This window comes from Geothrix paludis, from assembly GCF_022808815.1.
GTDB classification, from domain to species: Bacteria; Acidobacteriota; Holophagae; order Holophagales; family Holophagaceae; genus Geothrix; species Geothrix paludis.
Genome location: NZ_JAKZLC010000001.1, coordinates 1,071,478 through 1,152,238, shown reverse-complemented (window position 1 = coordinate 1,152,238; position 80,761 = coordinate 1,071,478). Strand labels below are relative to the sequence as shown.

At 67.0% G+C, this 80,761-nt stretch carries 72 protein-coding genes and 5 tRNA genes (1 of these 77 cut by a window edge); 50 read left to right on the top strand and 27 right to left on the bottom strand.

The annotated features are described in order from the left end of the window. Positions 1 to 116: 116 nt before the first annotated feature. Complete coding sequence (locus tag MLE64_RS05225) at positions 117 to 989, bottom strand: cyclic di-GMP-binding domain-containing protein, MshE-related (protein ID WP_243316723.1); 873 nt, start codon at positions 987 to 989, stop codon at positions 117 to 119. Positions 990 to 1,081: 92 nt separating this feature from the next. Between MLE64_RS05225 and MLE64_RS05220 the strand changes: the two genes are divergently transcribed. The 3 genes from MLE64_RS05220 to miaB all read left to right on the top strand — a co-directional run bounded on the left by MLE64_RS05220 (position 1,082) and on the right by miaB (position 5,221). Next, positions 1,082 to 1,708: a hypothetical protein gene (locus tag MLE64_RS05220; protein WP_243316722.1), complete on the top strand. Its 627-nt coding sequence runs from the start codon at positions 1,082 to 1,084 to the stop codon at positions 1,706 to 1,708. Further along, a complete protein-coding gene (locus MLE64_RS05215) occupies positions 1,708 to 3,759 on the top strand; it encodes a TonB-dependent receptor (RefSeq protein WP_243316721.1) in 2,052 nt (683 codons plus the stop codon). Before MLE64_RS05220 ends, MLE64_RS05215 begins: the two co-directional genes overlap by 1 nt. Positions 3,760 to 3,916: 157 nt before the next feature. After that, positions 3,917 to 5,221 carry a tRNA (N6-isopentenyl adenosine(37)-C2)-methylthiotransferase MiaB gene (gene miaB, locus MLE64_RS05210; RefSeq protein ID WP_243316720.1) on the top strand — a complete coding sequence of 435 codons (1,305 nt, stop codon included), beginning with the start codon at positions 3,917 to 3,919 and terminating at the stop codon, positions 5,219 to 5,221. A 10-nt stretch (positions 5,222 to 5,231) separates the two neighbouring features. Here miaB and MLE64_RS05205 read toward each other — a convergent pair whose 3' ends face one another. After that, positions 5,232 to 6,113 carry an aldose 1-epimerase family protein gene (locus tag MLE64_RS05205; RefSeq protein WP_243316719.1) on the bottom strand — a complete coding sequence of 294 codons (882 nt, stop codon included), beginning with the start codon at positions 6,111 to 6,113 and terminating at the stop codon, positions 5,232 to 5,234. A gap of 68 nt (positions 6,114 to 6,181) precedes the next feature. On the opposite strand from MLE64_RS05205, the gene MLE64_RS05200 reads away from it, so the two are divergent. Both MLE64_RS05200 and MLE64_RS05195 read left to right on the top strand, forming a co-directional pair. Next, positions 6,182 to 6,724, top strand: coding sequence for a hypothetical protein (locus tag MLE64_RS05200; RefSeq protein ID WP_243316718.1), 543 nt, complete (start codon positions 6,182 to 6,184; stop codon positions 6,722 to 6,724). A 288-nt stretch (positions 6,725 to 7,012) separates the two neighbouring features. After that, on the top strand, positions 7,013 to 8,401 hold the full coding sequence (locus MLE64_RS05195; RefSeq protein WP_243316717.1) for a tyrosine-type recombinase/integrase: 1,389 nt from the start codon (positions 7,013 to 7,015) through the stop codon (positions 8,399 to 8,401). 142 nt (positions 8,402 to 8,543) lie between these two features. On the opposite strand, the gene MLE64_RS05190 is transcribed toward MLE64_RS05195, so the two are convergent. From MLE64_RS05190 to MLE64_RS05175, 4 genes are all read right to left on the bottom strand, one after another. Then, entirely contained in the window at positions 8,544 to 9,314 is a 771-nt protein-coding gene (locus MLE64_RS05190) for a hypothetical protein (RefSeq protein ID WP_243294135.1), read from the bottom strand. Then, positions 9,311 to 10,138 carry a Panacea domain-containing protein gene (locus MLE64_RS05185; protein ID WP_243294134.1) on the bottom strand — a complete coding sequence of 276 codons (828 nt, stop codon included), beginning with the start codon at positions 10,136 to 10,138 and terminating at the stop codon, positions 9,311 to 9,313. Before MLE64_RS05185 ends, MLE64_RS05190 begins: the two co-directional genes overlap by 4 nt. A 160-nt stretch (positions 10,139 to 10,298) precedes the next feature. Further along, complete coding sequence (locus MLE64_RS05180; RefSeq protein ID WP_243316716.1) at positions 10,299 to 13,193, bottom strand: helix-hairpin-helix domain-containing protein; 2,895 nt, start codon at positions 13,191 to 13,193, stop codon at positions 10,299 to 10,301. A 3-nt stretch (positions 13,194 to 13,196) separates the two neighbouring features. Further along, on the bottom strand, positions 13,197 to 14,318 hold the full coding sequence (locus tag MLE64_RS05175; RefSeq protein ID WP_243294132.1) for a Y-family DNA polymerase: 1,122 nt from the start codon (positions 14,316 to 14,318) through the stop codon (positions 13,197 to 13,199). Positions 14,319 to 14,501: 183 nt separating this feature from the next. On the opposite strand from MLE64_RS05175, the gene MLE64_RS05170 reads away from it, so the two are divergent. Next, complete coding sequence (locus MLE64_RS05170) at positions 14,502 to 15,158, top strand: SOS response-associated peptidase (protein WP_243294131.1); 657 nt, start codon at positions 14,502 to 14,504, stop codon at positions 15,156 to 15,158. Between the two features lie 97 nt (positions 15,159 to 15,255). Here the strand turns inward: MLE64_RS05170 and MLE64_RS05165 are convergent, their stop codons facing one another. Next, on the bottom strand, positions 15,256 to 15,756 hold the full coding sequence (locus MLE64_RS05165) for a hypothetical protein (protein WP_243294130.1): 501 nt from the start codon (positions 15,754 to 15,756) through the stop codon (positions 15,256 to 15,258). A 323-nt stretch (positions 15,757 to 16,079) separates the two neighbouring features. Here MLE64_RS05165 and MLE64_RS05160 point away from each other — a divergent pair, with 323 nt between their 5' ends. From MLE64_RS05160 to MLE64_RS05140, 5 genes are all read left to right on the top strand, one after another. Then, positions 16,080 to 16,904 (top strand): recombinase family protein, encoded by an 825-nt coding sequence (locus tag MLE64_RS05160; protein WP_341482258.1) that lies wholly within the window; start codon positions 16,080 to 16,082, stop codon positions 16,902 to 16,904. Positions 16,905 to 17,622: 718 nt separating this feature from the next. Then, positions 17,623 to 18,150: a hypothetical protein gene (locus tag MLE64_RS05155; RefSeq protein WP_243316714.1), complete on the top strand. Its 528-nt coding sequence runs from the start codon at positions 17,623 to 17,625 to the stop codon at positions 18,148 to 18,150. Beyond that, complete coding sequence (locus tag MLE64_RS05150; protein ID WP_243316713.1) at positions 18,143 to 19,525, top strand: virulence-associated E family protein; 1,383 nt, start codon at positions 18,143 to 18,145, stop codon at positions 19,523 to 19,525. Before MLE64_RS05155 ends, MLE64_RS05150 begins: the two co-directional genes overlap by 8 nt. A 790-nt stretch (positions 19,526 to 20,315) precedes the next feature. Beyond that, a complete protein-coding gene (locus tag MLE64_RS05145; RefSeq protein WP_243316712.1) occupies positions 20,316 to 21,347 on the top strand; it encodes a hypothetical protein in 1,032 nt (343 codons plus the stop codon). Positions 21,348 to 21,405: 58 nt separating this feature from the next. Continuing rightward, positions 21,406 to 21,855 carry a hypothetical protein gene (locus MLE64_RS05140; protein ID WP_243316711.1) on the top strand — a complete coding sequence of 150 codons (450 nt, stop codon included), beginning with the start codon at positions 21,406 to 21,408 and terminating at the stop codon, positions 21,853 to 21,855. A 33-nt stretch (positions 21,856 to 21,888) separates the two neighbouring features. Here the strand turns inward: MLE64_RS05140 and MLE64_RS05135 are convergent, their stop codons facing one another. Beyond that, complete coding sequence (locus tag MLE64_RS05135) at positions 21,889 to 25,263, bottom strand: class I SAM-dependent DNA methyltransferase (RefSeq protein WP_243316710.1); 3,375 nt, start codon at positions 25,261 to 25,263, stop codon at positions 21,889 to 21,891. Positions 25,264 to 25,376: 113 nt separating this feature from the next. On the opposite strand from MLE64_RS05135, the gene MLE64_RS05130 reads away from it, so the two are divergent. Next, positions 25,377 to 25,829, top strand: a complete 453-nt coding sequence (locus tag MLE64_RS05130) for a hypothetical protein (protein WP_243316709.1) — start codon at positions 25,377 to 25,379, stop codon at positions 25,827 to 25,829. A 236-nt stretch (positions 25,830 to 26,065) separates the two neighbouring features. After that, positions 26,066 to 27,001: a hypothetical protein gene (locus MLE64_RS05125; RefSeq protein ID WP_243316708.1), complete on the top strand. Its 936-nt coding sequence runs from the start codon at positions 26,066 to 26,068 to the stop codon at positions 26,999 to 27,001. Positions 27,002 to 27,102: 101 nt separating this feature from the next. Here MLE64_RS05125 and MLE64_RS05120 read toward each other — a convergent pair whose 3' ends face one another. Next, entirely contained in the window at positions 27,103 to 27,639 is a 537-nt protein-coding gene (locus MLE64_RS05120; protein ID WP_341482257.1) for a helix-turn-helix domain-containing protein, read from the bottom strand. Between the two features lie 169 nt (positions 27,640 to 27,808). On the opposite strand from MLE64_RS05120, the gene MLE64_RS05115 reads away from it, so the two are divergent. The 7 genes from MLE64_RS05115 (at position 27,809) to MLE64_RS05085 (ending at position 31,623) form a co-directional block, all read left to right on the top strand. Beyond that, positions 27,809 to 28,441, top strand: coding sequence for a hypothetical protein (locus MLE64_RS05115; protein WP_243316706.1), 633 nt, complete (start codon positions 27,809 to 27,811; stop codon positions 28,439 to 28,441). A 54-nt stretch (positions 28,442 to 28,495) separates the two neighbouring features. Next, positions 28,496 to 29,335, top strand: a complete 840-nt coding sequence (locus tag MLE64_RS05110; RefSeq protein ID WP_243316705.1) for a hypothetical protein — start codon at positions 28,496 to 28,498, stop codon at positions 29,333 to 29,335. A 79-nt stretch (positions 29,336 to 29,414) separates the two neighbouring features. After that, positions 29,415 to 30,326, top strand: a complete 912-nt coding sequence (locus tag MLE64_RS05105) for a hypothetical protein (RefSeq protein ID WP_243316704.1) — start codon at positions 29,415 to 29,417, stop codon at positions 30,324 to 30,326. Beyond that, entirely contained in the window at positions 30,323 to 30,742 is a 420-nt protein-coding gene (locus tag MLE64_RS05100) for a hypothetical protein (protein WP_243316703.1), read from the top strand. The genes MLE64_RS05105 and MLE64_RS05100 overlap by 4 nt, the downstream gene beginning before the upstream one ends. Before the next feature lies 1 nt (position 30,743). Then, a complete protein-coding gene (locus MLE64_RS05095; RefSeq protein WP_243316702.1) occupies positions 30,744 to 31,181 on the top strand; it encodes a hypothetical protein in 438 nt (145 codons plus the stop codon). Positions 31,182 to 31,199: 18 nt separating this feature from the next. Then, complete coding sequence (locus MLE64_RS05090) at positions 31,200 to 31,439, top strand: hypothetical protein (RefSeq protein ID WP_243316701.1); 240 nt, start codon at positions 31,200 to 31,202, stop codon at positions 31,437 to 31,439. A gap of 98 nt (positions 31,440 to 31,537) precedes the next feature. After that, positions 31,538 to 31,623: transfer RNA gene (locus MLE64_RS05085), tRNA-Leu, on the top strand. 24 nt (positions 31,624 to 31,647) lie between these two features. Here the strand turns inward: MLE64_RS05085 and MLE64_RS05080 are convergent. Beyond that, a tRNA-Leu gene (locus tag MLE64_RS05080) sits at positions 31,648 to 31,771 on the bottom strand. A gap of 47 nt (positions 31,772 to 31,818) precedes the next feature. On the opposite strand from MLE64_RS05080, the gene MLE64_RS05075 reads away from it, so the two are divergent. From MLE64_RS05075 to MLE64_RS05065, 3 genes are all read left to right on the top strand, one after another. After that, on the top strand, positions 31,819 to 32,151 hold the full coding sequence (locus MLE64_RS05075) for a c-type cytochrome (RefSeq protein WP_243316700.1): 333 nt from the start codon (positions 31,819 to 31,821) through the stop codon (positions 32,149 to 32,151). 67 nt (positions 32,152 to 32,218) lie between these two features. Beyond that, the gene (locus MLE64_RS05070) at positions 32,219 to 32,593 is read left to right on the top strand and encodes a c-type cytochrome (RefSeq protein ID WP_243316699.1); all 375 of its coding nucleotides are present in this window, start codon (positions 32,219 to 32,221) and stop codon (positions 32,591 to 32,593) included. A gap of 9 nt (positions 32,594 to 32,602) precedes the next feature. Continuing rightward, a complete protein-coding gene (locus MLE64_RS05065; protein ID WP_243316698.1) occupies positions 32,603 to 34,894 on the top strand; it encodes an ATP-dependent helicase in 2,292 nt (763 codons plus the stop codon). A 6-nt stretch (positions 34,895 to 34,900) separates the two neighbouring features. Here MLE64_RS05065 and MLE64_RS05060 read toward each other — a convergent pair whose 3' ends face one another. After that, a complete protein-coding gene (locus MLE64_RS05060) occupies positions 34,901 to 35,818 on the bottom strand; it encodes a TIGR01777 family oxidoreductase (protein ID WP_243316697.1) in 918 nt (305 codons plus the stop codon). A gap of 127 nt (positions 35,819 to 35,945) precedes the next feature. After that, on the bottom strand, positions 35,946 to 36,176 hold the full coding sequence (locus tag MLE64_RS05055; RefSeq protein ID WP_243288011.1) for a cytochrome c3 family protein: 231 nt from the start codon (positions 36,174 to 36,176) through the stop codon (positions 35,946 to 35,948). A gap of 165 nt (positions 36,177 to 36,341) precedes the next feature. On the opposite strand from MLE64_RS05055, the gene MLE64_RS05050 reads away from it, so the two are divergent. Further along, positions 36,342 to 37,985, top strand: a complete 1,644-nt coding sequence (locus MLE64_RS05050; RefSeq protein ID WP_243316696.1) for an NAD(P)/FAD-dependent oxidoreductase — start codon at positions 36,342 to 36,344, stop codon at positions 37,983 to 37,985. On the opposite strand, the gene MLE64_RS05045 is transcribed toward MLE64_RS05050, so the two are convergent. After that, positions 37,982 to 38,809: an energy transducer TonB gene (locus tag MLE64_RS05045; RefSeq protein ID WP_243316695.1), complete on the bottom strand. Its 828-nt coding sequence runs from the start codon at positions 38,807 to 38,809 to the stop codon at positions 37,982 to 37,984. The two genes, MLE64_RS05050 and MLE64_RS05045, sit on opposite strands and share 4 nt — an antisense overlap. A 93-nt stretch (positions 38,810 to 38,902) precedes the next feature. Here MLE64_RS05045 and pap point away from each other — a divergent pair, with 93 nt between their 5' ends. Continuing rightward, a complete protein-coding gene (gene pap / locus MLE64_RS05040; RefSeq protein ID WP_243316694.1) occupies positions 38,903 to 40,378 on the top strand; it encodes a polyphosphate:AMP phosphotransferase in 1,476 nt (491 codons plus the stop codon). Here the strand turns inward: pap and MLE64_RS05035 are convergent. Continuing rightward, positions 40,375 to 41,202 (bottom strand): pyruvate, water dikinase regulatory protein, encoded by an 828-nt coding sequence (locus MLE64_RS05035; RefSeq protein ID WP_243316693.1) that lies wholly within the window; start codon positions 41,200 to 41,202, stop codon positions 40,375 to 40,377. The two genes, pap and MLE64_RS05035, sit on opposite strands and share 4 nt — an antisense overlap. A gap of 23 nt (positions 41,203 to 41,225) precedes the next feature. Here MLE64_RS05035 and MLE64_RS05030 point away from each other — a divergent pair, with 23 nt between their 5' ends. The 5 genes from MLE64_RS05030 to MLE64_RS05010 all read left to right on the top strand — a co-directional run bounded on the left by MLE64_RS05030 (position 41,226) and on the right by MLE64_RS05010 (position 48,338). Continuing rightward, positions 41,226 to 42,368 (top strand): sensor histidine kinase, encoded by a 1,143-nt coding sequence (locus MLE64_RS05030; RefSeq protein ID WP_243316692.1) that lies wholly within the window; start codon positions 41,226 to 41,228, stop codon positions 42,366 to 42,368. Between the two features lie 10 nt (positions 42,369 to 42,378). After that, positions 42,379 to 44,088, top strand: coding sequence for an NAD(+) synthase (nadE, locus tag MLE64_RS05025; RefSeq protein ID WP_243316691.1), 1,710 nt, complete (start codon positions 42,379 to 42,381; stop codon positions 44,086 to 44,088). A 34-nt stretch (positions 44,089 to 44,122) separates the two neighbouring features. Continuing rightward, positions 44,123 to 44,209 (top strand) — tRNA-Leu (locus tag MLE64_RS05020). 303 nt (positions 44,210 to 44,512) lie between these two features. Continuing rightward, positions 44,513 to 44,917: a bacteriohemerythrin gene (locus MLE64_RS05015; RefSeq protein WP_243294110.1), complete on the top strand. Its 405-nt coding sequence runs from the start codon at positions 44,513 to 44,515 to the stop codon at positions 44,915 to 44,917. A gap of 265 nt (positions 44,918 to 45,182) precedes the next feature. Next, complete coding sequence (locus tag MLE64_RS05010) at positions 45,183 to 48,338, top strand: TonB-dependent receptor (RefSeq protein ID WP_243316690.1); 3,156 nt, start codon at positions 45,183 to 45,185, stop codon at positions 48,336 to 48,338. A 68-nt stretch (positions 48,339 to 48,406) separates the two neighbouring features. Here the strand turns inward: MLE64_RS05010 and MLE64_RS05005 are convergent, their stop codons facing one another. Together MLE64_RS05005 and rpsU are read right to left on the bottom strand one after the other, a co-directional pair. After that, on the bottom strand, positions 48,407 to 50,827 hold the full coding sequence (locus tag MLE64_RS05005) for an endonuclease MutS2 (protein ID WP_243316689.1): 2,421 nt from the start codon (positions 50,825 to 50,827) through the stop codon (positions 48,407 to 48,409). A gap of 92 nt (positions 50,828 to 50,919) precedes the next feature. Beyond that, positions 50,920 to 51,126: a 30S ribosomal protein S21 gene (gene rpsU / locus MLE64_RS05000; protein WP_026852993.1), complete on the bottom strand. Its 207-nt coding sequence runs from the start codon at positions 51,124 to 51,126 to the stop codon at positions 50,920 to 50,922. Between the two features lie 145 nt (positions 51,127 to 51,271). On the opposite strand from rpsU, the gene MLE64_RS04995 reads away from it, so the two are divergent. Then, positions 51,272 to 53,218 (top strand): protein kinase domain-containing protein, encoded by a 1,947-nt coding sequence (locus MLE64_RS04995; RefSeq protein WP_243316688.1) that lies wholly within the window; start codon positions 51,272 to 51,274, stop codon positions 53,216 to 53,218. 72 nt (positions 53,219 to 53,290) lie between these two features. Then, the gene (locus MLE64_RS04990; protein ID WP_243288001.1) at positions 53,291 to 53,521 is read left to right on the top strand and encodes a hypothetical protein; all 231 of its coding nucleotides are present in this window, start codon (positions 53,291 to 53,293) and stop codon (positions 53,519 to 53,521) included. A gap of 59 nt (positions 53,522 to 53,580) precedes the next feature. Here the strand turns inward: MLE64_RS04990 and MLE64_RS04985 are convergent, their stop codons facing one another. From MLE64_RS04985 to asd, 3 genes are read right to left on the bottom strand one after another with little or no spacing between them, the layout of a single operon-like run. Continuing rightward, positions 53,581 to 53,832, bottom strand: a complete 252-nt coding sequence (locus MLE64_RS04985) for a hypothetical protein (protein ID WP_243288000.1) — start codon at positions 53,830 to 53,832, stop codon at positions 53,581 to 53,583. Beyond that, on the bottom strand, positions 53,829 to 54,503 hold the full coding sequence (gene scpB, locus MLE64_RS04980; RefSeq protein ID WP_243294106.1) for an SMC-Scp complex subunit ScpB: 675 nt from the start codon (positions 54,501 to 54,503) through the stop codon (positions 53,829 to 53,831). The genes MLE64_RS04985 and scpB overlap by 4 nt, the downstream gene beginning before the upstream one ends. After that, positions 54,500 to 55,432, bottom strand: coding sequence for an archaetidylserine decarboxylase (gene asd / locus MLE64_RS04975; protein WP_243316687.1), 933 nt, complete (start codon positions 55,430 to 55,432; stop codon positions 54,500 to 54,502). The genes scpB and asd overlap by 4 nt, the downstream gene beginning before the upstream one ends. 69 nt (positions 55,433 to 55,501) lie before the next feature. Between asd and MLE64_RS04970 the strand changes: the two genes are divergently transcribed. Both MLE64_RS04970 and MLE64_RS04965 read left to right on the top strand, forming a co-directional pair. After that, positions 55,502 to 56,149, top strand: coding sequence for a methyltransferase family protein (locus tag MLE64_RS04970; RefSeq protein WP_243316686.1), 648 nt, complete (start codon positions 55,502 to 55,504; stop codon positions 56,147 to 56,149). Beyond that, a complete protein-coding gene (locus tag MLE64_RS04965; protein WP_243316685.1) occupies positions 56,146 to 56,733 on the top strand; it encodes a HutD/Ves family protein in 588 nt (195 codons plus the stop codon). Before MLE64_RS04970 ends, MLE64_RS04965 begins: the two co-directional genes overlap by 4 nt. On the opposite strand, the gene MLE64_RS04960 is transcribed toward MLE64_RS04965, so the two are convergent. Continuing rightward, the gene (locus tag MLE64_RS04960; RefSeq protein WP_243316684.1) at positions 56,730 to 57,785 is read right to left on the bottom strand and encodes a YncE family protein; all 1,056 of its coding nucleotides are present in this window, start codon (positions 57,783 to 57,785) and stop codon (positions 56,730 to 56,732) included. The two genes, MLE64_RS04965 and MLE64_RS04960, sit on opposite strands and share 4 nt — an antisense overlap. A gap of 52 nt (positions 57,786 to 57,837) precedes the next feature. On the opposite strand from MLE64_RS04960, the gene MLE64_RS04955 reads away from it, so the two are divergent. Further along, positions 57,838 to 58,986: an ABC transporter substrate-binding protein gene (locus tag MLE64_RS04955; protein ID WP_243316683.1), complete on the top strand. Its 1,149-nt coding sequence runs from the start codon at positions 57,838 to 57,840 to the stop codon at positions 58,984 to 58,986. A 98-nt stretch (positions 58,987 to 59,084) separates the two neighbouring features. Further along, the gene (locus MLE64_RS04950) at positions 59,085 to 59,873 is read left to right on the top strand and encodes a sulfite exporter TauE/SafE family protein (RefSeq protein WP_243316682.1); all 789 of its coding nucleotides are present in this window, start codon (positions 59,085 to 59,087) and stop codon (positions 59,871 to 59,873) included. On the opposite strand, the gene mobB is transcribed toward MLE64_RS04950, so the two are convergent. The 3 genes from mobB to MLE64_RS04935 form a co-directional block, all read right to left on the bottom strand. Further along, positions 59,861 to 60,376, bottom strand: coding sequence for a molybdopterin-guanine dinucleotide biosynthesis protein B (mobB, locus tag MLE64_RS04945; RefSeq protein ID WP_243316681.1), 516 nt, complete (start codon positions 60,374 to 60,376; stop codon positions 59,861 to 59,863). The genes MLE64_RS04950 and mobB overlap by 13 nt on opposite strands. A gap of 304 nt (positions 60,377 to 60,680) precedes the next feature. Further along, a tRNA-Ser gene (locus tag MLE64_RS04940) sits at positions 60,681 to 60,771 on the bottom strand. A gap of 76 nt (positions 60,772 to 60,847) precedes the next feature. Then, positions 60,848 to 62,296 (bottom strand): aminoacyl-histidine dipeptidase, encoded by a 1,449-nt coding sequence (locus MLE64_RS04935; RefSeq protein ID WP_243316680.1) that lies wholly within the window; start codon positions 62,294 to 62,296, stop codon positions 60,848 to 60,850. Between the two features lie 198 nt (positions 62,297 to 62,494). Here MLE64_RS04935 and MLE64_RS04930 point away from each other — a divergent pair, with 198 nt between their 5' ends. The 7 genes from MLE64_RS04930 to MLE64_RS04900 are packed head-to-tail and all read left to right on the top strand — an operon-like array spanning position 62,495 to position 69,741. After that, positions 62,495 to 63,025, top strand: a complete 531-nt coding sequence (locus MLE64_RS04930; RefSeq protein WP_243316679.1) for an RDD family protein — start codon at positions 62,495 to 62,497, stop codon at positions 63,023 to 63,025. A gap of 2 nt (positions 63,026 to 63,027) precedes the next feature. Continuing rightward, positions 63,028 to 63,714 (top strand): RDD family protein, encoded by a 687-nt coding sequence (locus MLE64_RS04925; RefSeq protein WP_243316678.1) that lies wholly within the window; start codon positions 63,028 to 63,030, stop codon positions 63,712 to 63,714. Beyond that, positions 63,711 to 64,658 carry a stage II sporulation protein M gene (locus tag MLE64_RS04920; RefSeq protein ID WP_243316677.1) on the top strand — a complete coding sequence of 316 codons (948 nt, stop codon included), beginning with the start codon at positions 63,711 to 63,713 and terminating at the stop codon, positions 64,656 to 64,658. Before MLE64_RS04925 ends, MLE64_RS04920 begins: the two co-directional genes overlap by 4 nt. Next, on the top strand, positions 64,655 to 66,247 hold the full coding sequence (locus MLE64_RS04915) for a DUF4129 domain-containing protein (protein WP_243316676.1): 1,593 nt from the start codon (positions 64,655 to 64,657) through the stop codon (positions 66,245 to 66,247). The genes MLE64_RS04920 and MLE64_RS04915 overlap by 4 nt, the downstream gene beginning before the upstream one ends. Then, complete coding sequence (locus MLE64_RS04910) at positions 66,244 to 67,404, top strand: DUF4350 domain-containing protein (protein ID WP_243316675.1); 1,161 nt, start codon at positions 66,244 to 66,246, stop codon at positions 67,402 to 67,404. Before MLE64_RS04915 ends, MLE64_RS04910 begins: the two co-directional genes overlap by 4 nt. Positions 67,405 to 67,435: 31 nt before the next feature. Further along, positions 67,436 to 68,425: an AAA family ATPase gene (locus MLE64_RS04905; RefSeq protein ID WP_243294093.1), complete on the top strand. Its 990-nt coding sequence runs from the start codon at positions 67,436 to 67,438 to the stop codon at positions 68,423 to 68,425. Next, complete coding sequence (locus MLE64_RS04900) at positions 68,422 to 69,741, top strand: DUF58 domain-containing protein (protein ID WP_243316674.1); 1,320 nt, start codon at positions 68,422 to 68,424, stop codon at positions 69,739 to 69,741. Before MLE64_RS04905 ends, MLE64_RS04900 begins: the two co-directional genes overlap by 4 nt. Positions 69,742 to 69,825: 84 nt before the next feature. Here MLE64_RS04900 and MLE64_RS04895 read toward each other — a convergent pair. From MLE64_RS04895 to MLE64_RS04885, 3 genes are all read right to left on the bottom strand, one after another. Next, positions 69,826 to 69,915: transfer RNA gene (locus MLE64_RS04895), tRNA-Ser, on the bottom strand. 103 nt (positions 69,916 to 70,018) lie between these two features. Further along, on the bottom strand, positions 70,019 to 70,435 hold the full coding sequence (locus tag MLE64_RS04890) for a DoxX family membrane protein (RefSeq protein WP_243316673.1): 417 nt from the start codon (positions 70,433 to 70,435) through the stop codon (positions 70,019 to 70,021). 30 nt (positions 70,436 to 70,465) lie between these two features. Next, positions 70,466 to 71,692: a c-type cytochrome gene (locus tag MLE64_RS04885; protein WP_243316672.1), complete on the bottom strand. Its 1,227-nt coding sequence runs from the start codon at positions 71,690 to 71,692 to the stop codon at positions 70,466 to 70,468. Positions 71,693 to 71,817: 125 nt separating this feature from the next. Between MLE64_RS04885 and MLE64_RS04880 the strand changes: the two genes are divergently transcribed. From MLE64_RS04880 to MLE64_RS04860, 5 genes are all read left to right on the top strand, one after another. Further along, positions 71,818 to 72,459 (top strand): helix-turn-helix transcriptional regulator, encoded by a 642-nt coding sequence (locus MLE64_RS04880; protein ID WP_243316671.1) that lies wholly within the window; start codon positions 71,818 to 71,820, stop codon positions 72,457 to 72,459. A 60-nt stretch (positions 72,460 to 72,519) separates the two neighbouring features. Continuing rightward, positions 72,520 to 73,602, top strand: a complete 1,083-nt coding sequence (locus MLE64_RS04875; protein WP_243316670.1) for a DUF2891 domain-containing protein — start codon at positions 72,520 to 72,522, stop codon at positions 73,600 to 73,602. A 211-nt stretch (positions 73,603 to 73,813) separates the two neighbouring features. After that, entirely contained in the window at positions 73,814 to 75,286 is a 1,473-nt protein-coding gene (locus MLE64_RS04870) for a hypothetical protein (RefSeq protein ID WP_243316669.1), read from the top strand. Between the two features lie 30 nt (positions 75,287 to 75,316). Then, the gene (locus tag MLE64_RS04865; RefSeq protein WP_243316668.1) at positions 75,317 to 77,371 is read left to right on the top strand and encodes a hypothetical protein; all 2,055 of its coding nucleotides are present in this window, start codon (positions 75,317 to 75,319) and stop codon (positions 77,369 to 77,371) included. 11 nt (positions 77,372 to 77,382) lie between these two features. Continuing rightward, positions 77,383 to 78,504 (top strand): PKD domain-containing protein, encoded by a 1,122-nt coding sequence (locus tag MLE64_RS04860; protein ID WP_243316667.1) that lies wholly within the window; start codon positions 77,383 to 77,385, stop codon positions 78,502 to 78,504. Here the strand turns inward: MLE64_RS04860 and tadA are convergent. Continuing rightward, positions 78,501 to 78,956, bottom strand: a complete 456-nt coding sequence (gene tadA / locus MLE64_RS04855) for a tRNA adenosine(34) deaminase TadA (protein ID WP_243316666.1) — start codon at positions 78,954 to 78,956, stop codon at positions 78,501 to 78,503. The two genes, MLE64_RS04860 and tadA, sit on opposite strands and share 4 nt — an antisense overlap. A 203-nt stretch (positions 78,957 to 79,159) precedes the next feature. Here tadA and carA point away from each other — a divergent pair, with 203 nt between their 5' ends. Beyond that, on the top strand, positions 79,160 to 80,242 hold the full coding sequence (carA, locus tag MLE64_RS04850) for a glutamine-hydrolyzing carbamoyl-phosphate synthase small subunit (protein ID WP_243316665.1): 1,083 nt from the start codon (positions 79,160 to 79,162) through the stop codon (positions 80,240 to 80,242). After that, a protein-coding gene (gene carB, locus MLE64_RS04845; RefSeq protein WP_243316664.1) for a carbamoyl-phosphate synthase large subunit crosses the window boundary here: on the top strand, positions 80,235 to 80,761 show its 5' end (the start). The gene runs 2,683 nt beyond the window's last position; the window shows 527 of its 3,210 coding nt (coding positions 1-527); its start codon is at positions 80,235 to 80,237; the stop codon falls past the right edge of the window. Before carA ends, carB begins: the two co-directional genes overlap by 8 nt.

The following is an 80,761-nucleotide window of genomic DNA, read 5'->3' as shown; positions in this document are numbered from 1 at the left end:
GGCGGCCGCCCCCCCGCCCGGCCGCGCGGGGGGGGGCGCCGCCCCTGGCTCCCCCCCCCCCCCCCCCCCCGGCACCCGGCGAGGCGAGGTTTCCTGGCAATCCTGAAGGTCGAAAGCTAATCAGCTTTGCTGTTCTTGATCTCGCCGGATTCCACGAGGTTGGCGAGCAGGCGCTGGAGCTCGTCCTCGCCCAGGATGCCGCGCCGCTGGAAGAGACGGACCATGCCCAGGACGATGGCGCGGGTCCCGTAGGATTCCAGGGTGGGCACCGACTCGCGGAGGGTGCGGCCGGGGATGAGGTCGGGGGGAGCCGGAGGCGGAGGATCCGCCTTCTCGAAGAACCGGAAGGGATCGAGATCCGTGGTGTCGTAGGACGGAGCGCCGGTGGCGTCGAAGAAGGGATCCCGCGGGAAGGCGTGTTCCGCCGCGGGGCCGGGCGCGGGTGCGGGCACGGGCAGTGGGCTGAGGCTGAAGGTGACCGGGAGGGCCTCGTCCTCGTCGTGGGAGGCGCCCACGTCCACCGTGACCGGAGCCCCGGGAGACGGCGCCTCGAGGTTCCGGTAGAGCTCCCCGATGGCCTTGCGCAGCGCGCTGTGCGAAGCCACCACGGGCTGGATGTGCAGCCCTGACGCGAACCGGGCGCTGTCCATGGCGTTCAGGTCCGACGGATCGGACATGGCCAGCACCAGCGATTTCGGCTCCCGGGTGGCCACGGGAAGCACGGTGAACTGGTCCGCCAGCCGGTGGGGAACCAGCTTCAGCACCTCGGGCGGCACCGCGAGATTCCGCACGTCCATCTGGGGCACGCCGGCCTGCTGGCTGAGGAAGTCCATGAGGACCTCCTCGCTGATGTAGCCGAGGGCCACGAGGTTGCTGCCCAGGCGCCCCCGGGCGATCTTCTGGTGGGTGATGGCGCTCTGAAGCTGGGCCGGGGTGATGAGCCCGGATTCCACGAGCAGTTCGCCAAGCCGCTTGATCGGTTGCTGCATGAGGGAGTCCTGGGGACGTCGGTCTTCCGATGATGCACAGAGGGTGGCCCCCAAGGTAACGTCATTCAAGGCTTTTGTGGCCGGGAGGGTGCATGGATCCTGAAGAACTCTGGCGGGCGACCCTGCATGATTTCAACAATCTGCTGACGGGGCTCCAGAGTGTGGCGGATCTGGGCGATCCGGCCCTCCCCTTCGACCCCCAGAACCACGAGCGGCTGGAGACGCTTCTGGAGGATGGGAAGGTCCTCATCTCCATGGCCCGGACCGTGGCCCTGGGGCGGCTCCCCTACACTGAGCCCATCCCCTGGAAGGATTGGGAGGCGGGGCTGGGGAAGCGGCTTGAAGCCGCAGGCACACTTTTTCACTGTCCGATCGATTTCGTGGATGCGGGCGCTGGGCAGGCATCCTGGCCGGCCCCCCTGCTCCAGGATTGGGTCGTGGCGTTCACGAGGCAGATCCTCCCCTGGGCCGCGCCCGGGCCCTTGCGCCTGGAGGCGGAAGCCGTGCCTGGGGCCTGGATCCTGCGGTGGTTCACGGACTCCCCGCTCCCGCCATCCCTGGAGGCGGAGTGGCCCCCGGAGGCGCCACGCAGCCTGGCCGGACTCTGGCTGCGCGGCATGGCTGATCACATGAACCTGACGGTTGAGGCTACGGACGGAATCCTTCGGGTCCGCGTGCCGCAGTCCGATCCTTCGACTCCTGCACACAAGGAATCCTGATGTTGCAAGCCCTTCCTCCCGTTCCACCCGCGGCCGTGGTGGAGGTCACCGCCACACGCTTTCCAGAGGATCCGGCCAAGGTGCCGGCTTCCATCACCGTGCTCACCGCCCGGGAGCTTGCCGACTGCGGCGCCACGGATCTGCGCGGGGCCCTGGCGCTGCTGGCCGGGGTGTTCATCGCCCCCGGCGGCGACGCCGGCCCGGCCGGGAGCGTGCCCGAGTTCTGGGGCCTGAAGGAGTTCGACGCCTTCCTCCTCGTGGTGGACGGCGTGCCCTGGGGCGGCGCCTTCAATCCGGCCCTCGCCACCCTGAGCCTCGAGGGCGTCGAGCGCATCGAGGTCCAACGGGGGGCCGCTCCGGTGATGTACGGCGCCACCTCCTTCGTGGGCGTCATCCACGTCATCCGCGGCCTGCCGCTGGACACGAAGGGATCCGCCCGGCTGTCCGCGGGAAACCATGGCTCTTTCGGGGGAGCCGTCAATCTGCGCCTCCCCGTCGGCCCTGCGGTGGACAGCACCCTCACGGTGGACCACGACACGCAGGGCTTCGAAGATCCGCGCACCAGCTTCAAGCGCAACCACCTTCTGTGGCGGAACCGCGTGCAGGCCCTGGATGGCGTGGTCCGGTTCGACCTGGAGGGCACGGCCGTGGACCAGCAGCCCGCGAGCCCCTTCCCCCGCGTGGGCCGGGCGCTGACGGATCAAGTGCCGCTGGACGCCAACCACAACCCCGGCGGGGCCTTCCTGAACGACCGGCGCGTCACCCTCACCTTGGGCTACGATCGGGCCCTGGATGCCTCCGTGCTCTGGTCCACCACGCTGTCGGCCTCCCGGGCGCGCCAGGATGCCTTCCGGGGCTTCCTCACGGACGTGAGCACCACCGCCCCCAACGCGCATGGCTTCCGCGAGCGCATCGACCTCACGGACCTCTATCTCGACACTCACCTCACGTGGGCGGCCGGAGCCGGCCTCAAGGTGGTGGCGGGCGTGGACCATCTGCATGGGCAGGGCCGCGGCCGGGGCGGGGACTTCGACTACTTTGTGAACCTCGACGGATCCGGCGCGCCGGACGCCTCCGCCACGCCCAGCCAGGCGGACATCCGCATCGACGATCAGCGAGATTTCACGGGCCTCTACGCCTTCGCCCAGTGGCAGGCCACGCCACGCCTGACGCTGGAGGCGGGCCTGCGCCTCACTCGGGCTGAGGAGACGCGCCGGGCCGCCACGCTGGACTTCGCCAGCGGAGCCCTCGACACCGGCGTGGACGCCCGCACCACCACCCGCCTGGGTGGCAGCGCGGGGGCCACCTGGACCGCCTGGCAGGCCGGCGAGGATCGCGTGAACCTGTTCGCGGGCCTGCGCAGCACCTTCAAGCCCGCGGCCATCGACTTCGGCCTGGACAGCGCCGCGCAGATCCTCAGACCCGAGACCGCCACCAGCTACGACCTGGGCGCCAAGGCCGACCTCCTGGGACGCCGCCTGGCCCTGGAAGTCAGCTTCTTCCTCATGGACTTCGAGAACCTGGTGGTGTCCCAGAGCGTGATCGATCCGGCCACCGGGACGGCGTCGCCGGTGCTCGCCAACGCCGGGACCGAGCGCTTCCAGGGCGTGGAGGCGTCGGCCTCCTGGCGCCTCACCAGCGACCTGGCGGCCCGCCTGGCCTACAGCTACCACGACGCCCGGTTCCGGGACTACGCCAAGGATTTCGGCGACGGCACTCTCACCCAGCTGGCGGGGAAGCGGCTGGAGATGTCCCCCTACCACCTCGGCGGCCTGGGCATCTCCTACGCTCCGGCCCGCGGTTTCACTGCCTCTGCGGAGATGGCCTACACCGGCGCCGCCTTCCTCAACCAGCGCAACACCGCGCCCACCGGCGGCTACGCCACCTACGGCGCCAGCCTCGGCTGGCGGGAGAAAGCCTGGGAGCTCCGCCTGGACGGCCGCAACCTCACGGACCGTCGCAAGCCCGTCGCCGAGAGCGAGCTGGGCGATAGCCAGTACTACCTGCTCCCCGGCCGTCAGCTCGCCCTGAGCGCCCGGTACCGGTTCTGAGGGCGCGGAGGCTCGAAAATCGGAGACAGGATTTACAGGATTAATAAGGATTAGCAGGATTCAAGCACCAAGGCTTTAATCCTGTTAATCCCGCCTTTCATCCTGTTAATCCTGTCCAAGCATTTTTCTCAGTACACTCGAAGGTTTGGGTGCAGAGATGAAGTTCCACATCGAGACCTGGGGCTGCCAGATGAACGACCACGACGGCGAGAAGTTGTCGGGGCTGCTGTCGGCGGAGGGCTTCGAGGCGGTGGACGCGGCGGAGGACGCGGAGCTGGTGCTGCTCAACACCTGCTCCATCCGCGAGAAGGCCGTGCACAAGGTCTACTCGGAGCTGGGCCGCCTGCGGGAGGAGAAGCAGCGGCGCCCGCTGCTGGTGGGCGTCACCGGCTGCCTGGCCCAGCAGGAGCAGGCGGCCCTGTTCAAGCGCGCCCCCCACATCGACTTCGTGCTGGGCACCATGGCGCTGAAGCAATTGCCGCGCCTGGTGGCCGAGGCCCGGGCCGGCAAGGCCCGCGTCATGGACACGGGCGAGTACCCGGACAACCACCTCTTCCCGCCTTCCGTGGCCCGGCGCCGCGACACGGCCAAGGCCCTGGTGACCATCACCGAGGGCTGCAACCACGCCTGCACCTATTGCATCGTGCCCACCACGCGCGGCGCCGAGCGCCATCGCCCCTTCGGGGATGTGGTGGCCGAGGTCCGGGGTCTGGTCGAGCGCGGCTACCGCGAGGTGGAACTGCTGGGCCAGAACGTGAACAGCTACGCTGGCGGCTGCACCTTCGCCGAGCTGCTGGAGCGCGTCTCCGAGGTCGAGGGCCTGGAGTGGATCCGCTTCACCACCAGCCATCCCATGAACTTCACGAAAGAGCTGGCGCGGGTGCTCGCCACCAACCCGAAGGTCGCCCCCTTCCTCCACCTGCCTCTGCAGAGCGGCAGCGACCGCGTGCTGCGCCGCATGCTGCGCGAGTACACCGTGGCCGAGTACCTGGAGCGCCTGGGCTACCTGGGCGAGGCCCGGTCGCGGATCTGCCTCAGCACGGACTTCATCGTGGGCTTCCCCGGCGAGACGGACGAGGACTTCGAGGACACCATGCGGGTGCTGAACCAGGTGGCCTTCGATGCCTCCTTCAGCTTCATCTACTCGCCCCGGCCCGGCACACCATCGCTGCGCCTCAAGGACGACCTGCCCATGGCCGTGAAGTCCGAGCGCCTGGCCCGCCTCCAGAAGCGCCAGACTGAGCTGACTCGGGCCAGCAACCAGCGCTTCGTGGGGCGCGAGATCCCTGTGCGCGTCGAGACCCACGGCCCCACCGAGCAGGGCTGGTGGCTGGCCCGCAGCGGCGAGTGGAAGACCGTGCACCTGGCCGTCGGCCCCGGCCGGGAGCTGCCCTTCGGTGAGCTGGTGCAGGCGAGGGTTACTTTGGCCAGCCCGCACTTCCTGGGGGCGGAGCTGGTGTAGAAGCTCTCAGCTATCGGCTGTCGGCTATCAGCGTGATGGTGAAGTTCCAGCGGCGGGTGGCGCCGGGCGCGAGAAGGAAGCTGCCGGGCTTGGCGGTGATGTCGCCGTCCCAGTCCGCGGGATCCGCGTGACCCTCCCAGGGCTCGAGGCAGAGAAAGGTTGGGCCAGGCTCCGGCTTGGCCCAGATCCCGAGGTGGGGGAAGCCCTCCCAGCGCAGATCCAGGCCGGGGCCGCCCTCCGCCTCGAAGCGGAGCCTGCGGCTTCGGGGCTCGAGGAAGACCAGGGCATCCTCCCGGAAGAGGCCCTCGTTCAGAGGCAGCACCCGATCCTGGATCGGCGAGGGGCGCGGCGCAGGATCCAGCAGGCCGTCGGCGTCCAGGCGGCGCAGGGCGCCGGGCTCGTCGGCCTCGAAGACCAGTCGGTGCGCCGCCTTCGGAAGGCCCGGCGCCAGCGGCCAGCGGAAGGCCGGGTGCAGGCCCAGGCTGGCGGGCAGGGGCGCGTCGCCCGGATTGCGGAGGGCCAGGTCCATGCGCAGCGAGGTGGCGGTCAGCGTGTAGGCCACCCGCAGGAGGAAGGGGAACGGATAGGCGGCGCAGGTGGCCTCGTCGTCCCGCAACTCGGCCGTGCAGGTGGTGGCGGTGCCTTCGATGAGGGCGAAGTCCCGGTCCCGGGCGAAGCCGTGGCGGGGGATGGGGAACATCTTCCCCACGTGCCGCAGGGTGTCGCCTTTGACCCGTCCCACGATGGGGAAGAGCAGGGGGGCATGGCGGGGCCAGGGGGGGCCAGCTTCCCAGAGGAGGTCGTGTCCGCCCAGGCGCAGGGACTGGAGCTCGGCGCCCGTCGCGGCGATGAGGGCCTCGGCTTCGCCGGTGTGCAATCGATGGATGTCCATGCACGAGATTATCCTTGCCATGGTAGATTTTCCCCGCCAAGCCTGCCGCTTTCCTCCGGGAGCCCACCATGCCTTTCACGGCGGACGTCATCGCGACGACCCTCCACGCGCCTCTGGCCAACGTGGAGAAGAACTGGCCCCTGGTGGTGGAGGCCCTGGCCGCCCTCAAGATCCAGGATTCCGCCACGGAGGTGGCCGCCATCGCCACCATCGGGGCGGAAAGCTACCTGTTCGCCCCGGAGCGGGAACAGGGCAGCGAGGCCTATTTCCGCCGCATGTACGAGTTCAAGCGCGCCCTGGGCAACACGGAGCCCGGCGATGGCGCCAGGTTCTGCGGCCGGGGCTTCATCCCCGTGCTGGGCCGGGCCGAATACGCCAGGTTTGGGAAGCTGGTGGGCGTCGACCTGGTGGAGGACCCGGAACAGGCGCTGGATCCGGCCCTGGCCGCCCGGATCCTGGCGTACGACTTCATGCTCAAGGAAGTGCCCAAGGCCGCCGCCGAGGGCGACTGGGTGAAGGTCCACCGGCTGGTCCGCGGCGACCTCTCCGGCTGGAAGCGGTTCAACGGGATCCTCATCCCCCTGCTGAAGCTGATGTCCGAGCAGGGGTGAACATCCAGCCGGGAATGAATATCCAGCCAGGAATGAATATCCAGCTTTGGTGCGCCCGACCAGACTCGAACTGGTACTCCGTTGCCGGAAGCGGATTTTAAGTCCGCGGCGTCTGCCATTCCGCGACCTCGATCATCACCACTACCTAGTGCCACTTCTCCAGTAATTTCGGGCCTTCACTGATGAGATACTAAACGGGAACTCGACGATCCCCAGTAGCTAGAGCGGAATGAAATGTAGCTGGAAATGTAGCTGAAAAGCTCGTTAGGGTAGGGCGTGGAGGCCCAGTTGGCCAAGTCCTACTCCCAGCTCGAAAAGCTCAAAACCCCTGAACAGCCGGAGGCCCACGCCCTGGTGGGCCGTCTGGGGATCTACCTTCGGCTTTACCCATCTGGTGACCACCAGTGGTATTGGCGAGGCACCCTCGATCGCCCCATCTGGGTCCATCTTGGGCCTAAGCTATCGGCCGGATGGACTCTCAAGGCCCTCCAGGACGAGGCCATCCGTCTTCGCCAGCTCGTGGACCAGGGGATCGACCCAAACGCCCCGCTGGCGGAGGTGAAGCCCAAGGACACCACTCCGACGCTCGACGAGGCGTGGGAGATGTTCAAAGCCCAGTATCTTGTGCCTCTTCGCTCCACAGCCTACTTGGACGGCATGGAGAAGTTGTGGTGCCTTCACATCCGTCCCCGGTTTGGGTCAATGCCGATCGACACCGTAACGACCGCAACTGCATTGGAGGTCGTCCGACCCCTCCTCCAGGACAAGAAGTTCACGACTGCCAATCACCTCCGGTCCCTACTCTCGAAGCTCTACAACTGGTCTGTGGGACGGTGGCCAAACGTGGTCCAAGCGGTGAACTGGACGAAGGCTGTAACTAAGGCTGAAGTTCACCCCGACGAGCGGGTCCTCACCAAGAGGGAACTGGTTGCCCTCGGGAAGGGGTTCCTAAATAGCCGGGCCAAGCACAAGCTCGCCGCCCTCTGGCTCCTCCTCACTGGGTCGAGGTCTGGGGTTCTCAAGGTGTGGGATCCGACCTGGATCGAGGGTCAGATCGTAGTCATCCCGAAGGGGGTTCAAGGTGTGAAGAAGGCCAGGGCCATCGTGATGCCGAAGTCGGCGGCGTCCCTGGTGCGGAAAATGACTCTGCCTCTGACCACTTCCGGTCTCCGCCATGCCTTGGACGACGTTGTCTCACATGCGGGGATCACCGGGGGAAGCATCTCGCCCCACACCCTGCGGAAGACGTGGTCTTCCATAGGTGCGGACCTAGGTGAACCTGAGCCGGTGATCGACGCCCTCCAGAACCACAAGGGATCCGCCATCAAGCAGGCTTACATCCGACGATCCTGTGAGGCCATGCTCCCGACGGCTGAGAAGATTGCCGCCCACCTACTTCAGGTAATGGGGATCGATGTTCGGGAGGTGGGGTATGACCCCTCGGAAGACCTTCTGGTGAACCACAAAAAGGAGGGGGCAACTAAATCTCGATCCCGGGCAACCGTCGCAAGGCAGGCGAGAAGGAGTGGTCCGGCCAAAGCCCCCACTTTGTCCAAGTCCGCTTCTTCCGAACCGCCGGTTGGCGTCAAGGCGGCCCGGATGCCCAGGAAGGACGCTTTGACCGACAAACCGAAGACAAAGGCCAAGGCCAAGTTATTTCGACGACGTTCCAAATAGTGTCTTGGCCTCAGGGACCTGTAGAGCGGAGCGACGTGACGGGTCGCCGTTCTTGCTTCTCGTCCTGGGAAGGACCGCGCCGTTGGCCTCTCGCGTGACGGTCCCGAAGATTTGCCCGCACAGATTCCCGTGATGACACTACCTAGGCAGGTTGTTCGCCTTCTACTTCCCGGAGGATTGTCCGGAAAGTGTCAATCGCTCCCCCCGCCTTGACCCCACCTTGGAATCCCCATCGGATCCACTCCTCAAGCACCTTCCGAGCCTTCGGGGCCATGGTCCAGCCGGTGGTGGCCCAGGCCGCGACATCATCCTCGCGCTTCCTGTAGATTGGGAACACTTGATCAAGTCTGAGGATGCTTGAGCAGTCAGTGCGCTTCATGTGTGGAAGCCCTGTCGGTAGGTGGTCCCAAAAGAACTGAGAGTATTGAGCCTGCCTAATCCTGGCCACAAACTCATGCGGGAAACCTGCCCTGGTGCCGTCTGGCTCAGCTCCGTAATAGGGAGCGACAAGGAAGGAGGGCTTGGTAACCGTCCTTGCGCTACCCCGGATCGCTCTGCTTGGACTTGGGTGGACGTGACTGACTACCAGAACAGGCCGAACCTTCCCACCGTAGATGAAGGCACCATCTGGGAAGGCCGCAGCTGGAAGGTCCGTCTCCGGGGCGGGCTTGTGTCGGTCTATGTGGAACGCCGTAACCTCAGCATGGAGGTCCACGTGGTTCTCCGGCTCAATCCTCGTCAGATGGGCTCGATGGGGCACATCGCCCAGATGTGGGACTAGGGACACCAGCAGATCCCACCGCTCAGGCGTCGCAACTGCACTAGCAGGCTTCTTCACCCACCATTGTTCCGTCTCGTTCGTGAAGTAGGCCTGGATGGCATCGAGTGGGTATTCGTGGGAGGCGGGGATCATGAGATGGACCTCCGGGTCCTTGAGTGCCAGACACTCGGGTGGATCTGGAGGTGCGCGGTGAACGGTTGTAGAGCTTCCTGCTGAGGTTCTAACCAGGAGACTCCTTGCTCGAACACTTCATCTTCAAGGGGTTCTATGTAGAGGAGATCCCCCGAATCATCAGCACGGGACAATGCTTCGCTCATCCGCTGTTGAAGCAGCGCAAATTCCCTTGCCCGCTTTTTGCGTTGGGTCGTGCTGGCGTCTGGGTCTATTGGACTGAGAACGACTGGGCGTGTATCGGGGCTCTCCTCTTCCGGACCGCTGGGCTCCGGTGTGGCGAGTAGTTCCGCAATGGCGGCATCGAAGTTGATGAGTTCTCCAGGGGCCGTGCATCGCATCGGAAGGCTGCTATAGACCTCATGGAGGATTGGGTATGTGGCACTGCCTTGGGTTCGAATTGTTTGCAGTATTGCCCTCGAAACAACCAAAGGAAGCCTTCGGTCCAGGTCGTAGTAAAGCTCGTCCGTTGAAGCGGTTCTCTCGAAGCTCCAACGCTTAACCTCCCTACCAGATTTGGACCCAAGGAATGACCGGTCTTCTACGCCGGATGCATGAACCGTATCTTCCACCTCCGCCACGGCTTCATAACAATAGGGACCGAAGTTGTGAAACCTCCAGGGAATACCCGTGTAGGTCTTCCCGCTGTTCCCTTGAGCAAAGGCCCAGTCCGCCAAGAAGAGCAGCTTCAGAAGGTGGATTGGACCGAGGTCAACCCGATGATCCTGTCGTGCGGCTGCCGCAAGGGCAAAGCGCACAAGGTCTCGTATCACCTGTTGGTTCACGTCCTACTACTCCTCGCCAAGCTCACCGACACGGATCAGTGATCCTAACAATTTCAATGCCAAGGGGGACTGGAATCCCTCCCGTGGGGATTATTCATATACGGGATCACAATCACCCTAGTCGTCACGACACTCCGATAAGAAAGCGGAACGGTCTCATCTACAGCCACTTAAGGATCACTACTCCATCCTGAAGATCCGCCACGCCCCGGGCTGGGACCACCTCGCCGACGGTGAACCCCTGGCCCCGGCGGCGAAAGGCATCGGGGAAAACCACGGCCTCCACAAGGCCGCTCTCGTCCTCCAGGGTCACGAACTGCATCGGGAGGTCGTCCTTGGTGAGCACGAGCTTCTCCGCCACCACCAGGGCCCAGAACCGGCTCTCGTGCCCGACACGGTGGGCCACCTGCCCGGCACGGTGGGGGTAGTCCTCCCCGGGACGGAGTCCCCGGGTGAGCGCCGCCGGGTGTAGCTCCAGGGTGATCCCCAGCAGTTCCATCTCCTGGTTGGCCCTCTGCACGAGACCGGTGGGCCTCGGGGCCACGCCCTTGGGGAGGCCACCCACGCTGTCCCAGAGAAGCCGGGTCCGATCTCCGTCAGGCGCCCAGCGGTCGAAAGCACCCGCTCTGGCCAACAGCTCCATGGCCTTCGCGGAGGTCTTCGCCCGGACCTGGAGGTCCTGGGGGTCCTGGTAGGCACCGCCCTCCCCCCGAGCGGCCAGCAGCCTCTCCAGGTCCGCCTTGGGCAGAGCTTTGATGAAGCTGAGCCCGACGCGGAGGACGTGGTCACCATCCGGGGCATACCCAGCATCGCTCTCGTTCACGTCCGGGCCCAGGACCTTCACGCCGTGGCGCCGGGCGTCTCCCAGGTAGGCAATGGCCGGGTAGAACCCGCCCTGGTTGTTGATGACGGCGGCGTAGAACGGCGCGGGGTGATGAGCTTTGATCCAGCCGCTCTCGTAGCTCACCCGGGCGTAGCTGGCGGAGTGGGGCTTGCAGAACGAGTAGCCCGTGAAGGTCTCAATCATCGACCAGACCTCCTCGGCCCCCTTCTCGGGGATCCCGTTGGCCCGGCAGCCGTCCATGAACGCGGCCTTGTAGTCGGGGACCCGGGCGGCGTGGTCCTTCTTCCCCAGGGCCTTCCGCAGCTTGTCGGCCTGCTTGTAGGTGAAGCCCGCCATCCCCTGGGCCACCCGCATCACGTCCTCCTGATAGACGAGGACGCCGTAGCTCTCGCTCAGGAGGTCGTCCAGGGATGCGTGGATGGGTTCGTATGGCTCGCCCTTGGTGCGGGAGACGTAGGCGTCCACCCAGCGGTTCGCGGCGGGCCTAATAAGGGAGCTGTGGATGGTCAGGTGCTCGTAGTCGCCTCTTCCTACTCGCTGTTGAAGGATGCGACTGGCCGGGCTCTCCACGTAGAAGACGCCGATGGTGTCCCCCCGGGCCATGAGGTCCTGGGTGACCTCGTCCTGTTCGGGGAACCACGTGCGGCGTTCTGGGGCCTCTCCTCGTGCCTCCAGGACGGCCAGGCCGTCACGGACGACCGCGAGGGACCGGTTGCCGAGCAGGTCGAGCTTCACGAGCCCGTAGGACTCCACACCGTCCTTCTCCCACTGGAGGATGGACACGCCATCCTTCGCCGGGGCGGGCTGGCTGGGGGCGTGCTCCCACAGGGGGCCGGGTGTGATGACCGTGCCGCCGGGGTGGACGGACAAGAGGTGAGGCTGGCCGACGAGCCGGGTGGCCATCTGGATGATGTCCGGCCAGGGCTCGGGCATCGGGGCGTCGGTGCGGGTCGTCCTCCCGAGCTTCACAGACAACCCGGCTTCGTCCTCCCAGCCCCACGTCCGCAGACGCTTCGACATCCTGGCGATCTCGCTCTCGGGTCGGCAGTGGAGCTTGGCGACCTCGCGGATGGCGGCCCGGGGCTGGAACATGTTGTGGTTCGCGACCATGGCCACGTGCTCGCGCCCGAACGTCTCGAACACCCACTTGAGCACGTCGTCTCGCTCGTCCCATGCAAAATCCACGTCGAGGTCGGGCGGGTCCTCCCTGTCCTCGTTCAAGAACCGCTCGAACATCAGGTTGGCGCCCACGGGATCGACGTTCGTGATCCCCAGCAGGTAGCTGAGGAGAGACGCCGCGCCGCTCCCCCGCCCGCACGTCCGAGAGGCGTTCCGCGTGATGGCCTGCATGACCAGGAAGTAGCCCCCGTAGCCCTTCTGAAGGATCAGGTCCATCTCCTTCTCCAGGCGGCGATGGACCTTCGGGTCGGATACGGCGCCGTAGCGACGACGAATCCCTTCCCGTGCCTCGACCCATAGCCGCTCTGCGAGGTCCTCCCCGGGGCGGAGGTGCGGCGGGTTCGGCAGCACCCACGTCCCCCACGGCAACGTCCACCCCCCGAGCTGAGCTTCGAGGCGCCGCGTGCCTTCGTTCACCTCCTCCGACAACCCCTGCTCCCACGCGGAGCAGGTCTTGGCGCCCAGGCGCGGTTCCCAGTAGTCCTTCGGCTTCAAGTCCTGGAGCATCGCGTTCATCGCGATCGCCCGCTTCACCTTGTGGATAGCCAACCCCTCCGACTTCAGGAACCGCAGCACCTGGGGGCCCGCCACGGCGATGCCCTCGGCGCGGGCCCGCTGGGCGACCTGCCAGCCACCGGCCCCGATGAGGATGGCGACCAGTCCGGTGTCCGGGGCTTCATCCCGGAGCTGCAACGCGACGCCCCACCTGTCAGCCAGGAGCACGCAGCTCCCAGGCCACACCCAGGACCGCCCGTGGGCCTTGTCCGTCAGGGCCTTGTTCATCCCGGTGTAGCCCTCGGCGTCCAGTGGGAGAACGTAGACCTCACCATCGCCCAGCGGCAGGCGGCAGCCGACGTGGAGCCGGAGGCCGAGCTTGTCGGCGGCCTCGCGCATCCGGGGAAGGCCGTGAAGCCCCCGGTCCACCAGGACGAGGTCGGTGTAGCCGAGGCGGAGCGCCAGCTTTCCCAAGTCCTCGGGCAGGTAGACCCCCTCCATGAGGCTGTAGGCGGAGATACCGAGGGCCAGGGCCATGGTCTACGCCCCCTGCCGGAGGGCCTGCTGGCCGAAGCGACGATGGAGTCGAAGGGCAGTAGCTTCTAGCGCCAGCCTCTTCTGGACGTGCTCTTCGGCGAGGAGGAGGGGGGCGCCGGGTGTGGGCCCCAACCACGCCTCCAGCTCCAGGCGCTGGATGAGCACCCGCCGGGTCGCCTCGGCCATGAACTGGAGTTCGAGGTCTCGGCAGCACGCCCAGAGGTCCTCGCCGTTGAGGCTGAAGGGCAGCACGTGGTGGAGATCATCGACATCCCACCAGGACAGGCGGAGGCGGTGGATGAAGCGGCCATCCAAGCGCCACGCCCACGCCGCCTCCCACACCCACGAGGCGAGCCCGAGGTCGTGCTTGTGCGCGGGGGGCATGATGATCTTCCGCAGGGACTCGGACGCCTGGAGGACCTCCAACGGCGGGAGCCGGTCTTGGTCCTCCCCACGTGCCTGACGAAGCACCTGGAACGCCTCGGGCACCGGGATGATCCGCCCGAGGGCGTGGACCTCCATGGGTTGGACCTGCGCGACGCGGTGCAGGCCAAAGTGCTGGAGTCGATCTCGCGACCGTGCCTCCAGGGCCGACAGCGCCCCGAGCGGAAAGGGGGCGAGGAACGGGGCCTCTTGGCCCGCCTCGATCATCCGCACCCGGTCCTCCGCCTTTGCCGCTAACCGGGAAGCAGAGAAGCTCTGACTTAGGCCGCCGTGGGCACTCCAGCCCACTGCCGTAAGGAGATCCGTGCGGAGCCGTTCTGCCGCGTCGAGCACGGGACCGTGCAGGCGTTCGGTCCCACGAAGATCCACGAAGCCCTCACCGAAGCGTCCCAGACGGCCCAGGGGGCTGTAGGCCAGGAGGTGACGACCCAGGCAGGCGCGGGCATCCATCCAGGTTGAGGGCATGGGGTCGAGCACGACGAGCCCGGGGTCCTGGTGGAGGGCGATGTCCACGGGGATGCCCGGCTCCAGCCCGGCCTTCCTGGCAATACGGTCCACCATCCACAGCCTCGGAGTTCGGCCCTGCTCCGGGTTCCGGAACCCCAAGGGACGCCCGATCAGCTCTGCCTCGCGCTGCCGCGCAAGCTGGAAAGGCAACTCCGGAACCCACACAGCCAGCATCGAACCAACCCCACCCACCCCATCGGCGGGGTCCCAATATAGCGAAATAAAAACGAATGTGCCAGACTCGGTTCTTGATCGAGAACCGGCGTTGAGGCGGTGGGAGTTGGTGTGTCCAAGGCAGTTTTGCCCGGGCGTCCCCACCCTGGCGCATCATGGTCGGCAGCTTTAGGTGGAGGACATGTGTGCGGTCGCGTGGGGGTGAAGAAGGGCATCGAGGGCTTGGTGCTGGAGCGCCTCGGCGCCGCCGGGACCACCAAGGACTGGGCTGTGCCGAACCCGAACCTCTCCCCGACCGATGCCATCCCCGGCGTCCGCCTTGTGGACGGCGTCCGCGTGGCGGCGAGTTACCTCTGGGGCTTCCTCCCCCCGAACGCTCCCAGCCGGGCCTTCATCTCCGAATACTTCACCTTCAATGCTCGCGCTGACAAGATCGCGACCGGCAGGCTCTACTCGAAGCCGTTCAAGGGCCAGCGATGCCTGATCGCCGTCAACGCCTGGTTCGAGTGGCCGAAGGTCGGCGGCGCCAAGAAGGGCACGCCGTGCACGATCCTCCCGGCCACGGGGGACTTGTTCGTCTTCGCTGGTCTCTGGGGGCCATGGACAGACCCGGAGACGGGGATCGGCTACGACACTGCGACCGTGATCACCACGGAGCCAAACGAGCTGATCGCCGAGTTGCCCCACCACCGGATGCCCGCGCTGTTGGCCCCGACGGAGTGGGCCACGTGGCTGGACACGGGAACCCCAATGGCGGACCTCCAAGCTCTGCTGAAGCCTTGCCCATCAGGTTGGCTTGAAGTGATGGGCGGAGGTCCCAAGGATTTCCTCGGGAGCTGATCCTTAAATCACGAATGAAGCCCAAGCGGACCCGCACAACAAGGTAGTGACCCCATGGCATAGAGTCACTACCAAGCTGAGCCTTCAGGGTTCGTGATTAGGCGAAGTCGATCTCGCAGTCGAGAACGATCCTCGTGCCAATCTCTGCCGGTTTGGCAAAGATGGCCTGAAGATGGTAGAGGGCGAAGGTGGCCATACCCGCACTCAGGGGGGTCTCGTCGTTGATCTGGCAGTAGAACTGCCCACAGGGTCCGGAGTGATCAGCGAACTCCAGAGAGAGGAACGTGTCCGGCATGTTCAGGGAGAGCCTGAACCACTTGCGGTCATGAACCATCTCCAGGAACACTCCATCCTGGATCGCCATCTCCGGGCAGAGGAGGATGTCTTTGGCCATGGAGAGGACCTCGTTCTCGAGGAGTAGGTGCTGGGCGACTTCCAGACCGGCCCAGTCGAGGAGCAGGCCGATGGCGAGGTAGAACTTCTCCCGCACACAGGAGTCGCTCGGTGGGTCGTGGGGCTGATCTGAGCCGAGACAGGCAGTAGGTTGTTGGGTCGGATCCGCTGAGATGGTGGTCAGCGACTCGTTATGAACGTTCATCGGGAGGTCTCCGAAATGAGGGGGTAGACGATGACTGATCGAGCTGTGCTCGATGGTCAGATTCTTGGAGCGTAGGGCCCCTCCGCACGGCCTGCGGTGCCGTGAGGAGGGTGGTATCGAAGGCCGCAGGACACCGCGATATCGGGAGATGGGGTGAAGTTCAGCCGCCGATTTTGGTCGAATAAGCCGTCTTCAGCAGGATGATACCCAGCAGTTGAAAAACTAAATTTGGGGCCCAGGCCGATCCCTTGATCAAGGGTGCTTCCCTCGCCCTACTCGCCGCCAACTGCTCAAAATCCTTGGAGTAGAAGTAGAAGGGGGGAGTGCATCCGCTCATCCCATCCCCCTACTCAGGGGGAACCCGCGTATTGGCACCGAACGGTTCCAGAACACCCCACCTCCCGGAGGCCCACCTGCCGCACCCAAGGCGCCCAAAGCTGAACCCGTCCGTCGCGGTGGCCTACTTGAGGGTGAGCACTGACGAACAGGCCCTGGGCATGGACGCCCAACACGCCGCCATCACCACCTGGGCCGATCGCCAAGGGATTTCTGTGGTGGCCTGGCATGAGGACCTGGGTGTCAGCGGCGGTGCCGATCTTGAAGACCGCCCGGGGCTGCTTGCCGCCCTGGGGGCGATCAAACACCTTCGGGCTGGCGTCCTCGTCGCACACAAGGCGGACCGGGTCGCACGTGATGTCTACGTCTCAGAGTTGGTCAAGCGCGAGCTTCGAGGAGGGGGTGCCACCCTCGCCCTCGTAGAGGGGATCTCCGGCGATGATCCGTTTTCCGAAATGGCGGCGACTGTCATGGACGCAGCGGCGCGGCTTGAACGCCGCATGATCCAGGCAAGGACCAAGGCCGCTCTGGCCGTAAAAAAAGCCCGGAACGAGCGCGTGGGCTCTATCCCCTTCGGATTTCAGCTCATGGCAGACGGGGTCCACCTTGAGCCCCATCCAGGTGAGCACCCGACACTTCTCAGGATCCTTGAGCTTCGACGACAGGGGTTGGGTGGGCGCCGCATCGCTGCGATCCTCACCGCCGAAGGTCACCGGTCTAGGGGCTCGGCTTGGAACCCTGGCAACATCCAGGTTCTGGCAGATCGTCTTGTCGCGGAGGCGGCCCGGCATGACTTGTCGGGCGGGGAGTGAGGAGAAGCGAAACGGCCCGGGAACTCACCTCTTCGTTCTGCCCATCTGCATCTGGGGGCACACCGGCGTCTCGCCGTGCCTCTCTAGCAGGTCAGTCCCTTGTTCAGGATGTGGTTCCACCGGATAGGAAAGGGGCTGGATTAGACGGGGTGTCCAGGTGTCTACGATTGAGGTGCCATTTGGCGAAACCTGTCCAGGATGCAGATACTCTCTCCCTTCCATATTTCAACTTTTCATAAAGGGAACCAGAGTCTGGACATCTGGACAGAGCGAGGATTGATGGGCCTCTCCCGGTCCTGGACTCCTGTCCAAGAACCCGGACCCTGAACAAGTTGAGGTTCTCCCGATCGCTTCCCGTTTGGTCATCCCTACGAGGGCCCCGACGCCGAAGTGTCGGTGAAAATATGTCCGGCAGCTATCCAACCCATCTCTTGGAAGAGCTGCTTGAGGGTGGCCTCCCCCCCGGTGGCACGGGGGCGCAGTTCCCTTGAAGTGAAGGATGGGAGCTGACGGAAAGCTCTTTGGGGAAGGAAGCCATCTGCTGGGTAAGCCGCGAACTTCGGCCCCCAGCAGGTGGTGGGCCTTCCAAGAGCTCGTCACCGGGCACCGCCAGGGGACTACCGGCGGAGCCCTCCACCTCATTTCGAACCGGCGCCATCGAGGCACGGTCCGACCGCCGTATGTCCCGACACGGACCCGGCACACATAGGAGGCGCCGATGCGCACCCCTCAACCCTCTCCTCCACCGGCTGAATACAGCCAGCTGACACTCCAGAACTATCTGATCGGGACCCCCGCGATGACCGCGATCTTCGTCCGGTCGCTGGCCCTTCGCCTAGAGGAGTTCATCCCGCACTACCACCAGAACGATGCCAGGATGGTCCCAGGCATTTCCGCCGCTGTCGCCACCCTGCGGAACCAGCGGCCCCTGGGGCTGACCTGGGCCCTTCTCAAGGGGAACGACAAGCGGGTGGGCCGGTTCTCCCTCGGATTGGGATGCCCGGTCGGGTTTCCCTTCCACCTCTACGTCGATCCCTATCCCGACGACCTGTCGTTCCCCCCCACGAACAAAGATGGTCGAGTGATCTTCGGCCTGAGGCGCGGCCGGTTGAACGCCATCCCCGCTGACTTCGACATCGCCATGGAAGTCATCACCGGCGTCCTCTCCAACGGCGGACTCTACGGTGCGTCCCACCGGGAGGCACCCTGCATCTTCTCCCACCGTGACGAGGTCGATCATGGCTAGGAAGCTGCCCCCGCAAGACGCCTACTTCTCCGACCTCAAGACGGAACTCCGCCCCCTCCGCAAGCCCAAGGGCGGGGTGTTCATCCCTCCCCCAACCCCGGACTTCTGGCCCGAGGAGCCGGGGCCTGACCTCGACCCAGAAGACAACACCTGGATGGGTGACCTGCGATGGAACGGCAACAGCGTCCGTCCATTCCAGAGTAACGCGGAGATCGTGCTGGAAACGTCCTGCACCTACGCGGGCTCCCTGGCCTTCGACACGTTCGAGGGCAGGGTCAAGCTGCTCCGGGCCATTCCAGGAGGGGGGCAGGCAGGTTCGGTGTTCGGCGAGGAGCATCTCCTCGCCCTACGAGTCTGGTGTGAGACCCACCTGGATGTCGGCTTCCCTCTCCCCCTGCTGAGCAATGCAGTCAAGGCCGTCGCGATGCGGAACCGTCGACACGTCATCCAACGCTTCCTCGATCGCCTGGAGTGGGACGGGCAGGACCGCATCAGTCACCTTCACGACCACTACTTCGGCGCCGAAGACACCGACTACAACCGGGCCATCACCAAGCGGTTCCTGATCTCCGCCGTGGCCCGGGCCTACCGCCCAGGCGCGAAGGCTGATGCCTGCCTGGTCATGGAGGGTGGACAAGGGACCTACAAGTCCACCAGCCTCCGCGTTCTGTTCATGAACGACCAGTGGGTGAACGACACCCCTCTCGATCTCCGGTCTAAGGACGGCCATATCGGCCTCCAGGGTCGATGGGTGGTCGAGTTCGCCGAGCTGGACGCTCTGAGCAAGGCTGACACGGCGAGGGTGAAAGCCTTTCTCAGCCTCGATCGTGACCGGATCAGGATGCCCTACGAGGTGAATGTCCGGGAGTTTCCCCGGACATGTATCTTCGTCGGAACCGTCAACGAGAGCGCCTACCTGCGGGACACAACCGGTGGAAGGCGCTTCTGGCCACTGGTGATCGGAGACATCGACCTCAACGCCCTTGCCCGGGACAGGGAGCAACTCTGGGCTGAAGCCGTCCACCTCTACAAGCAGGGGGAGGTCTGGCATCTAACCTACGAGGAGGAGCTGTTGGCACGCGAAGAGCAGGACATCCGACGCATTGAGAGCCCCATGGAGGCTCCAATGCGGTCCTACTTGGCCCGCCGCAAGGACACCACCATCGACGAGATCCTCAAGGACGCCCTGGATCTGAAGCTCTACCGGGCCAACGGAAGGGAAGGCCGTCAGGTCGCCCAGATCCTCACCGGTGTGTTCGGCTGGCGCCGCACCAAGGTCAAACGGGACGGCATCCGAGTGAGTGGCTTCGTGGCGCCGGTGGTGCAGGCCGAGGCCCCCACCATCGACGAAGATGACGATGCCGAAATGGACTGAGTGGGTGTCGATGCCCAACGACCTGTGGGCGTAGGGTGCTGAGACCATGTCGGCGGCGGGCATGCCTATGGGCGTGCCCGCCGCTTGTTTCCTCTGGCTGGAACTTTGTCGCCGTCCTCCTCGGCTACGCTGTTAGCCACCGAGGCGTTGTCGACCTTCGCCAGGGGAGGGTGATGGCCAGAGTCTGCCCCCACAACAATACGTCCGCCGAGGACGGCCATCCGTCCCCTCGTCTCGTCTGTGACGACTGCGGTGCCCCGGTGATCGAGCCTTTAAATTGGTGGCCCTCCGAGCCGCCGAGGGCAAAATGGGTGCGCCGGACGATCCCCAGTTCACGCGTTTTAAATCCCGGCGAGGATCAACTCCCCTGAACCCTGCCAACACCCATAGGGTAGAGGCGATGTTGGCTGTCGGGGTATTCGCCCGAGGGTCAGGACCTATCAGCGAAGGCCCCTGGGAGCCTCTTTACGGCGTAGAGACGATTCGGGGCGGCCATCGACTGGCCCAGGTCCTTTCGTGGCCTTTAGGGTCATCCCTGGGGAGGTCGAATTTCGGTCCTGGGGGGCACGTCCCAGCAACTCCTCGAACGAGTCGGCGCCATGCTCACAGGGATAGCCCAGTTGATGGTTGGGTTCAGGTTCGCGACTGAACACGGCGCCGTTTGGGCACTAGTCCGTCGGAATCACCTTTGAGGGCTGAACCAGCAGGAACTTACGCTAGGCTCTAGGATGAGGCTCTTAGCTAGTTCCTTTCTGTCCCATTCTTCGGTCTACGGCCATTTGGGGGGGTCATGCAGATTACATTCACTGCGTATGACGTATTGGAATGCGGCTATTTCCCAAGGGGAAGGAAGGAAGGGAAAACACTGCCCGGCCCTTTTTATTCCCTCACCAATTTGACAGGTGACCTTGCTGGTTGGCTAAGCGGTAAACCATTGGTTGAGACTAAATTAAAATATCGGGAGCTAGAAAAGGATATATATTGCTGTGAAATTATTCAATCTCATGGAAATGTTTTTGTATCACTCTGGGTAGGTGCAGATTTAGTCCATGGTAATAAATTATTATCAATTGACCCACAATCGGTTGTAAATTCACCCGACATATCCTCCAAGGATGTGGACGGGAAAATACCTGGGTTCCCGAGCTTTTTTATGATTCCACCGAGTGGTAAAACAATAATTTCACTTCGTCCGGAAGGGTATCCTTCATCGGCCTCAGCAATTGATATTTATTTTAGAAATTACTTAAGATATAAATCACCCAGGGTTGTAATTGGTGATGGTGAAGATGATGACGATGAGCACATCAGAATCGAAGGTTATCAAAACGACAAGGGTGAAACCGTAAAATGGATACCAAGATTTAAAAAGGACCATTCAAAGAAGAAGGCTTATATTGACTCCTTGCGAAGTCGCCGTGCATCAATATCAAAAGTCCTTTACAAAGCTGAAATTCCAGCCTCACCTTCAAAGAAATCAACATTCCGCAAGATGGCAGTCGGACTTCTTGCCGGGCTAGGGCTGGATTATGGATCTAATATGGTGTCAAACGAAATTCCAGTGCACTATGAAATTGGATTCACTCCCTCAGTTACAGAATTTTCGCAAATTATTGAAGCATATAATTCCTTAACGTCTGATACGGACGACATCGGATTTAAATTTTCATCCGACTCTGATAGTTATTGGTTAAGTAAGGCAAATGTAAAAGAAGAATATACAATTAATGTTCAATTTGACGCTAATGGGAATATTCTTCTTCTTTCGTTGATCAACGAGGTCTCAAGAATTGCTCCTACTTTCATGCAGGTAATAAAATAATATTATGAGAATCTTCTACGTCTTATTAATAGTCCTCATTGGTATTGGACTTGGATACATGGCCCCTTCTGTGCCTATAAGCAACCAATTGCCGCTGTATGATTACCTGAAAAACCTATCTTCGATTGCCTTTGCAATTCTTGGTGCTTGGATTGCCTTGTTGATCCCATCAACCGTCGAGAAGGTTGAAAAACGAGAAAGAACTGTAGAGACGATATCCACTGTCATTTCTGATTTACGCCCCCTCACTATTCCAATGAACGCATCACTATTAGTGCTAGTTCTTGGTTTAATTGCCGTATTCTGCTCTACGGTTCTGAGCAAACAGGAGAACCTTTACCGGTATGCAAATATCGGAAGAATCATTTCACTCGAAGTGCTGTTTTTATTGTCAATTGTGCAAATATGGGCAATTGCTTATGCGGTATTCCCGGTGAATAAATTCATGGATTTTGCAAGACAAATTAAAGCCAGAAGAGAGCGAATAAAGTTAGAAAAGAAGCGGTGATGTAAATAAGTCACCAAATAATTGCCTCTCAATTTACGCCCCCATTGCCTGGGGCCGATGCCAGCGGGGGCCCTCGGGGGTGTCTACTCGGCTGAGCATCCCGAGGTCGGTGAGAAGGTCCAGGTGGGCGGCGATGCTCTCGCGGTAGCGGCCTCGGCTTCTGAACGCCTGGGCGACAGACTCCATGGTCCACAGACGGGCGGAGGACGTGAGGACGGCGCGGAGGGCGCCGAGCTGGTCTTTGAGATCCCTGGGCCAGGGCTGGGGTTCGATGTGGGTGAGGGCCACGGCGGTCTCGACCTCCGTCTCCTCGGGGATCAGCGCCGTGGCCGTCGCCGCGACGGTCTCCGGGGCCTGATATTCGGGACGGAGCCACCGGACGACCCCACGGGCCTCCTCGGCAGCGCGTTCCTTGTTCAGGGCCACAAGGTTCACGAGGATGTCCGCGTCGGGGAGATCCACGGGCCACCCATAGGCGTCGGCCACGGCGGCGTCCAGCTCGTCGTGGAGCTGGCGAAGGATCTCGGTCTGGGAGATCTCGTGCTGCTCACGCTCCCGGTCGCTGAAGGGTTCCCCGGACCGCAGCTTCACCAGTAGGTTATACATGCCGGTGATGGTCGCCCCCCGGTCCTGGGCGGCCTTGCGGTGGGAGTCCAGGCACTCGGCGAGGCCCCGGATCAAGGCCTTCTGGGGCTCGGTGGCCTCGGGGAAGGGGAAGGGATCGAAGCAGCGTGTCTTGGAGTATCGCGGAGTGTTGCCCACCCCCATCAGGGCCCCGGCAGCCAGAGCCCAAAGAACATGAAAACGGCTTCCGAGGACACCAAGATGGAAGGCATCGTCGCTGGCGATGACAATGAGCATGTTGTCGGGGATGGTGGCGCCGTCTACGAACATGAAGACCCGATGTTTTGCAGTCTCCACCGTGGCGATGTAGCGGGGGAGGGAAGCCAGCGCAGGCCGGATGTCCTCTCTATTTCGCCCAAATATCCACCAGTTCCGCTTGGTCACTTGGTCGTTGTTCTGCTCACGCTCTGGCCTCACGTGCTCCCGGACGTGCTGGTAGATGGCTGGGTGCCGTTCCCGCACCTGAGCTTCCGTCATGCCGTAGAGGTCGATGACCATTACCCCCCGTGGTGTATCCGTTAGATCACGACCGTTCCGGTAGGGATGCACCACGGCGGGGCGCCCCCAATCGTTCCATTGGTCCGGGGTCACGATGAACCCAGCCCCGTGGAGTTTCATCCCCGGGGAGGAGAGGAGGTCGTTCGCCTTTAAGGCCCGGGCGTCCGAGACATCGGCCCCGGCGCTCAGGTCATCGTTGATCAAATCGACGGCCTGGCCCTCTACCTTCACCGCCTGTGCTTCAATCTCGGGATTGGCACCGCTGCCCTCTTCCACCACGCGACCCAGCCACGGCTGGCCCTTCAGGCCGCCCACGGTCATGGCGATGCGGACGGCGGCGCCGTCGTCGGTCCAGGGGTGATCAGCGATGGCCCACAGCAGCTTCAGGGGGGTCTTCCCACTCGTGTGGTGGGTGATGACCCCGCGCTGGCGCACCTGCCGTAGGCTGTTGGTCGTGATCAGGCCAAAGCGTTGGGTGCGACCTGACCGCACGGCCTCTGCCGCCTTGTGCCACCAATAGAGAACGAAGTCCACGGTGTCGGGCACGTCGGGGTAGGCCGCCCTCAGGGCTTCGGCGTAGCCGTCACCCAGGGCGTCGCGCATCCGGGCGTTGCCCAGGAAGGGGGGGTTCCCCACGATGAAGTCGGCCTCGGGCCATGCCGCCGGGCGCGGGTTCACCAGTTCGGTGACTGGCACCTGTGCAGTCTCGTCGGGCACCTCATTGCCGGTGACGGGGTGAACCCTGAACGTCCGGCCATCCCAGCGGCTGCGGTCCGTGGCCTTCGTGCCCGACCACGTGAGCACGGCATCGCGGCACTGGATGTTCCCGTATGCCTGAAGCACCGGCTCGGGCGGGGACATGTCGGGGTGCTGGCGGTGGAACCACTGGAGGTGACTGATCCAGAGCACCAAATCGGTGATGGCGGCAGCCCAGGGTTTCACCTCCAGGCCCACGAACTGCCCCGGTGTCACCAGAACGCCCTCCAGGGCCAGGGACCTCCCGGTCTCCCCCAGGTCCTCCAAACGGCGCTGGATCTCACCCTCCAGTCGCTTCAGCACGTCGTAGGCCGTGGCCAGGAAGTTGCCGCTGCCACAGGCGGGGTCGAGCACTTTGACGTGGGCAAGGTGGCGCTGGAAGTCGTGGAGCACCTCTCGGGCTTTGGCCTTGTCGGCGTCGTTGGGCTCGTTTCCGAGCAACGCCATGGCCTCGGCCTGGGCCAAATCCCAGTCGGCGCGGAGGGGTTCTTCGAGGGCTGGGCGAAGCAGTCGCTCGACGTAGGCTCGGGGGGTGTAGTGGGCACCGAGGCGGTGTCGCTCACGGGCGTCTAGGGCGCTCTCCAGCAGGGTGCCGAAGATGGAGGGGTCCACCTCCGACCAGTCGAACCTCGCTGCCTCGGCCAGCCGGGCGATCTCGTCCGCGTTGAGGTCCAGGGCAAGGCTCTCGGAGAAGAGACCGCCGTTGAACCGGAGCACCTTCAAGGGGCCCCAGAAGCCGCCGGTGTTCATGGCGTCCCACAGGGACTCCAGGCCCTTGGGGAACGCCTCCGGGTGTTCCTTCCAGGCGCCCTCCAAGGCGTTCTGGAAGAGTTTTTCTGGCAGGAGGCCCACGTCCTCGGCGAAGAAGGTGAAGACCGTCCGCATAAGGAAGCGGGCCACGGCCTCGGCGGGGAACCGGGTCTCCAGGCTGCGGGCCAGTCCGCCCAGCGCGGCGGCCACGTCCCGGGTGACGACCGTGCGGATCTTGGCGGGGTCGAGGCTCTGGGGGTCGAGCCAGAGGGCCCTGAACCGCTCCTGGACCTTGGGATCCCGAAGATCCTCCATGGTGTAGCTGCGACGGGCGCCGTAGCCGCCGTAGGCGCCCGAGAAGCCATCCCAGACGTGGAAGGCGTGGCCGATATCGCAGGTGAGGACGAAGGGCGGGCGCTGGGGCAGGTTCCGGGCGTAATTCACGGCCTGCCCGAAGGCGGCCTCCATGTAGCGGTCGTAGGCCCGGGTGCCTCGCCGGGGGGCTGAGCCCGTGGCCTCGGCGGTGCTGCCTTGCTTGGCCTCGAGGACGAAGCAGCCCTCGCGGTAACAGTCGATGCTGCCCGTGGTTGTTGTCCCGTCCAGGTGGGTGAGCTTCAGATCCTTCTCGAAGCAGTATGTCGAGGTCGGGTTCTTCGGCTCGGGGACCGGCAGGTCCAGCACGGCGCAGAAGTCCCGGAGGAAGGACTGAAAGTTGGCCCGCTCGTTCCCGGCGGAGGAGCGCCAAGTCGCGAGAAAAGCATCTAGGGCCAGGGGGGACATAGGGATACCTTACCGTCAGGTCGGGGACCACGGCCATCTGGAGTAGGCCAGGAGGTCCAACCACTCACCCTCGACCATAACCTTTCGTAATCGTCCTAACCGGAGATGTCCCCATGAACGACCCCGTGGTTCAGGCCGCCCAGGAAGCGTTCAAGCTCCGGCTACGCGACAACAACGACGTGTCGGCGAACACCAAGAACGCCCAGGCCATCGCCAAGACATGGAGGTCCCTGGTCCACGACCTGGATCCCGATCGGTATCAGATTGAAGCCATGGTGTCGCCGGATCTGGACCAGAAGATCGACGTGGTGGACCCAGAGACCAGCACAGCCTACGAGTTCAAGGTCTCTGGCAAGAACGCCACGGCGGAGTTCTACAAGGATGTGGTGAAGGTCATCGTGTGGAACCAAAAGCGGAAGCGGCTGCTATCCCGGCTCGTTTTCATCACAGACGAGCACCACGGACGGCCCTTCATTGACGCTCCCATGCCTAAGGCCTACATCGAGTATCTCAAGGGCCATGCCCTGGATGTGGTCGTCACCTACGTCACTCGACAAAAGGGCTGACGGGCACCATGTCAGGACGGAGGTTATAGGCGCTCGGGCGTGTGGACGTGGCGTTCCTTTCCTTATCGGCCTTCTTCGCAGGCCCTACCAGGTCGATCCCTTGCCCTAGGACTCGATGACCGACCTAATCATCTGGTCTTGAACTTCCTCCCCCCAGGTGGGTCCATACTGATTATAGGGGACTTGCCACGTTACGGGGTGTCGGGTGGAGACTAGTTAGAAGGAGGTAGCGGGCAATGTCTGGTGTTCCAAATATCCAAGAGATTCAACGACTCATCGAGCGATTTGAGTCACTTAAGAAATCTCATGAAGGGGGCGAAGTCTGGAGCGGACGGGACCTCCAAGGCCTCTTCGAGATCGCGTCCTGGAAGACCTTCAAGAATGCAGTCATCCGCGCCCAAGACCACCTAGAGGGCAGCGAGGCCGACCCAGCCGCCCACTTCATCCAGGAGATAGACGCAATTCCTGGCAGTAGACGAGAGCAGGAAAACTTCTACATGACTCGAACGGGCGCCTACATGCTCATGCAGGAGCTTCAGGTCAAGGACACGGGGCTGGCAGCATTCGCGAAAACCTACTTCGCAGGTCAAACCCAGGCCGCTGAGATCATCCAGAAGGGGATGGCCGAACTTAACGACAGACTGAAGTCCCGGGAAGAACTGCGAAAGGCCGAGAGGGACTTGAGTGCAACACTATGGAGTCGCGGGGTAACCGCGAAGGGCGGGATCGGGATCATCCGGAGCGAAGGGGATAAGGCCTTGTTCGGCCAACCCACCCGCATCGTGAAGAAGAATGTCGGTGGAAATTCCAAGAAGCCCCTGGCTGACAATCTCCACACCATCAACATCAAGGCTAAGGAACTCACAGCAGCGATGACCGTCCACAACGCGGAAGAAAAGGACCTCCAGGGGCACTTCCAGTTGGAGAACGAACACGTCGAGAACAACCTGACTATCCGGGATGCCCTGGGCCGTCGAGGTATCAAGCCCGAAGACCTCCCTGCTGGAGAGAACACCGAAAGGCTGGCCAGGCAGTTGGCGTCCAAGAGGCCTCGGGGTAAGCAGGCCGAGGGGCTACAAGCCCGGACACCCCGACCTACCCTCCCAGGTCCTCCGGCCGAGCCACCCGGACCCGAAGCACTGGGACAGACTCCACTTCCATTCGACGAATAGACCCTCCGCGCGTTCGGAGGGGGCATCTGCCCCCAACGTGATCATCAAGTGGGTTCGGCCTGGGGCCCGGGTCTACGGACCCCAGTTGAACTGACCCTAGTTCACGCCTTCTTACGCGTCCGGGTGGTGACCTTGATCCTCTTAGCCTTCTTGTCTGGCTTGGACACGATCCAGACTGGGGCTTGGTTGTCGATCGCTTCAGCCAGCCATGCAAGGGCCTGATCTCGGGATAACCGAACCCTCTCGCCGGTGAGGGCGTCCACACCCCAGACCTCCCCCGGCGATGCCGCCGGAAGCGCGATGGGCTTCCCGGTCCCGCCCTCAACGGCCATGAGGAGACTTCGCCGTTCGATGATCCGATTGGTGGGCATCAGCTCCTCGGGGATCTCGAACATCTCCCCGGTCCGTAAGGCTTCCTCGGTGGTCTTGAAGGTGGCGGTCAGCAGGGCCATCGCTGGTCCGGACGGCTCGGTGATACCCCGTTCCCAGGCCGAGATGCTCTGCTGGGGGACGCCCAACACCTCGGCCAACCCCGCCTGATTCATGCGCAGAGCCTGCCGAAGGACGACGATGCGTTCGCCTAACGTCTTGGGCTTCTTGACCGCACGCCGGGGCTTGTAAGGTCCCCTGCCGGTCACAACTTCCTCGACCGCGAATTACAACCCTGGTGTAATCCATGTTGACCATTCTGCCACCCCTTTTCTCCAAGGGGGCCAGCTAGGTAGCAGGGCATGTCCTGGATTCTACCCAAGCAACCGCGAAGCGGGCCCCCTCCTTCATCCCACAACCCATTTTGGAGGAACGATCATGGCCCCCCTCGCCGGCGCCAAGACCTGCGTCTTGACGGCAGTTTTTTTCTTCGGGTTTGCCCATGCCCAGGGAACCAAAGTCGCAGAAGGTAAGGTGACATCACCTGATCTAGTGTCGGCGGCTTCGTTGACAGACAAGGACTTTTGTCCCTTGGTCCGTGGTGCCCGATATGAATACAAGGGCATCATGGGACTGGTCACTGTAGAAATTGTGGAGGCTGTAACTGGAGAGGCTACCTATCGGCAAACGATCCAGAACGCCATCCCCGGTGGCCCCTCAGTGATCAAAAGCAGCGGTGTGTTCCGTGTAAACGATACTGGCCTGACCGAGATCCAGCAGGCAGGCCCTAGGCCAGGAAGCCAAAACGTTCGCCTTCGATTCCCTCTGAAGGTTGGGACGAAGTGGTTGGAGCCCAATCCGAACTTGCCCGGACAGATGTTCCTGAACAAGGTCGCAGCGGTTGGAGTAACGGTTAAGGTTCCTGCCGGAGTGTTCAAGAACTGTGTGCGGATTGACCACTTCGGGTCAGATGGAAGAAAAAATTACAGTAGTTGGTATGCGCCAGGGGTGGGCCTTGTGAAGGATGGGGTGTTTGGTGACCTCCTCCGCCTCAGCGGGGTCGGTCAGTAACGGAGAAGAGAACATCACTTTCTCTACTCTTCTTCACCTTCGCAAGGGAATCACATGTCCTACTTCTCACGAGCTGTCCTTCTGGCACTGGTGCTTTCTGTCCCTGTGGCCCAGGCCCAAGATCCCCTGATCGACAAATTGAAGAACGCTACCTATCGGTGTGGGAAGCAGGCCATCAAGTTGAAGAATGGGTATCGGGAGCACTCCGTTTCCGGCGGGTTCACCCAATTGGACGAATCGAAAATTGCTCTGGGAGCCCCTGGGGCAAGCTCCGGTTTGGCCGCCGTTGTCGTCCTCGGACACAACGGCGGCGGTAACGCCATGGTGAACGAGCTTCATGCCGTTCGTCTGGTCAAAGGGGTTCCTCAAGATGTCGCCGCTATGTCTCTCGGCGGAGGTGGGGTCAAATCCATTGGCCTCCAAGATGGAGAGGTCCGAGTGACCACTCTTACTTTTGGTCCCGATGATCCGCATTGCTGTCCTTCGGTCACGAAGACCCAGGTATTGAGGGTCAGCGGGTCCCGATTCGTCCCCGTGTTGTCGAATGAGGAAGTTACGGACCTCCTCCAGAACTATGAGTCTGCATCGTCGAGTCTCGCGGCAGTGGAAATCACCATGAGCACTGACCCGCAGGCGGTTTACGCCTTCTCCCAGTTAAGTGAACAGGCCAAACGCTTTAAGGTTGCCCAGAAAGAAGCCCTGAAGCTGATCACGAAGGCCGACCTCCTTTCCGACCCGAGGTTCAAAGCCGCAGTTCGGGATCGCATCTCCGAGCAGCAACGGGTATACGAAGGCGCCTCTATCGGCTTCGGTCAGGCCCCTCCCGGCCAGCAGAGGGCCATTTTGGTGGTCGGTCAGGTGGTGGAGAGCCTGAAGCGACTGCTTCGGAAATGACGTAGAGAAGGTTTACCTTTTTCGGAACCACCGACAGGCCCTACTACAAGATGGGGGTAAGTTTGGTCGGTGGAGGCCGATGAGGGAGGGCTACTGGATCGTCGCCGCGACTGGCGATTTCCATCTCGTGGACGACCACGCCATGTGGATTCAGCGGCCCGAGAACTCTCAGGCGCTCGGGCTCCCAGCAGAGGTCGTCGAGGACATCCAGGCCGTGCGCTGGGACTTCAACGGGCCCGGACGGCGCCAAATCCTCATGCTTGCCATGGACAACGGCCTGATTCGCTCGCGGGGGCATGGCCCCGCTGAAGTGACCTTCGAGTTCACCCTGGACACCGAAGCGGCGATCCGGGCCGTCATCCCTTTCATGCAGGCGACCCTCGGCTTCGCGTCGGTGGCGAAGTTCAACAACCTTCGGACGGGCGAGAGCCTCGCGTTCAACTACGGCAGTGCGAAGAAGGTCATCGAGGCCGGGGACCTCACCTTCCTCTGGCCGGTCTGGCGGCGGCCATTCCAGGCCCTGCCGGTGCGACGCCCCTACGTCCTCCTGGACGGCTTCGACCATATACCGGGGTGGACATGCTGGGAACTGCCCGAAGACCTCGACCCGAAAGAGGCGATCGCCGTGCTTCGCCGCCACGCTCCCCACGGGTGTGGATGGCTGGCCTTGGCCGACGGGAGGTCCTGGAAGCTGAAGCCGAACGCGCCGCCGCTGACACCCCTGTTGGAACTGAACCCTGAGCTGGCGGATTTGGCCTGTCCCGGCTGTGGCTGGCCCTCCCGTAGGAGGGGCGGTTGTCAGTGCGGAAACCTGACGACGTGCCGGGTCTGTTCGTTGCCGATCTTCTGGCCCATCCCTGGCCGGGACCACTTGGACCTCCACGGCGCTTCCCTCTACGTCCCGACCTTCGCGGGCTACGCCCACAAGTGCATCCACTGGCCCTCGGTCACGGTGCTTCCCTTCGACGACCTGACGCGGCGGGGGCGGTGAGGCCCATCTGGTTCGGGTTCGTCGCCCTCTGGGGCCTCGCCTGCCTCGGCATCAGGGTTCGGCTCCATGGCCGTCTGCTGGTCGCCGCGACCCCGTTGAGAACCTCGGACTGGGTGTGGCGGGCCATAGGGGCCTGCTGGTTGCCTCGGCTCGCCCTGGGCCTGCTGATCATCCAGGAAGTTCGGGAGCCCGGCGTCGTGGTCCACGTGCTCCGGGGCCTCGGTGGGCGCGATGTCCTGGCCCTTGTGGTAGCTGGGGCGTTCCGCTTGTTCGCGACGGCCACGCTGTGGGCGGAGTTCCGGGCCGTGGAGGAACACCGGCTCCACCGTCTTGATCTTCGAGCCTCTCTGGTGTGGGAGGCGGCCTTCTGGGCCCACGCCGGGCTGCCCTTCCTTCCGACCGTGCTTTGGAGCTGACATGGGTATCAACCTGATCCGTAACGACGAGCAGAACTCCGAGGAGAACCCCCCGACTCCGACCACGCGGATCCAGGGGGCCGTTCTGCTCGATGAGTGTGTCCAGGCGCTCCAGGGGCCGCTGGTCGAAGCGGGCTTCGAGGTCACGCTCATCCCCGTGTCCCAGCGGGGCACGATCCCTCTTCGACGCCCGGGGATGGTTCCTCATCCGCCGGTCCTGATCACAGGGAAGGTCCGCGACTGGCTGGACCGGAACCCAGACCCTATGTCCCTCGGGGTCTCCCTGATCAATGTGGCCGCGATCCTGGGCCACCCAGAAGGGTGTGCCACCGTGCTGCTCCGGGCTCTTGCCGACCCCAACATCCCGGCCTTTGAAATCGCTTGGATGGACTTCTCGCCAGATGGGCGCCGCTACCTGATCCTCTTCGTGCGGGAGTAGACCCTGACTCGCATCACAGTGGACTACGGCTACGACCTGCACACCATCAGCATCACCGATGCGATCTTCGCCAAGATCCAGGCGGGTCAGCCCGTGGTCGTCGAGGGGCAGGGCTTCCCAGTCGAGGGTGCCTGGGAACGCGACCAGTGGGCCTTCAACCAGGGTGCCTTGGGCGCCGTCCACGTGATGACCGACACGGGCCGTGAGGTGTTCGAGGGGAGTCTCGGGGGCGCCGAAGTCGATGTGGAGTATGACTAGGAGAATGGCTGGTGCTCACGGGTTCAACTCGCGTTGGTAATCCGCACCATGAACTCCATCCACCAGGTGATCCAGGGGACGAAGTAAACTGAGCCGATGCGGGTGTGCTGGAACGGTATACAGAGCAGACTTAAAATCTGCCGGGAGTAATCCCTTGTGGGTTCGAGTCCCACCACCCGCACCACAAGACCTGGGCGATCGATCTCGATGCCCCGTGAATAGATTTGTAGCTTAAATGTAGCTTCAATCGAATTTGTGATTTTAAGTTCAATGAAATCAAGTCAAAGCAACGGATTTTAAGTCCGCGGCGTCTGCCATTCCGCCACGGGCGCGTGGTTCCAGCCTAACGGGGCCCCGCGGCCCATGGTAGCGTCGAGCCATGGGGATCCGTTCCGCCGCGCTGCCGCTCCTGGTGGCCATGTCTGCCTCCTCGGCCGCCCAGGCGAGGGATCTCCGGGAGTTCTACCGGGAGCGGTGCCTGGTCTGCCACGGGGCGGATGGCACGGGACGCGGGCCCAACGGGGTCCGGCTGGGAGGCCGGAACCTCGCGGACGGCCGCTGGTTCGCCCGCCAGGAGGACGCCGCGCTGGCGACCTCCATTCTCAAGGGTCGGGGAGCGATGCCGGGATTCGGCCGCCAGCTCTCGGAGGGGGAGGCCAGGCGCCTGGTGGCCGAGGTGCTGCGTCCCATGGTCGCGCACAAAAAACCCTGAGGGACCCTTGCGGAGGCCCGCTTCCGGCCCATGTTGGGCACGTGTTTCAACATTCATCGAGGTGGCCATGCGAGCCGGTGTGATGGTCCTCGCCCTTCTGATCCCGATCGGCCTCGGGGCCCAGGCGCCCATGAAATCCGTGGACGAGCTGCGGGCCTTCTTCGCCGAGAACTGCGTCAAGTGCCACGGACCCGACGGATCCGCCCACAGCGCCGAGGGGAAGAAGCTGGGCGGTTTTGATTTCACGGATGCGAAGAAGGCCGCGAAGGAGACCGACGCGGACATGATCAAGACCATCCGCAAAGGCATCTTCTTCGGCCTTGTCATGCCTTCCTTCAAAGCCAAGTTGACGGAAGACGACGCGGCCCTCCTGGTGAAGGATGTCCTCAGGAAGGCGGAGAAGGGCAAAGCCATCACGCCGAAGGCGGGGACGGGCCGATAGGATGAAGGGATGCCCGATGCGTCCCGCCATCCATCCGACCACCCCCTGCTCCGCAACCTGAACGCGCCCCAGCGGGAGGCGGTCTGCCATGCCCACGGTCCCCTGCTTCTCCTGGCGGGGGCGGGGTCGGGCAAGACCACGGTGATCACGCGCCGCATCGCCTGGCTCATCGAGGAGGAGGGCGTCCACCCGGGCTCCATCCTGGCCATGACCTTCACCAACAAGGCGGCCGAGGAGATGCAGGAGCGCGTGCAGCGCCTCGTCTCCGTGCCCGCGGCGCAGATGTGGGTGAGCACCTTCCACAGCTTCTGCACCCGCATTCTCCGCCGCGAGGGCGAGCGCACGCCCGTGGGCCGCGACTTCGTCATCTTCGACCCGGCGGACCAGAAGAGCCTCATGAAGCAGGTGCTGGCGGAGCTCAAGCTGCCCGAGAAGCAGTACCACCCCAAGCGCGTGCTGGAGCTGATCTCCGACTTCAAGAACCGCTGCCTGCTGCCCGAGGAGGCCCGGGAGGAGGCCCTGGACCCCTGGACCCGCCGGGTGCTAGACGCCTATGACCTCTACCAGAAGGGCCTCCGGAACCACCGGGCCTGCGACTTCGACGACCTGCTGCTCTACACCGAACGGCTCTTCCGCGACCCCGTCATGCAGGCGGCCTACGGCGAGCGGTTCAAGTTCATCCTCGTGGACGAGTACCAGGACACCAACCGCGCCCAGTACCTGCTGGTGCAGCACCTGGCCAAGCGGCACCACAACCTGTGCGTGGTGGGCGATGAAGACCAGTCGATCTATGGGTGGAGAGGCGCCGACATCCGCAACATCCTCGACTTCCAGCAGGACTTCCCCGAGGCCGTGCGCATCGAGCTGCTGCAGAACTACCGCTCGACGAAGAAGATCCTCGACGCGGCCTCGGAGGTGATCTCCAACAACTCCCAGCGCGTGGAGGGCAAGGGCGCCCTGAAGACTGATCTGGGAGAGGGCGAGACCATCACCTTCAAGCTGGCGGACGAAGGACGGCAGGAAGCGGAGTGGGTGGTGCAGCGCATCCAGGAGCTGCGCTACCGCGATCCCGAAGCCAAGGTGGCCGTGCTCTACCGGGCCAACTGGCAGTCGCGGCAAATGGAAGAGGCTCTGCGCGCCCAGAACCTGGCCTACCGGCTGGTGGGCGGCGTGAAGTTCTACGAGCGCCAGGAGGTGAAGGATCTGATCTCGTACCTGCGCCTCGTCTCGAACCCCTTCGACCTGGTGAGCTTCCGCCGCTGCGTGAACGCGCCGACGCGTGGCGTGGGACCCACCACGCTGGGGAAGATCGAGGGCGCCATCCCCGAGGGCGGCACGCCCCTGGAGGGACTGGCCGTACTGCTGCGGTCGGGCGAGCTGAAGGGCCGCGCCCAGCGGGAGATGGGCAAGTTCCTGGAGCTGTTCCATCGGGCCGGCGCCGAGCGGGAGGCCCAGGGCCTCTCGGGCCTGGTGAAGTGGGTGCTCCAGGAGAGCGGCTACCTCCAGAGCCTGGAGGACGAGGCCACCCTGGAGGCCGAGGGCCGCATCCGCAACCTGGAGGAGTTCCTCAGCGCCGCGGCCGAATCCGAATCCCTGGGCCTGCGCCTGTCGGAGTTCCTGGACCGCATCACCCTCGCGGCGGACGCGGACCAGGTGGAGGAATCCGCCCAGCTGAGTCTCATGACCATCCACTGCGCCAAGGGCCTGGAGTTCCCCTATGTCTTCGTCATCGGCATGGAGGAGGACGTCTTCCCTAACCGCAACGCCCGGGAGACGCCGGAAGGGCTCGAGGAGGAGCGCCGCCTCTTCTACGTGGCCATCACCCGAGCCCAGCGGCGCTTGACGCTGAGCGCCGCACGGCGACGGCGCGTCATGGGCACCGAGATGCTCTCCATGCCCAGCCGCTTCCTGCGCGAGATCCCCGCAGAGACGCTGGCGGCGCCCATCCGCTGGGGGACCGAGCTCTACCAGTCCGGCGAGGGCGTGCGGCCCGGCAGCTCCTTCACCCGGGGCGCCGGCGGGTCCTCCGTGGCCACGGAGCTCCAACGCATCCGCAGCTTCTTCGACCGCGTCAAGGAGGTTCCGCCAGCGGAGCCGGATGGCGGCAGCTTCCCCGAACCTGCCGAAGCAAAAGACCCGACGGCGTTCGAGGCGGGCACCCGGGTGAGGAGTCCGCGCTTCGGCGAGGGCACCGTGCTGACGGCCACTGGCCGCGGCGAAGGACTCACCTACACCGTGAGGTTCGACCAGGGCGGGGACAAGCGCATCATGGCCCGCTTTGGGGGTTTAGTAAGGGCCTGAGCAGGATCACAGCAAATCCGCCAGCGCCGCGGCCGCCTCGGTGAACAGGAACTCGAAGCCCAGGGCCCTGGCCCGGGCCGGAGCCACGAAGGCGCCCTGGAGCAGCAGGGCGTCGGCCATGTCGCCAAGCACCACCTTCATGGCCGCCGCGGTGAGGCGCCCGGGGACCGGCAGGAGGGGGCGGTGCAGCTGGCGCGCCAGGAGATCCGTGAAGGCCTCGTTGTCCAGGAATCCCGGCGCCGTGCCGTTGAAGGGGCCTTCCCAGGCGTCGTTCCGCGCCGCCTCGAGGAACATGGCCACGAGGTCATCCCGGTGGATCCAGCTGAGGCCCTGCTTTCCCGACCCGAGCATGCAGCCCAGGTAGTAGCGCACCGGCAGCGCCATCTTCGGCAGGGCGCCGCCCTCCCGGGCGAGCACGACCCCGGTGCGGATGCGGACCACGCGCACCCCGATCGCCGAGGCGGCCATGGCCTCCGCCTCCCAATCCCGGCAGGTCTCGGCGAGGAACCCGATCCCCGGCGCGGCGCCTTCGTCCACAGGGGTCCTGTCGCGGGCCCCGTAGTAGCCGATGGCCGAGGCATTCACCAGGGCCCTGGGGGGCTTCTGGCAGTCCCGCATGGCCTCCACGAGCCGGCGGGTCGCCTGGGTCCGGCTCTCCCGGATGGCGGCCTTGCGGGCCACCGTCCAGCGCTGGTCGGCGATGCCTTCGCCCGCCAGGTTGATCACCGCGTCCGCGCCGTCCAGCAGGGCCGGGAGGTCCTCCCATGCGTGGGCATGAGCGCCCGTGGGCAGATCCGCGGCCGCCGCGCGACGGGTCAGCACATGCACCTGGGCCCCCAGGTCCAGAAGGTCGCGGACGAGCGGCCGGCCCACCAACCCTGTCCCACCGGCGACCACCACCCGATTCAGGACCTTCGGTTCCACAGCGCCTCCCGGGGAAACACCGACTCGATTGTCCATGGAAAGGCCATCGGATGAGCGGTACACCCCAGTCGATCCATAAAAAAGCGGCGCGGAAGGTTTCCGCGCCGCTTTCAGAGATCGGGGAAGACTACTTCTTCTTGGTGGTGAACTTGCCGTCCGCCCAGCCGTGGCAATCCTTGCACTGGGCTTCCTTGTACTTCGCGACCATCTTGGCGGCGGCGGCATTGAACTTCTTGTCCTTGGGGGCACCCTCGTGGCAGGTGGTGCACTTGGCGCCCTTCACGGTGGTGGGCTTGGCCATGGCGGGCACGGTGCACAGGAAGGCGGCAGCGGCGAGGAGGAGGATGGAACGGCGCATGGAATCTCCTGGGGGGTGGGCCGCAGTGCGCGGCGGAAAGGGGATGTCCCCATTCTGCATCGAGTGTCACGGGTTTGTATCCAAGAGATTCTGTCTCGATTCGCGGGGCTTACCGCTACGCTGGTACCTGGCTTTGGGCCCCCTCGGCCCCCCTGCCGAGGTCTCATGCGCTACCTTTTTTCCAACCTGCCGCTCAACCTGGGGGAAGAGGCGCTCGACCTGGCCGTTCCCTTGGCCCATGCCCTGGGGGGGAAGCCGGAGGAGTACCGAGGCGTCATTCTCGAGCGGCGCAGTCTTGACGCCCGTCACAAGGGGGCCATCCGCTTCCTGGCGACGGTCAGCTTCGACACGGACCGGAGGCTGGAACCGGGGGCGCTGCCCGGTGGCCTCAAGCTGGAGGTGGCGCCGGCCCCGGCGCCCTATGCGGTAGCCGCGCCGCCGCGTCGGCCCCGGGTCGTGGTGGTGGGCAGCGGTCCCGCCGGCACCTTCTGCGCCCTGCGTCTGCTGGACTACGGCATCGAGCCCATCGTGCTCGAGCGCGGCCCCGCCATGGGCGAACGCGTGCAGGCCATCGCGGGCCTGTGGAAGGACGCGGTGCTGGACCCGGAGGCCAACGCGCAGTTCGGCGAAGGCGGCGCGGGCACCTTCAGCGACGGCAAGCTCACCACGCGCATCGGCCACCCGGCCACCCGCTACGTGCTGGAGGCCTTCGTGCGCTTCGGGGCGAACCCCCGGATCCTCTACCTGGCCAAGCCCCACGTGGGCACGGATGTCATCCGCCGCTGCACGGTGCTCATCCGGAAGGAGGCCCAGGCCCGGGGGGCGCGGTACCGCTTCAAGGCCCGCCTGGCGGACATCCGCTTCGACGGGGAGGGCCGGGTCCGCGCCGCGGTTCTGGCCGACGGCGAGGAGATCCCCTGCGAGGCCCTGGTGCTGGCGCCGGGCCACAGCGCCCGCGACACCTTCGAGATGCTGCACGGCCACGGCGTTGCCATGCGCCAGAAACCCTTCGCCATGGGCGTGCGCGTGGAGCACCCCCAGGACCTCATCGACCGCTCCCAGTACGGCCCCAGCGCCGGGCACCCCTCGCTGCCCGCCGCGGACTACAAGCTGGTCTGCAACTTCGGCCTGAACCGCGCGGCCTACAGCTTCTGCATGTGCCCCGGCGGCGAGGTCATCCAGTGCAGCAGCGAGGAAGGCGGCGTCGTGGTGAACGGCATGAGCAACGAGAAGCGCGACTCCGGCTTCGCCAACTCGGGGCTCGTCGCCAAGGTGAACACGGCGGATTTCGGCAGCGACCACCTGCTGGGCGGCATGTACTTCCAGCGGAAGTGGGAACAGGCGGCGTTCCGCGCCGCGGGCGAGACCTACGGCGCCCCGGCCATGGCGGTACAGGATTTCCTGAAGGGCCGCGGCACGGGCCGCCTGCCCCGCACCAGCTTCAAACCCTTCGCCGTCGCCGCAGACCTGCGCACCTGCCTGCCGGACTTCGTGCGGGAACAGCTGGCGGGCGCCCTGCCCACCTTCGACAGGAAGATCCACGGCTTCGCCAGCAGCCAGGCCATCCTGCTGGCCATCGAGAGCCGCACCAGCAGCCCCATCCAGCTCCTGCGGGGGGAGGACGGGCAGTCCGTGACCCACCCGGGCCTCTATCCCTGCGGCGAGGGCGCCGGCTTCGCCGGGGGCATCACCTCCGCCGCCGTGGACGGAATCCGCGTGGCCGAGTGGATCGCCCAGTCTGCGGGCGCCCCCGTGTTCCAGCCCTTCGAGAAGCAGGTGCGGGCCGGGGACCTGGCGAACGAGTACTAGGGGCGCTTCGTCCGCGCGGGATCGACGGCGGGCTCCAGGAGCCTGAAGGGGATGGGCAGCCTGAACCAGGCCCACCGGGCCGCGCCGTCCTGGACCACCGGAGCGAACCGCCACTGGAGCACGTACTGCAAGACCGTGGTGCGGAGCTCCTGAGGCCCGTTTTCGACGACGGCCCGGACCGGGCGCCCCTCGGGGTCTACGGTGATGATCACCTGGACGGTGCCCTGGAGGCCCTTGGCCTTGGCGAGGGGTGGATAGGTCGGGGCGAGGGGCTGGTGCCGGATCCGGTCCTTGCTGAAGGCGACCTCCACGGGCTTCGGCAGGGGCGAGGGTGGAATCGGGATGGCCAGGGGCGCGGGCGTGCCGATGAGGGTCCGGGCCGCCTGGGCCTTGCCAAGGAGCGAAAGGGCGGTCAGGGAGGCGATCCGCGAGGCCTCCGCCGGGAGCTCCTGCCCGGCGGCGTGGGCGGAGAGGCTGGCGCCCGTCCAGCGGTACTCCTCGTCCCGGGGCATTCCCTCCAGATCCGTGAGCCGCTCCAGGGCGCCGTGGATGGCGAGGAGGTGCGCCCCTTCGGTCAGGGGCGTGACCTCCATCGTGAGGTCGAGCTTGTAGGCGCCCTGACCGGCGGCCTCCGAGGGGGCAAGGACGCCGAGGCCGCCTTCCTTCAGGCGGGCCGCGAGGTCCGCCTCCAGCTTCGGCAGATCCAGGTCCGGGGCCGTGCCCTGGAGCGACAGCCGGACCGCCCGCACCGGGCCCTTGGGGGCGACCGGAGCCTGGGCGGCCAGGAGGCACGCGGGGATCAGGAGGGCGGCGGATCGGATCATGGGAGCTCCAGACCCCCATGATCACAGGAAGCGGCCTAGAATCACCCATCGCGCCGTCGGCTCGACGCGCGGACCATCCGCCCCGGAGGAACCATGTTCGAATCCGCGGAGCTCGGCCACAGGATCGAGAAGGAGGTGTGGGAGCGCGAGGTTCCCCTCCTGCGGGAGGCGCTGCTGGACGCCCAGTACGACCTGTCCTCGGCGAAGTTCCCCGTCATCATCCTCGTGGCTGGCGTGGACGGGGCCGGCAAGAGCGAGACCGTGAACACCCTCAACGAGTGGATGGACCCGCGGCACATCCAGACCCACGGCCTCGCGGAGTCCTCCGACGAGGAACGCGAGCGGCCCCACATGTACCGCTACTGGCGCCTGCTGCCGCCCAAGGGCAAGATCGGCATCTTCGACGGCTCCTGGTACACCTGGCCCATCCTGGAGCGGGCCTACGGGCGGATCAAGACCTCGGACCTGGACCAGGACATGACCCGGGTGGCGCGCTTCGAGCAGATGCTCATCCACGAGGGCGCGTTGGTGCTGAAGTTCTGGATGCACCTGGGGAAGGACGTCCAGAAGAAGCGCCTGAAAGGGCTGGAGAAGGATCCCAAGACCCGCTGGCGGGTGACGCCAGGGGACTGGAAGCGGTTCGAGATGTACGACACCTTCCGTGAGGTGTCTGAGCGGGCGCTGCGGTCCACCAGCACGGGGGACGCCCCCTGGATCGTGGTGGAGGCCACCGATCCCCGCTACCAGCGGCTCACGGTGGGCAAGATCCTGCTGGAGCGGCTGCGGGCCCGGCTCGACCAGCCGGCGCCCGTGGCGCCGGTCCTGCCGAGCCACCCGCCCCGCAAGCCCATCGATGACGTCAACATTCTGCGGGCCCTGGACCTGACCCGGCGGATGGACAAGAAGGATTACGAGGACGAGCTCCTCACGTTGCAGGGGAAGCTGAACCTGCTCACCCGCCATCGGAATTTCCGGAAACACGCCGTGGTGCTGGCCTTCGAGGGCGTGGACGCGGCGGGGAAGGGCGGCGGCATCCGCCGCGTCACCCAGGCCCTGGATGCCCGGCTGTACCAGATCCACCCCATCGCGGCGCCCACGGAGGAGGAGCGGGCCCAGCCCTACCTCTGGCGGTTCTGGCGCCACCTGCCGCGCCGCGGCCGGGTGGCCATCTTCGACCGCAGCTGGTACGGCCGGGTGCTGGTGGAGCGGGTGGAGGGATTCTGCTCCGAGACGGACTGGCAGCGGGCCTACAGCGAGATCAACGAGTTCGAGGACCAGATCGTCCGCAGCCGGAGCATCCTCCTCAAGTTCTGGCTCTCCATCAGCCAGGAAGAGCAGCTCCGCCGCTTCCAGGAGCGCGAGACGACCCCCTTCAAGCGCTTCAAGATCACGGAGGAGGACTGGCGCAACCGCGAGAAGTGGCCGGCCTACGAAACGGCCATCTGCGACATGCTTGACCGCACCAGCACCGAGATCGCCCCCTGGACCCTGGTGGAGAGCGAGGACAAGTACTACGGCCGGATCAAGATCCTCCGGACCATCGTGAAGCGGCTGGAGGAGGAGCTTTAGACCGCCCGCTCCTTGCCGAACACCCGGTCCAGCACCAGGCCGGCGGTCTCCTCGATGCTGCGGCCGGTGACGTCGAGGATGGGCCAGCGGCGGTGCTGCTTGAAGACCTCGTCGGCGTAGACCAGCTCTTCCAGGATCCGCCCCAGATCGCTGTAGCTGTCGGCGCTGCCGGAGGCGCCCAGGCGCTTGAGGCGGTAGGCGCGGATCTCCTGGAGCCGGTCCGGCTGGATGGTGAGCCCCACGATGCGGCCTTGGGGAATGGAATCGAGCTCGGGGGGTGGCGGCACGCCGGGCACCAGCGGCACGTTGAGCACCTTGTAGCCCTCCATGGCGAGGTACATGGAGAGCGGCGTCTTGCTGGTGCGGCTGATGCCCACCAGCACGATGTCGGCGTCCGGCAGGCCGGCCATGTCGATGCCGTCGTCGAACTTCAGCGCGAACTCGATGGCCTCGATGCGGCGGAAATACTTGTCGCCCACCGCGTGGAAGCTGCCCGGGCGTTCCTCCGGGCGTTCCCGGAGGTAGAGGGCCAGGGTGTCCAGCAGGTTGCCGAAGAGATCCACCTGGGTGAGCCTCAGCTCCGCACAGCGGTCCGCGAGGTAGAACCTCATCTCCCGCGACACGGTGGTGTGGATGATCACCGCCCGCTTGTCCGCGGCCAGCTGGAGCACCCGGTCCATGTCCTCCTTGGACCGGACGTTCTGGAACCTCCGGACCAGGGCGGAGCCCTCCCCCTTGGCGAACTGGGTCAGCGCCGCCTGCACCATCCGCATGGCGGTCTCGCCGGAACCTCCGGACACCACGTAGATGGGCTGCCTGTCCATGGGAATGAGCATACCCTGGGGCGATGGAACCGCTGTCCCGTACCATCGTGTGGCTGGCGCTCGCCCTTCCCGCGGGGGTGGCCCTCGGCGGCGTGGCCCTCGTCTTCGTGCGCCTGGCGCGCCTGCACCGCCGCGCGAAGGCGGATCCCGAAGCCCTCCTGCTCTCGGCGGTGTCCGGCAGCCTGCGGGAGCGGGGCGAGCTGGCGAACTCCCTCGGGGAGCTCCGGACCGTCCACGAGCGGCTGCTGGACGCGCTCCCCATGGGCGTGCTGTGGGTGGATCAGCGCCAGCGGCTGGCGGCGCTGAACCAGAGGGGCTGCGACCTCCTGGGGGTACGGCCCGGCGTGGTGGGCCTGGAGGCGGCCTTCGTGCTGGAGCCCTTCCCATGGCTGCGGGAGGCCCTGGGGCGGGATCCCGGCCCCCCCTGGCGATGCGCCGCCGGCGGGCGCCGCTGGCGGCTCCAGCGCATCGAGGCCCCGGACCGCATCGGCGCGCTCGTGCAGTTCGAGGATGTCACCGAGGCCGAGGCGGAGGCGCATCGCCGGCAGCTGCGGGAGCGGTTCGCGGATCTGGGCGAGATGACCGCGGGCGTGGCCCACCAGCTGAAGAACGGGCTCGCAGTCCTCAAGGGCCGGGGCCAGATGCTGAAGCGGAGCGGCCACGGCGAGGCCGCGGAGGCCCTGCTGGAGGAGACCGAGGATCTGGAACGGCTCGTCCAGCGGTTCCTTCAATGGGCGAAGCCGCTGGACCCGGCCGCGGAACCGCTGCGCCTCGAGGAGACGGTCGCCCAGGCGGTGGTGGAATTGAAGCGCCGGCCGGTGAGCCAGGGCCGCGTCCTGGCGGTGGAGGGGGAAGGGGAGGCCACGGGCGACCCGCTGCTGCTCCATCAGGCCCTGGTGAACCTGCTGGAGAACGCCTGCCAGGCCACGCCCCTGGGCGGACGGATCCTGGTGAGGGTGGCCCAGGGGCGGATCGACATCCTGGACGACGGTCCGGGGCTGTCCGAGGACACCGCCATCCGCATGCTCCGGCCCTTCGAGAGCGGCCGGCCGGACGGGACGGGGCTCGGACTCCCCCTGGCGCTGAAGTGGCTGAACGCCCAGGGGGCGGACCTGCGCCTGGCGCGCCGCGAGGGGGGCGGCACCTGCGCGGAGATCCGCTGGTAAGTTGTTAGCCATGCGCATCGCCCTGCTCCAGCTCAACGCCCGCCTGGGAGATCCCGAAGGCAACGGCCGGATCCTGGAGGCCGCCTATGCGGAGGCCGTGGCTGCGGGGGCGGAGCTGGTCCTGGCGCCGGAGCTCGCCATCCCCGGATACCTGGCCGAAGACCGCCTCTGGGAGCAGGGCCTGCGCCACCGGATCGAGCGCGAATCCCATCGCCTGGCCGCGCTGACAGGGAAGGTACCGCTGCTCTTCGGCACGGCGCGACCCGCGCCCTCGGGCCGCCTCTGGAACGAGCTGTGGTGGTGCGAGGGCGGCACCCTTCGCCACTGCGCGCACAAGCGCGTACTGCCCAGCTACGACATCTTCGACGAGCACCGCTACTTCGAGCCCGACCTCTCGCCCCAGCCGCTGGTGGCCTTCGGCGGCCAACGCATCGGCCTGTCCATCTGCGAGGACCTCTGGGCGGATCCGCAGCTGGGCAATGCGCCGGTGGACTACGGGATCGATCCCATCGCGGACCTGGTCGCCGCGGGCGCCACGCTGATCCTCAACGCCAGCGCGAGCCCCAGCGCCCTCGGGAGCTGGCTGCCGCCGGGGCGGACCGCCCCCTGGGCCATCCCCTCGAAGGACGCCCAGCGCCAGCGCCTCCTGCCGGGGCTCGCCCGGAAGCACGTGGTTCCCATCGCCTACGCCAGCCGGGTGGGCGCCGAGAGCTGGCTGCTCTTCGATGGGGGATCGGGCCTCGCCCTTCCCGACGGGCGCTGGCAGGGGTGTGAGCCGTTCCACCAGGGCCCGTTCATGGTGGACACGGGGCGGCCGGGCGCGGCCTGGCGGCCCGTCGAGGAGGGGGCGTGGCTGCGGACCGCCCTGGTGCTGGGGATCCGCGAGAACCTGGCCAAGCAGGGGCTCGAGGCCTTGGTGATGGGGCTGTCCGGCGGCATCGACAGCGCCGTGGCCGCGGCGCTCGCGGTGGAGGCACTGGGGCCGGGCCGCGTGCTGGGCGTGGCCCTGCCCACGCGCTTCAGCAGCGGCGAGAGCTCGGCCCTGGCGGAGCAGCAGGCACGGCAGCTCGGGATGGACTATCTGCACATCAACGTGGACGCGCCGTTCGCGGGGTTCACCGCCGCGCTGGAACAGGCGCTCCCGGGCCGCGCCTTCAGCCTCACGGACGAGAACCTGCAGAGCCGCTGCCGCGGCAGCCTGCTCATGGCCCTGACGTCGGAGCCGGAGGTCCACCGCCGCCTCGGCACCGGCCGGGTGGCCGTGCTGAACACCGGCAACAAGAGCGAGGCGGCCACCGGATACTTCACCCTCTACGGCGATGGCATCGGGGCCTTCGCGCCGCTGGGCGACTGCCTCAAGGCCCGGGTGTACGCGGTGGCGCGGGAACTCGGCGAGGCCGTTCCCCGCGGCGTGGTGGAACGCCCCCCCACGGCGGAGCTGCGTCCGGACCAGACGGACGAGGCCAGCCTGCTGCCCTACGCCCAACTGGACGCCATCATGGGCGCGGCGCTAGAGGCCCAGCGTCCCGAGGAGGGCCTTGCCGAGGATCTCGCCCTGCTGCTGGAAGGCCCCGCCCTGGCCCAGGCCAGAGCCTCTCTGCCGCGGATCCTGGGGCTCCTGCGCCGGATGGAATTCAAGCGGCGCCAGCTCCCCTTCGCGTTCAAGGTGAGCCCCAAAGCCTTCGGGGCGGGGCGGAGGATTCCCCTCACGGCATTGTGAGAACCCGCGTCGCCGCGCTATCCTGGCCCTTCGCGCCGGTGTGGCGAAATGGCAGACGCGACGGACTCAAAATCCGTTTCCCCCTAAAGGAGTGTCGGTTCGAGTCCGACCACCGGTACCAACCATGGGCCCCGATGGGGCCCTTCTCGTATCCGGTGGTCGGGCTCGAAGTCGCGGATGGCGGCCAGCCAGCCGCGCGGCGGGAACCGGAGTCCGACCACCGGTACCACCCAAGCGCCCCAACGGGGCCCTTTTCCATTCGCTGCCAGGCATCAGGTGGGAAATCACAATCTTCTTGATCTGGATGTCGTGGAAGACTACATTCACCTGGAAGTCCTCTGTGGAAAGATCCGTGTGGTGCATGCCTGCGCGCGTCGGCCTCTGTTCGGATCCCCAACCTGCCGTCGCGAAAAGGATCTGGCCCATGGATGTTGTTTGGAACACCCGCTACAACACGGGCATCCAGATCATCGACGAGCAGCACCAGGAACTCTTCTCCACCGTGGACCGTCTCAGGAGTTCCGTCCAGTCCGGCGCTGACCGCACGGAGGTGGAGGCGCTCCTGGCCACGCTGGTGAGCCATTCCGAACGCCACTTCGCCACGGAGGAATCCTTCATGGCACGGTACGCCTACCCGGATCTGACCCAGCATGTGGCCGAGCACGCGTCCATGCTCACGAGCCTCCACGAGCTGCTCAGCAAGTTCCAGGAAAGTCCCCACGCCCTGGCCCTGATGGTGCCGACCTTCATGGAAGGCTGGCTGAAGCACCACATCAGCGACGGGGATTTCGGCTTCGTGACCTTCCTGAAATCGCGGAACCTGGCCTAAGGGACTGGTCGCTGGTCCAGCGGAGGTGCGCCTGGGCCGGGCCGAGTGGGGCGTGGCGAGTCCCTCACCCCGAGGTCCGATTACCCTGTTGTGACATCTGAAACGGGTGTGAAGCAGGAATGTAACCGTTTTTTACCTAAAAAAGGTGCTTGAGTCTCCGGGGCAACACCGACGATCCTTGGGGATTCCCCGATGACCCGTGGCCGGAAGCCCATCGGCCGTGGGGACCCCAAGATGGCCGGACACCCGGCCCCCAGGAGCGACGATGAATCGACGCTGGACCCCCCTCATCCTGACGGCCCTGGCTTGCGCCACGGTCGCCTCCGCCCAGACCACGTCCACGGCCGGCGCCGTGCGCGGCGCCGTCAGGGACAAAGCGGGCAAGCCCATCGCGGGGGCCGCCCTCTCCCTGCGGAACCGGGACACCGGCTTCACCCGGAGCGCCGCCACCGGCGCCCAGGGTGAGTACCAGATCGGGCTCCTCCCGGTGGGCGCTTATGAGCTCACCGTGACCGCCCCGGGCATGCGGAGCCTCAAGGACGCCAATGTCGTGGTGTCCCTGGGCCAGGCGACCGTCGCGAACTTCAGCCTGGACAAGGCCGAGGCCGAGGCCATGGTCGAGATCGTGGGGACCTCGGGCGGAGTGGACACCAAGGAAGTCAACGTCATGAGCAGCGTGGACGCCGCGGTGATCGAGGCCGTTCCCCTGGTGAGCCGCAATTTCACCGACATGGCCAAGCTGTCGCCGGGCGTCGTGTCCGGAAACAACAACCGCCTCGTGGTGGAGGGCGGCCGCCAGATCTTCAATGCCATCCAGATCGATGGCGCCAGCACCAACTCGGCCTTCTTCAACGAGCAGCGTGGCGGGGTCTACACGCCCTTCATCTTCGGCGCGGACACCATCAAGGAACTCCAGATCGTCACCAACGGCTTCGACGTCCAGTACGGCCAAGCCGGCGCCACGGTCAACGCCGTGACGAAGAGCGGCACCAACGACTTCGCCGGGAGCGCCCTATACCAGATCCGCCGCACCAGCTGGGCCGCCCGGCCCAAGCCCGTGCCCTTCGACCCGAGCCACACCTTCAACACGCCCACCAACCTCCAGCGGTTCAACGACTCCACCAACGTGAACTTCAACGTCGGCGGGCCCATCCTCAAGGACAAGCTCTGGTACTTCGTCGGCGTGGAGCGCTACCACAAGAGCATCACGGCCAACCCCATCCCCACGACGATCAGCGGCTCGGCCGGCATGACCCAGACCGACTTCAACAACCTGGTGGCGAGCCCCCTGGGCGGCGTGGTCACCAACCGCGGGGGCCTCACCCTGGCGCAGGAGTTCGGCAACCCCGGACAGGGAATCCCCCCTCACGCCTACCCGATGGAGACCACCAACACGGCCTATCTCGGGCGCCTGGACTACGCGCTGAACGAGAACCACCGCTTCGTCCTGCGGATGAACTTCCAGACCATGGACGACACGCTGGCCAACACCAGCGCAAGCCCCAACAACGCCGAGAGCAACAACATCCCCACCAAGACCCAGTCCATCAGCTGGGTGCTCGAGGCCAACGACATCTGGACCAGCGAGCTGTTCACCGAGAGCCGCCTCCAGATCGCCCGGGAGGCCCGGCCCATGCGGAACAACTCCGTGGCCGGCGTCCCCTCCCTCGAGGTGCCCACCAGCGCCAGCTTCATGGCCTTCGGCACCAAGACGTCCACGCCCCGCGAGAGCAACGAGATCACCAACCAGCTCTACAGCGCCACCACCTGGAGCCACGGCGACCTCCAGCTGAAGGGCGGGCTCGACCTCATGAAGGTCGACGTGGACAACCAGTTCTTCCAGAACAACGCCGGCCGCTTCCAGTTCGGCACCTATGGGGCGGCGGCCGCCTGGGCCAACGGGACGCTCGGCAGCGCCTCCGATCCCGGCGGCGCCATCACCTACAGCGGGGCGGTCAGCCCGTACAGCGGCCGCATCCAGATGTGGACGAAAACCAGCAGTTTCTTCGGCCAGGCCCAGTACTCCGGCCTGTTCGACCGGCGCCTGACCCTGACGGCCGGCCTGCGCACGCTCAGCCAGTCCTTCTCGGACAACCCCGCCCCCAATCCCAACTTCCAGGGGCTGGACCAGGCCACCAGCGCCCATGCGGTGGATCCACGCCTCGCCTTCAGCTTCGACCTGGACGGCCGGGGCAAGACCGTGGTCCGCGGAGGCTACGGCTCCTTCAGCAGCCCGACGCCCCTGCTGCTGCATTCCAACACCATGACGGGCAACGGCCAGATCATCACCAACTACAGCCTCAGCCTGAACCGGGCCACCAACCTGGCCACCTTCAATCCCGGAGGCCTCCTCAGCGCCGGCAACCTGATCAGCGGCACCTCCATGCGTCACCTGACGGACACCGAGCTGGCCGCGCTTCCCGCGGTCACCTCCTCCACCTCCCTGTGGGACCCCGACAACAAGCTGAGCCGTTCCAAGAAGGCCAGCCTGGGCATCGAGCACGACTTCGGCAACAACCTGACCATGGGCTTCACGGCCACCTACGTGAAGTACGAGAACCTCCAGCGGTTCGAGAACATCAACCTGGGCCAGCTGACCGGGGCCGGCGGCCCCTTGGTGGCCGGCGGCCACTACGAGGACGGCTACAGCGCCAGCACGAACTACTGGTCCAACGTGACGGCCAACCGCCCCGGCTACGCCATCATCCGGGGTCACCGGGTGGACTTCCGTCCTGGCAGCCTGGCTGCCGGCAATCCTGTCGGCGGATTCAGCGATGTCTACCTGGTCAAGACCGATGGTTGGGCCCACTACCGCGGCCTGAGCTTCAACCTGAAGAAGACCTGGGACGAGAAGACCGGCGTCATCGGGAACGTGACCTGGTCCAAGGCCCAGGACACCGGCTCCTTCGAGCGCGGCACCTACACGTCCTCCGGCCCGAACTTCAGCAGCGAGCTGGGCGCCTCGCTCACGCCGGACCCCCAGAACCCCGCCTCCAACTACGGCTACGGGGACAGCGACCGGCGCTGGGTGGTCAATGTCGTGGCCTACTTCCCCATCTGGTGGGGCGTCGAGGGCTCCGTCCGCGGCCTCTACCAGAGCGGCCTGCCCTATTCCGCCTACCTCGCCGGCGACATCAACGGGGACGGCATGGCCAACCACTTCGCCGCTGACCACACCCGCGGCGACCTGCGCCAGCCCGGCTACACCCAGCTCGACCTCCGTCTGAGCCGGAACTTCAAGATCTACGGCAAGTTCGAGATCGAGGGCATCATCGACGTCTACAACGTCCTGAACAAGGCCGACTACAGCGTCCGCTCCCCGAACGGCTACATCCTCTCGAATGCAGAGTTCGGCCAGCTCGGGACGGTGGCCAAGGACAAGACCCGCGAGGTCCAGCTCGGCGTCCGCGCCAAGTTCTGATCCGATCCTGGATCCGAAGAAGAAGGCCCCGCACCCGCGGGGCCTTCTTCTTCATTCGTTAGGAACGCTCATTTCAGCGTGATGACCGTGGCGCCGGCGCCACCCTGGTTCTGGGGGGCGTCCTCCACCCGGGCGATGCCAGGATGGCCGCGCAGGGCCTCGCGGACGGCCGCCTTCAGCTTGCCGGTGCCGTGGCCGTGGACGATGCGGACGAAGCGCCGGCCCGCGGCGAGAGCCTCCTCCACGAAGCGGTAGATCTCACTGTCCACATCGTCGCTGGCGCGGCCGATGAGGTTGATCTCGGATTCGATGTCCACGGCCTCCGCCCGCACCCGCACCCTGCCCGTGGGTTTCGGCGCGACCTCCCGGGCGCCGATGGGCTCCAGCTCACCCAGGCGGCACTCCAGGCGGCGGCCCTGGGGCGTCTCCAGCGTGGCCCGGTCGCCCTTGAGGGAAACGACCTTGCCTTCCACGCCCAGGCCCCGGTGGCGAGCGTAGCCGCCCTCCCGGACCTCCAGGGGAGCCGCAGGCTTGGGCTTGGTCCCCCGCGGCGCCAGCTCCGCCTCCGCCAGGCGCGTGAGCTGCTTCACCCGCTCGTGGGCCTCGGTGCCCAGGCGGTCGGCGTTCACGTCGGCGGCCTTCTGGCGCTCCTTCAGCTCCTTCACGAGCCGCTTGCCCTCGTGGTCGAGGAAGTCCAGCACCCGGTCCACCTTCTCCTTCGATTCCTGCTGGAAGGCCTCCCGCTCGGCTCGCAGCTTCTCTTCCCGCTGGCGGAGGATCTCCCGGTCCTTCTCGGCAGCGGCGGTCTGCTGGCGCAGGGTCTCGGCCTCCTCCAGCAGGCGGGTGCGCTCGGCCTCCAGCTCCCGCAGGAAGTCGCGCCAGTCCTGCTCCCGCTTGCCCAGCACCTTGTCCGCATGGTCCAGCACCGCCTTGGGCAGGCCCAGCTTGGCAGCGATGGTGAGGGCGCGGCTCTGGCCCGGCTGGCCCACCAGCAGGCGGTAGGTGGGGGCCAGGCGGTCCTCGTCGAACTGCACGGAGGCGTTCTGGAAGCGCGTGTGCCGCAGGGCCCACTGGCTGATCTCGCCCAGGTGGGTGGAGCAGAGTATCCAGCAGCGGCGCCGGGACAGCGTCTGGAGCAGGGCGATGCCAAGGGCGGCGCCCTCCTTGGGATCGGTGCCCGTGCCCAGCTCGTCCAGCAGCACCAGGCCGCCGTCATGGACGTTTTCCAGGATCTTCTTCAGATGCAGGACATGGCTGCTGAAGGTCGAGAGGCTTCCCGTGATGGTCTGGTGGTCGCCGATGTCGGCATGGAGGCTGGGCAGGGCCGGGAAGCTGGAGCCTTCTTTCGCGGGCACGGCGCAGCCACAGGCGGCCAGCACCGAGAGCAGGCCCACGGTCTTCAGGACGACCGTCTTGCCGCCGGTGTTGGAGCCGGAGATGACGAGGCCGGGCTTCTCCGCCTCCAGCACCAGGTTCAGCGGCACCACGGCGTGGGGCAGGGGCTCCAGGCCCATGGCCTCCCGCACGGCGGGCAGCAGCATGGGGTGGCGAGCCTCCAGCAGGCAGAGGCGGCCCTGCTTGGGATCGGTCTCCACGTCCGGCAGACGGCCGTCGCAGAGGGCGCCCCAGCGCAACAGGGCGAGCCCCTGGTCCGCCTGGGCCTGGAGGTCCCGCCAGCGGGTGAAGTCCTCCCGCCGGCTCCGCAGCTCCGCCAGCAGGTCCCGCAGGAAGGCCTGCACGGCCTGGGCGTAGTCGCGGTCGGCCTCCACGAAGGCGTTGTTGAGGGGCACGGCCTCCATGGGCTCGATGAAGACCGTCGCGCCGCTGCCGCTGCGGTCCAGCACCAGGCCCGGCACGAGGCCCCGCCGCTCCTGGCGCACGGGCAGGCAGAATCGCCCGTTGCGCTCGACGATGGTCGCTTCGTTGAAGGCGTCCGGCGCGGTGCGAAGCAGCTTCTGGAGCTTGGCCTGCACGGCCTGTAAGGCGTCCTGGCGGCCGCGGTGGAGGCTGGCAAGGGCCGGGATGCGCAGGGGATCCAGGCGGCCGTCCGAGTCGAAGCTCTTCGTCAGGCGCTCCGCGATGGGGGCGGGATCGGGCAGCAGGGCCGCCGTGACCTGGAGCCGGTCGATGCCCAGGTGGGTGCCCGCCGGCGCAGGTCGCGCCTCGGGCCAGGGCAGGGCGGCGAGGCTCTGGAGCAGGCGGGCCATGGCCCGGAGGCCCTCCCGCAGCTGGCGCCAGTGCTCCGGCTGCAGCCAGCCTGCCGGGTTCAGCAGTTCGTCCAGGGCCTCGTCCATGGGGAACACGGGGAGCAGGTCCGGCGACTGCATCCAGAGTTCCTGCAGCTCCATCTGGTGCAGCCGCCGCAGGCCCGCCAGCCCGTCCCAGGGCTGCATGGCGCCCAGGGCCGCCCGCGCCGGCGCCGTGCGGGCGCCGGACTGGATCAGGCGCACCGCATCGGGGAATTCAAGGGCGTGGAGTTCAGGGTTCATGGGGCGCGGTCTTCAGTCCTCAGGTTTCAGTCTTCAGTAAAACAAAAGGCCCGCTTCCGCGGGCCTTTTTCGAGATGAAGCGGAGCTTCATCTCAACCGATCATGCGGCGTTCCTGCGCGAGGCGCTTCAGGGTCTTCTTGCGGGCGGCGAGCATCTTGCGCTTGCGCTTGGTGCTGGGCTTCTCGTAGTGCTGGCGCTTCTTCAGCTCGCTGAGGATGCCGGACTTCTCGCACTTCCGCTTGAAGCGGCGAAGGGCGAACTCGAAGGTTTCGTCTTCTTTGACCTTGACCAAAGGCATGTGGATGCACCTCCTTTCCCGTGGATTTGGAGCGGGACTGCCAGGCAGGACCGGACCGAACGAAAAGTCTACCTCAACACTGGGGTTATGGCGAGGCTGAATCCGTCCAGCTACCCTTAATCCTCACTACTTCTTCCGGATGCCCATGCCGCGCCCCCTCCTTCTCATCGTGGACGGCGAGTCCTTGCGGACTCCCGGCCTGGTGTCCGCCATGGAAGGCGACGGCTGGGAGGTTCAGTGGATCCGCCACGACGGGACCGCGGCCTTCCTCGAGGGCGGCCAGGATCCGGACCTGCTGCTGCTGGACTCGGCGGCGCCCGGGGGCACGGATGGCGACCTGGTCCAGCACCTGCGCGCCAGGAATCCGCGCATGCCGGTGCTGGTGCTGACCGAAGGCTCCGGAAGCGGAGACAAGGCCGAGACGGGAGTGCAGGAATACCTGGAACGGACCCGCCCCGATGGCGAGATTGCCGCCGTCCTCCGCCGCTACCGCCCGGAGGTCGCGAAGCTCACGACGAGCGACATCTTCGGCGATCTGCTGGCCGACCTGGAAGAGGCACCAGGACTGGCTTCCCCGGAGGCGGAACCGAAGGTCCAGACGGCCCACCCCCCGCTCAGCGCCGCGGAGATCTTCGGCCGGGTCATCGAAGAGGTGGAGGCTCCACCGGAACCCGCCCCGGGGAGGAACCTGGTGCGCGTGGTCCCGGCCATGTCTTTGGCTTCGGCGTCCGGCCCTTCCCGGCCCCCGGCCCCGGCCGATGGTTCCCTGGGTCCGTCGGAGTTCACGCTGAGCGGCATCTCCGGCGTCCATGATCCCTTCGCCTGGTCCGGCGGCCCGGCTGGCACCCCCGAGACTCCCGCCGCGCAGGAGGCCAAACCCGCAGCCACGGGAACGCCGGAGGTCCTGGAGGAGTACGGGAACTACTTCCTGCTGGAGAAGATCGCCATCGGCGGCATGGCCGAGCTGTTCAAGGCCCAGCAACGGGGCGTGCAGGGCTTCCAGAAGATCGTGGCCATCAAGCGCATCCTGCCGCACTTCAGCGACAACGAGGATTTCGTCACGATGTTCATCGACGAGGCCAAGCTGGCGGCCCAGCTGACCCATCCGAACATCGCGCAGATCTTCGACCTGGGGAAGGCCGGGAACTCCTACTACATCGCCATGGAGTACGTGAATGGCCGCGACCTCCGGACCCTGCTCCGGAAGGTGCGGGAATGCGGCCATCCCTTCCCGGAACAGGTGGCAGCCTTCGTGGTGATGAAGGTGGCCGCGGCCCTGGACTACGCCCATCGGAAACGGGGGTTCGACGATCGGGAACTCAAGCTGGTCCACCGGGACATCAGCCCGCAGAATGTGATCCTCTCCACCGACGGCGCGGTGAAGCTGGTGGACTTCGGCATCGCCAAGGCGGCCAGCAAGGCCAGCCACACCGTGGCCGGGGCACTCAAGGGCAAGCTGCTCTACATGAGCCCGGAGCAGGCCACGGGGCAGGCCCTCGACAACCGCTCGGACCTGTATTCTCTCGGCCTGGTGCTCTTCGAGCTGCTCACGGGCGAGCGCTGCTTCCAGGCGGATTCGGAACTGGGCGTCCTCGAGAAGGTGCGGCTCGGCCGGGTGTCCGACCTGCACACGCTGAATCCGAACGTGTCGAAGGAGATGGCGGCCATCGTGAACCGGGCGCTCCAGAAGAGCGTCGATCACCGCTACCCTTCGGCCCGCTTCATGGAGCGCGACCTGCGCGATTACCTCCAGCAGCAGGGGCCGCCCATCACCGAGCACGATGTCGCGGAGTACATGCAGGCCCTGCTCAACGGCCCCCTCGAGCGCCTGGAAAGCCTCCTGACGACGCGGTTCCCGCGCCCCGCCGGCACCACGAGCGGCATGCAGCAGATCCTGGGCCTCAGGACGGAGACCGCCGTCCGGATGGCCCCGGCCTCTGGGGCCGGCGAGACGTTCGAACCAGTCCTGGAGCCCCTGGAGGCCCTCGAACCCATCGAAGAGATGCCCTCCCGGCCCCGCTGGATGCTGCCGGTGATCCTGGGGCTCGCGGTGATCCTGGTGATCCTGCTGGCCATCGCCCGCTGGTCCTAAGCCGGTGGCCCCGGACCCTGGACCCGGATAAGATCAGCTTTTCCGAACAGACTTGAAGCCCCGGGAGTACCCATGGATCTGAGCCAGGATCAGAAGGCCTTCTACGAGACCACCCGCGAGCGCTGCCGCTCCGAAGTGTCCCAGATCAACAACACCATCGCCTCCGAAGTGCAGCGCGTGAAGGACCTGCTCACCAGCCTGAGCAACCGCAAGACCGCCGTGCTCCAGATGTACGGTGCCGCTTGCGAAGTGCTGGGCGAAGAGAACGACCTCGCCGAAGAGTCCATCGACATCGAGTTCTAGCTGTCAGCTATCAGCTATCAGCTCTCAGTTACTGATGGCTGACAGCTGATAGCTGATCGCTACCCATGAATCCGCATCAGCGGGGCAGCGCACTTCTGGCAGTTGCTCTGGTGCGGGGGGTTCTTCTTCCCGCAGTGGCTGCAGACGAGGATCTGGGCCCGCTTGCGACGCCAGATGCGCAGGTAGAGGACGCCGAGGAGCACGATCAGCAGGCAGCCCTTCTGCCAGGACTGGAGCACGAAGCCGGTGGGGCTTTCGACCTTCGGCTTCTCCGGGTGCTCCTGGAGGCTGAGGGTGGTGGGCTGGCTCATGGTTCGGCCCCTTCGTCCGGCAGGTCCTCGATCATCTCCATGGCCCCTTCGCCGAAGAGGCCGTCCTCGGGAAGCGGAGGTTCCAGCGAGGCCAGGGCCTGGGCCTCCAGGCGGGCCTCTCCGAAGTCCTCCAACTGCGGCAGGTCATGCAGGCTCTTCAGGCCGAAGTGCAGCAGGAAGGCCTGGGTGGTGGCGTACATCATGGGCCGGCCCACCACGGGCTTGCGTCCCGCGGGGGTGATGAGCTGCCGCTCCATGAGGCTCTTCACCTGGTTGGCGCTGCTGGTGACGCCGCGGATGGCGTTCAGCTCCGTGATGGTGACGGGCTGGCGGTAGGCGATGATGGCCAGCGCCTCGATCTGCGCTGGCGTGAGCTTGCCGCTGCGGGTGGTGGTCACCAGCCGCGCGACCATCTCCTTGTAGAGCGGGCTGGTGGCCATGCGCCAGCCGCCGCCGACCTCCAGGAGGCGCAGGCCGCAGGAGCCGCCCAGCCGCTCCTGCAGCTTCTCGATGCCCTGCTGGAGGGCGCCGTCGCCGAGGCCCGTCAGCTCGCGCAGGCGAGGCAGGTCCAGCACCTCGCCTGCGGCGGTGAACAGGGCCTCCAGGGCACCCGGCAGGTCGCCGCCCTCCTCCCAGAGGGGATCCTGGTGGAAGAGGTCGGATTCGTTCACCGATAGGCTCCCAATCGCTGTCCCACCTTCACAGCCCCTTCCGCACGAAGCGGCGCCCAATCCTTGGCTCTGGGGCCGCCCACAAGCAGCACCACGGTGGAGCCGAATTCGAAGGTGCCGAGGTCCTCGCCCGGCGCGCAGGGCAGCAGGTTCACGGGGAATCCGCCATCCCTCGGCAGGGCTCGGCCCCCGAGCCAGCGGTCGTCGATGACCACGCCGCCCACGTGGGTGGCGCCCACCAGGACCGCGGCCACCTCCAGCCCCTCGCAGGCGCCCGCGCCCAGGGCCGTCCAGACGGCCCGGCGGTTGCGCTCATAGAGGCGCGGGACGCTGGCGGTGCTGGCGTCGTTCACGGGCCAGAGCTCGCCCTCCACACGGCTGACGGCCGTGACCCGGCCCTCCAGCGGCACGTGGATGCGGTGGTAGTCCTTGGGTGAGAGGTAGAGGGTGAGGTAGTGGCCGCCCTCGAAGCGCTCCGCGCCGCGCTCGTGCTTCAGGAGCTCCGTCACGCGGTAGGTGAGGCCCTTGGCCTGGATGGCCGTGCCGGAGGCGATGCGACCGCTGGCGATGATTCGGGCGTCCACGGGGCTGTTCAGGAATCCGGGAGCGACCGCCTCCTGGGGCCGGAGGCCCGGCTTCAGTCGCCGTGTGAACAGGGCCTGCAGGCTGGGGTAGCCCGCCAGGGGCTGCTCGGCCTCGGCCAGGTCGATGCCGTAGTGACCCGCAAAACGCCCCAGCAGGGGCTCGCGCCAGGAGGCCGGCAAGGAGCGGGTTGCGGCCCAACCCACCACCCGTGAGCCCAGCTTCTTGGGATAGAGCCCCAGCAGCCTCAGGGAGAGGGGACCCGGCGTCCAGAGCAGGACATAGGCGACCCAGAGCAGGGCTAGGACGAGCGCGACGCGCGCGGGCTGGGGCCAGGTCAGATGCATCGCCCCAGGATAACCCGCCTGCGGCTTCTGCCGGTGGCCCTCGGAGACCGGGGCGTCCACAATCGTCCCATGGGTGCCGACACCGCCAACCTGATGCTGCTTTCCCTCGCGTGGGTCGCCTACGCCGCCCTGCATTCCAGCCTGGCCTCCCTGGGATTAAAGCGTGCCGTGGCCGCCCATCTCCCGCGCCTGGTTTCCGCCTATCGGCTGGCCTACAACCTGATCGCCTGCCTGGCGCTCCTGCCGATCCTCTGGCTGCTGGTCTACCGGCCTGGGGCCTGGGTGTGGCGCTGGACGGGGGTCGGCGCCTGGGTGATGAACGGACTGGCCCTCGTCGCGGTTGGCATCCTGGTCGCCTGGCCCGCCGGATACGATCTGGGGGAATTCCTGGGATGGCGGCAGCTCCGGATGCGCCGCGGGATGGCCGAAGATCTGGAGCCGTTCCGGATCTCGGCCCTGCACCGCTTCGTTCGGCATCCGTGGTACAGCCTGTCCCTGGTGATCCTCTGGACCCGCGACATGAACGCGGCGCGACTCGTGTCGGCCGGGTGGATCACCATCTACTTCATCGTCGGATCGTGGCTGGAGGAGCGGAAGCTCCTGGCCCGGTTCGGCGGCGCGTACCGGGATTACATGGACCGGGTTCCCGGCCTGCTCCCGCGGCCCTGGAGGATCCTGAGCCGGGCGGAGGCCCGGAGGCTGGAGGGCAGGCGATGACGTGGCGGCACATCACGCCGGCGGAAGGCCGCCGGATGCCCTGGAAGAACGGCGGTGGCACGACGCTGGAACTGGCCGTGGAACCGCCCGGGGCTTCCCTGGAATCGGGCTTCCGCTGGCGGCTGAGTTCCGCGGAGGTGGCGGTATCCGGGCCCTTCTCCGCATTCCCGGGCCTGGAGCGGTGGCTGCTCCTGCTGGAGGGTGAGGGCTTCGACCTCGACTTCGGTCCCCGTGGCCGAGTGCGGCTCACCGAACCGCTGGCGCCCCTCCGCTTCTCCGGAGACTGGCCGGCCACGGCTGCGCTGGTGGGCGGGCCCTGCACGGACTTCAACCTGATGGTGGATCCACGATGCTGCCACGCGCGGATGGAGTCCTTCCGCTTGGCCGCACCCCGCACCTTGTCCTGGCCGGCGGGTTCGACCCTGATCGTCTTCGTGGCCGAAGGGACCGTCTACGTTCCCGAGGTGGGCTTGCACCTGGGCCGGCGCCATCTACTGCGGATGGAGGATGCCCCCGGCGCCCTTCAGCTGGTCCCGGGGTACGGGGGCGCGGCGCTGGTGGTCATCGAGCTCAACACCGTCTAGCGACCCACCACCAGGATCTGGAAACTGCCGGGCGTCATGGCGGGCCGGGGCCTTGGGGTTTCCGCTGTCGCGGCGGGGGCGGGCATGAACTCGGCGGTGGGCAGGTAGATCCGGTGGGTCTTCTCGTCCAGGGCCATGGTGCGGGCCCCCCGCTTGGTGGGGGCCTGCTCCAGGATGGTGTACCGATCCGGCCCCTCCTGACGGATGACGGTGAGGGTGCCTTCCCCATTCGAGCTGAAGGCCAGGCCCAACTCGGAATCGTAGGCGGCGGCATCGGCGCCGGCCCCGATGGCGAGCGTAGCCACGATCTTCCCGGTTTCGGCGTCCAGCACCACCATGAGCTTGTTGCCGCCGACGATGAAGAGCCGGCGGTGCTTCAGGTCGATGGCCATGCCCGTGGGATCCTGGAGAGGCGCCAGGGACCAGCGCTGCGCCACAGTGAGCCTCTTCGCATCGATCACGGCCACTTCGGCCGAATCCTCCAGGTTCACGAACACATGCCCTTGGCCGTCCGCAGCAGCGAACTCCGGTTTGTGGCCGAAGGGGATGGTCCCCACGGCATTCCCCGTGGCGGCGTCGAAGACCGTGGCGTTCCTCCCCCGGCCGTTGAAGCTGAACACCCGCTGGGTGGATGGCTCGAAGAGGATGGCGTCGGGCCCTTCGCCGGTGGCCTGGGCCTGGCCCAGGATCTCCAGGGTCGACAGCCGGAAGATGGTGATCGTGCCGCTCCGGCCATTACTGGTGAAGCCGCGGTCCAGTGCAGGGGCCAGGGCCACGCCGTGAACCCCGTCGGTGCCCTGGATCTCCCCGACCGGCTTGCCATCCAGATCGAGGACCAGCACCCGATCGGATCTGGGCACGTAGAGGCGCCGGGCGGAGCTGTCGAGGGTCACGTAGTCCCACCCGCCGGGCCCGCCGACGGGCAGGGCTTTCTGCGTGCGGAAGCCGGAGCCGGGAGGGGCCGCCAGAAGGCCGAGGGACAGGAGCGGAGCCAGGAAAATACGCATGGTGGCCTCGGGGATGGGCTGCCACGCAGGGCGAGGCACAGGCATGTTACTCTCCCGGCCAGCATCCAACCATCCATCGATCCCCAAAGGAGCCCGCATGAAAGCGAGAGTCCTGACTTCCCTGTTCGCCTTCGGGCTGGCCCTGCAGGCGCAGACGCCCGTGAAGATCGGCGTCATCAACTGCGCCACGGGCACCCAGGCGCCCATCGGCGAATACATGAGCAACGGCTACAAGCTGGCCATGGAAGACCTCCAGAAGAAGGGCATCAAGGTCGAGCTGGTCACGGAGGACGACACGGGCAAACCCCAGGTCTCCATGTCGGCCCTGGAGAAGCTGGTGACCCGCGACCGCGTGGCCGCGGTGGTGGGGCCCTACAGCTCCGCCTGTGCCAACGCCGTGTCCAAGCTGGCCGAGAAGTACCGGGTGCCGCTCCTGGTGCCCGTGGCCTCCAAGGAGGACATCACCCGGCAGAACCAGAAGTACGTCTTCCGCCTCAGCGCCACCACCGAGGACTACGCCTCCATCCTCATCTCCATGGCCCAGAAGCTGGGCAAGCCGAAGACCATGGCCATCCTGAACGAGAACACGGACTTCGGCACCTCGGGCGCCAAGTCCGCCAAGGCCTACGCGGCCCAGGTGGGCATCCAGGTGGTGATGGAGGAGGCCTACGCAGCGGGCTCGCCGGACTACCGTTCCACTCTGGCGAAGGTCAAGGCGGCCAAGCCCGATCTGGTCTTCATGGTGTCCTACGTGGCCGACGGCATTCTGCTCATGCGCCAGGCGCGCGAAGTGGGCCTCCAGCCCCAGGCCTTCCTGGGCGCGGGCGCGGGCTTCGCGTCCTCCGAGTTCGCGCGGGAGCAGGCCATCTCCCATGGGGTGTTCTCCAGCACCCAGTGGACCACCGACGTGAACTGGCCCGGCGCCAAGGATTTCGGGGCGCGCTACAAGGCCAAGTTCGGCAAGGCCGAGGTTCCCTACCATGCCGCCAACGCCTACGCGTCGATGATGGTCATGGCGGAGGCCGCGGCCAAGGTGGGCGGCGACCGCGAGAAGCTGCGCGCCGAGCTGCGCGGCGGCCACTGGAACGGCATCATGGGCGACGTCCGGTTCATCGACTACAGCGGCTACACGAACCAGAACAAGCACCAGATGCTGGTGGAGCAGATCCAGAACGGCAAGCACGAAACGGTGTGGCCTCCCCAGTACGCCACGAAGAAACCGATCTATCCATTCAAGTGGAAGTGACCGCCGCTTGAGACGCCCCCAGAGCCTGTCGCACACCCCTTTCCGCCGGTCCCAGGGAGTGTGTGACAGGCTCTGTGGCGCCTGTCATCGTAGGTTGTATGCACATCGGACACGCGCTCACCGTCATGGCCGCGGCCTTCGCCGCTGGCGCCATCAACTCCATCGCGGGGGGCGGCACGCTGGTGTCCTTTCCCTCGCTGCTGGGCATCGGGCTCACGGGTCAGCAGGCCAATGTGACGAGCACACTGGCCCTGTGGCCCGGCTCCATTGGCGGGTTCTGGGGTCACCGCGAGGATCTGGTCGGCATCCGGGAATTCGCCATCCGGCTGATGCCGCCCTCCCTGCTGGGCGGTGCGCTGGGTGCCTGGCTCATGCTGGTCACGCCCCAGAAGGTCTTCGACAACCTCGTGCCCTGGCTGATCCTGGTGGCCACGATCCTGCTGGCGGCCAATGATCCCGTCAACAAGCTCCTGAAGAAGATGGGGAGCCACAACCGCACGCCGGGCTGGTGGGTGGGCGCCATGATCTTCCAGTTCATCGTGGGCATCTACGGCGGCTACTTCGGCGCGGGTATCGGCATCCTCATGCTGGCGGCGCTGAGTCTCCTGGGTCTCACGGACATCCACCAGATGAACGGGCTCAAGAACCTGCTGGCCCTGTGCATCAACGGCATCGCCATCTTCGCCTTCCTGGCCATGGAGTTCCTGCGGCACCCCGGCAACGTCCAGTGGGCCCTCGTCGGCATCATGGCCGTGGCCGCGGGCCTGGGCGGCCTCTTCGGCTCCCACATGGCCCACCGCGTCGGCCGCAAGACCGTGCGCGTCGGCGTTGTCTCCATCGGCTTCATCCTTTCGGCCTGGTACTTCTACAAGCACTACATGGCCTGAGGGGGCGTCCGCAGGCCCGTGTGGGCGAGGATGAACTCGGCGACGGCGGATGGATCGTTCAGGTCCAGCACAGGGATCTTCAGCCCGGGCAATGGGCGGTCGCTGGCCACGGCCACGATGCCCGGGTCCTCGGGGCAGAGCAGGGGCTTGCCTTCGGACTCCCGGTGGATCTCCAGCTTGGGGTGCGAGTGGGTCTTGAAGCCCTCGATGAGGAGCAGGTCCACGGGCGTCATGCGCTCGATCAGGGACTCGATGCTGGGCTCGGGCTCTTCCCTGGACTCGTGCATCAGCACCCAGCGCGAGGAGGTCACCACCAGGACCTCCGAGGCGCCGGCCTCCCGATGCCGGAACGAGTCCTTCCCGGGCTTGTCCACGTCGAAGCGGTGGTGCGCGTGCTTCATGGTCGAGACCTTCAGCCCCGCCTTTCTGAGAAGCGGCAGCACCTCGACCACCAGGCTGGTCTTCCCGCTGCCGCTCCAGCCGACGATGCCCATGACCTTCATGACAAATCCCTCCGCCGCCATGATGGCGCGTTCGCGGCGGAGATTCAGTGACTTCGAATCCCCCACGCTCCGCGCCAAATAAGTGCGCCCGCCGAGGGCCGAGGTGGGGTGATCCTGGGGGATTCCCTCCGGGGCCACCGCTGTGCGGCGTCCCCTCCGGCCGCACGAAATGCTGGCACGGCCCTTATCGCCTCCGGCTGTCCACTGGACAGCCTCTGGCGGGGCCTACCTGCCAGCATTTCAGTGACTTCGAATCCCCCACGCTCCGCGCCAAACAAGTGCGCCCGCCGATGGCGGGCGCTTTTGGCGGAGAGTGGGGGATTCGAACCCCCGAACGGCTTTTGACCGTTACACGATTTCCAATCGTGCTCCTTCAGCCACTCGGACAACTCTCCCGTGGCTCCGCTGATGGGCGGAAGCAGCAAGGTTATCACGGCCCCGGGCCTGAGCCAAGGGCCATGAATGGCGGGGCTACACGGTCTCCAGGACAGCGACGAGCAGCTTCCAGAAATTGGCCACGGAGGGCACGCTCACGTGCTCGTCGGGGGTGTGGACATCCCACATGCTGGGGCCGAAGGACACCATCTCCATCTCGGTGTACTTTTCGCCGATGAGGCCGCACTCCAGGCCGGCGTGGATGGCCATGATCTCCAGGGGCTTGCCGAAGACCTTCTGGTTGGTCTCGTTGACGATCTTCACCAGCGAGGCCTTGGGCTCGGGCTTCCATCCGGGGTAGCCGCCGGTGACGTGGGACTCGAAGTCGCCCAGGGCGCAGGTGGCCGCGATGCGCTCAGAGAGCGCGGTCTTGGAGGCGTTGATGGAGCTGCGGGTGAGGAGGTTCACTTCGACCTCGCCCTCGCGGGTCTCGATCACGCCCATATTGGTGGAGGTCTGCACCAGCCCGTGGATGTCCGGGCTCATGGCCTCGACGCCGTGGGGCAGGGCCAGCAGCAGGCGGATCAGGGCTTCGGCGTCGGCGGCGGACATGGCCTGGGTGCCTTCCCCGGCTTCGAGGGCCAGGTGCAGGCCGGGGTCGAAGGCGCCGAGGGCGGCGCGCCAGTGGGCCTCGTGGGCCGCGAGGGCGGTCTTGAAGGCCTGTTCCTGCGCGGGATCCAGGAAGATCTGGGCCGAGGCCTCGCGGGGGATGGCGTTGCGCTTGTTGCCGCCCTTGATGCCGGCCAGGGCGAAGCTGAAGTCCACCTTCAGGGCGCCCAGGACCTGGGCGAGAATCCGGATGGCGTTGCCGCGCCCGGCGTGGATGTCGATGCCCGAGTGGCCGCCCTTGAGGCCGAAGACCTTCAGGCGGTAGGCGCGGGCGCCCGCGGGCGGCGCCGTGCGGGTGAGCTTGCGGGTGGCGATGGTGTCCTCGCCGCCGGCGCAGCCGATGGTGAGGTAGCCCTCTTCCTCGCTGTCGAGGTTGAGGAGGTACTTGGCCTTGAGGCGGCCGGGCTGAAGGCCGTTGGCGCCGGTCAGGCCCGTCTCCTCGTCGATGGTGATGAGGATTTCCAGGGGGCCGTGGGCGATGTCCTTGCTGGCGAGGACCGCCAGGGCGGCGCTCACGCCAATGCCGTTGTCGGCGCCGAGGGTGGTGCCCGTGGCGCGGAGGAGGTCGCCGTCCTTCCAGACCTTGATGGGATCCTTGAGGAAGTCGTGGCCCGTGCCCTCGTTCTGCTCGCACACCATGTCCACGTGGGCCTGGAGGCAGGTGGTGGGCCGGCCTTCCTTCCCGGGCGTGGCCTTCTTGCGGATGATGACGTTGCCGACCTCGTCGCGCTCCACCTCGCAGCCCAGGGCCTTGGCCTGGTCGGCCACCCAGGCCGCGGCCGCGGCTTCATTCTTGGATCCGCGGGGGATCTTCGACAGCCCCAGGAAGTAGGACCAGATCGTCTTCGGTTCGAGGGATTCGAGCAACGCGTCCACAGAGCCTCCAAGGGGTGCCCACCCAGAGTACAGGTGGCCTCCACCGGTCCCCCGTGACGGCGGTCACTTCACGGGCGTTCTCCCGGGTCAGCTCCGGATCGGAAAGATCAGGCCGGATTCCGCACCGCCCGGGCGGTTTTGGAAGGCATTCGCCGGGGATATTGGATAGCCTTAGACATCCCTCCGAGCGAGCGCGACATGACCGAATTCAATCCGTACGAGGCTCCGTCCGCGGTCGTCGCGGATCTTGTCGATCCGGAAACCCTGGAGCTGGCCGACCGCGGCACGCGCCTCGGTGCCAAGCTCCTGGACGGTCTCATCATGGGCGGCGGATTCGCCGTCATCGGAATCCTGGCCGCCATCTTCATTCCGGCCCTCCTGTCCCGGCGGACCGGCGGCGCGCCTCCCACGGCGTTCTTCATCGTGTTCGCCGTGCTGGGGGGAGGCCTGCTCCTGGCCCTGATGATCTGGAACCTCATCTGGCTCAGCCGCTACGGCCAGACCATCGCCAAGCGCATCCTCCGCATCCGGATCGTCCGGAGCGATGGCGAACCCGTGGGCATGGGACGACTGCTGGGGCTCCGGATCATCCTCATGTGGGTGCTCGAGTCGATTCCGTTGTTGGGGCACTTGTTCTCGCTGGTCAACGCCTGCTTCATCTTCCGGGATGACCGGCGCTGCATCCACGACCTCATCGCCGACACCATCGTGGTCAAGGTGGTCGACTAGCCTTGCAGTCCGTCGACACTGTCCGGACCATCGAGACACCCGAGGGCATCGAGCTGCACCTCCGTCCGGCGGGCCCCGTGGCCCGCTTCTGGGCCTTTTTCGTGGACCAGGCCGTGGTGTGGATGGGCCTGATGTTCGCCGGGATCGCCCTCACCTTCCTGGGGCCGCTGGGGCTGGGGCTCTGGTTCATCCTGGTCTTCCTGGCCCAGTGGCTTTACCCGGTCTTCTTCGAAGTCCTGGGGGGCGGCCGCACCCTCGGCAAGCGCTGGCTGAACCTGCGGGTCCTGCGGACGGATGGGCGTCCCATCGGCTGGGGACCCAGCCTCATCCGGAACCTGCTGCGGATCGTGGACGGCCTGCCTGGGGCCTACACGGTCGGCCTGGTGAGCATCCTCCTCACCCGCGACTTCCAGCGCATCGGCGACATCGTGGCGGGCACGCTCGTGGTGCACGAGGAGGCCGGCGTCCAGGCCCCCGTCCTCCCGGCGGCCGAGCCCCTGGCGCCCGCCTTGGCGCTGACCCTCGAGGAGCAGTCGGCGATCCTGGCGTTCGCCGAGCGGAGCGCGGGCCTGACGGCGTCCAGGAGCGAGGAACTCGCGGACGTGCTGGGCCCCCTCACGGGCAGCCGGGGAGCGGGTGGCGTCAAGGCCGTGCTCGGCATGGCCCGCTACCTGTGGGGCGGCCGATGAGGCAGCAGCGGTTCGAGCAGGAGAACCGGCCCCTCTGGGAGGATCTGCGGGGCTGGCTCGACGAGCGGGCCACCCTGGGCGCGGAGGAGGTTCCCTCGGCCTATCGCCGGCTCTGCCATCACCTGTCCGTGGCGCGGGAGCGCCACTACAGCCCGGCCCTCGTCGAGCGGCTGCAGCAGCTTGCCCTCCGCCTCCACCAGCGGATCTACGGCGAGCGCGGCGAGGGGGTGCCGGCGGCGCTCCGGTTCCTCTGGGGCGAGCTGCCCCGGCAGGTGAGGGCGGAGTGGCGGCTGGTGGCCGTGTCGAGCCTGCTGTTCTTCGGCCCCTGGATCGCGGCCTTCCTGGTCGTGCGGGCCCAGCCCAACCTCGTGCATCTGATGCTGAGCCCCGAGGAGGCGGCCAAGTACGTGCAGATGTACGATCCGAAAACCCCCGTCGCCGGCGCCACCGGCGCCACGCGCGACGTCATGATGTTCGGCTTCTACATCCTCAACAACATCGGCATCGACTTCCAGACCTTCGCCTCGGGGCTGCTGGCCGGGATCGGCCCCCTCTTCTTCCTGCCCTTCAACGGCCTCCACGGCGGCACGGTGATGGCCCACCTCACCAACCAGGGCCTGACCGCCACCTTCTACGGATTCATCAGCGGCCACAGTTCCTTCGAGCTGATGGGCGCCGTGCTCAGCGGGGCGGGGGGCCTGCGGATGGGCTTCGCCCTGATGCATCCGGGACGCCGGTCCCGCCTCGCGGCCCTCCGGGAGGGCGCCCGGCAGGGCTCCCGCCTCCTCTTCGGCGCCGTGGCGCTCACCTTCCTGGCCGCCTGCTTCGAGGGGTTCTGGTCCGCGAACACCCTCGTGCCATGGAAGGTCAAGGTGGGCGTGGGGGTCCTGTTCTGGATTCTCCTCTCCTCGTGGTTCGTGTTGGCCGGTCGGAGGGGCGAATGAAGCCGGGTGCCATGGGCTTCATCCCCAGGACGCGTGCGGCCATGGAGGCGGCGGATCTCGGCCTGAGCCTCCTCCAGGCCCACTGGCGGCCAGTGGCGAGGGTGTGGGGACTGCAGCTGGGCTTCCTCCTGGCGCTGCTCCTGCCCTTCCTGTACCAGACGCCCCTCTGGATCTTCGTGGCGCTCTGGTGGCTGAAACCCTGGCTGGACCGGGGCGTCCTGTTCGTCCTCAGCCGGGCGGTGTTCGGCCAGCCCGCCTCCGTGTGGGACTTCCTGGGGGAGTGGCGGAGCGTCCACCGGCGGGGACTGGTGGCGGGCCTGCTCTGGCGGCGCCTCTCCCCCATGCGCAGCTACGTCCTGCCCGTCTCCCAACTGGAGGGGCTCCGGGGCGCCGGGTACCGCCGCCGGGCCCGGGTGCTCACCCGGAAGGGCGGTGGCACGGGCTTCCTCCTCACCTGCTCGGGCTGGGCCTTCACCCTCCTCACCGCGGTGGGGTTCATCGCCCTGCTCCAGGCCATGATGCCCGCGGGGAGCCGCGTGCAGGTGTGGGACGGCTTCAACAACCCGGGGCTGGGCTTCCAGTGGTTCCTGCTGGGCGTCGGACTGCTGGCGCTCACCCTGACGGAACCCCTCTTCGTGGCGGGGGGCTTCGGCCTCTACCTCAACCGCCGGACCCACCTGGAGGGCTGGGACCTGGAGCTGGCCTTCCGGCGGCTGGCCGCCCGCCTGGCCGCCCCTCTGGCCCTGGTGCTGCTTCTCGCCTGGGCCATGCCCCTGGCCGCCCAGGCGCCCATCCCGGAACCGGTCGCCCAGGCGCCGGCTCCCGAGGCGCCCGAAGACGCGCCTCAGGCCATCCAGCAACCCGGCCAGCAACCTGCGCCCCGGCCGGCCGAAGGCCCACTCCGACCCGAGGAGGAGGCGCACCGGCGCGCCCAGCGGATCCTCGAGCAGGACCCCGCCTTCAATCACACGAAGGAGGTCCGCACCCTGAGTTACGAGCCCACGGGCCGGGAACCCCGGTGGCTCCGGAGCCTCCTCGACTACCTCTTCGCGAAGGAGGAGCCGGCCCAACCCGCGAAGCCCCAGAACCTGGATTTCCTGAAGCGGATGTGGGACCTGCTGGCGCTGGTGGGGAAGGTGGTGCTGGTGGGCGGTCTGCTCGCCTTCGTCCTCTGGCTGGTGTACCGGTTCCGCCACCGCCTGGGTCTGCCCCTCGTCGAGACGAAGGCCTGGGAGGCGCCCGAGGCCGTCGCCGGCCTGGACATCCGCCTCGAGAGCCTTCCGCCCGATGTGCCCGAAGCGGCCCGGAACCTGTTTCTCCGGGGTGAAGCCCGGGCGGCCCTGGCCCTTCTCTACCGGGGAGCCCTGGCCGAGCTCGTGCATCGCCGGGCCATGGAGATCCCCGCCAGCGCCACGGAAGGGGACTGCCTGAGGGCGGCCGAGGGACACCTCGAGGAGGGCCCGGCGAGCGCGTTCCACCTGCTGACCGCCACCTGGCAGCGGCTGGCCTACAAGAACGAAGCCCCGACCCGCGATGCGTTCGAGGACCTCTGCGATGCCTGGCCCGCGGCCTTCGGAGGAAGGCCATGAAGGTGGCCGGCCGCGTCCTGCTCGGGCTCCTGGCGCTCGTCGTGGCCGGCGGGCTGGTCATCGCTTGGATGAGCCGCCATTCCTTCCGGCGCGTCCCGAAGGAGATCGAAGTGGGGCTCCGCGGAGTGGCTCTGGAGAATCCCACCTTGCTGCTCCAGAAGTGGCTGGAGGCCGGGGGCGGGCCGGTGGTCCGCAAGGGCGGGGAGCTGCTGGCGCCCGAGCTGCCGGAACACGGCGTGCTCATCCTCCTGCAGCTCAGCCAGCCCATGACGCCCGCGGAAATCGAGACGGTGCTGGCCTGGGTCCGGCGGGGCGGGCACCTGCTGACCGATGGCACGGCCGGGCCCTTCAACGACGCCCGCGGCCTGGCGGCCTTCCACAAGGCCATCGGGGTCACCCTCCGGGACGCGAGCCCCGATGGCCTCGATATTCTGGCGCCGGGCCAGCAGATCGGCACCGACACATTCCACACGGGGGAAGTGCCCTACCGGCTGCGGCGGACCGCACGCTGGCGCCTGGTGCCGGATCACCCGGAGGCGTGGGACTACACCCTGGGCCATGAGGGCCAGTACGTGCTGCTCACGCGGGAGGAGGGCCAGGGACGCCTCTCCCTCACCCCGGACCTGAACTTCGTCTACCGGCGCTCCCTGGCGGACCTCGACCACGCCGCCTACCTGCAGCGGCTCCTCGCGCTCCGGCCGGGCCGGGGGACGGTGGTGGTCTGGTCCCGCCCCGTCGAGCTCTCCCTCTTCACCTGGCTGTGGTCCCACGCCAAGGAGCCCGTGCTGGCCCTGCTCCTCCTGGTGGGAGCCTGGGTCTGGCGGGGCTGGCCGCGCTTCGGGCCGCTGCTGCCGGAGCCCCTGCCCCGGCGCCGCTCCCTGCTGGAGCACCTCGCCGCCAGCGCGCGGCTGGTGTGGCGGGGCGGGGCGGGGGAGGTCCTGGTGGCGCGCACCCGGGAGGCCCTCGTGAAGCAGGCGCAGCGCCGGAACCCCGCCTTCGGCTCCCTGGACCTCGGGGCGAAGTCGGAGTGGCTGGCCCAGGCCACGGGCGCCAGTACCGACGCCATCGGCGCCGCCCTCGATGACCGCCCCGGCGTCTCCGCCCATCAGCTCGCCCAGGATCTGGTCACGCTCGAACGGCTCCGCCAGCGCCTCTGAACCGCCTTCCCCTTCCATCCCAGGATTCCCCATGACGACGCCCTCCGCCTCCCCCGATCCCGCCCGCATCCCCTGGGCCGCCGAACAGACCGAAGCCCTCCGGACCGAGATCCATCGCGCCCTGGTGGGCCAGGGGCCTGTGGTGGATCAGGTGCTGGCCGCCTTCCTTGCCGGCGGGCACGTCCTGCTGGAGGGTGTGCCCGGCCTGGGGAAGACGCTCCTGGTGCGGGCCCTGGCCACCACCTTCCGGGGTGTCTTCGCGCGCATCCAGTTCACGCCGGACCTCATGCCGAGCGACGTGACCGGCCACGCCATGTGGGACATGAAGAGCGAGCAGTTCCACCTTCGCCGCGGCCCGGTCTTCACGAACCTCCTCCTGGCGGACGAAGTGAACCGCGCCCCGGCCAAGACCCAGGCGGCGCTGCTGGAGGTCATGCAGGAACAGCAGGTGAGCCTGGAGGGCCGCACGCTTCCGGTGGAGGCCCCCTTCATGGTGCTGGCGACGCAGAACCCTATCGAGCAGGAGGGAACCTACCCGCTGCCCGAGGCCCAGCTGGACCGCTTCCTGCTCAAGGTGCGGATGGACTATCCGGAGGCCGCCGAGGAGGTCGCCCTGGTCCGCCAGGTCACCACCGATGCGGTCGGTGACGCCCTCCGCGTCGATGGCGTGCGCCCGCTCATGGCGGCCGCCGAGGTGCTGGAGCTGCAGCGCCTGGCGGCTGCCGTCCGCGTGGACGATGCGGTCCTCGACTACGCGGTCCGCATCGTCCGGGCCACCCGGCAGTGGCCGGGCATCGCCCTCGGCGCCGGCCCCCGGGGCGCCATCGCGCTGGTGCGCACGGCCCGCGCCCAGGCCCTGCTCGAAGGCCGCGACTTCGCCACGCCGGACGACGTGAAGGCCATGGCGCTCCCGGCGCTCCGCCACCGCATCCAGCGCAGCCCCGAGACAGAGATCGAGGGGCTCGGCTCCGACGATCTCCTCCTGGCCCTCCTGGCCAAGGTTCCGGCCCCCCGCGCATGATCCCGACCCTCCGCCTGCTGCGCCTGCTGGGCGCCTGGACCCTCCTGGGGCTGGCCGCCTCGGTGTGGGCGCGGGTGATGCCCTGGTGGCGCGTCGCGGGCTGGATCCTGCTCGCCGCCATGGCCCTCGACCTCCTGCTGGCCCTCTGGCCCAAGGGCCTGACCGGCGAGAGGGAGGTGCCCGGGAGCCTCGCCCTGGGCGAGTGGCGGGAGGTGCGGCTGCGGCTGCGGAATCCTTCTCCCTTCAGGCTCCAGGTCGAATGGTTCGATCATCACCCATCGGATTTCGAAAGCCGGGGACTGCCTTCGCGTCATGCGCTTCCTGCGCGCGGTTTCCTCGACCAGGCCTACCAGGTCCGCCCCGCGGCCCGCGGACGCCGCGCCTTTGGTCCCATCCAGGTGCGCGTGATCACCGGCCTGGGCCTCTGGGCGCGGACGCTGAAACTGCCGGCCGCCTTCGCCGTGAAGGTGTTCCCGAACTTCGCCGCCGTGGCCCGCTACGCGCTCCTGGCCACGGACCAGCGGCTGTCCATGCTCGGCATCCTCAAGCGCCCCCGGCGCGGCGAGGGGCTGGATTTCCATCAGCTGCGGGAGTACCGCCAGGGCGACACCATCCGGCAGGTGGACTGGAAGGCCAGCGCCCGCAGCCGGAAGCTCATCTGCCGCGAGTACCAGGACGAGCGGGACCAGCAGGTGGTCTTCCTGCTGGACTGCGGGCGCCGCATGAGCCCCCTGGACCGGCTGGACGGCCGGGAGCTGGGACACTTCGACCAGGCCCTCAATGCCCTGTTCCTGCTGGGTTACGTGGCCCTCAAGCAGGGGGACGCGGTGGGCGTGGCCACCTTCGCGGAAGACCGGCCGCGCACCGTGGCGCCCCACAAGAGCCTCGCCACCCTCGAGCGGCTCTTCCAGGAGCTCTTCGACGTGCAGCCCACCACCCATGCCCCGGACTACCTCGCGGCGGCCGAGACCTTCCTGCGCCAGTTCCGGAAGCGGAGCCTCGTCATCCTGCTGACCAACCTCCGGGATGAGGAGGACGCCACCCTGCTGCCCGCCCTGGACCTCCTCCGCAGCCGCCACTTGGTGCTGCTGGCGAACCTCAGGGAAGGCGTGGTCGACGAGTTCCTCTCCCGGCCCGTGACCGGCTTCGAGGCCGCCCTCGACCATGCGGTGGCCCACGACTACATGGCCCGGCGCGGAACCCTCTTCCAGCACGTCCTGCACGGCGGCACCCGCGTCCTGGATGTGACCCCCGCCAAGCTCCCCACCGCGCTCGTCAACCGCTACCTGGAGCTGAAGGCGAGCGGGGCGTTCTGAGATGGGGGGGCTGCGACAGCGGTTCTGCGGGTTCGACTCCAGCCCTCCCTCCCCCACTAACAAGCCGCCTTTCGGCGGCTTCAGTGGCGGAGAGAGAGGGATTCGAACCCCCGTTGAGGTCACCCCCAAACCTGATTTCGAGTCAGGCGCCTTCAACCGCTCGGCCATCTCTCCGGATCGCCCAGTTTAGCAAACTGGGGCTGAGATTCCAGTCTGGGGATGCCTGGAGCGGCTGCTGGTGCGTGGCGTCGGGGTTCGCGATCCCGGTGCGGAAGGGTCAGGCGAGATCAGGGTTGTACCCAGGGATCCGGCTGCCCGCGGTCGTTTCCCGCACTTCCGTGAGCTGGGCCAGCGTGTAGGCCGCGAGGGCGAGCAGGAGGTCGCGGACGGCCACATCGAGGTAGGCGCCCATGGTGAGCAGGTTCAGGGCGATGCCCACGAGCCAGATGCCGGCCACATAGGCGCCCAGGCGGGTCCAGCGGGTGAGGATGGCGAGGCCCACGGCCATCTCCACGAGTCCGATGGCGTGCATGAAGGTGGCCGGGGAGACGGGGATCACGCGCAGCACCAGGGGGTTCAGGTACTGCTCCCACCTGGCGAGGAGGTTGAAGTACTTGTCCAGTCCCGCCAGGAAGGGCGCGGCGCCGAGGCCGATGCGCAGGGCCCACCAGCTCGAGTTCAGCTTGTCGTTCATGGTCTGGTTCCTTTCTTCAAAAAGGGAGCCTCACAGGCTCTTCAGGTATTCGACGAGGTCCGCCTTCTGGGCGCTCGTCAGTCCGAGGCCCTTCCGGGTGTCGTAGGTCTCGACGACGGCGTCGAGCGTGGGGGCGGTCCCGTTATGGAAGTAGGGCGCGTGCTGCCACAGCCCGGCCAGGGGCGCGGTCCGGTACATCTTGGTGGCGCTCCGCGAGGCGTAGCTGGGAACGCCCGCAGGCTCGGGCTCGCTGACCACCTCGCTGGGCAGGTGAAGCCGGAGGTTGGCGTCGGTCAGCGTCGGGCCCGCGTGGCAGGCGGCGCACTTTCCCGGGCCCTCGAAGACGGCCCTCCCCCGGACGGCGGCCGCGGCATCGAAGCTTCCGGCGGGTGGCCGCGGCGCCGCGAGGCTCAGCTGGTAGGCCTGCAGGGCCGGCAGCTTGGCAGACACCAGGTCCGTCGTTCCGTTCGTGACGCTCACGCCGGTGCGGGGCTCGGAGAAGCTGCCCTGGCCGCCCATCTGGGTCACGGCCACGTAGCGGTTCCAGTAGGCGAGGTCGGTGCCGTCCCCGGTGGCGGTGATGCTGTGCACGCCCAGGAGGCCGTAGGCCGGCGGGATCACCTGGGGCCCGTTCTGCCCGTCGAGGTTGAAGCGGGGGTCGTACCTCCCCTTGCCCCAGGAGGCGTAGATGGCCTTGGCGCCCGCGGGCACCGCGGGGGAGAGGGCGACGATCGCCCCCGGGTTCAGGTCGCGGTTGGCCCAGCCGTCCAGGCGTCTGCCGATGCCCGGCGCGAAGGAATCGTCCACGGTGGAATGGCACAGCGCGCAGGTGATGCCGACCCGCGTGAGGGTGTCCTTCCCGTTGACGCTCTCCACCGTGCCTTTCACCCCCACGACGGCATTGAGCTTCAGCAGGGCCACCGTGGTGGCCGGGTCCGTCAGGCTGATGGTGCCGCTCTGGATCCCCTGCACCACCGCCGGAGGCAGCGCCTCGGCGTCCACCTTCAGGCCCACGGACAGGGCGGTGGCCGGGTCCACGGCAGAAGCGATCACCTGGTGCATGCCCAGGGTGTCCGTCCAGAAGGCCTCATCCCCGAAGGTGTCGTTGCGGAAGATGTCCTTGCCCTGGGCGACCAGAGCCGGGTCCAGGGGCGGCTCACCCGGGACGGCCCCCGCGCGATGGCTGGCATAGCAGCCGGCGGCGGCGAGCAGGGCCGCGACCGGGAGGGCCAGGACGTATCTCAGGGGCAGTTTCATGGCGGACTCCTTGCCCAGACGGGGCTCCAGTGGTTCACCACCTGAATCTAGGGGTCCGATAAAAACAAACAAGAATGTTTAAATTGTTTAAACTCTCGCCAGCAGACGCACCCGCGGAGGCGGCCATGAAGAACCTGCACGACAACCAGCGCAAGATCCTGGAACACCTCCTCGGCCACCACGAAGGCGCCTCGCTGGACGAGTTGGCCGTGCACCTGGGGCTCACGCGCACGGCGGTGCAGCAGCACGTCCTGAAGCTGCTGGATCTCGGCTACCTGACCTACTCGGACACGAAGGGATCCGTGGGGCGGCCTCGACGGCGCTACCTGATCTCGGACGAGGGGATCGACGCCTTTCCCAAGAAGTACTCCTGGCTGGCGAACGCCATCCTGGCCCAGCTCGCCCAGGACCTGGGCTCCGGCGGCGCCAGATCCTTCATGAGGAACCTGGCCGGAGCCGTGGCGGCCTCGCTGGGGAGCCGGGTGAACCCCGCCGATCCCCCGGCCCAGCGGCTGAGGAAGGTGACGGCGCTCATGAACGACCTGGGCTACCGGGCCGTCCTGAAACCGGGGGAGGGCGCGGGGGAGGCCGCCATCGAGGCGGTCAACTGCGTCTACCACTCCGTGGCCAAGGTGCATCCGGAGCTCTGCCAGTTCGACGTGAGCCTCATCGAGCAGGTCTCCGGGATGAGCGTCCACCTGGAGACCTGCATCGCCAAAGGGGGCGCCGTCTGCCGCTTCTGCGTGGCGAAGGCGCCCCGGCGCTGAGGATCGCGAGCGCCCTCGGTCCGCCGCCATCCGATAGAATCCAGCATCCGGGAGGCTGGCATGAGGGCTGGGGCGTGGATGCTGGGACTGGCCGTGGCGGCCTCGCTGTCCGCGCAGGAGCCGGACCTCGCCCTGACGGACGCGGCGGCGGATCGCTTCGCGGCGCTGGCGCTCAAGTGCGCGCGGCAGGAGTATCCGAACAAGCTGGATCACGTGATGAACGGGGCGGGGGAGGTGCAGTCGCCGAAGGTGCTCCACCCGGCCTTCTACGGCTGCTTCGACTGGCACTCGTCGGTGCACGGGCACTGGATGCTGGTCCGCCTCCTGCGCACCCACCCGGACATGGCGAAGGCGGCGGAGATCCGCGCGGTGCTGGACGAGAACCTGGCGCCGGAGCACATCGCGGTCGAGGTGGCCTACCTGGACCAGCCCAACCGGCGGAGCTTCGAGCGCACCTATGGCTGGGCGTGGCTGCTCAAGCTGGCGGCGGAGCTGAAGACCTGGGACACCCCCGAAGCCCACCGCTGGTCCGCGGCCCTGCAGCCCCTGGCGGATCGGATCGCCGTGGCCTATAGGGACTTCCTGCCGAAGCAGACCTACCCCATCCGCACCGGCGTCCACCCCAACTCCGCCTTCGGCCTGGACTTGGCGCTGGACTACGCGAAGGCCGCGCCGGACCCGCGGCTGGAGGCCGCCATCCTCGAGCGGGCGCAGGCCTGGTTCGGCCGGGACCGCCGCGGCCCCCTGGCCTGGGAGCCGGGCGGGGAGGATTTCCTGTCGCCCTGTCTGGAGGAAGCGGCCCTGATGGCGCGCGTGCTGCCCCGGAATCGCTTCGGTTCCTGGCTGGACGCGTTCCTGCCGGGTCTGCCCGGAACACTGGCGCCCGCAGTGGTCTCAGACCGGACGGATCCCAAGATCGTCCACCTGGACGGCCTGAACCTGAGCCGGGCGCGCGCCCTGTACGACCTGGCCCGGACCTTCGGGCCCAGGGATCCCCGGCGGGCCGCCCTGATCCGGGCCGCCGACCGTCACGCCCGGGCCTCGCTGCCCCATCTGGCCTCCGGCAGCTACGAGGGGGAACACTGGCTGGCCACCTTCGCCGTGCGCATGCTCGAAGCCAGGGGCACAGGTATCAGCAGATAACGAGGGGTGATAAAAGGTAACTCTGTGGTTATCTATGATTTGCCTGGCTGAAAAATACCATCCAGACCCTTGACTCGCGGACGCCATCGCACGACCATCGGCAGGCATTGCCTGACATCTACGTGCAAGGTTGACCACCCGTCCGGAGGGTTCTGGATCGGCTTCGCCGATTCATTCGAGCCCCTTCCGGGCCCTGCTGAGGGAGGATTTCGTGAGACTGCGAACCTATTCCATCGCCACCGTGGCGCTGGTGAGCGTGTTCCCGCTCGCCGCCCCGCTCCAGGCCTGCTGCGACGACTTCTGGAGCTGCGTGGGCGCCGTGGCTTCGGGGGGGCTCACCTGCGCGGTGGAAAGCCTGATCAACAGCATCAACACCCTCATCCAGAACGTCGGGCGCCTGGCGTCGACCCTGGGACAGCAGGCGGCGGACGTGGTGAACCTGGCCAAGTCGGAACTGAACGGCGCCGCCAACGACCTGCGCAACCTGGCGGGTCAGGCTGAAGGGGACTTCAATGCCGCCGCCCAGCTGGCCCAGTCCGTCCTGAACGAGGCCAGCCGTCCGCAAGCGATGGTTCCCCACCTGGCGCCCGGTGTCGCGGCGGCCGCCGGCACCGCCGGGACGCGGGCGGCCACGGCTGGCGTCCAGCCTCCAGGTGTGCGCCCGGGCGCCACCACCGCCACGGCGAAACCCGCCACAGTGGGCACGGTGGGCGCGGTTGGCGCGGGCACGGGAGTCCGGATGGACCAGTTGCCGGCCGACCCCCAGGAAGTGACGGATGCCCTTCGGAGGGCCAAGGACGCCATCGACGCCCTCCGGCCCGACGTGACGCAGCCCATCAACCAGGTTCGCCAGTTCGCCACCCAGGCCGAGCAGCAGGCGGCCTCCGCGGCCTCCTCGGCCGCGAACATCGCCCAGACCGCCCTGCTGGCCCCGCTCCAGACGCTTGGCAACATGCTCACGGACCTGGTCAACCATCCGGAGCACCTCTTCGATCCCAGCAAGATCGTGGATGACGCCATCACCCAGATCACGAGCCAGGCCATCACCACCATGACCCAGGTGCATGACGCCGTGATGCAGCAGGCCAAGGGCACCCTCGATCAGGCCCAGCGGCCCATCCAGGACGCCCTCGACCGGGCCTCGGTGGCGAAGAAGATCGCCGACGCCATGCAGAAGGTCCAGCACGCGAGGACCAAGGCCTCCTGCGACGCCCTCAACAGCCTGATCCCCCGCCAGCGGCTGGATGTCCGCGCCTTCGTCACCCATGTGGCCGGGGCGGCGCCCGCCCCCGGGATCCAGGCGCTGAACCTGAGCCAGCACCGGACCATGGCCCTGGCGCCCTTCAACCGGACCGCGGCCTCGCGGCTCACCGCCCGCACCGCCGGCACCCAGATGGGCGCCAAGCTCAAGGGTCCCTGGCAGGAGTTCAAGCGCATCCAGGCCACGGCGCCCAAGGTGGATCCCGCGGCGAAACCCCGGGTGGATGCCGAGATCTCCCGCCGCTTTGCCGGCAAGTCCGGACCGGCGGCGGAGGCCGAGAAGCAGGCCATGCTGAACGAGGCCCGCACCCGCTTCGCCAAGGATCCCGCTCTGCTGCGGAAGGTCGAGGCCATGCTCGACAACGATCCGGTCATCCGCGGCCACCAGGGCGGACCCCACGGTCCCGCAGTACGGGAACAGTAGACGAGTTCCCCTCTTGCCAGGGAGGCATGTGTGATCGACCGGTCTCTGCGGACCCTCGTCCTGGCCGCCGCCTCTGTGGCGCTGGCGGCCGGAGAGGCCTTCGAGCTGAAGCTGCCCGCGACGCCGGGCGGGCCCGTCCAGGGCACCGCCACGGCGCCCGCGGGGACCGAATGGGTGGTGGTCTTCTACCGGGTGGCGGGCGAGGAGGAGTTCTCCAGCTTCAATCTGGACGTCGGCCCGGACGGGACCTCGTACGCAGGGCAGCTGGAGGCGGCCATCCCCGCCGGGGCGAAGCTGGAGTACTACGCGGCCCTGCGCACGCCTTCCGGCATCAAGTACCTGCCCCAGGAGGCCCCGGCCTCCTTCGCCAGCTTGCAGATGCCCGGCACGCCCTCCGCCCCCGCCGGCGGGGCAGCCCCGGCCCAGGTTCAGACCCCGGCCCCGGCTCAGACTGGAGCCGCCTCCGTTCCGTCTCCGGGCGGAGCTCCTGGCGGCCAGCCTCCGGCCCACGGCCCCATCTACTTCGACGGCGCCTTCGAGCGCGTGGCCCACCATCAGGAACCAGTGCCCGGCGAGCAGCGGAACCTCGCCTCAGGCCAGATCCGGTTCGCCTACCAGAAGGAGGAGGACGGCCACCAGGTGCTGCTGAACGCCCGGGTCGTCTACACGAACCAGCCCCTCGGCACCCAGACGCGCTGGAGCCTCGGCGACCTCCAGGCGGTCTACGCCGCGGGGAACCACAAGCTTCAGCTGGGCGACATGGTGGTCCAGGAATCTGAGTTCACGCTGGCCGGGGCGGGCCGCCGGGGGCTCGACTATGCCTATTCCGGGCAGCCGCTGGGCGCCCACCTCTTCGCCCTGAACACCCAGGCTCATTCCGGCACGGACGGCCTGGCCTGGCCCGAGAAGGGCAGCGAGGTCTATGGCGGGTCCCTCGGCTACGGCTGGCTCGCCGGGAACCTCCGGGCCAAGATCGTCTTCCTGTCGGGAAAGGATGATCCGACCACCGCCGTGAACATGGTGTCCCTGTACGCGCCCATGGTGCGGGATGGATCCACGGGTTCCTTCCTCCTCGACGGCCGGTTCTTCGACAGCCGGCTGGCCCTGTCGGGGGAGTACGCTCGCAGCCTCTTCACGAAGGACCTCGTGAACCAGGGGACCCACCTCACCGACCAGGCCTGGCGCCTGGGGGGCATGTGGATGGACGGTCCCTTCAGCGCCCAGCTGGGCTACCGGGACGTGGGGCGGGACTTCGGCACCGTGGGCGTGGCCTTCTTCGTGGGGGACCGCCGCACGTTGAACGGCAGCGTGGGCTTCAACCGCTCGACCTGGAGCCTGAGCGCCACCGCCGTGGACGAGCGCACCAATCCCACCGGGCAGCCGGGCCTGGACCAGGCCTGGAACCAGTCCCAGAGCCTGGACGCGCGGGTGGGCCTGACGCAGGCCCTGTTCTGGCGCGTAGGCGTAAGACACGCCCACCAGGAGGCCGAGCTGGTCTCCAATCCCCTCATCCCCTTCAGCAACAGCAACCGGTCCGGCCTCACCACGGGCTTCGACCTGATGCTGCCGCCCGCGTCGAGCCTGGCCTTCAACGCCCAGTTCGACCGGCTGCGCTCCGAGGGCACCAGCGATACCCGGGGCACCAGCACCACGCTCTCCCTGGGCGGAAGCCTGGGCATGGGGGCGCGGGTGCGGGTCTCCCCGAACCTGAGCTGGTCCCGTACCCTCAGCGATCCCGGCGACCAGAAGACCACCATGGAGAACGCCTTCCTCAACGCCGATGTCGCCCTCATCCCCGGGCTCCTGGGCTTCCTCCTGAACGGAGGCGTCTCCCGCACCACCCTGGTCACCGGCGATGTGGTGGAGAACTCCGTGGCGGAGGGCACGCTGCGCGTCTTCCTGGACACCTTCCTCAAAGGCCGCGGCCGGGCCAGCCTGGGCCTCAAGGGCCGCTACACCCACGCGCCAGACCTGGCTGCCCTGGCCCGGAGCACCGCGGCCACCGGCGTCCCGGCCACCGGCACCGCCACAGCCCCCATGGCCAATGACACGCAGGTGTCGATCCTCCTGAACGTCTCGTACTGAGGAGCTGCCCCATGCGAACCCTCCTCACCCTCCTCCTGCTGCTCGGTTCCCTGGCCCTCAAGGCCCAGGGCGTCATCACGGTGACCCCGGGCGTGCCGGTCTTCGGCGCGCCCACGACCTTCGTGCTCTCGCCGACGTATCCTCCGATCGGGCCCGTGACCTGGGACTTCGGGGACCAGTCCGTCCCCCTCAGCGGCGGGACCGTCGCCACCCACATCTACGCCCGCACGGGTTCCTATGTGGTCCGTGCGACGTACCCCTTCGGCTCTCTCACGGGAATTCCGGCCACGGTCCAGCTGCCCATCCGCGTCGCGGACCGGCTCGGCCCCGCCGCGCCCTTCACCATCTCCATGCTGCGCCTCCGCTGGGAGGATGGCCGCGTGGACACCACGGTGGAGCAGGGCTTCAGTCCGCTGACCGCCTATGCGGACTTGAAGTTCGAGGGCACGGGCCACCTCCAGGCCCAGTGGGTGGTGGACGGGGTTCCCCTGAGCACCTTCACGGCCCCTCTGGCCTTTGCGGGCGCGGTCACCCTCGATTCCCGCAGCGCCATCCCGCTTCCCACCACGGACTACGGCGAACACCGCGTCACCCTGCGGATCCTCTCGCCGGCCATGCCTTTCGAGTCGCCGCAGATCCGGTACTTCGTGAGGCTGGGCGGCGAGGAGGCCCCCCAGGTCGACGACGTGGTCCCCTCCGCCGCGCGCCCCGGCGAAGAGACCGAGCTCCGCATCCGGGGCCGCCGCCTGGCTCCGGGCATGGCCCTCTCCTTCGGGAAGGACGTCGCCCTGGTGGCGCCCCTCCGCTTCCCGGAGCCCGGCTGGGCCATCGCCCGCGTCTTCGTCTCGCCCACCGCCAGGCCCGGGTTCCGTGAGGTCCAGGCCTTCAGCAAGGCGGGACGGAGCCGGGGGCCCGCCCGTCTCGAGGTACTGCCCCGGCCGAAGCGGGTCGCCGCCGCGGAACCGCCGTCAGCGCTCCCGCCTCCGCCCCTGGTGGCCTTCCTCTGGTCCGAGGGGGAGGGCGTGGCGCGGCCCAGCCTCCTCCGGGCGCTGACCACGGCTTTCCTTCCTCCGGGCGAGGAGGATCCGCTGGAGGTGAGGCCTGGCCCCTTCCAGGCGGTGATGCAGCGCTAGGCTCGCCGCCGCCGAAAGAAGGCCTGGAGCTGCTCCCGGCATTCGGGCTCCAGGAGGCCGCCCTCGAAGGCGATGCGGTGGTTCAGGTTCGCGCCCTCCAGGGCGCCCAGCCAGCGGCTGACGCCCACCTTGGGATCCGAGGCGCCGAACACCACGCGGTCCACCCGCGCATGGATCAGGGCGCCGAAGCACATGAGGCAGGGCTCCAGCGTCACGAAGAGCGTGGCGCCCGTGAGCCGGTAGTTCTTCGCCCAGGCCCCGGCGCTTCGCAGGGCCTGGATCTCCGCGTGGGCCGTGGGATCGTTCAGCTTCACGGGGTGGTTGTGCCCCCGGCCCAGCAGGGCGCCCTCGGACACCACCACGGCCCCCACGGGCACCTCGTCCAGGCGGTCCGCCTTCTCGGCCTCCTCGAGGGCGAGCTTCATGAAGTAGATGTCGTCACCGCTCCACATGCCTCCAGTGTGGCCGAAACAGTGTCGTCTACCTCGGGAACAAAGGAGCAGTATGGCCGAAAACCCCTTGAACAAAAAGGCTGATCCTCGCTTTCCCAGGTCGTTACACTCACTTTGGTCCCGAAGGACCGAGTCATTCTCACGACCCCGCGGCGGCCCGGCCCCCGCGGGGTTTTTGCAGAGCCGCCGAGCGGGGGACGCACATGCGAGCGCACCTGATCCTGAAGGACGGGACCATCTTCCGGGGGCGGGCGCCGTTGGGCTTCGGCGGGGGCGGCGAGGCGGTGTTCACCACGGCCATGGCCGGCTACCAGGAGATCCTCACGGATCCCAGCTTCGCGGGGCAGATGGTCTGCATGACCTTCCCCGAGCAGGGCATCTACGGGATCCACGCCGATCTCAACGAGGGCACGCGGCCCTGGGCCACGGGCCTGCTCTGCCGACGCCTGACCTTCTCGCCGGACCACACCCGCTCCGAGGGTGACCTGGCGGGCTGGCTCAAGCGCCACCACATCCCGGTGATGACGGACCTCGACACCCGGGCCCTCACCCAGCACCTGCGGGACCAGGGTTCCCAGCCCTCCCTCATCTGGACCGAGCTGGACGGCAGCCTCGAGGCGGGCGTGGCCAAGGCCAAGGCCCTGCCGGACATGACCGGCCAGGCCCTCTGCGCGGAGGTGAGCTGCCAGGAGCGCTACGAGTTGAACCCCGGCGGCGCCTTCCGCGTGGCCGTGCTGGATGGCGGCATCAAGCTGAGCATCCTGAGGCAGCTGGAGGCCGTGGGCCTGCACCTGGAGGTCTTCCCCTGGGACGCCCCGGCCACGGAGCTGGCGGACAAGCGATTCCACGGCCTCTTCCTCAGCAACGGTCCCGGCGATCCCGCCGCGCTGCCCGGCATGCAGAAGGAGGTCGAGGCCTGCATCGGCAAGCTGCCCATCTTCGGCATCTGCCTGGGCCACCAGCTGCTGGGCCAGGCCTTCGGCGGCCGCACCTTCAAGCTCAAGTTCGGCCACCGCGGCGCCAACCAGCCCGTGCATGACCTGACCACCGGCCGCGTCGAGATCACGGCCCAGAACCACGGCTTCGCCGTGGACGAGGCCAGCCTGCCCAAGGAGATCGAGGTGACCCACAAGCACCTCAGCGACGGCACCGTCGAGGGCCTGCGGCACACGAAACTCCCGATCTTCTCGCTCCAGCACCACCCCGAGGCATCGCCGGGCCCGCACGATGCGCATCCGGCCTTCAAGCGCTTTGTCGACATGCTCCAGGAGGTCCACCATGCCTAAGCGGACGGATCTGAAGAGTGTGCTGGTGCTGGGTTCGGGGCCCATCCAGATCGGGCAGGCCTGCGAGTTCGACTACTCGGGGACGCAGGCGCTGAAGGCCCTGCGGGAGGAGGGCATCCGCACCATCCTGCTGAACTCCAACCCGGCGTCGATCATGACGGACCCTGGCCGGGCGGACGCCACCTACATCGAGCCGCTGACCTTGAGCGTGCTGGAGACGGTGATCGAAGCCGAGAAACCCGACGCCATCCTGCCCACGGTGGGCGGCCAGACGGCCTTGAACCTCGCCATGGAGGCTTTCGAGAGCGGCCTGCTGGAGCGCACGGGCGTCCAGCTCATCGGCGCCCAGCCCGAGGCCATCAACCGCGGCGAGGACCGCCAGCTCTTCAAGGCCCTCATGGACGACCTGGGCCTGGAGACCTGCCGGGGCGGCTTCGCCCACAACATGGCCGAGGCCCGCGACCTGCTGAAGCTCACGGGCTTCCCCGCCATCATCCGTCCCAGCTTCACCCTGGGTGG

Coding starts and splice junctions, on each gene's coding strand:
- MLE64_RS05225 (WP_243316723.1), bottom strand. CDS start 989: ATGCAGCAACCGATCAAGCGGCTTGGCGAACTGCTCGTGGAATCCGGG.
- MLE64_RS05220 (WP_243316722.1), top strand. CDS start 1,082: ATGGATCCTGAAGAACTCTGGCGGGCGACCCTGCATGATTTCAACAAT.
- MLE64_RS05215 (WP_243316721.1), top strand. CDS start 1,708: ATGTTGCAAGCCCTTCCTCCCGTTCCACCCGCGGCCGTGGTGGAGGTC.
- miaB (WP_243316720.1), top strand. CDS start 3,917: ATGAAGTTCCACATCGAGACCTGGGGCTGCCAGATGAACGACCACGAC.
- MLE64_RS05205 (WP_243316719.1), bottom strand. CDS start 6,113: ATGGACATCCATCGATTGCACACCGGCGAAGCCGAGGCCCTCATCGCC.
- MLE64_RS05200 (WP_243316718.1), top strand. CDS start 6,182: ATGCCTTTCACGGCGGACGTCATCGCGACGACCCTCCACGCGCCTCTG.
- MLE64_RS05190 (WP_243294135.1), bottom strand. CDS start 9,314: ATGATCCCCGCCTCCCACGAATACCCACTCGATGCCATCCAGGCCTAC.
- MLE64_RS05180 (WP_243316716.1), bottom strand. CDS start 13,193: ATGGCCCTGGCCCTCGGTATCTCCGCCTACAGCCTCATGGAGGGGGTC.
- MLE64_RS05175 (WP_243294132.1), bottom strand. CDS start 14,318: ATGCTGGCTGTGTGGGTTCCGGAGTTGCCTTTCCAGCTTGCGCGGCAG.
- MLE64_RS05165 (WP_243294130.1), bottom strand. CDS start 15,756: ATGAACGTTCATAACGAGTCGCTGACCACCATCTCAGCGGATCCGACC.
- MLE64_RS05155 (WP_243316714.1), top strand. CDS start 17,623: ATGCGCACCCCTCAACCCTCTCCTCCACCGGCTGAATACAGCCAGCTG.
- MLE64_RS05150 (WP_243316713.1), top strand. CDS start 18,143: ATGGCTAGGAAGCTGCCCCCGCAAGACGCCTACTTCTCCGACCTCAAG.
- MLE64_RS05145 (WP_243316712.1), top strand. CDS start 20,316: ATGCAGATTACATTCACTGCGTATGACGTATTGGAATGCGGCTATTTC.
- MLE64_RS05140 (WP_243316711.1), top strand. CDS start 21,406: ATGGCCCCTTCTGTGCCTATAAGCAACCAATTGCCGCTGTATGATTAC.
- MLE64_RS05135 (WP_243316710.1), bottom strand. CDS start 25,263: ATGTCCCCCCTGGCCCTAGATGCTTTTCTCGCGACTTGGCGCTCCTCC.
- MLE64_RS05130 (WP_243316709.1), top strand. CDS start 25,377: ATGAACGACCCCGTGGTTCAGGCCGCCCAGGAAGCGTTCAAGCTCCGG.
- MLE64_RS05125 (WP_243316708.1), top strand. CDS start 26,066: ATGTCTGGTGTTCCAAATATCCAAGAGATTCAACGACTCATCGAGCGA.
- MLE64_RS05115 (WP_243316706.1), top strand. CDS start 27,809: ATGGCCCCCCTCGCCGGCGCCAAGACCTGCGTCTTGACGGCAGTTTTT.
- MLE64_RS05110 (WP_243316705.1), top strand. CDS start 28,496: ATGTCCTACTTCTCACGAGCTGTCCTTCTGGCACTGGTGCTTTCTGTC.
- MLE64_RS05105 (WP_243316704.1), top strand. CDS start 29,415: ATGAGGGAGGGCTACTGGATCGTCGCCGCGACTGGCGATTTCCATCTC.
- MLE64_RS05095 (WP_243316702.1), top strand. CDS start 30,744: ATGGGTATCAACCTGATCCGTAACGACGAGCAGAACTCCGAGGAGAAC.
- MLE64_RS05075 (WP_243316700.1), top strand. CDS start 31,819: ATGGGGATCCGTTCCGCCGCGCTGCCGCTCCTGGTGGCCATGTCTGCC.
- MLE64_RS05070 (WP_243316699.1), top strand. CDS start 32,219: ATGCGAGCCGGTGTGATGGTCCTCGCCCTTCTGATCCCGATCGGCCTC.
- MLE64_RS05065 (WP_243316698.1), top strand. CDS start 32,603: ATGCCCGATGCGTCCCGCCATCCATCCGACCACCCCCTGCTCCGCAAC.
- MLE64_RS05055 (WP_243288011.1), bottom strand. CDS start 36,176: ATGCGCCGTTCCATCCTCCTCCTCGCCGCTGCCGCCTTCCTGTGCACC.
- MLE64_RS05050 (WP_243316696.1), top strand. CDS start 36,342: ATGCGCTACCTTTTTTCCAACCTGCCGCTCAACCTGGGGGAAGAGGCG.
- MLE64_RS05045 (WP_243316695.1), bottom strand. CDS start 38,809: ATGATCCGATCCGCCGCCCTCCTGATCCCCGCGTGCCTCCTGGCCGCC.
- pap (WP_243316694.1), top strand. CDS start 38,903: ATGTTCGAATCCGCGGAGCTCGGCCACAGGATCGAGAAGGAGGTGTGG.
- MLE64_RS05035 (WP_243316693.1), bottom strand. CDS start 41,202: ATGGACAGGCAGCCCATCTACGTGGTGTCCGGAGGTTCCGGCGAGACC.
- MLE64_RS05030 (WP_243316692.1), top strand. CDS start 41,226: ATGGAACCGCTGTCCCGTACCATCGTGTGGCTGGCGCTCGCCCTTCCC.
- nadE (WP_243316691.1), top strand. CDS start 42,379: ATGCGCATCGCCCTGCTCCAGCTCAACGCCCGCCTGGGAGATCCCGAA.
- MLE64_RS05015 (WP_243294110.1), top strand. CDS start 44,513: ATGGATGTTGTTTGGAACACCCGCTACAACACGGGCATCCAGATCATC.
- MLE64_RS05010 (WP_243316690.1), top strand. CDS start 45,183: ATGAATCGACGCTGGACCCCCCTCATCCTGACGGCCCTGGCTTGCGCC.
- MLE64_RS05005 (WP_243316689.1), bottom strand. CDS start 50,827: ATGAACCCTGAACTCCACGCCCTTGAATTCCCCGATGCGGTGCGCCTG.
- rpsU (WP_026852993.1), bottom strand. CDS start 51,126: ATGCCTTTGGTCAAGGTCAAAGAAGACGAAACCTTCGAGTTCGCCCTT.
- MLE64_RS04995 (WP_243316688.1), top strand. CDS start 51,272: ATGCCGCGCCCCCTCCTTCTCATCGTGGACGGCGAGTCCTTGCGGACT.
- MLE64_RS04990 (WP_243288001.1), top strand. CDS start 53,291: ATGGATCTGAGCCAGGATCAGAAGGCCTTCTACGAGACCACCCGCGAG.
- MLE64_RS04985 (WP_243288000.1), bottom strand. CDS start 53,832: ATGAGCCAGCCCACCACCCTCAGCCTCCAGGAGCACCCGGAGAAGCCG.
- asd (WP_243316687.1), bottom strand. CDS start 55,432: ATGCATCTGACCTGGCCCCAGCCCGCGCGCGTCGCGCTCGTCCTAGCC.
- MLE64_RS04970 (WP_243316686.1), top strand. CDS start 55,502: ATGGGTGCCGACACCGCCAACCTGATGCTGCTTTCCCTCGCGTGGGTC.
- MLE64_RS04965 (WP_243316685.1), top strand. CDS start 56,146: ATGACGTGGCGGCACATCACGCCGGCGGAAGGCCGCCGGATGCCCTGG.
- MLE64_RS04960 (WP_243316684.1), bottom strand. CDS start 57,785: ATGCCTGTGCCTCGCCCTGCGTGGCAGCCCATCCCCGAGGCCACCATG.
- MLE64_RS04955 (WP_243316683.1), top strand. CDS start 57,838: ATGAAAGCGAGAGTCCTGACTTCCCTGTTCGCCTTCGGGCTGGCCCTG.
- MLE64_RS04950 (WP_243316682.1), top strand. CDS start 59,085: ATGCACATCGGACACGCGCTCACCGTCATGGCCGCGGCCTTCGCCGCT.
- mobB (WP_243316681.1), bottom strand. CDS start 60,376: ATGAAGGTCATGGGCATCGTCGGCTGGAGCGGCAGCGGGAAGACCAGC.
- MLE64_RS04930 (WP_243316679.1), top strand. CDS start 62,495: ATGACCGAATTCAATCCGTACGAGGCTCCGTCCGCGGTCGTCGCGGAT.
- MLE64_RS04920 (WP_243316677.1), top strand. CDS start 63,711: ATGAGGCAGCAGCGGTTCGAGCAGGAGAACCGGCCCCTCTGGGAGGAT.
- MLE64_RS04915 (WP_243316676.1), top strand. CDS start 64,655: ATGAAGCCGGGTGCCATGGGCTTCATCCCCAGGACGCGTGCGGCCATG.
- MLE64_RS04910 (WP_243316675.1), top strand. CDS start 66,244: ATGAAGGTGGCCGGCCGCGTCCTGCTCGGGCTCCTGGCGCTCGTCGTG.
- MLE64_RS04905 (WP_243294093.1), top strand. CDS start 67,436: ATGACGACGCCCTCCGCCTCCCCCGATCCCGCCCGCATCCCCTGGGCC.
- MLE64_RS04900 (WP_243316674.1), top strand. CDS start 68,422: ATGATCCCGACCCTCCGCCTGCTGCGCCTGCTGGGCGCCTGGACCCTC.
- MLE64_RS04890 (WP_243316673.1), bottom strand. CDS start 70,435: ATGAACGACAAGCTGAACTCGAGCTGGTGGGCCCTGCGCATCGGCCTC.
- MLE64_RS04885 (WP_243316672.1), bottom strand. CDS start 71,692: ATGAAACTGCCCCTGAGATACGTCCTGGCCCTCCCGGTCGCGGCCCTG.
- MLE64_RS04880 (WP_243316671.1), top strand. CDS start 71,818: ATGAAGAACCTGCACGACAACCAGCGCAAGATCCTGGAACACCTCCTC.
- MLE64_RS04875 (WP_243316670.1), top strand. CDS start 72,520: ATGAGGGCTGGGGCGTGGATGCTGGGACTGGCCGTGGCGGCCTCGCTG.
- MLE64_RS04860 (WP_243316667.1), top strand. CDS start 77,383: ATGCGAACCCTCCTCACCCTCCTCCTGCTGCTCGGTTCCCTGGCCCTC.
- tadA (WP_243316666.1), bottom strand. CDS start 78,956: ATGTGGAGCGGTGACGACATCTACTTCATGAAGCTCGCCCTCGAGGAG.
- carA (WP_243316665.1), top strand. CDS start 79,160: ATGCGAGCGCACCTGATCCTGAAGGACGGGACCATCTTCCGGGGGCGG.